The organism is Microbacterium pumilum, assembly GCF_039530225.1.
In the GTDB taxonomy this organism is placed as follows: Bacteria; Actinomycetota; Actinomycetes; order Actinomycetales; family Microbacteriaceae; genus Microbacterium; species Microbacterium pumilum.
On the sequence record NZ_BAAAOH010000001.1, the window covers coordinates 4,288,452 to 4,401,748 of the forward strand.

Here is a 113,297-nt window from a genome sequence, read left to right on the forward strand (position 1 = left end):
CAGCAGCGTGTAGCATGCGGATGCCGGCGCCGCCGAGTCGAAGATGTCGCCGGCGACGATGACGACGTCGACCTCGTGCTCGCGAACTTGCGCGACGAGGTCCGAGAGCACACCGCGCAGCGCATCGAGCGTGGCGTGGCCGTGGAACGACCGCCCGATGTGCCAGTCGGAGGTGTGCAGGATGCGCATGCTCACACGGTAAGCGCGACGGCCGACATCGCGTCCGAGGCGGTCGGAGGGTCGCCCGGGTGCGCGGGAAGGAACCCGGCGCGTCATCGTGCGCACGCGAGAGCACCGTTCGTCGGCGATACGAACGCGCTTGTGCGACTACCACAGACGGCACGGGATCGACAGCGGGCCGCCCCATCGGCTCGCGGCCGGTAGCGTCGCAGTGATGTCAGCCATCGAGTCGTCTCCCGTCGCGCCCTTCACGTACGCCGGCGCGACCCTGATGACCCAAGAGCGCGGCCGAGGTGACCGACCGATCGTCCTGATCCACGGCATCGGAATGGGGATGGGCGTCTTCGCCGACCTGATCTCGCAGCTTGGCGAGGCCGCGTGGACGATCGCCCTCGACCTCCCGGGCTACGGCAGCGCTCCAGAACCCGAACGCGTCCTCACGATGGAGCGCACCGCCGATCTCATCGCGGCCTTCCTGCGCGACCGCGGCACCGGCCCCGCGGTGCTCGTCGGCCATTCGATGGGCACGCAGGTCGCCGTGGAAGTCGCTGCGCGGCATCCGCACCTCGTCGACACGTTGGTGCTGGTCGGCCCGACCGTCGATCGACGCGAGCGGAGCGGACGGCAGCAGCTGCTGCGGCTGCTGCAGGATGTGGCGATCGAGAGTCCCAAGGTGATCGTTCGCGGCGCGCGCGAATACCTGCGCGCCGGGCCCCGGCTCGGCCTCAAGATGCATGCGATGATCGTGCACCGACCCGAAGACGTCTATCCGCTCGTCAGTGCCCCGACTCTCGTGCTGCGCGGCGAGGACGACCGCGTCGCGTCACGCGACTGGTGCGCGTTCGTCACGGCGTCCATTCCCGGCGCCCGAGCCGCAGAGGTCCCGGGGCACGGTCACGAGGCCATGATCCGGGATGCCGCACCTGCCGCTCGGGAGATCGAGCGGTTCCTCCGCGGCGAGTGAGGACGGATGCCGCGACGCGTCACCTCGAGACGCCCCAACGCGTTGGCGCATCGCCGCCGAATCTGACCCCGGCGCGCCACGCCGGGAAGTATCGTGGAATATGGCGACCTCACCCGGAACCGCACCACGATCGACGGTCTTGACTCTCGTGGGCGCCGAGAGCGATTCGCTGCTCTCGGGCCTGAGCGATGTGCCGGCGCTCGTCACCCTCTCGCTCCGCGAGACGGAACCCGCCCTCGCGGCACGGCGACTCACCGCGGTTTCGAGTCCCTACGTCATCCACGACGCCGATCCCCTCGAGCACGTGGCCGCGGCCTGGGTGGAGCTCTTCGAGGAGCGTTCCACGCTCGGCGCTCTCGAGGTCGAGGTCGAGAATCTGCTCGAACTCTTCGAGGCCGGCGCCGCGGTGATGCCGGACTATTACCTCGTCGCCGGGCCGGAGACGATCGAGGGCACGTGGCGGCACTGGTGGCTCGGCGCGCTCGCCCAGCGCGCGCCATCCCGAGTGCTGCCTGTCGAGGCATCCGGCGCCGCGCTGCGCGCCCGGCTTCGAGCCCTTCCGGCCTCGCGGCCGTGGCCCGATCTCGCGTGGCTCCGGCAGGTGCAGTTCGAGATCCCGGACCGTGTGGGCCTGCGCGATCAGCCTGGCGCTGCCTGACGCCGCGTCGTGGGATGGAGAACAGCCGCGTGCCGGAGGATTCCTGCCATGTCCGGCGGAACCTGCAATGTCGGAGCCCCTGCGTACGTTCGAACCATCGGAACCTACGGAGGAATCATGCTCTCTACCGTCTACGCCGCCGAAGCGCAGTTCCGTCATGAGACCAGGCAGCGCGTCCGCGAGTTCGCGATCCTCGAGTCGATCCGGAACCGCAAAGAGGCACTCGCCGCACCTATGACCCTGCGCGCCGCCGCTCGCCAGCCGGTCACGTGGCCGCGCCCGATAGGCGTGAAACTCAACGTGTCCAGCGGGACCGCGGTCTGCGTCTGACCGCCGCACATCGCCGTCTGACGTCGCCGGCCGGGCGCGCGACCGCGGGGCCTCAGGGACCCTGTTCGCCGGTGGACACCCGCTGGGCGAGCTGATCGACGGTGTCGTCGGTGAGGTCGATGCCCGACTGCTCCAACCGCTGGCGAAGCACTTCGGTGATGCGCTCGACCGACTCGGTGCCGACATCCACGCGCGTCTGCGCGACGATCCCGTCGACCTTGTCGTCCGTCGACGCGTTGTTCTGCGACATGGCGGGGATGGTCTGCTCATCCTCGGTGCCGAGACCGCCGGGCGTGCGCTGCGCTTCGCCGGCAGACAGCGTGTCACGGCCCGCATCCTGACCGTGGTGATCGGGATCGGTGACGCCCGCCTGCTCGAACTCGTTGCCTGTCGTGCTCATCACGGCTCCTCGCCTCGGTCGGCATCGGTGATCATGTCGGGATCGGCGCCGCGGCGCGCGGCCTCTCCGGATACCGGGTCATCCGGCTGCAGCGCCGCGTCGGTCAGCAGCTGCTGGGCGTCGGTGGATGAGGCGACCGCGGGCTCGGCGGCATCCGCATTCCGCTCGCTCGTCTCTTCATCGCCGACCTCGTCCCACCCGCCTGCGAGGTTCGCGTCGATGATGTCGTCGGGCTGTTTGGGTTCGGTCGACATGGTCGGCCCCTTCCGTCTTCTTCCAGGGTCTGTCAGAAGAGGAGATCCGCACAGGGCTTGACGAACCCGGATACCGGGACTAGGTGCCCGGCTTCGTCGCGGCGGCAGCCGCCCGATCCCTGCCGACCGCCTCGCCCACGAGCTGGCCGCCGCTTGTCAGGAGCGCGCGCCGCCACGGCAGCGTGCCTTCGATCTCGATCTGGATCGACATCGACAGGATCGTCCGGATCAGCACGATCAGCCCGAGGATCGCGGCGTCTTCGAGTGACGGCTTCGAAGTGATGGTCCGGATGAGGTCGGCCGCCACGAGCACCTCGAGCCCGAGCAGGATCGCTGCGCCGAGAGTCGTGCGAAGGACGGTGAACGCCGCGGAGCCGCCCTCGCCCCGCCGGAGGGAGCGCAGGCCGAGCCACAGCGCGATGAGGAATCCGACGATCATGGCGATCGCACCGACGGCCTCGAAGCCGACCGCGATCGCCGTGAAGATCTCCTCGGCGTGCATCAGGCGGAGCGCCGGCCCTCGAGGATGCCGCGACGACCCGGATGCGCGGCGAACCAGTCCGCCACGTACCAGCACACCGGCACGACCGTGCGGCCGCCGCTGCGCTCGAGCTGCGCCACGGCACGGTCGACGAGGTCACCCGCGTAGCCGTTGCCGCGGAACGGCGGCACCGTGTACGCGCGGGTCATGGCGACCGTGCGACCGTCGTCGCGATAGTCGAGCACGCTCACCAGTTCGTCGCCGCGATGGAGCGTGTAGCGCGAAGCGTCGGGTTCATGTGTGAAGTGAAGCTCAGTCACCCCGACAGGGTACGCCCGCCAGGGGATGGTGGCGCCGGCGCCCCGCCGAGCCTCCTCATCCGCGCAGCACGCCCATGCCGGCGAGTTCCCCGAACCACAGGCCCACATCGCCCGGCATCCCGGGAGTCCGCTCTTCCCGCCGCGCTCATGATCCGACCTCCGCCCGACCGTCCGCGGCAGCGACCGCGGCACCCGAACCCCACGCCAGCGACCACCCTGCATCCACGTCCGAACGCGCCGACGCCGACGCGGCACTCCGATCGACCGCGAACACGGTCGAGACCCCGTCCGGGGTCGTCACCGCAACCTCACGTGCGCCCTGGCCGCCGGGGAACACCCGCATCTCCAGCCCGTCGAGATAGTTGTAGTCCGGCCGATCGGTGCGCGCTCCCCAGGGAAGCACCGCGCCTGGACGCACGTACAGCGGAAGGCTGTCGTATCCGTGTGTCTCGCGGCGCCAGCCACCGCCGGTCACGATCTCACCGGTCAGCAGGCTGGTCCACTCCCCGGCCGGCAGGTAGAACTCGACTTCGCCGGTCGCCGAGAGCACCGGAGCGACCAGGATGTCCGACCCCAGCATGTACTGGCGGTCCAGGTGCAGCACAGCAGGGTCGTCGGCGAACTCGAGCAGCATCGGCCGCAGCAGCGGCACGCCGGTGGCCGCCGCATCCATTCCCGCTTGGAAGAGGTAGGGCATCAGACGCATCTTCAAGTGGGTGAAGCGGCGGGTCACCTCCACGGCCTCGTCGTCGAATGCCCACGGCACCCGGTACGAGTTGGAGCCGTGGAAGCGGCTGTGGCTCGAGAGCAGACCGAACGCCGTCCATCGTTTGAAGACTCCGGCATCCGGAGTTCCCTCGAACCCGCCGATGTCGTGGCTCCAGTGGGCGAAGCCGCTGTAGGCGAGCGAGAGCCCGCCGCGCAGCGTCTCGGCCATGGACGCGAATGTCGATGTCGAATCCCCGCCCCAATGGACGGGCATCGTCTGGCCGCCCGTCGTGGCCGATCGCGCGAAGAGCACGGCGTCGCCCTCGCCCCGCGCCTCGACGAGCACGGCGTGCACGGCCTCGTTGTACAGCTGCGTGTAGAGGTTGTGCATGCGCTGCGGGTCGCTGCCGTCCGCCCACACCACGTCGACCGGGATGCGCTCGCCGAAGTCGGTCTTGAAGCAGTCGACACCCTGCTTCGCGAGCGCTCGCAGCTTCGACTTGTACCACTCGGTCGCGGCGGGATCGGTGAAGTCGACCAGGCCCATCCCCGCCTGCCAGAGGTCCCACTGCCAGATCGATCCGTCCGCTCGGGTGACGAGGAATCCCTGCTCAGCGGCCTCGGCGAACAGGGCCGCACGCTGTGCGATGTAGGGGTTGATCCACACCGATACGCGAACGTCCTTCTCGTGCAGGCGGGCAAGCATCGCGTCCGGGTCGGGGAAGACACGCGGATCCCATTCGAAGTCGCACCAGTTGAACTCGCGCATCCAGAAGCAGTCGAAGTGGAACACCGACAACGGGATGTCGCGCGCAGCCATCTCGTCGATGAACGAGGTCACCGTCGCCTCGTCGTAATCCGTCGTGAACGAGGTCGACAGCCACAGCCCGTAGGACCACGCCGGCACGACCGGCGGCCGGCCGGTGAGCGCGGTGTAGCGCGCGAGCACGTCTTTCGGCGTCGGACCGTCGATCACGAAGTACTCGAGCACCTCGCCCGGCACCGAGAACTGCACACGCTCGACGGACTCCGAGCCGATCTCGAATGAGACATGCCCGGGGTCGTTCACGAGCACCCCGTACCCGCGGTTCGTGAGGTAGAACGGCACGCTCTTGTAGGCCTGCTCGCTCGACGTGCCGCCATCGGCGTTCCACACCTCAACGCTCTGACCGTTCTTGACCACGGGTCCGAACCGCTCGCCGAGACCGTAGACGAGCTCGCCCACGCCCAGTCCGAGCTGCTCGTGGACGAAGACGCGCTCTCGCGGAGCCGGCGACCCGCCCCGGGCGTTGTCGACGATGCCGGTGTCGACATCCGCATCGTCGTCGAGGCGCACGTAGCCCGCTGCCCGCGAGCCACTCGATGTCAGCAGCCGCCCGTCGCGCTCGAACGCGAGCGACCACGGCGCACCCTGCGTGACCCGCGCGGTGAGCCCGCCGGTGGTGATGGTGCCACCATCGCCGGTGACGCCGACCGTGCCCGCGCCGCCGGGGACGACGCCCGGGAGGGCGAACCCGCCGTGCCAGGCGCCGCCGATGTGATGCGCGACCCGCACCCTCACGACGCCTTCGAGAGGCGACGACAGCGTGACGGTGAGCACCGGCCGGTTGAGGGTGTCGCCGCGTTTGGCGATGCCGGATGTCGGCGCTGTGATGACGAGTCCGGGTCCGTCAGGAGTGGCATCCGTCTGCCAGATGTCATAGGCCTCGTGCGCGTAGAGCGCGCTGACGCCCGGTCGGAGCTGCCAGAACCCATCGGTGAACTTCATCGCATCTCCTCCATGACCACCCGGACTCCTCCGGCCGGAACAGCCCAGTCACCGGTCGAGTGCTCGCCGCTCAACAGGTCGACGCCGGGGGCGCGCAGCATCCGGGGTTCGCCGTCGTGGTTGATGGCGAACAGGAATGAGCCGGCATCGCCGACGCGGCGGGTTACCTCCAACCCAGGCTCGCACTCTGCGACAGGGACGACGCCGGCGTCTTGCACGAACTCGTCGAGCAGGGCGGCGAGCGCGTCATCGTCGAGGCGGGTCGCGAGGTAGGTCGCGGATCCGGCGCCGACCGCGCGGCGCGTCACCGCCGGGAGACCCGAGAGGTCGCCGTCGGCGAAGCGCCGCACCACCGTGCTGTCGCCCGCGACGACCCTTTCCGCCCAGAGTGACGCCGCGGTGCCGTTGTCGAGCGCGACCCGCTCACCCTCGAGGAGCGGGAAGAACTCGTCCACCCGCGCGCCCAGCAGATCGCGGAATGCGGCGGGGTGGCCGCCCGGCCGCACCCGGTTGTGCTCGTCGGCGATGCCGGAGAAGTAGCTCACCAGCGCCTGGCCCCCACCATCCACGAAGTCGCTGACGGCGTCAGCCGTCTCGTCCGTGACGAGGTACAGCGTCGGGATGATCAGGGCGCGGTAATCCGCGAGGGACTGCCCAGGAGACAGGATGTCGACGGCGATGCCCCGACGGGTGAGCGCGTCATGCACGGCACGAGGCAGATCGAGCACGTCGAGCAGTTCGGACGGTTTTCGCCCGGCGCGGAGCGCGGTCGCCGAGTCGTGATCGAACAGCAGCGCGATCTGCGCGCGCTCAACCGTCGTCCCCCGCACCGGGGCGAGCGCGCGGAGCATCTCGCCGAGTCGCACGACATCGCGGTAGACCTCGCTGTCGGGCCCGGCGTGAGGCACCATCGCCGAGTGGAACTGCTCGGCCCCGGCGATCGACTGCCGCCACTGGAAGAACATCGCGCCGTCGGCACCGCGAGCGATGTGCGCGATCGTGTTGCGGTGCATCTCACCGGCGGATTTGGCGCGATTGACCCGCTGCCAGCTCACCGCGGCGGTCGAATGCTCCATCAGCAGCCAGGGTCGCCCCTCTGCCATGCCTCGGAGGCGGTCGGCGCTGAAGGACAGGTCCACGTGGCGTCGCGGATCGGCGGCGATCGTGTAGTGGTCGTTGGCCACGATGTCGACCTCGCGGGCCCAGACACCGTAGTCCGCCGCTCCCGGATCCGTCATCACCATGAAGTTCGTCGTGACCGGGATGCCCGGAGTCACCTCGCGGAGCACCTCCCGCTCGGCGAGATAGTGGCCGAGCAGCGCATCGGAGGTGAAGCGGGCGAAATCCAGCAGCAGCCCGGGGTTGTGTCCGGTGCGCGCCGCACGCGGCGGCTGGAGCTGGGCGAAATCGCTGTACGTCTGCCCCCACACGGCGGTGACCCATGCGGAGTTCAGCGCCTCCAGCGTGCCGTACCGCTGCCGCAGCCACTCCTGCCACGCCCCCGCGGTCTCGTCGCTGAAGCACGACGCGTTCTCATTGCCGATCTCGTTGCTGACGTGCCAGAGGCGGAGCGCGGGATGACGGCCGTACCGCTCCGCGATCGCCCGGACCATTCGCAGCGCATACCGGCGGAAAGTCGCGGAGCTGGGCGACCAGGCGAGTCGTCCACCGCGTGCCGTGCGGACGCCGTCGGCTCCGACCGTCGCGATCTCAGGGTGGGCGTCGAGCAGCCACATCGGCGGCGCCGCGGTGGGCGTCGCGAGGTTGACCCCGATCCCGCCCTCATGCAGGAGGTCGAGCACCCGATCGAGCCAGCCCCACTCGAAGACGCCGTCGGCGACTTCGAGCAGCCCCCACGAGAAGATGCCGAGGCTCACCGTGTTGACGCCCGCGCGGCGCATGAGCTCGACATCCTCGCGCCACACCTCTTCGGGCCACTGCTCGGGGTTGTAATCACCCCCGAAGACCAGTCCGTCGGCGAGCCACGGATACTCGGTCGGCTGCGGGTGGTCGGACGCATGCGAGAGGAATACGGCATCCATGCCGTCATGGTCCGTCACTGGTCACCGCTTTCTGTCCGGATGGTGGTCCCGATGGGCTCGAGATGCTCGATGCGCCGGGGGCGGAAGGAGTCGGTGACGCGAGTGTCATGCGAGCAGTTCGCGCATCACCGCGACGGCGGCACCCCGAGCGTAGAGGTCGAAGTGGAAGGGGGGCCGATCGATCAGGATGCTCCCGGCGTCGCCCTGCTCGAGGAACTCGGCCAATCCGGTGCGGAACTGCTCGGGCGCCAGATCCAGCATGTCGACGCCCTCGCCCATGATCGCGACCATGTCGGGGTCGTACGCGTTGACGGCGTCTGCCACGGCGGCACCCAGCGCCCGTGCGGCCGACTCGAACGCACCGAGCGCGACGGCCTCGCCGCCTCGTGCCCGATCGAGTGCGAGCGCGTACTCCCCTGCCTCGACGCCGGCGCCCTGCTCGATCGCCGGCATCGTGACGAAGCTGTGGATGCAGTCGCGGTGGCCGTTCTCGCAGCGGCGGCCTCGGCCCCCGATGCGTGAGTGCCCGATACGGCCGGCGCGGCCGTGAGCTCCGAGGTGCAGCTCCTCGGCGATGACCACACCGCATCCGATGCCCGCACCGACGCCGTAGACGACGAGCGAGCGGTGCCGCTCTTCTCCCCCGAACCAGTGCTGAGCTCCGGTCAGGGCATGGACGTCGTTGACGAGGGTCGCCGGGATGCCCGATGCGTCCGCGACGAGCCGGGCGAGCGGCACCTCATCCCAGCCGAGGAAGTTGGAGTGCTGCAGGATGGGCCCCCGATCGGCGGAGCGGACGTCTCCGGCCGCCGCGATGCCGACACCGGTCAGCGCGCCGAGCTGATCCTCGAGTCGCGCGATCTCGTGGGCGATCAGGGCGACGACGTCTTCGACCTTCCTGCTGGGGAGGGCGACCGCCGTTTCAGCCACGATCGTCGCGGAGAGGTCGGTGACCACCAGGTAGAGCTGGTCGGCGGTGAGCTTGACGCCCGCGAAGCGAGCGGCATCCTGCCTCAGATACAGCGCCTCTGCGGGGCGCCCGCGCGTGCCGCTCAGCTGCATCTCTCCTTCGATCACGAACCCGGCATCCAGGAGCTGGCGGGTGACCCGCGTGAGGCTGGTGCGTGACAGGCCGAGCCTCTCGGCGATCCGCACCCGCGACTGGCCGCCGTGCAGGATGAGCTCGAGCAGCACCCGGCGCTCGGTGTCGGGAAGACCCTGGATTCCCGTATCCACGGCGAACGGGATCGAGATCGCCACTAGCTCACCACCTCGGCCGACTGACGGAAGTCCACGCTCCGCAGCACGAGTTCGCCGTCGGCCGGAAGCTCCCGCACCAGCTCGACACCCGCGTAGCGCACCCGCAGCGAGTCTCCTTCACCGCCGGCGAGGGCGCGAAGTCGCACCTCGACGAGCGAGCCGTCGCCCCAGCTGAGGTCGACTTCGACGCCCGGCCGCGCCACCAGACCGCGCACCCGGCCGTCGGCCAGCGCAGGCGGGAGCGCCGGCAGCAGCTCGATGCCGTCGTGGCTCTGCACCAGCATCTCGGCGATGAGCGCGGGGAACCCGAGGTTCGCGTCGATCTGGAACGGCGGGTGCGCGGCAAAGAGATTCGCGTACAGCCCGCCCGCGAACGGGCCCTCGAGCCGATCCGCGCGGCGGAAGAGCAGATTCATCACGTCCGCGGCTCGATCCCCGCGCCCGAGACGGGCCCACAGGATCGCCTTCCACACGACCGACCAGCCCGACGACTCGTCGCCGCGGCGCGTGAGGGTCACCCCGGCGGCATCGCGTGCAGCGGGCGACCACACCGTCGTCCCCGGGTAGAGCCCGACGAGGTGGCTCACGTGGCGGTGGTGCGGATCCTCGCCCACGCGGTCCCGGGACCATTCGCGGATCGACCCGTCTGCCGCTATCGCCGGCTCTGCGGGCAGCCGTTCGACGAGTGAGCGGGCTGCGTCGACCACCTCGTCCGACGTGACGCCGAGACGCGCGCCGACGACGACCGCGGCCGCGCACGCCGCGCGCACCAGGGTCAGGTCCATCGCGGTGGTGGAGTCGACCGCAGCGATGCCGGCATCCGTTCGATACGCATTCTCGGGGGATGTCGCGGGCGACGTGACCCAGCGGCCGTCCGGGTCCTCGCGGGTCCAGGCCAGCGCGAACTCCGCCGCACCGCGCACCGCGGGCCAGAGCTCCGCCAGCCGCTCGGCCGAGATCGCGCCGTACGCCACGGCGTCGGAGATGTGCGTCACGAGCCACAGCGAAGCAAGGGGCCATGCCGTCCATCGCGCATCGCCGTGCCCCGCGCCGACCGGATTGGTCAGCAGCCACGCATCCGAGTTGTGGTGCGCGGCCCAGCCGGGGGCGTCGTAGAGACGGCGCGCGGTCGGCGTTCCGGCGACGGCGAGCGCGCTCACGAAGTCCAGCAGCGGCTCGCCGCACTCGGGCAGGCCCGTCGAGTAGGCCGACCAGTAGTTCATCTGCGTGTTGATGTTGATGGTGTAGTTCGAGCTCCACGGCGGGCGCATCTCGTCGTTCCAGATGCCCTGCAGCGTGGCGGGCAGCGAGCCGGGGCGGGAGGATGCCGCGAGCAGGTAGCGACCGTAATCGAACAGCAGCGCCACCAGCGCAGGGTCCGCAGCCACGGCACCGCCGGAATGCGTCTCGGCGCGGGCGAGGCGCTCGTCGAGCGAGAGCTCACCACCGTCGTCGGCGATCGGCGCTTTCCCGAGGTCGAGCTCCACACCGCCGAGCAGGCCGGTGTGGTCGGCGACATGTGCGGCACGGACAACGGTCCACCCGTCCTGCAGCGCACGGTCGACACGAGCGCGAGCGCGCCCGGCGGCAGTCTCCGCGGTCCCTTCGAGAGGGCGGCCGAGTCCGGCGAAGGTCGTCTCGGTCGCCACGACGACCAGCGTGGCGTCGCCCTCGCGCGCGATGCCGACGACCAGGGCTCCCTCGATCGAGCTGCCCGCGTCATCCGACCACACCGCCGCGGGGCTCTCGGGTTCGTGCCCGGGCGCGACGTCGGAGGGCAGACGGATGAGCACGCCCGCCTCATCCGGTCCGTTCCACGATCGGAGCACGTGGTGCGGCGAGCTCAGTTCGACGCGGATGTCGCCGGCCCCCTGAATGCGATGAGCGAAGACGCCGTGCACGGCCGACGTGAACGACTCCTCACGCAATGTGCCGGCCACCAGTTCGTGGATCCCGGTGCCGAGGTCGAGCATCCTGCGGTAGTCGCCGTCCGTTTCGGCCGCGCGGCCCAGCGCCACGGTCGCGAACGGAAGGTACGCCTGCGACCAGGGCACTTGCAGCGGACGCAGCGCCGCCTCGGCCGCGACGGGATCGTCCGCGTCGATCGCGGCGCGCGCGAGGGCGAGCTGGTGAGCGGCGTCCGCAGCGCCGATCGCACCGCCGCCGAGCTCACTGCGGGGCGAGCCCGACCACGCCGTGTCGTCGTTGAGACGCATGAGGGTGACCGACGGATCACCGTCGAGCATCGCTCCGAGCGAGCCGTTGCCGAGCGGCAGGCAGTCGAGCCACGATCGCGCGGGCGCGCGGAAGGCGATCTGGGATGTCATGACGTGACTCAGCCTCGGACGCTTCCCGCGGTGAGCCCTGAGCGCCAGAAGCGCTGCAGCGACACGAACACGATCGCGACGGGAATGATCGACACCAGCGAGCCGACGACGGTGAGGATCTGAAGACCGGGGATCGTGATGGATGCCTGGCTCCAGCCGGTGAGGCCGACGGTGAGCGGCATGAGCTCCTGGTCGTTCAGCACGAGCAGAGGCAGGATGTAGCTGTTCCAGCTGCCGAGGAATGCGAACAGCAGCACGGTCACAAGGCCCGTGCCCATGAGTCGCAGACCGATCGATCCGAAGATCCGCAGCTCTCCAGCGCCGTCCAGCCGCGCAGCCTCGACCAGTTCGAGCGGCACAGCGGACTGTGCGTAGATGAAGCTGAGCAGCACGCCGAACGGGTAGACCAGGGCCGGCAGCAGCAGTCCCGCGTACGTGTTGTTGAGACCGAGACCCACCAGCAGCACGTAGGTCGGCTGGGCGATGACCGTGCCCGGCACCAGGAGGCTCGCGAGGATGACCGCGATGAGCGCGTTCCGGCCGCGGAAGCGGTAGATCGCCAGCGCGTACCCCGTCAGCGCACAGACGAGCGTCGTGAAGGCCGAGCCGATCACCGAGTAGATGATCGAGTTCAGGCCCCAGCGCCAGAAGATGCCGTCGTCATAGGTGCTGAGCGCCACCAGGTTCTCGATGAAGTGAGGGTCCGCGAAGGCGAACCCCGGGGTCGAGAACAGGTCTCCGGTCGACTTCGTCGACGCGACGACGAGCCACAGCACGGGGATGAGGAAGTACGCCGCCGCGATGACCATGACGATCGTGACCACGACCATCCAGCCCCGGCTCACCCGGTCGCCGTTGACGAAGGACGTGCGCTTGCGCGCCCTGGGCGGCACCGTCGCAACGGATGCCTCGACATCGAGGAGGATCGTGTCAGATGCCATCAGATGCTCGCTTCGTGGTGCGCTTGTTCGCTGCCAGCAGCCCTAGCGACACGACGAGTGTCGCGACGCCCAGGATCACGGCCATCGCGGACGCGAGGTTCGGATCCTTGCCGAGGGTCGATGTCGCGTAGATCGCCATGTTCGGCGTGAAGTCGCTGGAGATGTTGGAGGTGATGCTCTGCAGCACCTGCGGCTCATTGAACAGCTGCAGGGTTCCGATGACCGACGAGAGCGTGGTCAGCAGGATGGCTGGTCCGATCATCGGCAGCTTGATCTGGAGCGCGGTCCGCAGTTCGCCGGCGCCGTCGATCCGCGCCGCCTCGTACATCTCGCGGGGCACGCCCTGCAGGGCGGCGAACAGGATGATCATGTTGATTCCGATCAGCGACCAGAGGTTGATGTTCGCGATCGCGCCGAGCACGGTCCCCGGGGCGAGGAGGTCGAGGTCGATCCCCAGTCCGCTGAAGAACTGCAGGATCGGGCTGACCGAGGGCTGGTAGAGGAATCCCCACAGCAGTGCGGCGATGACGCCGGGCACCGCATACGGCAGGAAGATCGCGAACTGGAAGAACCGGGGCGCCTTGACGAGCGCCGTGTCGAACAGCAGCGCGAGTCCGGCCGAGATCACCATCATCAGCGGCACCTGGATGAGACCGTAGATGACGACGCGCGGGAATCCGATGAGGAAGTCGACGTCGGTCAGCGCCCGCACGAAGTTGTCGAAGCCGACGAACTCGAGCGACGACCCCCCGAACCCGAGCCCGCTGGACTGACGCGAGTACAGGCTGTTCACGATCGCCACCACGATGGGGGCGACCAGGAATACCAGGAACAGGATGGCGAACGGCGCGACGAACGCGTAGGGCACCCAGGGTGCCCCGGCGCCGGTGAACCGGCGCCGGGATACCCGAGTGGTGGCTGCGGCGGTCATCGTCACTCCGAGACGGTGAGACCGCGCGCCTCGAGGTCGGCGATCCCCGCCGCCTGTGCGACATCCAGCGCCCCGAGGAACGTCTGGTCGCCGTTGATCACCTTGGCGAATTCGTCGAGCAGCGCGCTCTGGATCGCGCTGTAGTTCGGGCCTTCGACCCACGTGGCCGGGGTGTGCTCGGCGGCGTCGATGAAGACCTCGTTGATCGGCTGGCCGCCGTAGAACTCCTGGTCTTCGACGAGGGCGGGGGACGCCAGTCCGTTCGTTGTCGAGGGGAACAGACCACCGACCGTGATGAGCGCCTCCTGCGTGTCGTCCGAGCCGTTCAGCCAGCTCGCGAACTCCGCGGCCGCCTCAGGCGCCTTCGAGTTCTTGAGCACGACGACCGCGGCTCCACCCGAGTCGCCCGAGTTGTCGGAGCCCTCGTTCGTGGGGAGCGGCGCGACCGCCCACTTGCCCGACAGGTCGGCGGCGTTCTCGGCGAGGATCGACGGGAACCAGGCCGCGTACGAGATCGTCGCGATGCTGCCGTTGTTGACGAGCGCCCAGTACTCGGGCGTCCACATCTGCTCGGTGGTCACAAGCCCCTCATCCAGCAGCGTCTGCCACCGCTCGGCGACCAGCTGGCTGCCGGCGTCGTTGACGCCGAGGGTCCATGCGTCGTCCTTGATGCCGTACCAGCTGCTTTCGGCCTGCTGGATCTCCTGCGCCCACTGGCCGATCTCGCTGGGCGAGAGGTTCGCGATGTAGGCATCGGGGTTGGCAGCCTTCAGCGCACGAGCAGCGTCGAGATATTCATCCCATGTCTTGGGAACCTCGATGCCGTACTGCTCGAACAGATCCGTGCGGTACATCATCCCTGCCGGGCCGATGCCCTGCGGGACCCCGAACACGTGGCCGTCGAACGACACCGATGCCCATGATGCGGGCGTGTAGTTCGACTCGTCGTCCGACACGTACTCGGTGATGTCGACGACCCGCTCGGCGATCACATAGTCGGGAAGCGCGTGGGTGCTGAGCTGTACCAGGTCGGGTCCGGCGCCGGCATCGACGGCCGCTTCGACCTTCTGGCCGTCATCCCCAGTCATCCGATGAAAGGAGACCTGCGTGTCGGGATTCTCGTCATTCCATTGGTCGACCAGGTCTTCAAGGCCCGGAACCCAGCCCCAGAACTCCACCTCGGTGGGCTCAGAGCCGGTGGAGTCGCCCGACTCGCCCGAGTTGGAGCAGGCTGCGAGCGCTCCCATCGCGACAATGCCGACGAGGGCGGCGGCGGCTGCGCGCATCACCGGTGTGCGGATGAGCTTCTTTGCGGTCATCAGGGGTGTCCTTTCACAGACGGCTTTGTCGATTCCCCCAGGCCGACGGTTCGGCGGCGGGATTCGGCCGAGAATGACGAGGACGTACGGTGAAGATCTCGGCTCTCCTGTATTTTGTGCCTCACCGAAACAAAAAGTCAAGCCCTAAGCTCGTAAACATCCGATCATTCAATGAGGTTGCGGAAAATGGCTCTCTCTCACACCGACCTTGCACTCGACGATCTGCGTCGCTACAACCCCGACCTCGCGGCCCCGGCGGACCTCGACGACTTCTGGTCGGCGACGCTCCAGCAGGCGAGATCGGCGGCCGCCGCGCCGACGCTCACGCCCATCGACGGCCCGTTCGTCGCGGTGCGCATCGAAGACCTCACCTTCACGGGGTTCGCCGGTGATCCCATCCGGGCATGGGTGACCCGTCCGAACGATGATGCGCCGCATCCCACGGTCATCGAGTACGTCGGCTACAACGGCGGCCGCGGACTGCCCGGCGAGAAGCTCGCATGGGCGGCAGCCGGGTTCGTGCACATCCTCATGGACACCCGGGGGCAGGGCAGCGGCTGGGGCAACGGCGGCGACACCCCCGATCCGCACGGGTCGGGGCCGTCGACCGCGGGATTCATGACGCGGGGCATCAGCGATCCCGAGACCTACTACTACCGCCGGGTGTTCACGGATGCCGCGCTGCTCGTCGACGTCGCGGCATCCTTCCCCTTCGTCGATGCCTCACGCATCGTCGTCACCGGAGGCAGCCAGGGTGGCGGGATCGCCCTGGCCGCCGCGGCGCTCGCCGACGGGGTGCGAGCGGTGATGCCCGACGTGCCGTTCCTGTGCGATTTCCCTCGATCGATCACCAAGACGCCCGAGCCGCCGTTCACCGAGATCACCCGCTACCTCTCGGTGCACCGCGACAAGGCAGCGGACGTGCTGCACACGCTCTCGTACTTCGACGCAGCCATCCTGGCGCGACGCATCGAGGCGCCGGCGTTTTTCTCGGTCGCGCTGATGGACGAGATCGTGCTGCCGTCTACTGTTTTCGCGGCCTACAACGCGGTGCCCGCGGCCGACAAGGCGATCGAGGTCTACGCCTTCAACGGTCACGAGGGCGGTGCATTCCGCCACTGGCACCGCCAGGTCGAGTGGCTGAGCGACCGCCTCTGACGCCTGCCCTTCACCGTTTACGGACGCGACACGCCGCCGCGCTCGACGCTCGCACGGCGTGTCGCGTCCGTAAACGTGAAGGGGGTGGCGGGCGGGTCGGGGCGCGGTTGAGCAATGTGTCATGTTTCGCCACGCCGGATGGGCCGCGGCCGTGCGATTTGACTCATCGCGACGCTGTCCGTCATAATCGGCCTCATGAATGACAACGCGCGCTCTCTGTCCGCCTGGGAGGCGAACGGGACTGCCGGCATGATGATGGCCGGCCGTGTTGCTCAATGTTGTCGAATGTGCCACTAGCACGGTGACCCCCGCCGGACTCGTGCGCCGCTTCTGAACGCGGTTCGCATCGAGTCCCCCGAAGCACCGGTCCGTGCGTCGATCACGCACATCCGGATGCCTCGCACCCCGCCCTTCCCGGGCAAGACAGCAGCACACCCGAACCCTTTCCGGGCCGTTCACAGGCCGGGGTTCATTCCTTCAAGGATCATCATCATGTCGAACACCGCCATCCTCGACCGCCCCTCCTCCACCAGTCCGGTTCGCCACCTCCGCGCCGTGACCGAACCCGTCGGCACGATCGACGCTCCGGACGCCCCTCAGCCGGCGGCCACGCAGGACGCGCCCCCGGCAGAGCGCCACCTGCCGGCCGGCACCGCACCCCGCGGCTTCGCCCTCTACGTCGGAATCGACGAGGCGAAGGCCGCGGCATCCGGAGTCAATCTCGGCGTCCTCGTCGACGCACTCCGCCGCACGCTCGCCGAGCTCGCTCCTGACGCCGAGACCTACGCGACGGTCGCCCTCGCGCCGGTCGGATCAGGCGGCCGCGACGTCGACGTCGTGCGCCTGGCGCTCCACGAGCCGTCGGCCATCGCCCGCACCAAGCAGGACGAGCCCGAAGACGAAGACCGTGCCGCCGGCGGCGTCGTGGTCGACATCTCGCGCAAGCGCGTGCTCATCGACGGCGACTCGGCCGCCTTCACGTTCAAGGAGTTCGAACTGCTGCAGTACCTCGTCCTCCGCGAGGGCCGCACGATCGAGCGCACCGAGCTCGTCAACTCCCTGTGGCACGGCGCCACCGAAGAGGAGTCCCCGGGCGAGCGCACCATCGACGTGCACGTTCGTCGCCTTCGCGCGAAGCTCGGCCGTTACGAAGACATCGTGCGGACCGTTCGCGGAGTCGGTTACCGGTTCGACCGGCACGCCGACGTCGTCATCCGCTACGGCCACGGGACCCCTTCGCCCGACCGCTTCTGATCGTTCGGCCCTCCGGGACGGCCCACCGCCCACCACCCACCGCTCGGCGTCCTGCGGCTCGCCCGTCACAGCCCCGGGCGCGACCCACGAGTGTGACGGGCGAGCCGCACGAGGCGGATGTCGGAACCAGGCGCGTAGGGTGAGCGCATGACGACCTCGCTCTCGCGCATCCGGCGGATGCCGACCGCCGAGGCAGAGGTGGCATCGGGCGTCCGCGACCCGCGACCCGACCATGGTCGGCCGATCGAGACCGAGTACCGGCCGCGGCACCCGCTCGACCTCGGCCGTACGCTGCTCTACCAGCGCCGCGGCGCAGGCGACCCCACCATGACCACGTCGGGCACCGTGATCTGGCGCGCCAGCCGCACGCCCGATGGCATCGCAACCCTCGCGGTGCGCGAGACGCCCGGAGTCATCCGCGGTGCGGCCTGGGGCCCTGGTGCGGAGTGGGCGCTCGAACAGCTGCCGGCCCTGTGCGGAGCGCTCGATGACACGGTCGCGGAATTCGACGGTTCGCCGCATCCGATCATCGCCGAAGCGCACCGCCGCAATCCCGGTCTGCGGCTCAGTCGCACGGACCTCGTGTTCGACGCCCTCGCGAGCTCGATCTTCGAGCAGAAGGTCACCGGCATGCAGGCATTCGGCGCATGGCGGCGCATCGTCACCTGGTTCGGCGAGCGCGCGCCAGGACCGACGCCCCGGCCGATGTTCGCTCCGCCATCGATCGAAGGCTGGCGGCACGTTCCGTCGTGGGCGTGGCACCGCGCGGGCCTCGAACCGCCGCAGGCGCGCACTGTCGTTGAATCCGCGCGACGCGGCGCAGCGATCGCGCATGCCGTCGCCGCTGCGGCGGACGGACCGGGGCGCGACCGGATCCTCACGAGTCTGCACGGGGTGGGCGTCTGGACGGCCGCCGAGACCCGCATCCGCGCACTCGGCGACGCCGATGCGGTGAGCGTGGGCGACTACCACCTCGCCCATGAGGTCGGCTACGCCCTCACCGGCCGGCGCACCGACGATGACGGGATGCTGCGACTGCTCGCCCCGTGGGCGGGTCAGCGGCAGCGGGTCATACGGCTCATCGGACTCAGCAACGCCCCTCGCGAACCTAGGCGCGGGCCCCGTCTGCACCCCGAGGATCATCGAGAGCGCTGACGCGGTACGAGCGTTCGACGCTCATCACGGACAGATCTTGCGGATGTCGGGGGCCCGCGCGACACTGGACGCGCCACGCGGCCGGACGCGGCATCCTACCTTCGAATCCGATTGCAGGAGCGCGATATGCCCAGCCTCAACCCCTATCTCTCTTTCAAAAGCGATGCCCGGGACGCCATGGAGTTCTACCGGGGCGTGTTCGGCGGCGAGCTGGTGATCAGCACGTTCGGCGAGTATCCGGGCATGGTCCAGGATGCGGCAGAGCAGAACCTGGTGATGCACGCACAGCTCGAGACGCCCGACGGCTTCGTGCTCATGGGCGCCGACACACCGAATCACATGGAGTATGTGGCTCCCGCAGGCATTTCCGTATCGGTCAGCGGTGACGATGAGGCGTCGTTGCAGGGCTACTGGGACAAGCTCGGGGAAGGCGGTACCGTCACGATGCCCTTCGACACCCCGCCTTGGGGCGGCAAGTTCGGCATGCTGACCGACCGCTTCGGCATCGATTGGATGCTCGCGGTCAACGCGCAACAGGGCTGACGCCGCCTCGCCCGGCGCGCGGTCTGCGGCGCCGATGCTTCACAGGTGCGCCCGGCTCTCGTCGCGCACCGCAGGACGACGGATGGGGGCGCTCAGCGAATCGTCACGCCGTAGGCTCGGGTCATGACCTCGTCGCGCAAGCGCTGGACCCGCGGGCACTCGGGCTGGGCTGCCGGAACCGTACTCATGTTCGCCGCCGGCATCATCTTCGGATTGATCTGGGGCAATGTATGGCTCGGGATCGTGTTGGCCGCCGCCGTCTCGATGGGCTGGCTGCTCGCCTACGAGTCGTGGCGCGGCCGCAACGTCGGTCTCGAGAACCGCGACGACGATGGAGCCCAGCTGTAGCACCGCACGATCTGGCGGCGAGCCTGATCGAGTCGTATCGTGAGCGCCAGGAGGTGATCGAGATGCGAGCGAGCGTAGGCGACCGCGTCACCATCCACGGGCGATCGGTGGGAATGCCGGACCACTCCGGCGAGGTCATCGAGGTCCGGGGTGACGGCGATGAGGCACTGCTTGTCGTCCGATACGACGACGGACACCAGGAGATCCTGTCTCCGGGCAGCGATTGCCAAATCCATCACGCCGCCTGACGGCGGGCGGGGGCGACCTGTGCGCGCCCGACCAGGGGTCCCCTAGACTGGCTCCCCGTGTCCCACCGCTGGCTTCCGCTTTCCGCGATCGGGATCTCGGTCGTGCTGTGGTCGGCGGCGTACGTGCTCTCCGGGTGGGCACTCGAGACGGCATCGCCCGCGGTGGTTTCGATCAGCCGCTTCGCGATCGCGCTGATCGTCCTCATCCCGCTCGCGATACGCCGACCGCGATTCGTTCGCACCCTCCGTGAGCCGCGCACGATTCTTCTCGGGCTCACCGGCGTCACGCTCTACTACTCGTTCGCGAACATCGGCCTGCTGTTCACCACGCCGGGCACGGCCGCGCTCACCGCCGCGTTCCTTCCCGTACTGACCGCAGGCGCCGCAGTTGCCCTGATCCACGAGCGGCTGACGGGCCGCACGTGGGTCGGGCTGTCGCTCGCGACGTTGGGCGTGGCGCTGGTGGCGGCATCCGGATTCCGGGTGGATGTCGGCGTGCTCCTGAACATCGTGGCACTCGCCTCATACGCGCTCTACACCGTGCTGCTGCGGAAGGATGCCGGCCGCACCGGCTCCCCCGATGCCCTCGTGCTCGCCACGGCGACCGGCGTGTGGGGCACGCTGATCATGCTGCCGTGGCTCGCATGGGAGGCGCTCACCGGCGCCATCGAGGCTCCTGGCGACGCTCGCGGGCTCGTCAGCATTCTGGTGCTCGCGCTCGTGGTGACGGCGCCGACGCTCGTGCTGTTCAACTACGGCGCCGAGCGGCTGCCCGCCGCGGTCTCCGGCGTCGCGACAGCCGCGATCCCGGCGCTCGGGTACGGTTTCGCCCTGCTCCTGGGCGAGGCCTTCGACCCGGTCAAAGCCATCGGCGGTGCGATCGCACTGACGGGCGTGGTCATCGCCACGCTCGCGGCACCGGATGTGGAGCCCAGTCCACCCGGATCAGCCCTGCCCGAGCCGGCCGAGCTCGCGACCGGACAGATCACGGTCCCCCGCGACCACGAGCGCGGGAACCGCGCATGATGGAAGTGCACAAGACGACCGGGGAGAACGCGTGAGGATCGCAGTAGCGGGGGGCACGGGACTCACCGGCACACACGTCGTCGAGATCGCGCGTCGTCGCGGACACGAGGCGATCCCCCTGTCCCGCCATGGCGGCGTAGACCTCGTGAGCGGTGCCGGCCTGCCGCAGGCGCTCGTGGGCGCCGACACGATCATCGACGTGTCGAACGTCAACAGCATGAAGACGGATGTCTCTGTCTCGTTCTTCGCGGGCGCGACCCGGAACATGCTCTCTTCCGGACAGCGCGCGGGCGTCACGCATCACATCGCCCTCACGATCGTGGGGGCCGATGCCGTCTCCGAGGGCTATTACGCCGGAAAGCTCTCGCAGGAGCGGGCGATCGAAGCGAGCGCGGTGCCCTGGACGATCCTGCGGTCTACCCAGTTCCACGAGTTCGCCGCACTCATGTACGAGATCGCGAGGGCGGGACCGCTGCACGCCGCGCCGCGCGCCCGCATCCAGCCGATCGCGGTCCGCGAAGTCGCCGAGCATCTGGTGACGCTCGCAGAGTCCGGACCGGGTGGCCGAGTCTCCGAACTCGCCGGGCCGCGCGAAGAGAGCCTCGCCGCCATGGTGCGCGCCTACGCCCGCGCGATCGGCCACCGGGGCTGGATGCCGGAGGTCTCGCTGCCGGGTGCGCTCGGCCGCGCGCAGCGCAACGGGGCGCTGTTGCCGGCACCCGGCGCGACACTCGGCACGCAGACCTTCGCGGAGTGGCTGGACGCCCTCCCCGACCGCTGACCTCTGGCATGAGGCCCGCTAGCGGACCGAGACTGGATTCATGAGCATCGAGCAGATCGTCGACACCATCCGGTCGTTCGAGGGGACGCTGGTGCTGGCGCCAGACGAGAGCAGCGGCTTTCCCGAGATCGCGTGGGGCGACTACTTCTTCTACTATGCGCCCGATGGCGAGGTGCCACAGAACGTGCAGCCGTTCGCGACGATCGTGACGAAGGACTATCCCGACGACACGCAGTCGCAACTCGACGGCGATGACCGCTGGAGGGTCAACGTCCATGTCGGACGGAGGGTTTTCCACGAACTGACCGGTCAGGACCCGCGCACCTTCGAGTGGACCGACTTCGCGACGCCGGACACGTTCATGCCGCATCCGGTCTACGGCTCGCTCGGGTGGATCGCCGTCGTCAGCCCGGGCGAGAAGGCGAACGGCACCCTGCTCGACCTGCTCAGCGATGCTCACCGGGATGCCCGAGCCCGAACGATCCGTCGGGAGTCAACCGGCGATTGAGAGCCCGGCCGGCTACCCGAGAAGCTCCGGCCGCTCCCAGTCCTTCCCGTGTACATGCTCGTCGAGGAATGCGAAGACCGTCTGGTACCAGACGATGGCGTGCTGCGGCTTCAGCACCCAGTGGTTCTCGTCCGGAAAGTAGAGGAACCGGTGCACCGTCGAGCCATCGGCCTCGGCATGGTGCTCGGCGAGCTCCGACCACAGCCGCAGGCTCTCGCCGATCGGCACTCGGTAGTCCCGATCACCGTGGATGACCAGCAACGGGGTGCGGATGTCGCGCACGAACCGGTGTGGTGAGTGCTCCTCCATCGCCTCGGCCGTGAAGATCCGCTGCCAGTAGACCGAACTGTCGGTGGTTCCGGCGAACTGGTCGAGCGCCCACAGGCTCGCATGCGTGACGATCGCGCGGAAGCGATCGGTGTGTCCCGCCACCCAGTTCGCCATGTACCCGCCGAACGATCCGCCCATCGCGGCCGTGCGGGTTTCATCGATGTCCGGCCGCGCGACCACAGCGTCGGTGATGGACATCAGGTCGGTGTACGGCGTTCCGCCCCAGCTGTTCCACCCGCGCGCGATGAAGTCCAGGCCGTAGCCCGTCGAGAGTGCCGGATCAGGCAGCAGCACGGCATAGCCGCGCGCGACCGCGAGCAGCGGGTTCCACCGCCAGCTCCATGCGTTCCAGCTGGCCAGTGGACCCCCGTGGATCCAGAGGAGGAACGGGGCGGGCGCGGCATCCGATGCTCCTTCGGGGAGCAGCAGCCACGCCCGAACCCGGGCGCCGTCCTCGGCAGTGGTCTCGACCTCGGTGATCGACCCCGGCACGGCGGGCAGGGCCGCCGGACTCGCCAGCGGTGTCACCGTGCCGTCGCGGGCGACCCGCACCGGGTGGGATGGCGCGATCCATGACGAGCGCAGCGCGACGAGGTCGCCGGTGCTGCGATCGACACGGACGTGCGAGTACGCGAAGTCATCGTGGGTCAGCTGCTCCGGCGCCGAGCCGTCGAGCGGCACGCGGAAGATGGGCCCGCGGCCGTCCGAGTCCGCTGTCGCGACGAGGGCGTCGTCGTCATGGTCGAAGGTGAGCGCCGTGGCCCACCGATCCCAGCCGGTGGCGAGCCGACGCGGACCGGCGCCATCGATCCCCGCGGTCCAGAGCTCCGAGTCGGCGGGGCCTTCCGGAGTGCTGCGCGGGGTACGAATGTACGCGATGCGCGACCCGTCGTGGCTGATCGCGGGCGCCTCGAAGTCGACCTCATCCTCGTCGAGGAGGAACGTCTGCGTACCGCTCTCGACATCGACAGCGACCAGCGCATACCTCCCGTCGCGCTGTTCGCTGACGCGTACGGACGCGATCACCGTGCTGCCGTCCGGCGACAGTGCGACCTGGTCGGGGTCAACGGTTCGCCGGGGCGTGGGGGTGAGGTCGCGAGGCCTCGGCAGAGTCGAGGGGTAGGGCTTGCCGGCATCCTCGACCGCTGCCGCGTCGGCATCGGCAGCCAGACCGGGGTCATCGGCCGACTCGGCATCGGTGCGCGCGGCATCCGCTTCTGCGACGACCGCGGCGATGGTGTCTTCGAGGGCGTCGACATCGATCGCGAGCAGGTGCGACTCGGCGGGGCCCAGGTCGTGATCCCAGAACCGCACCGGATACGCGTCGTGGAGGATCGCGGAGACCTTCTTGTCCTTGCGGAGCTTGCGGAGCTTCGCGTCGGCCTCGAGCGAGTCGGCTCCCGGCAGGAGGTCCGCGCCGATCACGATGCGATCGCTCGCGTCTGCTGTCGCGGCGATCTGCCCCGCGCCACCGGCCAGTCGCGTCACCGGGCGTGCTTCGCCACCCGCTGCCGGGAGCAGCCACAGCTGACCGGACTCGTCGTCGGCCTCACCGTCGGCATCCGGTCGTGCGGACACGAACAGGATGTCGCCGCTCGCGGTGAACGCCGCACCCGCTTCGCCCTTGGCCGATCGGGTCAGCCGCTTCGGCGCACCGGAGCCGTCTGCGGGGACGGACCACAGCGACCGTCCATACGCCGTGCCGTCCTTCTTCAGAACAGCCACGGTCAGCACGGCCCGGCCGCCGTCGGGAGAGAGCGCCAGCGCCTCGATGCGCGGTAGGGAGATGTAGTCCTCGAGAGAGTCGAACGGGGTGGATGCCATGGCCTCCACGGTAGCCCGCCCGGCCGACGCGTATCGCGGGAGCTCCCCGCCCCCCACCGGTTACGGACGCGACACGCCGTTTCGCGCGTGCGCAGTACGGCGTGTCCCGTCCGTAACCGGTGAAGGGGTCCGAGGCCCCTACATCTCCTCGTGGGTGTTCGGGTCGCCGCCCCACAGGCGTCCGCGCTCGAGCGCCGAGATCGCGACGACCTGCTCGTCGGTGAGCGAGAACCCGAACACATCGGCGTTCTCACGCTGCCGCTCGACATCGGCGGACTTCGGGATCGGCGTGCTGCCGATCTCGACATGCCAGCGCAGCACGATCTGGGTCGGCGTGACGGCATGGATCTCGGCGAGCTCGATCAGGATCTGCTCGGTCAGCAGCTCGCTGCGTCGTGCCAGCGGGCTCCAGCTCTCGGTGCGGATGCCGTGCGCAGTATGGAAGGCACGAAGTGCGTCCTGCGGGAAGTACGGATGAAGCTCCACCTGGTTGACCGCGGGGGTGACGCCCGTCTCATCGGCGAGCTCGGTCAGCATCGCCTCGGTGAAGTTCGAGACGCCGATCGAGCGTACGAGACCCCGCTCGCGCGCCTCGATCATTCCGCGCCAGGTGTCGACGTACTTGCCCACGCTGGGGTTCGGCCAGTGGATGAGCTGGAGGTCGATGCGGTCGAGTCCGAGCGTCGCCAGCGAGCCCTCGATGCTCGCGATCGCCTCGTTGTATCCGTGATGGCGACCGGGGATCTTCGAGGTCACGAGCAGCGCGTCGCGATCGAGTCCGCTGCGTCGCACCGCCTCGCCGACCTCGCGTTCGTTCTCGTAGTTGACCGCGGTGTCGAGCAGGCGATAGCCCGACTCGATCGCTGCGACGATGGCGGCGATGCCGTCTTCGCCGCGGAGGTTGTAGGTACCGAGGCCGAGTTCGGCAAAGCTGGTTCCGTCGTTGAGGGTCACGGTGGGGATCTGGGGCATGGGTCTATCTTGGCCTGACGCTGACTCGGGCCGCCATCTGCGCCATGATCGGTGTCGAGGCCCAACTGCTCGATGAAGCGCAGGATGCCGGCAGCGAAGGAGCAGATGACGATGACCTGGACGATGCCGGCGGAGTGGGCGCCGCAGGACCGTGTGTGGATGGCCTTCCCGCGCGTGGGCAACACGCTCGGCGACGACGCCGAGTCCGCCGACGAGGCGCGCAATGCCTGGGCCGCGGTCGCGAACGCCGTGGCGGGGTTCGAGCCGGTGACGATGGTCGTCGATCCGTCGGCGCTCGCCGAAGCCCGCCGACGCCTGTCGGGCGAGATCGAACTGCTCGAGGCGCCGCTCGACGATTACTGGATGCGCGACATCGGGCCGACCTTCGTGATCGGCGACGACGGCGCGCTGGGCGCGATCGACTGGACCTTCAACGGCTGGGGCGCGAACGCCTGGGCGACGTGGGAGCGCGACGACCGCATCGCCGGCTTCGTCGCAGAGTCGGCGAGTGCCGTTCATCTGCCGTCCACGCTCGTCAACGAGGGCGGTGCGATCCACGTCGACGGCGAGGGCACGGTGCTGGTCACCGAGACCGTCCAGCTCGACCCGCGGCGCAACCCCTATGCCACGAAGGAGCGTGTCGAGTGGGAGCTGAAGCGCACCCTCCACGCGACGAACGTGATCTGGCTGCCGCGCGGACTCACCCGCGACTACGAGTCGGCGGGCACGCGGGGTCACGTCGACATGGTGGCGTCGTTCGCGCGCCCGGGCGTCATCCTGCAGCACTGGCAGGACGACGCGTCGCACCCCGACTATGCGGTAGTGCGACAGATCCGGGCGGTGCTCGAACAGGCGACGGATGCCGCGGGCCGCCCCTTCGAGTTCATCGACCTTCCGGCGCCGACCACCCTCCAGGACGACGAGGGATACGTCGACTGGAACTACGCCAACCACCTCGTCGTGAACGGCGGCGTGATCGCCTGCGGGTACGGCGAGCCCGATGCCGACGGGCGGGCCGCCGGCATCCTCGCCGATGCCTACGACCGCGAGGTGGTGACGATCGATGCGCGTCCGATCCTGGCGCGGGGCGGCGGCATCCATTGCATCACGCAGCAGCAGCCTTCGATCGACACGACCCTCCCCGTCGTCGAGCGGGTGCTGCGCGCCCACACCACCGACCGGTTCGCGTAACGAGAACCCCGGCACTCGATCGCACGTCGGAAGGCACCTTGCGCAGGGCCGGATGGCGGCGCAGACTCGCGTCAGCAGGCGCACGAGGAGGACGACATGCCAGGCAGCGGAACCCGAGACGATCCGTGGCAGCTGAAGACCGCACCGGGAACCAGCGCCTACACGATGTACCGGGACGAGACAGCAGACCCGCCCGCGCTGGTGTGCCAGGTGGGCTCGACGACCCTGAAGTACCACCTGAGCGCGATCGACGACCTCGCCGCCTGGTTGCGAGCCCAGGGCGATTGGGTGCCGCTCGGCGCCGCCGACGAGCAGAAGCCCGCGGCCGAGGGAACCGTCGAGGCATGGGGACGGGATGAGGCGAATCCGGTCGGCGGCTGGTACGGCCTGCGCAAGGGCTATCGGGGTCGGTTCGGGATGTATCTTCCACCGCTTCTCGAAGAGCTCGGTCTCGTCGAACTCACTCACGACGCGCGCAACAACACCGTCCGCGCCCGCTGAGCCGGGCTCGTAGACTGCGCGCATGACGCCATCCGCCGCGGGTGCATCAGCCGCCGACGATGCGCCGCGGCCGTCGCGGCTCCGTCGGGCACTGTGGTGGGCGTCGGACTACCTTTACGCGGCGCGGCGGCAGGCGGCGATCCTCCAGGCGCCGTGGGCGATCGGACGCAGTCGCCCGGTTCCCTCCGCGTGGAACAGTGGCTCCGAATCCCTCCCCGAGGTCGTCCTGCTGCCCGGTGTGTACGAGCACTGGACCTTCCTGCGGCCGCTCGGCGACTCTCTGAGCAAGGCGGGGCATCGGGTGAGCGTCATCCACGGGCTCGGAATCAATCGTCGCGACGTGGCCGAGACGTCCGAGCGACTCGCGCGCACACTGGCGTCATCCGCCGCGCGACCGGCCGGACGTGTGCTCGTCGCCCACAGCAAGGGCGGGCTCATCGGCAAGCACCTGCTCGTCGCCTCCGGTGCGGCGGTGGCGGCAGCCATCGAGGCCAGAGCGGGTGGTGACGCCGGCGATGCAGCGGCGAGCGCGTCTGCTCCGGATGCCGCGACATCCGATGCGTCTCCTCTCGGCCTGCGCGGGCTCGTCACCGTCTGCACGCCGTTCGCCGGATCGCGGCGTGCCCGGTTCATGGTGGCCGACCCCAGCATCCGTGCCTTCCTGCCCGACAATGAGACGATCGTCATGCTCGGGCGGGAGACGTCGGTGAACGGCCGCATCGTGTCGATCTCCGGCGCCTACGATCCCCACATCCCGGACGGCAGCGCACTCGAGGGCGCGACGAACATGCAGGTGCCGGCGTTCGGGCATTTCCGTCTGCTCGGGTCATCGAAGACGCACCAAGCCGTGATCGACGGCATCGCCCTGCTCGCGGACACGTGACGGCCGCGGCGCGGTCGCTGAGCCTGTCGGCCGGCCGGTCGCTGAGCCTGCCGGTCGCTGAGCCTGCCGGTCGCTGAGCCTGCCGGTCGCTGAGCCTGTCGAAGCGTCCGGCCCCACTGGGACGCCGAACCAACCGCGGCTGCGGCCGCTAGGTCAGTGACACGCTGTTCCACCGCCCGGGATGCTCGAACTCGCCGTAGTGCACGTCGAGCGTCGTGGCTGACAGCGACGCGACGCAGATCAGAGTCGACAGGGTGGGATAGCCCAGCAGTCGGTTGTCCCGGACGATCGCGCGGTCGTCGGTCGGTGGCAGCTCACCGCTGCGAGCAAGGATCGCCATCCACGGCTCCCACCAGTGAGACGCCCCGGGATCTCCGAGGGGCGTGCGGCGGAACTCTTCCAGCCAATGCGCGATGCGCGGCGTCTCGAGGTCGTCGACGTCGTGGTGCGCGATCATGTGGGTGCCCGGGGCGAGCGACTCGACGTGTGCGCGGATGCCGTCCCACGTCGTCACGCGGGCGCCCTCCGGCACGACCTCCACGAGATTGAACCCGTGGGTCTGCGGCGCTTCGCCGGGCGAGGTGCCTGCGACGGAGGCGAGCACGATCGACCCACGCGACCGGAGCTCTTCCTCGGCCCGATCCGACAGGTCTTCGCGGTTGAGCAGCACGGCCAGGCGATGCGTCGCCGGATCCGCAGCCAGCCACGCGCCGCCGGCACGAGCGTCGCGGACCCCGATGACGCCCTCGTGCGTGTCGGGCCACCACGGACCGAGCGGGTTCCACGGCCGAGCGGGATCCTCATCGCGGATCGCCAGCACGCGGATCGGGTCGGACTGCCGCTCGCCGACGTGGATGATGACGGTGCACATGGGCGGAGACGCTCCTCGATCGCCGATCGCGCAGGGCCCCGCGACCGCTCCCCCAGCCTACTGTCCGCCGCGAGCCCGGTCGCTGAGCGCGTCGAAGCGCCCGACCACGCACGCAGCGACCCTTCGACAAGCTCAGGGACCGATGCTCGACACCCCACCCGGTCGCTGAGCCTGCCGAACCGCCCGGCGACCGCGCATCGCGGGCGCGTGGAAGAATCGGGCTGTGTTCGTCGTCGTGGGAGTCACCGGCGGGATCGCCGCCTACAAGTCGGTGCACCTCGTGCGGCTGCTCGTGCTCGGTGGTCATGACGTCCATGTGGTGCCGACGGATGCCGCGCTCCGCTTCGTCGGACTGCCGACGTGGGAAGCCATCAGCCGCAACCCGGTCTCGACATCCGTGTTCGCCGACGTCGCCGAGGTGCGGCATGTCGCCCTCGGCCGACGTGCCGATCTCGTCATCGTCGCTCCCGCGACTGCGGACTTCCTCGCGAAGATGACCGCCGGGATCGCCGAGGACCTGCTCGGCACGACCCTGCTCGCCACCACCTCACCCGTCGTCGTGGCACCGGCGATGCACACCGAGATGTGGCGGCATCCCGCGACGATCCAGAACATCGCAACGCTCCGAAGCCGAGGCGTCCACGTGATCGGACCAGCGGACGGACCACTCACCGGCGGCGACAGCGGACCAGGTCGCATGAGCGAGCCCGAGCTCATCGTCGAGCTCGCCCTGGCGGTCGTGGCGGTTCGGGACGATCTGCGCGGCATCCGGACTGTGGTCACCGCGGGAGGCACGCGCGAGCCGATCGACCCGGTGCGGTTCATCGGCAACCGCTCGAGTGGCAGGCAGGGTGTCGCGGTCGCGGTCGCCGCGGCGGATCGGGGTGCCGACGTCACGCTCATCGTCGCCCATGTCGACGATGGCGTGCTCGGCCAGGCCGTCGGTCATCCGCGCATCGCGATCTCGACCGTCGCCACTGCGGCCGAACTCTCCGCGGCCACGCGGGCCGCGGCATCCGCTGTCGACGTCGTCGTCATGGCGGCCGCGGTCGCCGACTACCGTGTTGCCGAGGTCGCCGACCTGAAGCGCCGCAAAGAAGACGCGGGCGGCGACACCGTGACGCTCGAACTGGTCGAGACGGAAGACATCCTCGCCGCGCTCGTGGCGGAGCGCGCCGGAGGCCAGACCATCGTCGGCTTCGCCGCCGAGACCGCGGCGGATGCCGACGAACTCCACGAACGCGGACGCCGCAAGCGCCGGCGCAAGGGCGTCGACCTGCTCGCCGTCAACGAGGTCGGCTGGTCGAAGGGGTTCGAGTCCGCAGACAACGCGCTCGTCATCATCGACGCGAACGATGACATCATCGCGTCGCCGAGCGGGTCGAAGCGCGAGGTCGCCGACGCGCTGTGGGATGCGATCCTGGGCACCCGCGAATCGCGCTCCGAAGTGATGCAGCCATGAGCGTCGCGCTGGATCCGACGCGCGTCGGCGTCCTGCGCCGCCGCATCCGCTGGATCGTCGCGTTCACGATCGCCTACAACGTGGTCGAGGGCGTCATCGCGCTCATCGCGGGCGGGGCCGCATCGTCCGCCGCGCTGATCGGGTTCGGACTGGACTCCGCCGTCGAGGTGCTCTCGGCCGCCGCCGTCGCCTGGCAGTTCGCCTCGCCCGACCCGGAGTCGAGGGAGAAGACCGCGCTTCGGGTCATCGCGTTCTCGTTCTTCGCGCTCGCCGGATACGTGACGGTGGATGCCGCGCTCTCACTGTTCGGCGTGCGCGAGGCGCAGCCGAGCCCGATCGGCATCGCGCTCGCCGTCGCCAGCCTGATCGTGATGCCGGTGGTCAGCTGGCTCGAACGCCGAGCCGGTCGTGAGCTCGGCTCGGCATCCGCTGTCGCCGACTCCAAGCAGACGCTCATCTGCGCTTACCTCTCCGCCGCATTGCTCGCCGGACTGGTGCTCAACGCACTGCTCGGCTGGGCATGGGCGGACTCGATCGCCGCGCTCGTGATCGCCGGATTCGCCGTCCGCGAGGGCCTCGAGGCGTGGCGCGGCGACGCGTGCACCGTTCCGGTCGCGGCGCTCACCGGCGACATCGATCTCGAGCACGACGAGCATTGACCCGCGAGGCGTTGCCGCCCGCGGCTACGCGGCAGCCGGAATGACGAGCGTGCTGAAGGAGTCCGCAGGCAGCGTGGGTGAGATCATCCGGTCGCCGAGCATGAGGTTGACGGTCATCTCGCTCGCCATGTCATTCTGGATGACGATCACGATCGAGCCGTCCGGATTGACGAACGCGAGCTGGTTGTCGTATCCGCTGTAGCTGAGCGTCTCGATGTATCTCGCGCCGGTCTGCACGAACGCGCTCACATGCTTGAGCAGCTGATACTCGTGCGTGTACGCGAAAGTCGCCGAGTCGCGATCGACGACGACCAGTGAGTTCTGCGTCCAGCCCCACCGGCTTCGGCCGCCCTCGAGCAGTGAGAAGTTCCAGTACATGTACGCGGTCGCGCCGCTGCCGAAGAACTGCCGCATGAGCCGCCACGCATGGCGCGCATGCCGCCAGTCGTTCTTGCCGTCGCCGCACTCCTGCTCGGTCTGATAGATCCGAAGATCGGGATGCAGGCGGTGAAGGGCGGTGACCGCGCGCTTGCCCTCCCACTGTACGCCGAGGCCCGAGACGTGACCCGCGGCGTCTGGGTCAGCGAGCACGTCTCCGAGAAGTCGGTCGTCGCCGCGCTCGAGGGTGCCGAGGAAGATCTCGACGTCTCGCTGCTGCATCTCGGGTCCGAGATGGCGGAGCAGCTGGATGAAGCCCTCCGGCGTCCAGGTGCAGCTGGGGAAGATCTGTGGGGAGTTGAACTCGTTCTGCGGCATCACCATGCCGATCGGGATGCCGAGCTCACGGTACGCGTCGATGAAACGTCCGAAGTACCGGGCGTACGCGCGCAGGTAGGGCTCTTCGAGAATGAACATGTCGGTGCCCTCCTCACCGACCTGCTCCGGCTGCAGACCGTTCTCGACGCCGCCCATGAACTGGTGAGGCAGGGCGCCCGCATAGTGGCCGTTGCGCTTCATCCATGTCGGCGGACTCCACGGCGACGCCCACAGACGCAGGTCGGGCTGCTCGGTCTGCGCCGCGCGGATGAAGGGCACCAGCGTCTCGAGGTCGTTGGCGATGTCGAAGTGCTCGAGGTCGAAGTCGCCGGCAACCTCGTCATACGAGTACCAGTCGCGTGAGAAGTCGTTGGCGCCGACCGGCATCCGGCAGAGCGACAGTCCCGCTCCCACTCCGGGGCTGAAGAACTCGCGCAGGATTTCGGCACGCTGCCCGTCATCGAGCAACCCGAGCGACGTCCAGCCGAGCTCGTTGAAGCTCGCGCCGAAGCCCTCGATGACCTGCTTCGGATCGTCCACGCCGACGAACACGTCAGGCATGACAGCCACGCCGGTCACATCGGGTCCGTCCAGGGCCTGCCAGGGAGACTCTTCTGTCGTGACAACCCACCGGACTTGGTTCATGGTGCGACTGTAACGCGTGTCCGCAACCCGCCCCTGCTCGCCATGTGCCCCTCGTACGTATCCGACCCGCCGACGCCGACCCACTCGAACGGACCCGGCCCATCCGATCCGCGGCCACAGAACGAGTGGGCTGGATCGGATCGAGTGGGTTCGACGATGGAAGACTCAGGCCGTGACTGTAATCCGTGCCCTCACGAGGTTGCGCACCCGGGCATGCGGGTCGGCCGCGTCACCTGCGGTCTGCGACGCGACGCGCACGGCCAGGAAGTACGTGCCCGGCTCGTCGAACACCCGCGACCGCTCGACCGCGACACGACCGGCCGGGACGAAGGCAAGAGAGTCACCGAGACTCTCGGTGCCGACGGCATCCGTCTCGACCTCGAGGATCTCGACGATCACGCCGTCACCGGGAGCTACGGCCTCGACCCTCACCGTCACGACGTCACCCACACCCACGCTCGCACTCGCCGAGCCGTTCACCGTGAACGTTGCGACCGGCTGAACGCCCTGCCGCTCATGGGCACCCGCTGGAACGACCACCTGTCCGTCCACGATCTCGTACGACGTGCTCGGTGAGGGCTCGACGCCGTCCTCGACCCAGGCTGCGAGCTGGCGCAGCGCGGTCTCCAGCGCCCCGACGTACGCGACGCTCCGGGCCGGGAACTCCTGCGGGTCGTCGTCGCCGTGCAGGGCGTTGTCGACGTACCAGAGCCGGAATCGATCGGATGCCGCATCCCCGAGCTGTTCGACGACCCGCGACCGGTACCAGTCCGCCTGCCACGGGAACGCCTCGCGATCCAGCAGGCAGGCGACGACGATCGTCTTGCCCGTGATCCGCCCGGATGGCACGGTTCCGGAAGCGCCCTGCGTCATCAGCGGGCCGAGCAGCATCGGCCGCTGCGGCAGCGTCGGTGCGCCGTCCGCATCACGGAACTGGTCCCACACCGGGTACTCGGCACCGGGCACCTGGTGCCGGTGATACGTCTGCGCCGCCAGGAACCCCGAGTTGTCGAGCACGACCTCGTCGCCGGCGGCCAGGCCGGCGAGCGCATCATCCTGACCCGCCTCGACGATCGCGACGTCGCCCTCGACACCCGAGAGACGGATGACGGCGCCCGCCGCCGCGCCCGAACCCACCGCGAGCTGCGCACCGAGGATCCACCCGCGAGGCATGTCCGCGAGCCTCAGTCCCGAGACCAGCTGCGATGCGGAGGCCGTGTGCAGGAACGACTCGTCGACCCCGCCGGCCACGAGGTCGCCGCCGGCCGTCGAGGTCTCGGCGATCAGCTCGGCGATGGTCGTCGTCAGCTGCACGCGGTCGCGGTGGACGGATGCCGCAGGGTCGGCGCCGAGGTATCCCTCGACATTCCAGAAGTCCTCGGCGTAGGTCGGATCCATGTACATCACGCCGGGGTACAGCACGCTGAACGCGTGCATGCCCATGGTGCGCCACCCGAACCACGACCGGGGCGGGAAGCCCATGGCTGTGACCTCGTCGAGCGCAGCGCGCTGTTCGGGCGTCAGGTCGAGAGATGCCGGGTCTCCCCCGACGTCGTAGGCGTCGACGATCGCGGGGAAGACGTCGCGCAGGATGCGCTGCGCGTGCATGCGCACGCTGAAGACGTTCGGCATCGCCATCGGGCTGCCCGGAACGTACGGGACGAATCCGTCCCACACGCCCTCGGTGTTCTCGGACGAGCCGATCGTGCGGTACGCGCCGCCGCTCCCGCCGAAGAGGTAGCCGTATGGGCGACCATCGCCGTACAGCTCGGTGGCGACGGCGCGCGAGAAGCGCGCGACCGCGGCGTTCGCCCGGAACGCGCCGATGGTCGGGTCGATGCCGGACATGGGATTCGCGGCATCCGGACCCCCGCCGTTCGTCTCGACGAAGTACGCGCCGCTGTCGACCGAGAAGGCGGCCTTGTTGAACTCGCCGAGATCCTCCTGAGCGAGGTTCTCGCTCTGCGGGACAGGCGTGACGTGCTGGAAGAAGCGACCCCCGTAGACCTCGGCCTCCGGATAGTAGAACGAGAAGCGCGTATCGGTGCCGCGGAACCCGCCGTGGACGTACCGGTGCCGCGCCGGCGCATCGCGCCACTCGTCCACGTCGACGTACGGCTCGACGAACAGCACGTCGGCCTCGTCGAAGGCCCACTCGACCTCGGTCAGGTCGGTGATGGTCTGTTCGATGCTCATTTGACGCCCTTCAGGGGGAGGATGGCGACCGCGCCGAGGATCACGAGAATTGCCGCCGCGATCCAGATGCCGACGTAGCCGCCGGTGACCGCGACGACCGTGCTCGCCAGGATCGGGCCGAGAGCCTGGCCGAAGTTCGAGCCGAGCCCGGCGACACCGAGGTCGCGGCCCGCCGCGCGCTTGTCGGGGAGGACGTCGATGAAGAGCGCCTGGTCGACGGGCAGGTAGATGCCGAAGGCGATGCCGCCGACGATCGCCTGGATGAAGAGGCCGGGCACGGTCGGCATCACGATCGGGATGACCATCGAGAGCGCCATGAGGACGGAGGCGACGATGACGAAGATGCGGCGCTTGCCGAGCTTGTCGGACAGCTTGCCTGCGACGAGCACCGCGAGGATCGTGACGGGCACGCCCGCGAGCAGGAGCAGCGGTGCGAGGGCGGTCGCCTCGGCCTGACTGAGAGCAGGGCGTACGTAACTCTGCAGCATGTAGAGGCTGAGCGCCGTCGAGACGGTGTAGCCGAACGTCAGCAGGATGCGGGCGACCCACACCCACCGGAAGTTGCGCGACCGGAGGGCGATCGTGAAGCTGACCAAGAACTCCTTCCAGTTGAAGGGCGCGACCTCGAGGTCCTTCGACGAGCGGTCACGGGCGAACAGCACGAACATCACGCCCGAGAAGGCGACGAACGCGGCGATGATGAAGTAGAAGTCGAGCCCGATCGTCGCGAAGAGCGCGCCAGCCAGCAGACCGCCGAGCAGGCCTCCGAAGAAGTTGCCGAACCCACCGAGGGCCGAAGCGGTGCCACGCCGGTTCTCGGGCATCCGGTCGGCGACCGTGGTCGCGAGGGGACCGGATGCCGTGTTCAGCACGGCCTGGGCGAGCATGAACACGATCGCCAGCACGGCGATCGAGGGCGCGAAGCGCAGCAGCACCAGCAAGAGCGAACCGACGACCGTCCCGAACAGGATCCAGGGAGCACGCCGGCCCCACCGGCTGCGGGTGCGGTCGGCGAACACGCCGACGACCGGCTGGATGAGCATCGTGAGGATGACCCCGATCGTGCTGATCATCGCGAGCGACTGGGCGCGGGCTGCATTGAATCCGCTGAGCAGGTCGAGCTGGCGCGCCTGCTCCGCGGTGGCAGTCGCAGTGCCGGCATCGATGGACTGCTGCAGCAGAGTCAGCTGCTGCAGGTCGATGCTTGCGTCTGCGCCGGTGAACCAGTTGCCCATCTCGAGGAGCTGCACGTGGTTCGGCAGCAGGATGCCGGTGACCGCACCCCACACCGAGGTGATCGCGATCGTCAAGATGGTGAACCACGTCAGGTACGAGCGCGAGGCCGGGCCCTTGATGTAGATCGACGAGGTTCCCGGCTCCGCCGGCTCGAGGATGACGTTGCCCTTCGGCTTCGGTTCGGCGGCCACAGTGTCGCTCATGTGATTTCCCATCGTCGGTGATGTCAGTGCTCTGGTGCTCCCGCGAGGGCGGGATCTGCCTTCGCGCGGTGCGTTGAAAACAGCATGACATGCGGGATTCGATGCGCGCAAGTCCAAAAGCGCATAACATGCTGTTTTATGGCAGCACGTGGTCCGTACGCGAAAGGAAAGGCGAAGCGCGCCGAGATCCTGGATGTCGCGCTCGAGGTGATCGCGCGCGATGGCTACAGCAGCGCCACCGTGAAGCATCTCGCGGATGCCGTCGGCCTCAGCCAGAACGGGCTGCTGCACTACTTCGGCTCGAAGGACGCGCTCTTCCTCGAGATCCTTCGCCACCGCGACGAGCTGATCGCGATCGAGGTGGATGCCGAGAATCGGGACTTCGCCGAGAACATCGTGGACCGCATCCTGGCGGCAGTCGATGAAGAGGTCGCGTCCCCCGGCATGACCCGGCTCTCGCTGCGAGTCACCGGTGAGGCGACGGAGCCGGACCACGTCGCGCACGAGTTCCTCCGGGCGCGGTACGAAGCGATCCGTCTGGTCGTCAGCGACGCGCTCTCACGCCTGCAGTCGGACGGGCAGATCGCGCAGGATGCCGATCCGATCGCCATCGCAGCGCTGCTGTTCGCCAGCTGGGACGGCCTTCAGATCCAGCGGATGTACGACGACACGATCGACATCCGCTCGCACCTGCTGTACCTCATCCGCGCGCTCGGCATCGCGACCCGCACCTCACCGAACCCATTCGATCCGACCCAACCCCTCTGATCCGTGCGCGCGAAACGGGTGGGCTGGGTCGGATCGCGTGGGTTCGGCGAATCGGGAGACTTCAGTCGTCTTGCCCGTGCGGCAGGAGCAGCTTCGGCGTGCTCTCGCTGCCGAACGACCGCGCACCCGCATCCGCATCCGCGTCCGCCGGCCGCTCCCCCGTGTACAGCCACGTCTCGAAGAACGCACCGAGGTCCTGCCCCGACAGGTCTTCGGCGAGCGCGACGAACTCCGCCGTGGTGGCGTTGCCGTTCGCGTGTGCGGCATGCCATGCCGGCAGCAGCTCGAAGAACGCATCATCGCCGATCGTGGTGCGCAGCGCATGCAGTGTCATCGCACCCCGCTCGTACACAGCGTTGTCGAACAGCGCATCCGGTCCCGGGTCACCGATCACGACGTTCCAGAACGGGTCGTCCTCAGGCCGAGCGTCGTTGTAGAAGTAGTCGAAGTAGTTCTGCGTCGTGGCGAAGCCCTCATGTTCGCTCCATAGCCACTCGGCGTAGGTGGCGAAGCCCTCGTTCAGCCAGATGTCCTTCCAGCGCTCGAGCGCGACGCTGTCGCCGAACCACTGGTGGGCGATCTCATGCACGACGACCGAGTCGCCCTCGGCCTGGCCGGTGAAGAATCTCTTCGAATAGATCGGCCTCGTCTGGTTCTCGAGCGCGAAGCCGAGACCGTCGAAGTCGTCGACGATGCCGCCCAGCTCATCGAACGGATAGTCGCCGAAATAGCCCTCGAGGAACTCCACGATCTCGGGCTGGCGTGCGAGCGATGCGGCAGCGGTCTCACCGAGCGTCGGGGGCCCGTCGGAGCCCACCGTCCAGTCGGTCTCGTTGCCCGCGCTCCCCTCCGGAGCGCCGGGAACCGTCCAGCCGTCGAGCGCGTCGCCGTCGTCTTCGAACGACGTCGATCCGACACCGCCCGGTGCCTCGATGTCGTCGATCGAGACGCCATCCCACTGGAAGACGTAGTCGCTGAAGTAGCTGATCGAGACCTCGACCTGCTGTCCCGCGTACGCCGACAGGTCGAAGACCCACTTCTCCCAGCCGTCGCTCGAGCCGGATGTCGCCCAGAAGGAGTCGGCGGCGCACGGTCCCGCGTCGCCCTCGGTCAGGTAGTGCGCGAGGAACGGATGCTCCTCCAGCAGCGGGGCGCATCCCGAGTCTCCGGCGTCCTGCTCGAGGATTCCGCCCTCGTCGGGAATCGTCCGCCAGACCCCGTCTTCGGGAAGCACCTCGAGGAACGCGAAGTCCCAGCCCTGCTCGGTGTCGCGGTTGATCCAGAACGACAGCTCCGCATCATCCGGATCAACGGTCAGTGTGCGCTGCAGCCGCTTGTACGAGTCATCCGCCTGACCGGAGTACGCGAAGTCCGTGCCGGTGCGCGCAGCCATCTTCGGGACGAGCAGGTCGGGATCGATCGCGTCCCAGTATCGGATGCCGGCAGCCCGGTAGGCATCGATGTCGAACTGGCCGATGGTCGCGGTCGCGAGGTAGCTCGCCATCGGCTCATCGGTGTTCCACAGCCACACGGACTTGCTGCCGAAGTCGCGCTTGGACACGAGCCGCCCGTTCGACAGGGCCTCGACGCCCTTCGGCACCGTGATGCGCACGGAGTAGAGGGCCTTATCCGCGGGATGGTCGTTCACGGGAAACCACGTCGCGGCCACCATCGGCTGCCCCGCGACGACGGCGCCGTCGTCCGTGTGGATGAAGCCGGAGATCCCCAGGTTGTCGTCGATCGTCTGCGGCACTCCCGAGTAGCGGACCCTGGTGATGAACGGCAGGTTCTTGCGAAGCTTGTTCTTCGGCGTGATCTTGAGCTCGCCTGCCGACCTTGTCCACCGCGCGCTCTTCCCGTTGACGGTCACGGACTTCACGGTGAGTCCCTCGAGGTCCAGGTCGAACGACGACAGTGCCTGAGTCGCCTTCGCGGTGATGACGGCGAGCCCGGTGAGCTTGTCGTCGGCGGGCGCGTACGCGATGTCGAGACCATAGTGCTTGACGTCGTACCCGCCGTTGCCCGAGAGCGGGTAGTAGTCGTCGCCGATTCCCGGCGCACCGGTGGTCGATGGCTGCTTCGCACCGGATGCCGCCACCGGCGCCGACAGGGCGAGCGCGATCCCCACGGCGAGCGCGACGGGCACGCGCCATCGATGGCGAGAGATGGCGTCGCTTGGGTGTGGCGCGCGGCGTCGAACCATGGAAGCCTCCAGCTCACAGCGGAGTAGCACCTCGGCAGGGCTGATCGATCGTCGAACGCCCCCGGTCCATCGTGGCGGTGCGGCCGATTGCGCGTCAAGGGTGTGGGGCCGCGCGCAGCGAGACCCGATCCGGGGCGCGAGCGCAACTCTTTGTGTTCAGGTATCTGCTCGGTTCGTCACGGCTCCTTTGTAGACGTAGGCAGCCCCGGCGCCCTCCCTCCTGTTCGACCGCTCTCCGAAATCGCAGCCATGACGATCGTCCTCGACACCGCTCCCGCACGGGCCGTTGGCGCGCCGAGCCTCGCTCGGCGGCGCGACCACGCGTCGCGTCGCCGATGGAGCGCGCTTCACCAGCTCGTCACCAGCGGATTGCTGGCGTCGGCGCTGCTGGGAGGCCTGATGCTCGGCGTGCACGCCCCGACCACATCGCCGGTGCGACCACCCGCCATCGCGGAGAACATCGACGAGACGCCGCCGATCGCGGCATCCGACGCTCGCCGCCCGTCCATCCTCGACACACGTCCATGAGCTCGGCGAAGTCCGCCTCGATCCGCGGTGCGGCTCTGCCGGGCCCGGATGCCAGTGCGGTGTTCTCGAGGCTGTTCCTGGTGCTCGTCGTGGCGGGGGCGGTCGGTGCGGCGATGCTCGCGGTGTTCGACGCAACGAGGCCCGTGCGGCTGGATATCTCTCTGGTCGCACGTCTCTGCGGGCTCGAGGGCGGGTTCGCCGTGACGGTGCTGGTGCTGCTGATGTCGCGCGCGCCCTTCCTCGAGCGCGGCATCGGTGCTGATCAGATGGCTCGCTGGCACGGGGTGCTCGGACGCGTCGCGATCATCGCGATCGTGGTCCACGCCGTCGGTGCGACAGCCGCTTGGGCGATCGCCCGCGGCATATCGTTCGGAGCGTCGGTGGGTGAGGTGCTGGTCATGCCCGGATTGGTGGAGGCGACGGTGGCGACGTTCCTCCTGCTCGGGGTCGGAGCGGTGTCGGCGCGAGCCGCGCGACGGCGGCTGCGATACGAGGTCTGGCACGCGCTCCACCTGACGACGTATCTCGCCATCGCCCTGTCGTTCTCGCACGAGCTGGCAGGACCCGACCTCGCCGGTCGGCCCGCCGCGCAGATGGCCTGGGGCTGTCTCTACACCCTCAGCTTCGCCCTGCTCCTGAGGTACCGCGTGCTCGCGCCGCTCCTGCAGCTGTGGCGACACCGGATGCGGGTGGTCAGCATCGTGCCTGAGGGCAAGGACGTGGTCAGCATCATCGTGCGCGGGTGCCACCTCGACGAGCTGCGCGCAGAGTCCGGACAGTTCTTCCGCTGGAGGTTCCTCACCCGTGCGACGTGGCCGGCCGCGCATCCTTTCTCGCTCTCGGCACCCCCGTCCCAGGATTTCCTCCGTCTCACGGTCAAGTCCGTCGGTGATGGGACCGCCCTGCTGCACCAGCTGCGCCCGGGCGTGCGCGTGTCGGCGGAAGGGCCGTACGGGGCGATGACCGAGCGACGACGGCGGCGCGCCGGCATCCTGCTCATCGCCGGCGGGGTCGGCATCACCCCGATGCGATCGCTCTTCGAGACGGTCCACCGAGGCGACGGGACGCTGACCCTCCTCTACCGCGCCTCCACCACCGCAGAGCTGGTGTTCCGCGACGAGCTCGAGGCCATAGCCGCCGAGCGCGACGCCGAGCTCATCTATCTGGTCGGGTCGTCATCCGAACCGGCCAACGCGATGACCCCCGCGAACCTGCTGCGGCTGGTGCCCGACATGACCGAGCGCGATGTCTACATGTGCGCGTCGCCGCGATTCGCTGCTGCGGCGCAGGAAGCACTGCTCGCCGCCGGTTTGCCACGACGCCGGCTGCACCAGGAGGAGTTCGTGTTCTGACCGCGCATCTGCTCTCTAGCGCCCCGAGCCGCCCGCGCGCTCGCTCTTCGACGTCGGGAGTGCTCCCTTTACGGCGACGACCCCGATCGGTGTCCAGCGGCCAGGTTCGCCGCTGGCGCGCGGCGCGGCGATCTCCAGCTCGGGTGGCCTGGCCTGTTGGGCCAGGTCCGTGGGCGTCCACGGTCGACCGGGTGCATCCGAGGTCATGTGATCATTCTGGATCGCCCACGTGCCCTGCGGCAGCGCCGCCCTGTCACGGTCCGCGGTGCCGGGCTACCATGAGCGCATGAGCGGGGATCCGCGAGCTCCGTCCGACGCATGGCGCCGGGTATTCTTCTGGATCGGCTGGTGGATGCTGGTCGGTGCGACGGCACTGCTCGCCCTCAACCACCTGGTCGGCGCCTTCGCGTTCGCGTCGACGGATGATGAGCAGATGATGTTCATCGCCTTCGCGGCGTTGCAGGCGTTGAGCGTCCTCGTGCTGCTGATCCCGTATCGCCGGCTGGAGTGGTGGGCGTGGTGGGCGACCTGGATACCGATCGCCGCCCTGGCCGCGACAGGTCCCGTGTTCCTGAGTTCGATCGGCGGCGTCTACCTCGGAATCTCCGCCATTCTGGCGGTGGCACAGCTCGTGACCGTTTCCCGCTTCGCCAGGTCTCGCCCGCCGGGATCCTGAGATCGCGTCGGTCAGCCGATGAGGCTGACGGCCCGCGCAATGACGAGTGCGAGGATGACGAACCCGCCGAACGACTCCAACGACATGAGCAGCTTGGCCCGTGCGGTGAGCGGCATGGTGTCGGTCGCGCTGAACGCCATCGAGTTGGCCAGCGAGAAGTAGAAGTAGTCGACGAAGCTCGCCGTCCAGTCCGACTTCAGCGACGAACCGGCGGCCACCTCGACGATGGTGTCGTCATCTTCGTCCTGCGGGAAGCGGAAGTCGGCACGCGGGAGTTCGGAGCGCTTCGCCATCGTTCGGATGACCGGTCCTCCGCGATCGATCTCCCAGTAGAGCAGAGCGAAGCCGATGACATTCGCCACCCAGACCTGCAATGCCGACTGCAGCAGCGACGGTCCTTCGGCCTGCCCGTGTATGAGCACGAAGACCAGGGAGATCAGCGTGATCTGGTTGGAGGTCACCACGATGATGACGAGCGCGAGCGACACGACGCGCGACCAGGTGGTCTGCCGGTTGAAATGGCGCGGGTTGATGATGATGAGCGGGATGAGCAGCAGGATGCCGACGGCGACCGTGACGTACCGCTGAACCGTGAGCAGATCGTTCGGCAGAGCCCCGTACAGTGCGAGGGCCACGACCAGCGCGAACACCGCCGGCCAGCGATGCTCGATGCGGGCGTTGCGCGACTCGTGCTGATTCACCCTCGAAGCATAGGTGCGGCACGATGTCGGTCTCGGGCGGCGCGACCGAGCCGGGTCGTGCCGATCGACCTGCACGTAGGATCGGGTCAAATGCGCGAGTTCGTCCGAGGAATCACTCTGCTCGCACGCGGGTTCGCCTACTGGCCCCGGCGCCCCGGACTCATGGCGCTCGGTCTCGTTCCGGCCGCGATCGTCGCCGCGCTGTTCCTCGCGGGATTGATCGCGCTGGGCGCCTTCCTGCCCGCCATCACCGAGGCAATGACGCCCTTCGCCGATGGCTGGCCCGGACTGTGGTCCACCGTCATCCGCGTTGCCATCGGAACCGCGCTGCTCGGAGCTGCGCTCGTCCTGCTCGCGGTCTCGTTCACCGCGCTCACGCTGCTGATCGGCGAGCCTTTCTACGACCGGATCTGGCGGGCCGTGGAGTCGGATCTGGGCAGCTCGGGCATCGACGCCGACTATGGATTCTGGCGAGCTCTCGGGGATGGGTTCAGGCTGCTTGCGCGCGGCGTCGGGGTCGCTCTGCTCGCGGCGCTGGTCGGCCTCGTGCCGGTGGTGGGCGGCGTGCTCAGCACGATCCTCGCGCTGCTGCTCACGGGGTGGCTGATCGCGGACGAGCTGACGCCCCGGGCTCTCACGGCGCGTGGGATCGATCGTGCCGCCCGGCGAGAGCTGATGCGACACCACCGGGCCCGGGTACTGGGGTTCGGCGTCGCCACGCAGCTCTGCTTCCTCGTTCCCCTCGGCGCGATCATCACGATGCCGTCAGCCGTCGCGGGATCGACCGTTCTCGCGTGCTCACTGCTCGAGGCTGATACCGCAGACGCGGAACCGTCCGAGTGAACCGGAACCGTGCCGCACGTCTCGAACGCGGTGAGGTCCCCCGGCTCGGCGGGTGCTGACGCCCTGGCCGGGCCGATGTCCCTGGGCAGTACATCTAGCGCCGGGTCGCGACGTAGACGGTGTTGGACGAGGTTCCGCCCGTGAGGCGGTTGTCGAACGTCACAACGTGAGCCGCGCGATCATCGAAGACCGAGGAGAGCAGCGACATGAACTCGGCGTCGGGCGGATCATCCGACCACAGAGCGAAGACGCCCCGGTCGGTGAGGTGCCGAGCGAGGGATGCGAGGCCCGCCGCGGTGTAGAGGTCGGCGTGACTCGGATCCAGCGTGTGGTGCGGCGAGTGATCGACATCGAGCAGGATGACGTCATACGGCGTGTCCTCGGGCTCGGGCGTACGGCGCATCACGGCGAAGAAGTCGTCGTGAACCAGGGTCGTCCGAGCATCTCCTACCAGCTCCGCGGAAACCGGGAGCAGTTCCCTCTCGTGCCACCCGATCACCGCGGTGAGCGCGTCGATCACATCCAGCCGGCGAACGCGTTCGTCGTGCAGCGCGGTCGCTGCGGTGTAGCCCAGTCCGAGACCGCCCACGAGCACGTCGAGGTGGATGCCTTCCGCGGCGGCGAGACCCAGCGTCGCGAGCTCTTCCTCAGCGACCGTGAACAGGCTCGACATGAGGTACTCGTCCTTGAGCTTCACCTCGTAGATCAGCTCATCCGTCGCGGGGTCGGCACGCCGACGGAGGGTCAGCTCCCCCATCCGCGTCTGCTGCCAGTCGAGCTCCTCGAAGCGGGCGATCATGTGGGGCTCTCGTCTCTGGTGTTCTGAGTGCACAGCGGCGCGTCGGATGTCGGTCTCCGCTCATCCTTCCCGATCGGCCGCGAATGGATGGACAATCGTGGCATGGCACGCGATGCGTGGACGCAGAGAACGCGCCTCGAGGCCGCCGCGGTGCGGGTCGAGACACGGCTGCATCGCGATGGTGTGCTCGAGGCGCGTCGCTTCGCCGTGCGGACGGAGGCGCGCGCGATCGTCGTGGCGACCCTCGCCTTCGGCGTCGGACTTGCCGGTGGAGCGGTGGGGTTCTGGGGTCGCGTCGTGCCGGTGTGGGAGGGGGCGTCGGTCGGCGCGGGCGGCATAGTCGTCGCGGTGTTCATCACCCTCGCCGCCGCGTCGGTGAGCTATCGGCTCGCGGCTCGCGATCCGAGACAGGCGTGGCTGAAGGACCTCACGCGCTCCCGGCGAGCGTGGATGACCTCGGCGCTGGCGCTCGCGCTCGCCGCGGTGTTCGGAATGGTTCAGTGGATGCTGTTCGATTCGGCGTCGCTGATCTGGCCAGGAGCCGCCGTCGACACGCTGACCGCGACGATGATCGTCGCCCTCGTGGCCGGCGCCTCCGGGTACGCGGCCTTCTTGCTCGCCGCGCATGTCACCGCCACCCGACTGGTCCTGCTGCTGTTCGCCGTCGTGGCGACCGGGTTCACGGTGAGCGTCGCGACCGCGCGCGACGACGGCTGGTATCAACGCAATTTCAGCGAGCTCGGCGGCCAGGACGGCGTCACGGCGACGGTCTTCAACGCCACCCTCGTCACGGCGGGGGGTGTGACAGCGCTGCTCGCGTTCTATCTGCTGACGAGCCTGAAGGCGTGGGCGCACACCGAACCCCGAGTGACTCGCGCGCGGGCGCTCATCGTCTATGTGGTATTCCTCGTGCTCGCGGCATGCTTCATCGGCGCGGCGGTCGTGCCGGTCACGATCAGCCAGGTCGGCCACAACGTGTTCGCGATCGGAATGGCGGTGGTCTTCGGAGCCCTCCTGCTCGGCCTGCGCTGGGTGCTCCCCTGCCTCTCGTGGGCGATGCTCGCGGTCGCCCTCGCGGTTGCCGGCGGCATCCTCCTTTCGGCCACCCTGTTCTGGGTCGGCTACTACACTCTCGCCACCCACGAGATGGTCTGCGCCGGCCTCGTGGTGGGGTGGCTGCTGCTGTTCACACGCACCCTCGCGGCAGCCGAGCGAGCGGATTCGGCGGCCGCCGACGCGGGATCCGAGTCCTAGAAAGCACGTCTCCGCTGCCGATCCGATCGTCATCCGGCACCTGTCGACAAGCGCCCGCCGGGTCTATCGTGGGCGTCGTGACACTTCAGGTGAGGCTGGCGGTGTTGCGCGCCCACCACGACGCCTCATACCCAGCCCTGTCAGACCAGGCCTGCTGGGAGATGCTGATCGAGAACCCCAACGGCACCGCGGTCATGCAGTACTGGACGGAGGTGACGCAAGGCCACCTCCAATTCACCGCGACGATGTTCCCTTGGGTCTCCATCGACGTCTACGACCCTGAGATGGAGCGCCCCGACCAACTGTCCGCCGCGCTGGACGCGACCCGTCGAGTCACCGACGACCTGTTCATCGAGTACGACGGCTTCGTGCTGCTGATGTACCCGGGAGTGGTGCAAGTGCCGGGCAAGGGTCAGCAGGGGATGACCGACGCCGGCGCAGTCGGGTTCGACCCTGCCCGCATGTGCGCGGTGCTGCACTACGGCACGCGAGATCACACGTTCATGGCCCACGAGGTCGGTCACGTCCTGGGATTCGAGCACTCCTTCGGGTTGGTGAACACGGGGATGGACTGGGACGGCCTGCCGCCGTGGACCTCCGGCACCGACTACGGCGATCCGTACGACGTGATGTCGTCTGGGTCATTCGGTCGCTGCGACGATCCCCTCCTCGGAGTCGTCGCCAGCAGGCCCTGGACGCAGATCGCTTCGCCGGCCGGCTGGGTGGTGACTCCGACGCAGCCCGGTCTGAAGCCCTTGGGTGCCCCCACGGTCAACGCCGGTCCGGCACCGGCGCTCGCACATGTCGACTGGCGGTACCCCGAGGCACTGGGCCGGAGCGTCTCGCATGGGTCGTGGCCGTCGATCGGACAGCCGCCGCTCAGGGTCCGGTTGTACGCCGCCGACCACGCCGCGGCCGGTACGCGCCTGCTGGCGCTGCATCCGCCCGCCGAGCCGGAAAGCGGAATAGGGCGCGTCTACCTCGAGTACCGCCGCCCGGCTGGTTGGGACGCCGGGTATGCCACACGCGATCGCAGGGTGCAGCCAGCGAACGTCGTGGTTGATCTGGCTCGGCAGGCCGTGGTCGCCCACACCGTCGGGCTGAGTTACGTCGGACCACGGATCTGGTACCGCGGCCGCATCCTGATGCCGCTCACCGCGGACACGGACATGCAGATCTCGACGACTCCCCTCTCGGTGCGGGCGGTCGCGAGCGGCGACGACTGGGTGGACCTGGAGGTCGTCCACGGGACCGACACGGGCATCGCCCTGTCGGTTCGACGCGAAGACGTCCTCGCCAGCGAGACCGTCACCGGGGTGGAGCACACTCCGTGCGGAGATCGGGTCGACGAAGTCAATCGACTGTTCCGCACGACGATGAGCTACCTCCCGGCCGTGCGGGGCTTCGACGGCAACACGCCAGTGACCTGGCGAGTGGGCGGCAGAGTGGCCACGCCGCCGGCCATGATGCTCGACACCGCGGACGGTGAGAGTCGCATCGAGGTGGATGTCGCGGGCGCGACGCAGGAGCTCACCCTGAGATCGGCCCGCGGGCATCACTACAACGTCGAGGTGATGGCGACCGTCACCGAACCCGGTGGGACGGTCCACACTGCGAGCGAGGCCTTCGATCCGACCGGATCGTACGTCGGCATCGCCCCTGAGGACCAGGGCCTGCTCGACGAGTGCTGGCAGAAGTGGGCGAAGAGCAAGCGGCTCGAGCCGTTCCAGCAGCTGCGAGTCCGCGACCAGTTCCGAAGGACGCCGCAGGGTCGACGGGTACTCGAGGACGAATCGCTCGAGTCCGTTCTCGTGGAGGTGCTGGGCCGACAGCGCGTCGACGACCTCGAGCCCGCCGCGCGTGAGGCACTCGAGAAGCTCGTCGAGCTCGGCCTGAGGTAGCGACTGTCCGGAGGAGTGGTCGTCCTGGTGGCGGCTTCCGCGTGTCGGGACCGCCGAGTACCGTGGAGCCTCGCGGGGTCGTCGCTCGTCAGCGGCTTGGACTCGACAGCTCGCGAAAGGAGTCACCCCTATGGGCGAGTCGACGAGCGGATCGGACTGGATCTCCCCTGCCGAGTTTCACCGGGCTCAGGGGGTCACCGATTGGCGTGTCATGGGCACAGGACCGCAGGCCGTCTTCACGGCGACATCCCTCTCTCATGCGGCGAGCCTCGTCGCCCCGATCCTCTCTGCAGCCGACCGATTCGGCGTCCTCCCCGACATCGACGTGCGTCCCGAGGGTGTCGTCGTGCGCATCCCCGACCGCACCTTCGAGGGCATCCCCGCAGCTGCCGTGGAGTTCGCGGCGGCCGTGTCCGAGGCAGCCGCCGAGCTGTCGTTGACCGCGGACCCGTCGCTTGCGCAGTCGATCGGCGTCTACGTGGCCCAGCACTCCGAGGCAGATGTGCGGCCGTTCTTCATGGCCGCGCTGGGCTATGCCGCTTTGGGTGACACGGATGCCGTCGATCCCCTGCGAAGCGGCCCACAGCTCGCCTTCAACCCGATCACCGGCGACACTCCGGCGAGGGGCCGGACGCATCTCGATGTCTTCGTGCCGGCCGACCAGGCTCAGGCGCGGGTGGATGCCGCCCTCGCCGCCGGGGGCAGGCTCGCGGACGACAAGTACGCTCCCGCATGGTGGTCGCTGGCGTCACCGGAGAACCACGGCGTGGACATCGCGTCCTGGACCGATACCACCGACTGACGCATCAGCGTCACCGCCGAGTGCTCACAACTCGCGTGACGAGCCCAGAATGCGGACGACTCGTCGGGCCGACGACCAGCAGAATGACGCCGACACTGCGAGCGGATCCGTCGCGCCTTTACGTGAGCGCGTGCGCATCGGGCTTGCGGCCGGGTCTGCGACGTGACATCCTAATTCCACAACTGTAGAATTAACTCTCCTCGAGGACTGCAGATGGTGACACTCAGTGGTACAGCCTCGGTCGACGGCGACACCGCGCTCGTCCTCGATCTCGCGCACCTGTCGGCCGGCGACATCGCTGCGGTGGGCGGCAAGGCCGCGAATCTCGGAGAGCTGATCCGAGCCGGCTTCGACGTGCCGCCCGGCTTCTGCATCACGACCGAGGCGTACCGGCGAGCGGTGCGGGGAACGACAATCGAGGCGGGCACGGGCACGGATGCCGCAGCCGCCCGCGCGGCTGTGCTCGATGCGCCGTTCCCAGAACCGGTGGCCACGGCCGTACGGGACGCCTACGCGCGCTTGGAGTCGGGTACCGATGGACCCGTAGCGGTGCGATCGTCGGCCACCGCCGAGGACTTGCCCGGCGCGAGCTTTGCCGGTCAGCAGGACACCTACCTCAACGTCGCCGGGATCGACGCGGTGCTCGACGCCGTGCATCGCTGCTGGGCATCGCTCTGGACCGACCGGGCGGTCGCCTACCGCGCCGCGCAGGGAATCGACGGCGCGGGGGTCGCTCTGGCTGTGGTCGTTCAGCGGATGGTGGACGCGGAGGCTGCGGGAGTGCTCTTCACCGCCGACCCGGTGACGGGTCGGCGGCGGCAGGCCGTGCTCGACGCCGCACACGGTCTCGGCGACGCCGTGGTGTCGGGGTCGGTGGACCCCGATCACTTCATCGTCGACACCGGCACCGGGCGCATCCTCGACCGGCGGCGCGGGGGCGAGACGGCCGACACGCTCGCAGCGAGCGTGAGCGACGAGCAGGTGAGAGTGCTGGTGTCGCTCGGCGACCGGGTTGAGAGCGCATTCGGCAGTCCGCAGGACATCGAATGGGCTGTGGATGCCGCCGGGCACGCCTGGCTGACGCAGTCTCGGCCGATCACGACCCTGTATCCGATCCCGATGCGCGCCGCGCCGCTGCCCGCGGACGAGACCCGGGTCTTCTTCTGCATCAGCCTCGCCCAGGGACTCCATCGGCCGATCACGCCGATGGGCATCGCCACCTTTCGGGTGATCGGATCGGGTTTCCTGGATCTCATCGGCCGCCGACCCGAGCGCATCATCGACGGCCCGAGCGGTTTCGCGATCGGCGGCGACCGGATCTTCGTGGACGCGACACCGATCGTGCGATCCTCGGTGGGCCGTGAGATCTTCCCGCGAGCGCTGGACGTGATGGAGACGCGGTCGGCCGTCGTACTGCGGGGGCTCTTCACCGATCCGAGGTTCTCCGTACTGCCCGGCTCGCGGCGCCGTTTCGTGCCGCGCGCGCTCCATCTCGCCGCGCGGGTGCGGCTGCCGTTCCTCGTCGTTCAGGCGCTCGTCTCGCCGGCGGCCGCGCAGCGCCGGGTGCAACGACTCGGGGCGGAGGTCCGCGCAAGTGATGTCGCGGACGGCGGGGACATCCCGACCCGTGTCGACGGCGTCGTCGACCTGCTCTTCCGCGCGATGCCGCTGGCACCGCGCAGCCTGCCCGGTGCGGTCGTCGGCTTCGCCATGCTCGGGCTCGCCCGGCGCTTGTTGCGCGGCTCCGCGGAAGCCGGCGACCTGCAGACCGTGCTCCGAAGCGCGCCCGGAAATGTGACCACCGAAATGGATCTCGACCTGTGGCGAGTCGCCGTACGCGCGCGGGATGACGTCGCCTCGGCGTCCGCCCTCGGCACGCAGAGCGCGCGTGACCTGGCCGACGGCTTCTGTGCCGGCATCCTGCCTGCCGTGCTGCAGAGCGGCATGAGCGAGTTCCTGCGCACCTACGGTCATCGCGCCGTCGCCGAGATCGATCTGGGCATGCCGCGATGGTCCGACGATCCCGAGCATCTGTTCGGCGTGCTGTCGGGGTACCTGCGCCTGGATCCGGATGCGGTCACTCCTGATCGGCATTTCGCGGATGGTGCCCGCGATGCCACGACCATGATGCAGACCTTGATCGGCCGCGCGCGCCGGCGGGGCCGCCTACGCGCCGCTGCTGTGCGGTTCTCCCTGCGGCGCGCTCGGGCGCTGGTCGGGATGCGCGAGATGCCGAAGTTCCTGATGATCACCGCGATGAGCCGGGCGCGCGCGGCGATGCGCCAGGTCGGGGCTGAGCTCGCCGAATCGGGCAGGATCGAGGAGCGTGACGACGTCTTCTTTCTCGACTTCGACGAGGTGAAGAGAGCAGCCTCGGGAGAGGACCTGCGTGCGGCAGTCAGCGAGCGACGGGTGCGGTACGACACCGAGCTGCGGCGCCGGCACGTGCCCCGCGTTCTGCTGTCGGACGGGACGGAACTCGAGGCCGTCGGTTCCGCGTCTGCGGATGTCGAGCCGGGCGCGCTTCGCGGAACCCCCGCGTCGGCGGGTACCGTCACGGCGCCCGCGCGCGTCATCCGTGACCCGGTCGGAGCACACCTGGAGCCGGGTGAGATCCTCGTGGCACCCTCGACCGACCCGGGCTGGACGCCTCTCTTCCTCACGGCAGGCGGACTCGTGATGGAGATGGGCGGCGCCAACAGCCATGGGGCTGTCGTAGCGCGGGAGTACGGAATCCCGGCGGTCGTCGGAGTTCCGGGCGCGACCGAGATGATCACCACAGGCGTCGAGGTGACCGTCGACGGCGCGAGTGGCGTGGTGACGCTTCCCTCTGATGCCGCCGCCACGACCGGCCGGCCCCCGCGGTGACGGCCACGTCAGCACCGAGGCGAGGGCGACCGCCCGGTGAACGGAACACCCGCGAACGGGTGTTGGCAGCCGCGCGGCGGATGTTCACCGAGCGCGGCTACGACGCGGCAACACTGAGGCTCATCGCGCGCGAGGCCGGCGTCGACGCCGGAATGGTACGGCACTATTTCGTCGACAAGGCCGGGCTCTTCCGCGCTGCGATGGAGCTGCCCATCGATCCGGGTGCGGTCATCGCATCGCTGCTCGCCGGGGATCTCGAAAGCCTCGGTGAGCGACTGGTCCGGCAGTTTCTCACCGAGTGGGACCGCGCAGGCAACTCGAGCGCCATGGTCATCCTCGTCCGGTCGGCGATGACGCACGATGAGTCCAACCGCATGCTCCGCCAGTTCATCACCAGCCAGGTCCTCGGCAGGATCGCCGCCGCCGTGGACGCGCCGGACCGAGCGCTTCGCGCGAGCCTCATCGGCAGCCAGCTCGTGGGCCTGGTCGTCGCGCGTTACATCGTCGAGGTGGAGCCGCTCGCATCCGCTGATCCGGAGACCGTGGTGGCGGCTGTGGCGCCGACCGTGCAGCGCTATCTGACCGGGCCGATCGACCTGCGTCTCAGCTGAAGAGGGGGGTTGGTCTTGAGTTCCGTCCGGCGCGCAATTTCGTCACCCGTGCGAATCGGCGGACACGGTGCCACGATGAAGGCATTGGTATCGAAGGAAGGAAACGTCATGGGCAAGATCTATGGACTGCATTCCTTGGAGCTTCGGCCTGGTGTCACGGGTGAGGATTTCGAGCGCTTTCTCACCAGCAGCATCGCGCAATTGCCCCGAATGCCCGGTTGGCGGGTCGCTCTCTTGAAAGGCGACCGCGGCGACCAGGTAGGGCAATACCTCGCGCTGGTCGAGGTGGACAGCATTGAGGCCCGAGACCGGGTCTCACCAGGCGGTGGCTTAGAAGACACCGCCGAAGGTCGCGACTGGCTCGCGGTCGCGGGACCCATTCTCGAGCAATGGCTCGAGTACGTCGTTCATCTCCCGGGAGCGGATGCGCCGTACACCGATTACGAGGAAGTTGTCGGGTAGGGATTCGGAGGCCGAGTACAACCGCCTCAGCGGGTACTTCCCGTCCAACCGACGGCGGCACGTTGACAGCGCCTGAGCCTCGTCGACCAGGCACGACGATTCGCTTCGCACGACGATCCTCCAATGCGCAGCGCCCGATCGGTTCAGCGATCGCTCAATCGGTCGGTCATTCCTTTTGTCGGAGGTTGCGTCGACAATGGCGTCATGACGGAGCACGTGATCAAACCCTTGACGCTCGACACTTATCCCGCGTGGCTTGCGCTGGCCGAGAAGCACAACGGGGTGTGGGGCGGTTGTTACTGCCACTATTTCCACGATGACACCGAGACGACCAAGAAGGCGGATGTGGGTGGTCCCACGTTCAAGAGACGGATGATCGAGGAGGGCATCGCGCACGCGGCGCTCGTCTTCGACGGCGACCAGGCGATCGCCTGGTGCGAGTACGGCAGTCCCGCCGAGCTGCCACGTATCTACCATCGCAAGGAGTACGACGCCGGGGAGTCCAATCCCGCACCCTGGCGCATCACCTGCTTCTTCGTCGATCGCGACCATCGACGCAAGGGCGTCGCACTCGAGGCGCTTCATGGGGCGCTCGATCTCATCGCGCAGGCGGGCGGTGGCGAGGTGGTGTCATTTCCCAACATCGTCGAACCTGGCAAGCGCGTGTCGTCTTCGTTCCTTCACAACGTCACGCCGGGCATGTTCGAGGAAGCGGGCTTCACCTTCGAGCGACGGATCGGCAAGAACAAGACGGTCATGCGGAAGGTCGTATCACCCGCGTGAGCCACGAACCACGAACCACGGCCCGAGGTGCTCCGTCTATGCGGGTCCCCCGGCAGGTGTCGTCGATGGCCGCGTTGTAAGGCCGTCCACCTGAGCATCCGGCACCGACAGGGGACCTCTGCCGGGTCCTGAACGCGATGGAAGGTCGCGCGGGCGGGTTAGCCTGGAGAGTGGATGCCGGGTCCCGGCATCCTCGTACCCGTCGACTGGACAGGACCCCGCTTGTCGCGAACGATCGGCCTGGATGCACCGGGCTGGCGCACGTGGACGGTCTGGACGGTCGGCCTCCTGGCCTACGTCGTCGCAATCGTCAACCGCACGTCGCTGTCGTCGGTCGGCGTCGATGCGCAGGTGAGGTTCGACGCTGATGCCTCGGCGCTGTCGATGTTCGCCGTGATCCAGCTCGCGGTATACGGCGCGATGCAGATCCCCGTGGGGCTGCTTCTCGACCGGTTCGGCGCGCGGCCGATCATCACGATCGGAATGATCCTCATGGCGGTCGGCCAGGGCGTCATGGCGTTCGCGGATGTCGTGCCCATCGGCATCCTCGCGCGTGTCCTCATCGGGGCCGGGGACGCAGCCGTGTTCCCCAGCGTCCTGCGTGTCATCGCAACATGGTTCCCCGCGCAGCGCGCGCCGGTGCTCGTGCAGCTGACGGGGATCGTCGGCCAGCTCGGACAGATCGTGGCGCTGGTCCCGCTCGCCCTGCTGCTTCACGCCACTTCGTGGAGCATCGCATTCGGCAGCCTCGCCGCACTCGCTGTGCTCTTCGCCGTGCTGACGTTCGCGGTCATCCGCAACCGACCACCTCAGCGCAAGGCCGACCCCGTGGACTTGTCTGTCAACACCGACACCGGCGCGATCATGGTCGTCAGGTCGTCCGCCGATCTGCGCGAAGGATTTCGCGCGTCGTGGAGCCACCCGGCGACGCGCCTCGGCTTCTGGTCGCACTTCACGACGCCCTTCGCGGGCACGGCATTCATGCTGCTGTGGGGGTTTCCGTTCCTCACCTCAGGTGAGGGCCTCACGCCCGCCACCGCATCGCTCGTCATGACCTCGCTCGTCGTCTTCGGAATCCTCAGTGGCCCGGTCATCGGCGCCCTCTCCAGTCGACATCCGACCAGACGATCGCGCTGGCTCGTGCTGCCGACCGTCGCATTCCAGGCGATCTCGTGGCTCGCCGTCATCCTCTGGCCCGGGCCGGCGCCCGTGTGGCTGCTCGTCATCCTGATGTTCGCGCTGGCCACGGGCGGCCCCGCGTCGATGATCGCGTTCGACCACGCGCGCACCTTCAACCCGAGTCACCGTCTCAGCACAGCGACCGGCATCGTGAACGGCGGAGGCTTCCTCGCAGCGCTGCTCGCGATCCTCTTCATCGGCCTCGCCCTCGATCTCCAGGGCGCCGGCACGCCCGCGACCTACTCCCTCGACGCCTTTCGCATCGCATTCCTCACCCAGGTGCCGCTGTGGCTCATCGGCTCGATTGCGATCATCGTCGAGCGAAGCCGTACGGTGCGCCACATCGGCGGCGTCGACAACTTCCCGCGCAGCTGAACGCCGACGAGTCTCTCGTGGGCGAGCGCGAAGCCGATCGTCTACCTGTGGCGCTCGAGGTAGGCGGTGATACGGGCGAGCGCACCGTTCCAGACTTCGTCGACGAAGAAGTCGCGGATCTCGGGAATCGGGAAGCCGGTCTGCACGACGGTCATCCGGGTGCCGTCGCCTTCGACATCGAAGGTGATCTCGATGCGGGTCGTCATCGTCATCCCGTCCGGGCTCGACCCGGTCGACTCGGTCACCAGTCGGTGTGGTCGGTCGATCTCGAGGAAGGTCTGCGTCTCACGGAAGAGGTTGTCCGGGTCTGCACCCCAGATCGCGATCTGGGTGCCGCCGACGCGCAGGTCCACGTCGATCTCGACGATGCCGGGGCGCGCGTCGAGGATGGAGAACCAGATCTTCTGCTTCTCGGCATCCGTGTAGGCGTCGAACACCTCCTCCGGCGTAGCCGGCAGCATCCGGGAGATGCGCAGCTCGAGGGGTGTCGTCGTGTCGCTCATCGGTCGGTTCCTTTCTGCAGGGTGAAGAACGCGTCGAGACCGTCCAGACGCCGCTCCCAGAGACGCTGGTAGTAGCTGATCCACGTCATCGCGCCGTCCAATCGCTCGCCGCCGAGCCGACATTGCCGTGTGCGGCCGATCTTCTCGGTCGTCACCAGCCCGGCGACCTCCAGCACATGGATGTGCTTGGCCATGCCCGTCACCGTCATCCCCGCGGCGCTTGCGAGTGCGGAAATCGGCAGAGGTCCGTCTCCGAGTCGCTGGAGGACGTCGCGGCGATTGCTGTCCGCGAGTGCAGCGAATGCTCTATCGAGATCGGCTTGTTGAACCATGCGGTTCAGCATAGGTCACAGCCGGCATCGAATCTTGCGTGGGGCCGCTGACCCGCCCGAGCAGCGTTCCGAGGGCGACAGCCGAGATCAGTCCCATTTCGATCACTGAGGAGATGAAGAGTCTGATCGCGAGCGTCTCGAGGTCGCCCAACGCGGGCACGAGCATCGCTGCCACGACGGCGGCGATGCACGCGGCCGCCCACCCCCGCCGGCGATTGCGTGCGAACAGCACCGCGAGAGTGATACCCGCCGCCAGGAAAGCGAGTTGCGTGAGGATGAAGCCCACCTCGTGCACCGCGCCGTGCCAGCTCATCACGGGCGCACCCTCCGGTGCCCCGGCCGGGAATCCTCCCCCGGCGTCGGTCACGAACAGTCCCGCGATGACGAGTCCGATGCCCATCAAGATGACGAGAATGCTGATCCATCGCGCGAGCCGCCCGCTCCCGAGCGTGCGGCTGAGCCCGATGCCGCCTCCAGAGATGAGCAGACCCACCAGGACGAAGTTGACGATCTGCGCCCATCCCCCATCACCGAGGCTCAAAAGGCTGATCGGGTGGTAGGTCGGACGGAATCCGTCGCGGTTGAAGGCCTGCACCGCCCACAGCACGACGAAGAGGGGTGTTGCGACGACGGCGCCGGTAAGCAGAGCGCGCGATGATCTGGACATCAAACCTCCTAAAGTGAACCAGTTAGTTCATCTTTGCATACTGAACCGAGCAGTTCAATGACCGGCTTCGTCATCGCCTCACTCGGCTTGTTCAGCGAGCGGTCCCCCGCCGCACGCTCAATCGACATCTACACGCTCGACGGCGAGCTCGGCTGGTGAGCCCCACGAGAAGCGATGGCAGTTGACAGACTGGAGCGGTGCCGGATGACTTCGAGCCCGCCTCGACATTCTTGAGGGCGGATCTTGCGCCACGTCAAGGGACATGGTGGGTGAAGGCCATCCGCTCAGCGGCGACCATCCTCACCGGTCTCTTGACCAACGATCTCGAGGCGGGGCCGTCAGCGCTGGATCTCGTCGTCACGCGGCTGGACACGGGCAACGCCATCCTTCGAGTCACGGCGGGGACGGTAAGCGAGGCGGACCATCTTCTTCGACGCGTGCGCCGGGACCTGGATGTCATGAATGTCGAACTGTTCATTCGCGAGTGGGGCACTGGTCAGCCAGGCCAAGCCTGACCGGGTGACACGAGGGTCCTGCCCCACGCACTACCCGGAATCGCCGCGGTCGGCGCCGACTGATGCCGTTGGAGCCGATTCGGGTCCGGCCGCGTGGAGGGCAGGATGGAGACATGGCATCGATCGACTCCCTGACCGAGGATGGCCGCCGATTCGTTTCGGACTACCACCTCGCGACTCTTTCGACGATCGGGCACACCGGCGGCATCCATGTCGTCGCGGTCGGCTACACGATCGATGAGGGTATCGTGCGCATCATCACGAGCGACGGCAGCCAGAAGGTGCGCAACATCGAGCGCGATGCACGTGCGACGGTGGCGCAGGTGTCAGGCCCGCAGTGGCTCAGCATCGCGGGCTCGGCTGTCATCGAACGGGACGTGGATGCGGTGGCCCACGCGGTAGCGCTCTACGCGCGCCGCTATCGGCAGCCCCGCGTGAATCCGCGGCGTGTTGTCATTCGACTCGTACCTGATCGCGTCCTGGGTTCCGCGGGACTGTTTGCATGACGCCGCGCCCGGGCCCCTGAACCGCTGCGGACGTCCCGTCCGGTCTGGCGGCTGATCGCACCGAACGATCGCCGACCCGATCCGACTCATCGGGACTAGATCGCTCGCCGCTCGAAGAGAGGGAAGGCCGCTCGGTCTGCATCGCTGACCGTCGACAGGAGGACGGCCGCGCCGAGCGTGCCCTGGAACAAGCTCGCGGTGGTCGCGGTCTGGCGGGAACAGAGCTCCCAGGATGCATCGGCCAGGCTTCGTGCCCGGTCGGTCCACTTCGAGTCCCCGACATGTCGTTGGAGGTTGAGCAGCGCATATGCACGACCTACGGCGCCGCAGCAGAGGGTCCCTCTGCTGGATTCGTCCTCCCATGCGGTCACCGCAGCCCGCGTCGCCAGTTCGAGATACTGACTGTCGTCGAACACGCGATAGGCGGCTGTGAAGAGATGCACCATGCCTGCTGATCCGTGGCACCAGCTCTCCATAAAGGATGGAAGGGGATTCGAAGTCACTCGCATCGGCCAGCGAAGGCCGTTGCCGTGCTCTCGCCCCAAGGCCGCTATCTCGGCGACCATGCTCTGGAGCCACGCCGGCGGCTCGTCACCGGAGACGTCGCACCACAGGACGAGTGCGTATGCGGTGCCCGCGATACCGTGCGCGATTCCGAGGTAATCGCCTTCGATGGCGGTGTGGGGTTGGCGGATGCGGCTGACTTCTGCACGTGCGACGTCCGCGAGCCGATCGGTGATGCTCTCCTGGTTGGTGTCTCGCACCGAGGGCACCAAGTCATCGATCAGCAGAGCGAGGGAAGCGACGAGACCCGGACGACCCAACGTGAAGTCGTGATTGATGTCGCCGGAATCCCAAGCGGTCAGGCCATCGACCGCACGAGCCAGGGCGGCGTCATCGCTCATCGCGGATGCTACTCGGGCCCGTATGACATCGATGCCCGCGGGGCCGAAGAAGACGGAGCTTTCGGGAATGCTCTCCCGCTCGAGGCCAGGCAGCTCACTGCTGAAGGCACGCGCTTGGGTCGCGGTCCGGACAGCTCGGCACATCCACGCGTCGGAGAGTTCGAGCGCCCGGGGGTCGTTCCCCAGTACCGCGATCTCGTTGAGCGCCGCCGCAACACCGGCTGATCCGTGGGTGATGGACGCGTGCGGATACGGCGGCCTCAACTCGAAGCCATTGACGTCTTCGAATTGTGTCAGGAAGGCTCGCGCCGATGCTTCGTGCACGAGCGCGTGTGGGTGGGGGGAAATCAGGGGGATCGTCGCTCGACGCATGTCGTCAGCCATTGCGGCGATCGTCGGATACCGAGCGGACGCGTTCTTGGCGAGCCCGCGGAACAGGATTGCCTCGAGCTCGCGGGAGTGCGTGATTCCGCGACGCGCAAGGGGCAGGGGTAGATCCTCAGCGATCTGCCGGAGCATCTCGTCGGGAACTGCGGAGAAGTCGAGGTAGGCGCGCCCGGTGAGGACGAGATACAGCATCGCGCTCAGTGCGTATTGATCGCTGGCGTATGTGGGCGACGGCAGTGCACGACCGTCGAGCGACGCGAGCGCGTACTCAGGCTCGAGGTACTCGAGGGCGGCTTTGCGCGCCTGCGTCGCCGAGTCGCCAGAGCCGTCCCGAACGGACTGGCCGAAGTCGATGAGACGCGGTGTGCCGAGATCATCCACCAAGACATTGCGCGGATGGATGTCGGCATGGACCACTCCCGCGTCGTGCAGCTCTGCGTACAGCTCGACGACCCGCTGACAGAGGCTCATCAGTGCGATGCGAGCCGCCCGCCCGCCGGCGATCCGGAGGTGGCTCGCGTAGTGGTCGAGCGGCACACCGCGAAGCCACGTCATCAGGAGACACTCCCGGCCCAGCACGGGGTCGTCTGAAACCAGCCGCGGGCTGACCGCGCCATCCAATCGGCGCAGCACCGCCGCCTCGTTCGCGAACTGCGCAACCGCGCTCTTCGACGCGCCGGAGCGAAGGATCTTCAGCGCGAGTGGCTGCCCTGCAGCGTCGCGGACCTGGTAGAGCTCGGAGTCCTCGACGGCTTGCATGCACTCGATGACGGCGCAGCCGGCGACACGACTGCCGATTGCGAGGGTGGGGATGATCTCGTTGGAACCGGGTGAGCTGTCGCTCGCGAGCCATCCCGATGTCAGAAATGGCTTCAACGCGGAGAATGCATCCGGCAGAATCTCCTCGGGGTCGACCGCGTGCTCGGAAGAAAACGATGACAACGCCTCTGCGAATGTCTGCGGTGTTCGGAACTTCGAAAGCAGATCGGCGACTTCGGCCGTGACGACGCGCGACTGAGTGCGAGAGCGCGGTCGGGTCACGATGAAGTCGGTGGGGCCGCAGCCGCAGCGGACCCGGGTTTCTTCATCGACCTGATCGCCCGACATCACCAGAACGTCGGCGGGCAGGATGAGTCTGTCGGTCACTCTCATCGACGCAGACCTCTCATTGCGAGTCCACCGGCGCCCATTCGGCGGTGTCGACGCCTGCCGCGGCTATCCGGGTCAACGCGAAACGGATCGGATCAGCATCGGCGGGTGTCTCGACGATGGCGCTCGCGAGGCGATTACACAGCCAGATGCGCCAACTTCGGTCGGGATATACGCCGGCCTCCTTCACGTCGGCGGGCGGGTCGAACCCCCAGGACAGCAGGCCATTCTCATCGAGGGCTCCGCTGAAGGGCACTCCTTGCGGCCTCGCACCGTCGATCTCGGGAAGCAGCGCGGCTGCATACTCCGCGAGATCGCCTTGCCGCTTGAAATACACGACGATCTTGTCGGGTCGCAACAGGCTGCCCGCGTTGAGACCGATCTTCAGAGCGTGCGCGGGCGCCGATGCGACGCTCCGTGCGACCGCACCGAAGGCACCACCTACGTCAGCGGGATGAGCACTGACGTAGAGCTTGAAGTCGCCGCTGGCGTCCGCGCCCGTCCGGTCTTGTCTGCGCCAGTGAGCCCATGCTCCGTCTGCGGTCTCGCCATATACGAACGTGCCCGCCAGTACATCGACGCTCCGGCCCAGCGAGCGCAGAACGGCCCGTCGGTCCGGCCAATTGGCGAGCCATCGCTTGGAACGGGGAATGCGATTGAAGAAGTAGAGCCGGGCAGCGAGCTCGTGCTTCTGCACCAATCCGAGTCGCTGCACGTGTCGGAGCGCCTGCATCGACAGTCTTCCGGTCGGAGTCTCCTCGCCTGTCGGGGGGAAGGGAAGACCGAGCGCCTCCATCGCGTACGCACCGGTCACGAATCCTCGGTCGATCTCGACCTCGACAATCCCCTCCAACACGAGAAGGGCGAGCAAGCGCAGCTCGTCTGGCGAGGATTCGCGGCGCGGCCGCCACTCGGGTTGCAACCCCAGTTCTTCGATCATCGATCGTGCGCGATCATTCACGACCTTCAGATCTCCGTTGTCGGAGTCGAGAAGCGCGGTGTAGGACGACCTTCCAAGCGCGGTCCGTTGGTCGGCCGGGATCTCACGCTCCGCGTCACCCACCTGCGCGATCGACTGGCCGGGCCGAATCCTGAAACGCCTCCTCGATGCCTCCGCGCTGATCGTCACTCGCGGGCGATCACTCGACGGCGACCTCACCAGAATCGAGCGCCTCGAGCGCGGCGGTGAGATGCGCGCGCAGCGCCTCGACGTCAGCGGGCGTCGTTGGAGCCAGCTGCTTGTAGAGCGCCGCTTCCCTGACCTCGACGGCGGCAATGTGAGCCTGCAGCTGCTGCTTCAGGGCCGCGAGGACGCGAGGGTTCTCCTCCAGGCGAATTCCCTCGTAATGTCCCTCGAATGGGTCCTTCGATCCCGGGCAGATACCAGTGCACGGCGGCCCGGAACTGTCATCGGAGCAAGCGCCGCAACTGCTGGCCTCTCTCGGATCGAACTTCGGAAGAACACTGATCATCAGATCTTTGACGATGAACTCCATGGCAAACCCCCTGAGTGTTCCCCTACTCGCGGAGTGTAGTCCGACGACACGACCGCGGATAGAGGTCGACGATTCGCGCCCACACCGCCGGATGACGGGGGCGGATGCAGTATCCGGCGTTGTCAAACCCTCACGCGCTGGCTAGATTCGCATTGTTCCCTAGGGAAGGACAGATTATGAGCAGCCGCGATCGTTGAAATACCAAAGCGAGCCCCCGCCGACTGAGTCGCGCGGGGGCTTCGTCTTCCCACGGACCGATTCTTGGCACGATCGTTGCCGGCGCGCGCCCCGTAGCGGTCCCCGATGCCTCATGAAAGGCAGATCAACAAACCGTGTACTCCCTCCTCCTGGCGATCATCTATATCGCCTTCGTCAGCCTGGGACTCCCCGACTCCCTCGTTGGCGCAGGCTGGCCGGTCATGCATCAGGACCTCGGCGTTCCCATCGCCTTCGCCGGCATCATCACCATGATCATCGCCGGCGGCACCATCCTCTCCAGCCTTGCCTCCGAGCGGATCACTCGTCGGTTCGGCGTCGGCATCGTGACGGCCGTCAGCGTCGGGATGACCGCGGCAGCTCTCGTGGGTTTCTCCGTCTCCGGGTCATTCTGGATGCTGTGCGTGTGGGCCATCCCATACGGACTGGGCGCAGGCGCAGTGGACGCCGCACTCAACAACTATGTGGCTGTGCATTATGCCGCGCGCCACATGAACTGGCTGCACGCTTGTTGGGGTCTGGGCGCGTCGATCAGCCCTTTCATCATGAGCTACGCACTCGCCTCAGGGTTGGGCTGGTCGAGCGCGTACCTCATCATCGGCCTCATCCAAGCGGTCCTGACGTTCGCGCTGCTGATCAGCATCCCGCTGTGGGGCAAGGTCAACCCCATCGTCCCGAGCGGGCACGCCGTTGAATCCGACGAAGCGGAAGAGACCGCTGACGAGCCGTCGGGAAGGACGCGCACCCACGTTCCGCTCGCGCGCGCTATCCGGATTCCCGGCGTCATCCTGATCCTGACCGCCTTCTTCGCCTACTGCGCCCTCGAGAGCACCGCGATCCTGTGGGCGTCGACGTATCTGGTCACCGATCGCGGGGTCGCCCCCGCCACCGCGGCCGCTTTTGCCTCACTGTTCCTGCTGGGTATCACTGCAGGACGCTTCCTGGCCGGCTTCTTCGCCGACAGAGTCGGTGACCGGCTCATGATCCGTGGTGGATTCCTGACTGTCGGCCTCGGTGTCGTGATGCTCGCTCTCCCGTTGGACACCGACGTGCCTGCGCTCGTGGGGCTCGTGGTCCTGGGACTCGGATGCGCGCCGATCTACCCCGCGATCATCCATTCCACCCCAGTCAATTTCGGCCGACGCAACTCGCAGGCCATCATCGGCATACAGATGGCCGCGGCCTACACCGGTTCGACCTTCGTGCCGCCGTTGTTCGGTGCGATCTCCATCTGGACAGGGATGTGGATCCTGCCCCTGTTCCTCGCCTTGCTGGTGGCACTGGGCCTGCTCATGTCTGAGCGCCTCAACCAGCTCGTCGCACGCCGAGCCCGAACCAGCGAACTGGCTTGACCGGCACTTGGAGCTCGGGACCAGCGTTCCCATCATGGTCCGAGCTGGTGGCGAGTGAGCCGGTACCTTTCGGCTTGTCGGCATCCATGGCGCTCCCGCGCCGTGAGACGGCTACGCCTCGACGTTGCCGCGCCAGGCACCCTCAGCGGCGCCCTGTGCCTCGATGAACTCCTTGAAGTTCTTCAGATCCTTCTTGACAGCGTGAGAACCTGCTCCCACCAGCGATCCGAGCGTCTCCAGGAAGCCGGTGGGCTCCCAGTCGAGCTGCACGGTCACGCGGCTGGACGAGCCCGTGAGCTTGTGGAAAGTCACCACACCGGCGTGGTCGGTCTCGCCGCGCGTACTCTTCCATGCGACACGCTCGTCGGGGTGCTGCTCCGTGATCTCGGCGTCGAACTCGCGCTCGAAGCCGCCGACTTTCACCTTCCAGTGGGTGTGGGTGTCGTCGAGTTGGGTGATCGACTCGACCTCGTCCAGGAAGCGCGGGAAGCTCTCGAATTGCGTCCACTGGTTGTATGCGGTGGAGACGGGAACGTCGACGTCGATGGTCTCGATGATCTGCGACATGGGGAAGTGCTCCTTCGGGCTGAGTGATTGCTTCCATTCAGCCTCATACGCGCCGCGACGCGGAGGGGTTGACGCACGATCGACGCGGCCTCATGATGACGCATCCGGACAGTGGGTCCAATGCCTGGAGTGCATCCCAGAGTGATGGGATGACATGACTTGGGGATCCTTGCCGGAGTATGGTCCTCGCGGACGGGCACGCCGACTGCGCAAACCATGCTCCGTATTCGGTTCGGATTGGACAGCTGATGGATTCCAGAGGCAACTCAGGTCAGGGACCCCTGCTCATACTGTTCTGTGGCCTCCCCGGATCCGGCAAGACGACCATTGCGCGCCAGCGAGCACGCGAAACGGGCGCCATCCGATTCAGCACGGATGAGTGGATGGCCGACCTCGGCGTCGACTTCTTCGACCACATCCGCGACGGGCTGCAGGCGCGACTGGACCAGCTATCGAAGGATCTACTCGAGCGCGGGCAGAGTGTGATTCTTGAGGACGGCACGTGGAAACGAGAGGAACGCGAGCGGCTGCGCCGACTCGCGAGTGAGCTGGGCGCTGCCACCGAGATTCACTACTTTGACATCGCGATCGACGAGCTCTGGCGACGACTTGAGATCCGTAACGCGAGCCCCACATTCGGAACAGTGCCGATCACAAGAGAATTGCTCGAGGAGTGCAGGCTCCGACTCGAAAGGCCCGATGACGCGGAGCTTTCCCTCTTCCACCGAACCGTCGTGCATCGTTAGCAGATCGCGACGGTGAGCGATCCTCGATCCGACATCGGCCACGTAGCCCGCGACTGTCTGGGCATCCCGCGTCGCGCAGTCCACAGTGGATGCGAAGACACATCGTTTGCGGTCGCAGCTGAGATTGCGCGCTAGCCGACGATGTCGCCGGTGCTGCTGTCGATCGTCTGGATCCAGCGGCCGTGACGGGGGCTCGCATAGGCGGCGTTGAACGAGTCGATGTCGAACGAATCGACCGTTGCGAAGTACTGCTCTGTGAAGCGGTAGTCGAACGTCGCGCAGTTCTCTTCGCGGTCGCAGCCGGCGTCGATGAGGCCGAGGTAGCCGGTCTGCGCGGCCTTCGGCGAGAAAGTGCCGGTGACGCGGTACGTGGTCGTCCCGACAAAACCGCCTTTGCGTCCTTCAGCGACGGTCCCGGTCAAGGCGGGGCTGGCACCGGCGAAAGCCGTGAATGATCCCACGGCATGCTCGATCACGCAGTACCTGTCGGGACCGGTTCGCCAGATCCTCAGCCAGCTCCCGTAGTCGTCGAGAGCCCAGATGTGACCGTCAAGCCCGACATCGACGACGTTGAGGACGGTCTCGGTGACGTTCACTATGGGTGCGCCGACCCGGCAGGGTTCCGCTGCCGCCTCGGCGGGCGCGGGCGTGTTGACGACGAGCACGGCGATGGTCAGCGCGGATAGCACCACACGTCGGAGCATCAAGACCTCCGGTCCGCGGAACACGGCCTGTCCCGTTCTCGGGCTGGCCGCATCACCAGCAGTTTCCGCCGCCGATGCTACGCCGCCACCAGTGCGCGGGGTAGACCCCTCTGTCCGCGACGGCCCCACTCCCCCTGGTTGGGGGATTACCAGCCCACCTGAGCGCGCAGAGCTGTTTGCACAATTCCTGACATGGTCTCGTGGTGAATCAAATTCGGGTGGCTGTTGCAGCCCCTGTTCGCGCCCTGGCTGGTCAGGTCAAGGTAGGACACATTCGCGTCCGCGTATGCGGTGTTCATCGTGCTCACGATGCCCAGCAACCGGCTCTTGATCTGCGCCCGCTGAGTGGAGCTGCCCATCGGCGTCAGGGCGACGATGATCTTCGCCGAAGGGTAGTGCGCGCGGACGGCCCGGATGAAGCTCACATAGGTGCTGGTGAACACACTGCCAGGGTCGCCATGGTTCCAGTCATTTGTGCCGAGGTTGATCAACACGACGTGCGGGATGTCCGTGGTGAAGCCCCAAACGCTCGTCGGGTCCGTGGGAATGGTGCGCAGGTACAGCTCGGGCATGGTCTCGCCCGTGGCAGCGGTGGTGCCGTCATAGTTGCGGTACAAGCCCTTGCCCGACCAAGCGAGCGTCACCAGCTCGGCCCTTTTGGCGCGGGACGCGAGTCCTTCATATGATTTCCAGTGGTTCTGCGTGCTCACGCTGTAGCCCACGCAGCCGAACGCCCCCTCGTTGCCGTAACCGGTGGAGATAGAATCTCCGATCACTTCCAGCCGACGCACCCAGGCTGTCGGCGCGGTGCCAAGCGCCCCGCCCGTCGGGAAGCTGACCCCCAGGAATTCAGAAACCCCTTGGCTGGGCTCGGTCTGCCGCCACAGTGAGACCTTGTGAACCGCGCCCCCGCCGGAGAGCCCCGTGGCAACCGTATAGGTTTGAGCGGATGTCGCAATGAAGTCCGTGGAAGTCGAATCCACTGCGGCGCGGAATCGTATGCCGGGGGCGTTGAGCTTCACCGCGACAGAGGTGCCGGTGAACGTGAAGTTCACACGGCTGCCCGGCCAGGAGAACTTCGGCTTCGTCGGGTCTGACATGTCGAACCGCCCCTGGTACCGAAATGCCCCGACGGTCGAGCTGGCGTGCTCGACCTGGTGATACGTCGTCCCAAGGTCGAAGTCGGGCCCTTGCCCAACGGCGGGAACAAAGAGGAGCGCGGCCGAAACCAGAGCTGCTGTGACGGAGTGTGCCGCATGGCGCTTCATGGTGGTGCTCCTGGGCCAACCGGCCGTCGGACGAACACTTTCGAATTCGTTCGCCGGCCGAGAGCCCGTGTGGACGTGACCCGGGAACCTCATTCGGTCGGCACCACGAGCCTTTCGACACAGGGTAGCGGTCACCCCACGTCCGCGTGGTGGAGGAGCACATCCGAGTGGGGCTGTCGCGATTGCTCCTCGTGACGATTACGGTCAATGGGATATGAGTGACGTCGTCAGCATCGAGCTCTTGCTGGACTCCGAGACCGAAGCCCTCGTCCGCATCGACTGGGACCGGTTGGCCGCCGCCGGGCTCTCCAGCCTCGCGTCTCATCGGGCCTCCAGCAACCGGCCTCACGTCACGCTGCTGGTGCGCCCCACGCTGGATCGGGTGGACTTCGCAGATGCGGTCGCCCTGTTGCCGGTCGTGATCACCCTTTCGGGGCCGATCCTCTTCCGACACGGCGACCGCGCTGTGCTCGCGCGTCGGGTTGTCCCGACCAAGGAGCTTCTCCGCCTCCACCGGGCTGTTCACCAGGCCGTGCCGCCAGGAGAAGACGCCGCGCACACGGTTCCGGGGAGGTGGACGCCGCATGTGACCCTTGCTCGGCGGGTCCGAATGGACGTCGTGGCTGACGCGCTCCGCCTCCTCGGCCCGGAGCGCGTTGGCGTGGGTCTGGCTCTGCGACGCTGGGACTCGGCAGCCGCCCAAGTCACGCCAATCATCTGAGTGAACGGTGAGGTGGCAGTCCGAGCGGATCGGCGGCCATCGTCGGTCAGGCCTGGCGCGAAGGGTCCTCACCAGGGCAGACCACGCCTGTTGAGCGCGCGCTCGCGGGTGTATCGTGTGGGGCGGGGCATGGCGGTCTGTGGTACCGGCGAAGAGTGATCCGAGATGGCTGAGCGTGGGACTCGCAGCGAGGAACAAGGATACTTTCGTGATGCCCTCCTCGCGTGGCGCGGTTGGGGTGTCGAGCGGCCAATCGTTCCGGTGTACTACGAGGGCCGCCGGGATGCCGTCTTCTACGGTCTGGACGCCGACGACGAGCCGATCGTCATGGACGGGATGACCATCGAGGACAGCGTTTCGGTGTCGACCGGGAGGGGCATAGAGGGGGTTGGTCCCGATGTCGCGATACGTCTCCCGTGATGGGTCCCGCCTCACCCGCGCCATGCTGCGCGACCTGAATGCGCTTGATCAAGCATTTGCCGCCCGGTTCGGAAAGCAGCTTCATGTCAACAGCGGCGTTCGGTTGCGGTCCGAGCAAGAGCAGCTCTTCCGGGAGCGATATGTCCCGTCGTCCGAGGTCAACGGGCGAAGGACCTACGACTTCCGACAATGGCAAGGGATCTGGTGGGCGCGCATCTCCGATCTGGGAACCGTAGCGGCGCCGGATTCTCCGCACGCCAACCACGTCATCGAGAACACCGGGAGGGGTGCGCTTGACCTCCGAGACGACGGGGTGGACGCCGGCGTCTCGTCTCGGGAAAACCCGCGCGCCGATTGGTTGAAGGCGAACGCCCTCGCTCAGGGCTACTCACCCGAGGGCTACAACTTCAGTGAGCCGTGGCACTACCGGTATGAGCGGGACCCGTGGGTGGGTACCGGTGCTATCAGTCAGGAGGAAACTATGGCCTATCCGATCTTGCTCAACGGGAGGCACCGCTTTCTTCTCGGCGTCGGCTCTATCAAGCACTTCACAGACGTCGCCGCATCCGATCTCGCGCGAAACATCGTCGCTGCGGAAGATGTGTGGATCGAGCTCAACACCGCCAGCTTCCTGCAACAACTCGACTCGTTCGGCGTCCCACGCGACAAGGTGGATACCTCGAATGGGCATGTCTTCGACGTCACCCTGGGAAGGAGGGTGGCTGGCGGATGGTGGTCGTGGGCACGCGAGGCGCAACACAACACCAAGCTCATTCTTGCCAAACTCGGCTGAAACCCGCCCCCGCGAACGGGATCGGCAGAGCGTCGCCATTTTGGGCGCATGCGATCCAGGCGGCGCGTTGTGCGTTGCTCTTCATCCGCCCCGCCATTAGGTTTCGATCATGGCGGCAGCCGAAGGCAGCGGCACCGGGGGTGGCAACGGCAGTGAACCGCGCGCCGAGGACGTCCGTGAGATCGCACGGCTTCAGCGCACAAAAGTCGAGCTCCTCGAATTACGACTCGATGTAGCGCGAGTTGGAGAAGAGTCACTTCGCAGCCGCCGCAGACAACAGACCGTAGCGATGGTCGGGGTGGGCGGATGCGTCGCGGTGGTGGGGCTGTTGGCGCTCCTGCCCGTGCTGACGGGTGTGGGTCCCTTCGGACTCACCGGATGGGCATCTCTGATCGCCCTCGGACTCGCCGTTGTCGCGCTGCTCCTGTTCGTCGTAACGCGCAGTCGTGCCAGTCGCCACCTCAATGAGGCGGCCGACGAGCTCGAGCGGGAGCTCCTCCTCATAGAGGTCGATGCGACGTTCGAGTCCATGGAGGAGCGTCTGCGACACAACGACGGGTTGTCGGAAGTCGACGATGACTTCTAGCGCAACGGACCGTCTTCAGCGAGATGTGGACCGCCTGAGCTCAAGCGTCGCCACGCAGATCGAACGGCTCCGATCCGCGGCTCACTCAGAACAGCGGCTGGCGCTGCTCGGAACCATCATTGCTGCAGCGATCGGGGCGGCCGCAACGCTGGGTGCATCTTTCCTTGCCGCGCAGCCTCAGCCGGTTGCGTGCACCGAGTCCCTGCAGCGCGCCATCGAGATCTACCAGACGAGCGGTCTCAAGATCGACCTGCCTGACGAAAGCCGCGAGCAGGAGCAATGTGATCTGGAGCAGCAACTCGATCAACTGGGACCGCGTCCGCAGCCGACACCCTAGATTGCCGCTGCGGCTTGATCGCTTGCGCAGTGGGCCCAAGTGGACCGCCGAGCGGGCGCTGTCAGACGAGAGTAGCCTCTCCGCAACAGACTCACTGGGAGCGGTCATGGTCCAGTCCGGCACGAGCGATGGTGAGAGGATCGCGCGCCACCTCCACCTCGCGGAAACCCTCCCGCGCCGAGTCGTCGACACGGCCCACTGCTGCGCGAGCACGAACATCGCCTACTATTCGGTCGGTGTGTGGTGAGCTCGTATCGAAGCTATTGGGTCGTGGCGATCGCGACGCCTGGGGTACTCCTCCCCTTCCTCATGTTCGTCTGGCTGGGATGGCCCGGTGACCCTGACTCCTGCACGCTCACAGACCCGAACGGCTGCTTCTGCGAGGCCTATGACTTTGTCGCCGTTCAAACAACTGCGGGCGGTGTGCGGCAGTTGTCGAACACCTGGTTCAATCTCTACGCACTCGCTACGGCCTCAGTGGTGGCCGTTCAACTCTCTGCCGACCGACGCCGACACACCAGCGTTGTGTTCGCACCAGGAGTGATTCCCGACGTGTACGTCTTCGTCGTCCTCTTCCTCGGCCTCGGCAGCATGTGGTTCCACGGCTCGCTGAAGGGATGGGGAGGGATAGTGGACGCCGTCTCGATGTACCTGTTCACGGCGTTCCTCGTCGCCTTTGCCGCCTACCGGCTCCATCCCAGCGTCACACTCTTCTGGGCCCTCTTTCTGTCCGTGGCTGCAGTCGCTTCCCTCACGCACGCCGTCCTGGATCGGTCCGGGACTTCGGTGGTCCTCATCGCGGCACAGGTCTGCGTTTACATCGTGCTGGAGCTTGTCGTCTGGTGGAGACGGCTACGTGGGCAGGTTCCCCATCGCTGGTTGGGAGGACTCTGGTGGTTTGCGGCTTTGACAGCGATCGGCATCGGCATCGTCTTCTGGCTCCTTTCCCAGACGGGCGGCCCCCTGTGCGACCCCGTGTCGGTCTGGCAGCCGCACGCAATCGCGTGGCACCCCCTCGCCGGGGTCGCAGCTGTCCTGCTGTTCTACTACTGGCGTGAAGCCGCGCGAGCGACAGCGCGGTGACATCATGCGGACGGCGGCATTCGTCATCCCAAATCGCGGCGGTCTCCCAAGCGAGGACTGCAGGTGGAAGTGCCACGAGCAGAATCAGACCGTCGGACGGGAGTTGTGACTACCTGGCGGTGTCGATGAAGAAGGTGCGAACGCTTGTGATCGTCTCGTTGGCGACGGTGACGACGTCAATGCCGCGAGCGACGGGCGCACCGGCCGGGCCGAATGCCCAGGCGAGCGCGCCAATGTCTGTGGCGGCATAGCGCTCCCCGTCCTCCGCGAAGACGAAATCGCTCGGAACACCCGCAAGGAGCGCCGCCGCCTTGTCCTCAAGGGCTGCTCGCCCGTGAACGGTTCCGTCGGGATCAGTGAAAACAACGTCCTCCGCGTAGACCCACTCGATCGCCGCGCGTCTGGTCAACGCATCTCGGTTGCCGAACACGTCGTGAAGGTTGGACGCAAGAAGCTCCGAGACAGTGGGCATTGCCTATCCAATCGAGGTCAGAGGATCGAGTCTGCTGCTCCAACATGGGTACCACGGCGCTCTATTCCGTCGTGGCTTGTCGCGGTCTCCGGTCCAATGGCCGGGCGACGGCCCCAGGCGCTGATCAGCACGCTCGAGCCGACGATGGTGTCGGGGTCCGCGAGCACCGCGAGGAAGCGATCGAGGTCTTCGGGCGAGACGCCCTCGCCGACCAGACCGTCGCGCACTTGACGAGCATTGGCCGACTGCACCTTCGCCCAGCCCGCGCCACCTTGGTCGATGGCCACGTACCCGCTTGCACCAGTGCCTTCGAGGCCCCGCCCGCGCAGGATGCGCAGGGCGTCGGCGGCGAAATCATTGACCGCACCGCGAGTGGCCAGGAGCCGGTTGAAGGCCTGCGCCACGCTCACGATCAGCTGGTGGTTGGGCCCGGCCCGGTCGACGGTACGGACTTCGCCGGTATCGAAATCTTCGACCAGGATCACCCCACCGGGCGCCAGCGCGGCCGTCAGGCTGGTGAGGACCTCCAGGCGCTCAGGGATGTGGTGAAGCACCAGCCGCTCGTGGATCACATCCCAGGGACCGACAGGGAGGGGATCCGTCACCAGGTCCAGCTGACGCACTTCGAGCTGCTCACGGCCGTCGCGCCGGCACCACCGGGGGTCAAGGTCCACGGCCAGTACCCGCCCCGCCGGACCCACCTCATCCGCCATCCATCGGGCGATCGATCCGCTCCCTGCACCCACTTCCAGGCATCGAGCCCCCGGTGCGAGCCCCAGTCGCGTCAGATGACCTCGTGTGACGTGATCGAACACGACCTCCAGCCCGGCGAAGCGATCGACCGTCTCGATCTCTGCGTTCGTCAACAGGTACGGCGCCGCGTCATCACCCACACAATCGGTCTACCACCTCGCCGCCGATCGCGGTGGACCGGTCTCGACGTCCACCGGGACTGTGGCTCGTTCTCTCACTGTCGAACTCAACGACCTCCGACCGGCCGTCGTCGATAGCCACTTGGCATCACGGCACATGGGACGAAGGTCGCCGGAGGACTTCGACGACATGCTGCGCGGCCGATCGCGACGGTAGGCGACGCAGCGGTGACGTAGCCCGGCGGACGATCAAGCGGGGGATCCTCGCCCCGATCCCCGTCCAGCTCGCAGCCCTGACGGGAGACTTGATGCTTGCCGCCTCCCACGCCGAGCCCGCCCGGCGCGGGGCGGAACCGGCCGGCCCCCCTCCCCATCGCGAACACGAGAGGCGCCCTGCGCCGCCGTCCACCCTGGCCTACGAGCTCTCGCACGTCGTTCCGCCCCCGTCGCACCCATCCATCGCCCGCAGCCACGGTTCCGGACTGAAGAACCGACCGGAGCGGGGTCCCTCCGCATCGTGGCGTCCCGCCGGCGCGCCACTGGCCAGTGGAACCCGGGCAGACATGGAGAGCCACTTGGGCGTCGACCTGGCCGGCGTGCGGGTCGACACCAGCCCCCGGGCGGCCGCCGACGCCGCCGCGATCGGCGCGCTGGCGTTCACTCGAGGGACCGACATCGCCTTCGCGAGGGGCCGATTCGCTCCCAGCACCACCGAGGGACGCCGGCTGCTGGCGCACGAGCTGCGACACGCCAGCGCCGACGCGCACGACGGTCTGCTGCATCTGGCCGCCGACCCTGAGCGCGTCGCCGAACGCGTCAGCACCTCCTCAGAGTCGGGCGGAGTGCCTGCCGCGTCCGCGGTCACCGCCGACCAGTGGTTGCAGACGAACAGCCTGCGCCTCGTCCGAGAACTGGCCTCATGGCTCGTCGGTGTGCGGCTCAACCCGCCTCTCATGGAGCTGCACTGGCATCGATCGTCTGAAGACTTCGTCCGGAGTCTCATGGACCTGGCCGGATCCACAGCCGACGACGCCACGCGATCGCTCACCGCCTGGCTCCGGCCCGATCGGCTCTCCGACGCCGTGAACGTCGGACGTGACGTCGCCGTGCTTCGTTTCGGCAGCCCTCTCTATGAACAGGGCGTCCGGGAAGAGGTCGGTCGGCGCCTGGTGGCGCGCATCCTGGAGTCCTTCCAGCGCGTCGCGCCGCGAGTGGCCCGCGACGCCGCACGCGCCTGGACACCCGGGTCGCCGGGCTTCGCCCCGCCGTTGCAGATCGACCTCGGCAAGGTCCTGACCGTCCCCCTCGGATCGCCCACCTTGTTCTTCTACCTGGGGCCCGCCCCCACCGCGGGCGGAAGCTTCCGTCATCCTCTCGATCAGCCGGTGTACCTGTCACTGCGCACGACGGTGGACGTAGAGGCGGCGCTGTGGCGAGCCGAGCATCCGGAGGAGTTCACGCCCGAGGCCATCGAGCGGGATGCTGCGCAGCTGCGCGAGGTCTCCCTGGAGTACCTGGGCGGGCAGGGGCTGCCCAGCTGGGTGCGAGCCACGCCCGCTGACGCCACGGCGGAGGAGGTCGCCTTCGCACTCTACGGGCTGCCCGAGGCCGCCACGCGGTTGACGCCGGCCGCCCCGCTGTGGGGACTTCCCGCGGAAGACATCCCGCTTGCAGCGATCCCCGAGGCGCCCTCACTGCCGATCCCAGGTGTCATCCCGAAGGAGCGCGACACCGTGCCGCTGCGGGCGACCGTGCACAGCGCGATGTTCCAGGCCAACAGAGGCTCCCCAACCGAGACCCAGCTGCTCGACACCCCGTTCGCCGACACGGCCGCGATCGGCGCCGCATCGAAAATCCGCCCTACTCCCGGCGCCAACGATCTGCTCATCCTGGAGCGGCTGAGCGCCATGGTGGATCTGCTCGACGATATCGCCGACGTCGCCGGCGAGCTCATGCGGCCGCCCAGTGCTTCGCGCGTCGCCTATGTCATCGGCACGACCGGCCTCACGACCGTGCCGTGGGACCCGCCGGAGACCGTCGCCATGCGCGCCCGGGCAGAGCACATCCGGGCGCGCGTGGCCCGGCGGCGCGAATCGTTGGTCGGAGTGGGGGGCATCGTCGCGCTGTGGGACGGGCAGACCGCGGGCCAGCTCGACATCATGCTCAAGGTGACGCAAGGCCTGCACACAGCCGCGGCGATCGCCCGTCGATTCGCGGGGTGGCCGGCCGTCTACAAGCTCATTCAGGATGTGGCCACCGGCTACATCGAAGCGGCGGAGGTCTCCGACCTCTACGACCTGGGTCGCGCGCGCCTGGCTGCGGCCGAACGGCGCTCGGTGCTGTTCCCCGTCACCGCCATGGAGCTGTGGCTCGCGCAGATTCGCGCGATACTCGACGAGGCTCGCAAATCAGAGGTCGCCGCGGTTGATCCGGGCGACCCGGGCTTGACCCGGGACGTCTACCGGATGGACGCCATCGACGCCGACCTGCGCTCTCGGCTCGCCGCCGTCCGGACCCAGTTGATACAGGATCCCGCACAGGCCGAGACCGAGCTCATGGCGATCTTCGGCAGCCTCCAGTCGCTGCAGACGGGAGCCAGTGTCGCGCTCAACCTGGACACAGTCGACAGGGTCTGGCAGGCCCTGTACGACAGCCTGAGCATCTGGGGTGCGCTCCGAGGCGCCTTCCCGGGGAAACACGGCAATGAGATCGTCGAGGATGCGCTGGCCGAGACGCTCGTGGTCCAGGGCGAGTGGGAGGAGATCCTCGGCGTCTGGCGCTCGGGAGAGCACGACCGCGCACGTACGCTGCTCGACAAGAAGGCCAAGGGCACCTGGCTGACCTGGGTGCACAAGATGCAGTCGACCGTCGAGGACCAACAGGCGTGGGACCGCTTGATGACCTTCGCGGCGCTCGTCGGGATCGCTGTGCTGTCGGGTGGCATCGGCGCCTACGTCGAAGCCGCGGCGGGCACGGCCTGGGGCGTGGGCACCGCCGCCGGCACCGTGTGGGCCGAGCTGGGCGCCGCCGGTGTCGGCACGCTGGCCGAAGCCACGGTCTTCACGGGGCTCTCCTATCCGATGACCGCCCGGAGCCCCTCGGTGGGTGAGTTCGGCGAGCAGTTCGCGACAAACTTCCTCTTCATCGGCGGAGCGCGGGTGCTGGGTGCCGGCTTCGAAGCGCTCGCCGGCGTGGAGCGGTCCGCGAGCACGCTCGGGCGCGTGACGAAGGCGGGACTCCAGGGCGGGGCGATGCTGGGTGCGAACCTGGTCCTGGCCAACCGGGAGGCTCAACACCGCCGCGGCGAGGGGCTCACCTCGCAGGAGGTGGCATCGATCAGCCTGGAGAACGCCGCGTTCCTCGGGCTCGTTACGGTCGCCAACGGCCTGCTGCGGAGCCCGTTGCGCAACCTGCGTCTGGCCGGACGCATGCACGTCCTGGAACTGCGTCATCAGCGCACTCTGGCCGCGCTGGACGTCACGATGAAAGAGCTGCCGTCCGGTCGAGTGCCCGAGGAGATCTCACGCCGTCTGGCCGAGCGGGTGGAGCGGGCGCTGACCGCGGAGGACGCGCTGGCCGCCGAGCTGGCGAGCCGTGTCTCCGAGGCGGACGCGCTTCCGCAAGAACAGCGCGAGGCCGCCCTGCGGCGCTGGGGCATCGACGCCACGACCGCAGAGCACTTGAGGCGCGGCGCGGTCCGCAGTCAGGTGCTGTCGAATCTGCACCGGCTGCAGGGCATCCGGATCACGAGGTCGCTGCGGCCCCTCGGCACCGACTTCACCGTCGACTCGGCGATGTACGGCGAGGCGCTGGACTGGTTCCGCAGCCGGCCGGACACGACGGTCGTCTCGGCTGAGGGCAGCAGCGGGGTCGTCGAGCCCGGTCGGGGATCGGTGCAGCTCATCCTCAACCAACCGACGGTGCGCCCCCTGAGCGCGGCCCGCTCCTTCGTGGTGAGCGCCCTCGGCGAGGCATCCTTCCGCGTCATCGAGCGGATCGGCGGCGCCACCGGCGAGCTCGCCCCGCACGTGGAACTCGCGCGGAGTGCCGGGGAGGTGGCCGCCGAGCGGGGGCCGATCGTCAGGCCCAGCAGCGCGAGCGGAGGTCGCGCCTTCGCCGACCCGGTGCGCTGGGGACTGCCGGCCGAAGCGATCCAGGCGCTGCGGACGCGGCTGCTCGCATCGACCGACCTTGGCGCCGTTCAGCGGACGGCCGCCGAGGGGGGTCTCAACGTCGGTCAAGCTACGCTCAAGCGGGTCAAGAGCTATCTCTTCGACAGCGCCGGAATCGACTTCCTGCCCGAAAACGTGCAGTGGTGGCGGCGGTTGGCGACAGGCCGCGCGAGCGTCCACGACATCTCCATCCTCGTGCACGAGGTCGCCGAGAACCGGCGTTTGGAGCGGGTGCGCGGTCAGACCGGCTTCGACTACATGGGCGAGCGGTTCGAGGGGCTCTCCCGAAGCGAGCAACAGTACTGGCGGGCCGACTTCAACCGCATCTACGAGGAGGCCCACCGGGGCGCGCTCGAGGACGAGTACAACTTCGTCGCCGACCAGGTGAAGCGGCTGACGAACAACCGGGTCGTGGTGCGCCGCAACCAGGTTGCGGCGGTGGACCCGACAAGAGACGAAGGGCGGCGCTACATCCTCCAGGACGGGATTCCCCTGCAACAGCACAGCCAGTTCGCCGACTGGGTGGCCCGCGGGCAGGCGGAGGTCGAGATCGGCACATCCGCCGCGGAGAAGCTGCGGCTGTTCACCACCCATCCGACCCTGCGCGAGCTCGTCGGCGCCGTGAAGCGCCACGGCGGCTTCGCCCCGATGGCGCTCGAGGGCGGCGGGGCAGGCGGCGCGCGGACAGGTGAAGTCTCTGTGGGCCGCCGCGGCGGCGCCGCGTGGGATCCCTCGAAGTACACGTCCGTCACCCTCGAGGGCATCCTGACCCTTCCGTTCGCCGACGGCGCCACGATCGGACGTGAGCTGTTCGGGCGCGGTCGCGATTTGCTCGTGCGAGCCACTGGCCTGACCCCGACCCAGAAGGCCGATGCCTTCGAGCAGCTCGCCCAGCGGATCAACCGGGTCGATCCGAGCTGGATGGCCCGGCGGTCGCCGGCGACGAACGCGGCGGGATTCTTCACGGGAGAAGGGCGCCCATTCGGCTTTGCCGTGGACCACGACGGGGTGATCCGTCAGACGGACAACGTCGGTGCCACGCTGAAGTACGGACCGAACGCCGTCGTGACCATAGACTTCTCGACGTGGCAGCGGAGGTCCCCATGAGGCCGACGATCTATGACGCAGCAGAGCTGGCGCTGATCCGGAGCGGCCTGGAAGACCCGGATCCCGTCGAGCGAGCGTCCACAGCCGGACTCCTGTTGGCGCAGCCCACGACCGATGATCAGGTGCGAGAGCGCTTGCGGCGGCTCCTGTCAGACCAGAGTGTCGTCGACTTCCCGTCGCCAGCTGTCGCGGGCGAGCTGCGCCTGCTCGCAGGCCTCGCTCTGGCGGTCGCAGCTGAGGCGGCCGGTGAGCCTGGCGAGGTGCGCCTGCGGGCCGCGCCCCCCGTTGTCCGGCCGTGGGTTCTGCTCCCCGAGCGCGAGTACGTGCTGCGCGGGCGCACCCTGATCGACGAGCTGCTGGAGGAGCTGCCCGCGCCCGAGCGCTGGGAGCCGATCCGACCGATCGAGGCGGCGGACGCGTGGGAGGAGGACCTGTTCTCGAAGGACGCCGCCGTGCTCGTGAACGCCTTGAAGACGGTCCGGGACGCTCCGACGGGCGAACCCCGCGTGGTCGCGACGCTGGAAGGTCTGCTGAACGATCGCCGGATCGCTGCCCTGACGATCCCCTACCGCTTCGGCGAGATCCGCGTCCTGGCTGCCGCGGCGCTCGCGGCCGAACGCGCCGACACAGGCGACGCGCGGCCCGTGCGGTTGAAGGAATGCCCGCCGCTCCTGGGAACGGATGACCTTTGGAAGCTCGCCGAGGCGCACCGCATCGATACGAGCATCCGATCGGAGCCCGAACTGTACGCTGCCCTGCGCGATGCAGGCGCCCTTCCCCTGACCGACCTCGAACTGACGGCGCCGGCCTATCTGGGGTGGCTGTGATGACATCGGGCCGCGTAGCCGTCCTACGAGGCGGCGGCGCTGGGGTGCGGTCCGACCCGGGGTAACCGTCTCGAGAAGTCGCCATGACCGATCGGAAGCCGACCATACGCCGCGTCTCGCGGCGGTCGCTGGGCAACCTTGGCCTCCCGGCATCGCCGCCGTAATTGAGCGAAGCGAGCGCCCCCGGCATCTGCGCGTCTCATGGCGTTAACACGGCTGTCGTAGCATCGCGTCAAAGATGCGACCGCTCTTGAGAGTTCAGACCCGAGATGAGGTGAAAGCAGCGTGACGGCACCGGGGTATGAGGTCAGCGTCTGGGAGCGCTACGCCACCGAGTTCGCTCTTGCTTTCGCTGACAATCCCACACGCATCCGGGCGGTGCGGGAAGCCTACGTCGTCCACGAGTTCGATGTCGACCTGATCGCGCAACTCAGCGGCTTCCCTGTCTGGAGGATCCGACAGGCGATATCCGACGGGCTTCCACGGGCAAACTGACTCTCACGAATTGACGTCGAAGACGACGACCTCTTCTGCCCATCGAGAAATGAGCTGGGCGACGGGTTGATGCGCCGGATGAGGTAGGTATTCGTCTCGAGCTGAATTGCCGGTGAAGCTGACGATCAGCGCCCAGTCGAAGCCGCCGGCGAGGCCTTCCGGACTGGTGTTCGGCCCGCAATGGACGGCGAGGACGCCGGGGATCGCGTCTGGAAATGCGCCGGCAAGTCCGCGGAGTTCTTCCAGCGTGGCGGCGCTGACCGTTGGCTTCCAACGGACGAGTACAACGTGGACAACGGATGGAGTGGTCATCGTCACAGAGTGCCCTACTCGATCCTCATTCGGGTCACGCACGCGCATGGGGGCCACGAGAGCTGAGCTCCATTCGCTATGGAGTCCAAACGAACGCGCACCGCAACCCGTGCTCAGTGCAGTCGAACTCGTGGGGTGGGTGTGCTTGTCAGCTTGATGGTGTCGGCGCCGGCATACGTTCCGGCGACTCGCACGGAGATCCGCGACGCCAGGTCGCGCAAGCGCACGGTGTAGGTCTGCGCCGTCGCCCCGGCGATCGGGCCGCCGTTGCGCAGCCACTGATACTTCAGGACGACTCCGTCCGGGCTCCACGTTCCCACGTCAGCCCTGAGCTTCGCTCCCACTCGCGCCGCTCCCGCGATCGCAGGCCTGGTTCCCTCGATAACCGGGTCGGGTTCATCGAGGGGCGTCACGATGCCGTCGGTGGGGCATCCGCTCGCCTCTTCGAAGCGCAGATTGTCCACCAGCAGGACCGAGTCGGAGATGAGATAGTCCGTAGATTGAACCGAGATCACGACGTCCGTGTAGCCCGGTCCAGCGAGCGACTCCCCCGAAAGCGGGACGCGTGCCGTGACCGGCTGTGTCCAGCCGTCGATGCGCCAACCGGGCTCGACCGTGAACTCGAGCCCCGAACTCGGGCTGATCACCGCTCCGCCGGGTGCGCGGGCGAAGTTGTTCGGCGGCGCACCATCTTCGCCTCTGTCGACCGTTGGGCTCTCAACCGAGGCATAGTCGCTGTCGGCCGGCGGCACATCGATGTATTCCGGAACGAGTTCGGACCCGAACATGAGGTCCACCGCGAGGCACTCCTGACCCGCGGGCGGTGCGAGCATGAGCCGCACTCGTGTCTCATCGGTCTGCCAGAACAATTCGAACGGCGCAGAGTTGATGAAGGTCGACAATTCGGCCGACGCGTCGCCCGGCTCGAGAGCCTGCTCCGCATCACCGGTCGAGAGCACCGCGTAGGAGTTTCCTGCAGTCGGGAATCCGCGGATCGGGCGCGTCCCGACTGCGATCCCAGCGGGCACCACGAACTCGAGCGGGATGACGTCCTCGACCGCGCGGGCGCTGGCATAGGTTGTGGGGTCGGGGTCCATCGCTGCCAGCAACTGGTCGACTCCGTCGACCGGATCGGTCACCGCATACGGGATGAGCACGGGCCACTCGCTGTATCCCGGCTTGAGGGGGGTCATCGCGGCGAACAAGATCGGCATCCCGTCGGGGACGGTGATCGTCGGGTCGGTCTCGCCCGGGAGCACGACTGTGGTACTCAGGCGTTCGGAGGAATTGCTGGCCCATTGGAAGCCGACCGAATCCGGCGCGGGGGACAGCGTGCCCGGGCTGGCGGTGAGGATCGTCCCGGATGTTCCGAGCCCCCGGAAGTTCGGCTGGTCCGTGTCATCGAGGCTGAACGACGCGGCTGGAGTGTCGAGGGCGAAGTTGAGCTCCGCCTCATCGCCCGCCGTGAGCGTGACCGACGTCGCTGTGTCTGGTGTTGCTGCGTCAGGCCACCACTCTGTCGCGCGGGCCTCGGTTCGGGCCGACACGAGGTACGACCCGGGGGCGACCTCGATCTCGAACCCAGCTGAAGTGCGTGCGACGAACGAGAAGGCCACCGCGTGGGTGGGGTCGTCTGCGGGGTAGACCGTCACGAGCGCGGCCGTCAGCCCGTAGTCGGGATCTGTTTGGATGCCGGACACAGTGCCGGTGATGCGCGCCGACGCTGCGCCGGAGGCCGACGCTGCGCCGGAGGCGGGCGTTGCGACGGAGGCGACGGCGACGATGGCGAAGGCCGCGGCAAAGACTGCCGGAAAGCGGAGGTGGTGCCGAGTGAAGGACATGAACGCCCCTAGTGCGATCGACGGAATGGTGCGATGCAGACTGGCTCGGCTCCACACGCTAGCGTCTCAGCCTTCGCGGGGGAAGAGCACGCTCCCCACCTCCGTCACCGCAGAGATCAATGGCCAGCGCCGAGGCGAATAGCCGGGCGAGCGCGAATCGTGCCGTTGATCGATCGACGCAGGGGGCCCCTCGGGTCAGATGCGGCTCGGGCCGTGAGGAGGGCTTGCACGCCGGACGCGAAGACTGTGTCCGTAGTGGGGAACTGGTCGACGCCTGCCACGCCATTGCCGCAGATCGGGCGCGTCGATAGTGTGGCGGCGGGACGCGGATCGTTACAGGCACGAATGAGTACTGCAGCAGCTGCGAAGGCGGCTATGTGACCTGCACTTCCTGCCACGGCAGGGCACAGCCTGACGATTCAGTTCGCTGACCTCAGGGCGCCGCTCAGCCCACGACGCACCGATCAACACGTGCCGAGCGCATCCGTCCAGCACGCTCGTCCGCCGTGGAAACTGGATGCGCCTTGGTTGACCTGCCTGTTCGCGCATCACAGTGCTCTCCCTCTCGGGATGGTCGACCCAATCATTCGACGCGCAACGCCCGGTCGTGACGTGCCCCAGGCCATGACACGTCTTGCACGCAACAGGATGTACCCCCAATGGCTCTCCGGAACATCGCCGCGATTCGCCCAAAGGTGAACTCATAGATCTGTAGTCGGGTGCTGTGTCGTGCCCACACCGTGATCGGCGTCTGTCACCGAAGGTGCACTAGGCGGTCCGGCGACGCTGTCCCCGAGCAGAACGCACCATTTGTTGATCGCCAGCTTCAGCGCAATCACCGAATCAGGATCCAGTGGGGGGTTCCTGTGTCGGCTCGTGGAGCTCCTCGTACGAGAATTGTGCTCACCGTCCTCCTCCATATGGCTAATCTGATCCACCGCCTCTTGCCGGGCGTACGACCGCATCGCCACGATCAATCGCTCCCGCATCCACGCGTGTGGCCACGGCTGCCCCTCCGCGAACAGGCGATTGCCCATTGCGATGACATTCGTTATCTCGTGCGCTGCGAAACGGTTGGGGCCGTGCGAGAGGACATATATCAGCTGTGCCTGATACTCCCAAGTGATCGCCATGACGTACCGCGCCCGTCGCCGGAACAGTTGTGGGAACCGACCGGGCTTGATCCCCTTCTCCCCGAGAAGGACGTCCAAGGCTGCGATGCCCGCCGTGCGTTCCTGACTGCCGCCGACCATGTGAGAGAGCGCAGCGATAACCATCTCGTTCTCCCGCTGTCGATGCCCGCTCCATACAGTGATAGCGGCGGTGACGGCCGCGCCGATCAGCGCGCCGACTAACGCGTACGCCGCGACGACGACTTCCGCCGAATCCATGCCAACCCCCTAGATCTGATCGAGAGGAGCTCCTGGTAAGCAGGACTAGCGCATGCGCATGACAGTCACAACCGGGTGAGGGTCCTAACTGTCGCCTCCAACGGCGTGCTGGCCGACGAGGAATCCACATCGGCGACCAGGGATGTGTTGGCGGCATGACTGAGGTCACGGCGCCGGACGGCGATGACGGGCACCAAGACCTGGGCTTGGTTTCCCCCCAGCTCTCAACGAACGCATGCGGGCACAGCGCGCGGGCTTCTTGATCGAAGCAGGACCACTCCTTACTGCTGAAGTGGTTGGCGTCAGCCGGGAGCAGAACGCCTTCACACCGGCGCGCGCGGCGTCTATCCCCAGGCCCGACTGGGTGGATGACAATCGGCTCGGCTCCCGACTCCGGCTTGAATGCTCGGAGTCCGCCGCTCGCATCGGCCCCCCATCGGGTGGGTGGGTGCATTCGCGCTTCGAATCGCACCGTTTCGGACAAGGCTCCTCTCGGGTGACGCTTCTCGAGAGCTGGGCGGCTGCCACTGGGATTCTCGCCCGAGGGGGTCACGTCGATGACGTCCGGTTGTAAGGTTTGCTCGCGTCGGACGGCTTACAGAGTGATGGATGTTCTCGCTGATCGGAGTGGGGATGGTGGATTCGCGGCAGGAGACTTTCCGCACGCTGTTCGATGCCCACTATCCGGCGGTGTTCGGGTATCTGCGGCGTCGGGTGGCCGACGTGGAGGATGCGGAGGAGCTCGCTGCCGATGTGTTCCGTCTGGCGTGGGAGAAGCAGGATCCGCGCTCTCCGTTTCAGCGAGCCTGGCTGTTCAGGGTGGCTGCGAATCGGTTGACCGACTGGTACCGCCGACAGGGACTGCGTCGTGATGTCGAAGCGGCATTGCGGTGTCGCCTAGAGGAGGCTGCCTCGCGGATCGGCGTCGAGGACTCCGTCGCGGTGCGCGACGCCGTACGGGCGTTGCCGTTTCGAGAGCAGGAAGCTCTGCAGCTGACGTACTGGGATGGGATGTCGGCGTCGGAGATTGCGGCCGTTCTGGATTGCAGCACGGCGGCCGTCTGGACGTTGCTGTCCAGAGCGCGGGCGCGGCTGCGCGCTATGTTGGGCGAGCCCTCGCTAGAGGGGAGTGCGAAATGAGCACACAACTGGAGTCACGGATTGCGGAACTGATGCAGGCCGCGGATCCGCACCCGGGACTGAGGAATGCCCCGATTGGGCCGCGGCAAAGCGCGTTGCGTGACGAGATCATGGCGGCGGCTCCCCATCCTCCTCGCTCGCATAGCCGACGCTTGGCGAGTTGGGTGCATCACCTCGCCACGCCTGCGTTCGCGGTCGCTCTCGCCCTTGTATTCGTCGCCGCGGTGGTCGGAACCGTCGCGGTGACTGTCCTGGGCCTGCGAAACCAGGTTGCGTCGGTTCCAGACGGCGACACGCCCTATGTGACCGTGGACCCTCCGACCGGCGGAGTCGCGCCGACGCTGTTACCTGGTGTGCCAGTCCCGGCTCCGGGTGCACACGCTGCCTTGGCACAGGATCCGGCGCTGACATGGGAGAGCTTGCACGGCGCCCTCCTATGGGTGGAGGGACAGCGGCTCGATTACACGTCGCTGCAGGGGTTCCAGCGGCTCGACGCCGTCCAGCCCTGGACCGCCGAAAAGCTGGATGGCGGCACGTGCATTCTGCTCCGCACCGACGATGGATCGGGGTTCGATCAGATGGCGTGCGATTCCGACGGCCTGCCAGCCACGGTCGACCGAACCCTCAACGGCGCGGTTCTGCGGTTCACGCTCAAGGGGGAGGTCATCGATGTATACGTCACCTCGCCGTGACGGGAGCGGAAAGGTCCACCATCCATGAATCGATCGCTCTCGCTGGTCGGCATCACCGCAGCGGTGTTGGTGCTCGTGGCGTGCGCGGGCCGAACGCCAGATGGGACCAACACTCACTCGTCTGCAGCAAGCAGCCCCGCTCCTGTGACCGAGACTCTTCCCGAGGTCAGTCTCCCGGTCGCCGAAGGCGCAGACGTGGACGGAGTCGTCGCGGTCGAGGGGCATGATCTGGCCGTCCACTGCAAGGGATCCGGACACCCCACGCTGGTCATCCTGCACGGTTGGATCGACCAGCCGGGAATCACGTCTTACGGCTACTACGGCGCCCTCACGAACGAGCTTGAGCCGGACTTCCGTGTCTGTAGTTACGACCGCGCCAACGTCGGCGACAGCGAAGCCGTGCCCGGGACACAAACCCCGGAGATGGTTGTCGGTGACCTCGACGGACTGATGGAGACTATCGGCGACCCGGGGCCGTTCATTCTCATCGGCCAATCAGCCGGCGGGATGGTCGCCTCGGCATACGCGGTCGCGCACCCGGGCAAGGTCGTCGGAATCGTGATGGTCGACGCCAGCTTCGATGAGGAGATCACCCTCGAAGACGTCGGCATGGTCCCCGACGGCGTCGGTCCCTGCGACCCCGAGAACCGCAGACGCGACGGCGAGGAGTCCTTACAGAAGATCGACAACTGCGCCATGTACAAGTGGGCATACGAGCGACGCGACCTCAGACCAAAGGTTCCCCTCGTCTACCTGGCGGCGGAGCACGCGCCCTGGAGCGACCAGACCGAACTCGGACCTGCCTACGCTGAGGCGATCATCCCGCTGCAACAGTCTTACGCCGCGAGCTGGTCTCCAGGAAAGTTCGAATGGGTCGACTCCGGACACGACATCCACAGCGAGAACCCCGGTGCCGTCGGTGACGCCGTTCGTTGGATCGTCAAAGAAGGCAACAAGTGACCATCCGCAACAATGCAACCCACCTTGGATCAGCGTCGTCGCCGATTCGGGCGCTGTCGATTCTGATCCTCCTCTTTCTCACGTCGTGCGCATCGCCAGCGGCGACGAGCCCTACGTCGTCGCCCACGAAAACCCGGGCCGCGGACGAGGAAACCCACGGCGCAATCGATTCCGGTCGAATCCTGTTCGCGGTAGAAGGGTCGACCAGCTCAGGCGGCACCGAGCTGAGAGTTCTCGACGGCAGCGAACTGCAACAGGTGGTGACCGGCGATCCCACGTTGGCTCACGTCGCGTGGGCGGGCGGCAACGCGATCGTGTACGACAGCGAGCCCACCCCGGGCCGCCGGGTGTTCCGCCGGGCGGACTACCGCGAGCCGGCCGCCGAACCGGTCGCCCCGGATGCACCTGCGGGAAGCGCCGACGCCGGTGTCTCACCGGACGGGATGCTGGTGGCGTTCGCCGCGTCGATGCCACTGGACGGAGGGGCCGTGGGTCTGTCCGTCGTACCAGTACAAGGCGGCGAGGCCGTCAGGGTCACACCGCCGAATGCCGAACAGGTCCTCCTGCCATACGATGACTACCCGTCGTTCTCGCCCGATGGAAACCAGATCGTCTATCTCCAGGTCACCACCGCCTCCGATCGTGGAGATCCGCTTACAGGAGACCTGCTCGTCGTCCCTGTCAGCGGCGGCACTCCTCGCCTCGTCGCATCCGAAATCCCATCGCCGGGCCCGCCTCGGTTCTCGCCGGACGGCGAGCAGATCCTCTTCCACCGCGAGAACTCGGGTGGGACGAACCTGTCTCTGTGGACGGTGCCGGCCAGTGGCGGTGAGCCCCGCGAGCTGTTCGCGGTGCCGCCCCACGCCAACGCGTTCAACGCGGACTGGTCACCGGACGGGACACAGCTGGTGTTCGAGTGGTACCAGGACGGTTGGGACCGCAACGAGCTGCGAGTCTCCAACCTCGACGGCTCCGACACACACACGATCTGGAGGGGTACGAGCCGAACGACCGCCGAAACCCCCGACTGGGCGGCCTGATCCAAGACCCGTGCGTCCGTTCGGCGACCCGCCTCCGAGCCGGCTGTTCAAGTCCGTTCGGGCCGGCCCGCGTCGGCGCCTGCCACGCCATTGCCGCAGATCTGGCGCGTCGATAGTGTTTGGCGCATCGCGATGGCAGGCCTGGAGGGAGGGCTGCTATGCCTCAGGTCGGGTTCCGGGAACATCCGTCTGCCGCCCTGGAGTACTGGTTCTTCAAAGTCAACGCCGGTCCGATCGCGCTGATCGTGGATTGGATCGAGCGTCGCCGGCGCGGAGACCATGTCCTGCGGGTGAGTGTTCACTCGCCATACAAGCGAGAGGTCCTCTTCGACGAGTTGCCGTCGTGGATGCCTGGAGAGAACTTCATGACCACCGAGCGCTGCGCGGGGCATGCCGGCGAGGTCTCGTGGGATCTGACCATCGACGTGGTCGGTGAACCCGTCATGCCGGACATCTTTCCTGCCGGACTGCTGAAGGTGCCCGACCTCGCAACCTACGGATGGCCGTTGGCGACCTTCACCGGCTGGATCCGGCATGGTCCCGAGCACGTCGCGCTGACCGCGGTACCCGGATCCATCACCCAATACTGGGGTCGCCGACTTGCCACCGAGTGGTGGTGGGTATCGGCCCACCAATTCGATCGTGGCGATACAGCACTGGAGGGCACCGTCCTGAGATCTCGAGTCTGGGGAACACCGGTTCGCGTACCGCTGGCATACTTCTTCGTCTCTCAGGAGGGAAAGGCTGAGTTCATCGTCACTCCCCCGGGCAGCGTGCGAGTGGAGGGAACTCCGGAGGAGTTCCGGGTGGACATCCGCCGTCGCCACCGAGAAGTACTCACTCTCTTATGCGCGGGTCGCGAGTACGGCGACTTCGGCGACGGGATCGTCAATACCCTGGTCGGTGACATGGAGGTGCGAGAGGGCGACCGCGTTCTTGCACGGGCGACCGGGACAGCCGGACTGGAGCGGCGGTCCCCGAACGCTGAGCAACACTGAGCGCCGCTGATCGGATAACCCCATCCTCGGTGTCGCAACGGCTGGTTGCCAAGATCAAACGGGAGCGCTCGCCAGGGCAGTGCTCAAAGGCGATCACGCGGCCCCGCGACATCCTGGGGCACGGCCACACCGAACCTCGGACCGTGACGCGAGCCCTTCGCCGGTATGAGCAGAGTTCGGTTGCCGGGCGGGCTCTATCCGATGGGTTCGAATTCGTTGAGACGCCAGGTCTGGTCGAATCAGGCCTCTGGTCAGCGATATGGAATCGTCAGGCTGTTCCAGTGCCGTGGCAGGAGGTGCACGTGACAAAGCCGCCCTGGCAGCTGCTGCAGTACTCATTTGTGCCCCTAACCGTCCGCGTTCCGTTGCACCGCCAACATGGAACGACCTTGTTGCCGTAACAGGTGCCGCAGGTTTGAGACGGACTCGACCAGGCGCCGAAGTCAGACTGACCGATCGATGATTGCGGGGACGCGCGATATCGGTCCACACCGTAGTTTCCACTGCCGGACGAGCCAGAACGACGCACCGTCGCAAGGTAGACGAAGAAGAGCACATAGCCGACGAGTGGGATCCAGCCAACCAGGATTGGAGCCACTCCCCAGCCGATCCGACCGCCTATGCTCTCCGAACCAGACATTCCCCCGACCCAGGCGACGAATCCGAGGACGTACCCGATGAGGATCGGAATCAGCGCGATGCCAGCCAGAAGCAGCCAGCCACCCATACTCGTCGTGGACTCATCCATCGCGCCCCCAGAGTGCGAATCGACCACCGCCAGACATCTGAAGCCCGTGCGCATCCACATGCTAGCGGTCGAATCCCGCAGCCTGTTCAACCGGCGACGTCCACGGGACCGCCTGATTCGAGTGGCATCACGCAGGCGCCTTCGAGGAGTCGCCGCGATCATGGAGACCCACTTGCGCCACGAGGAGCGCACCCTGCTCGACCTGGATCGGCTCGGGAGTATTGCAGAAGTGCGACACTGAGCGCATGGGTACGGTCTATGAGGCTGCAGGCGGCGTCGAAGGGCTGGAGCGGCTGGCTGGCGCGTGGCACGCGAGGGTCATGGCGGACGACGTAGTCAGCCACGCCTTCAGCCATGGCTTTCATCCGGAGCACACGAAGCGGCTCGCGGCATACTGGGCAGAGGCGCTCGGAGGACCGACGACGTACACGGGTGAGTACGGCAGCGAAACCTCGGTCGTACGGATGCACAGCGGAAACGGCGTCCACGACGAAATGGATCGTCGAGCCATCGTCTGTTTCGATCAGGCCCTGGTCGACGTTGGTCTGGCAGAGGGAGACCCTCTCCGAGAGGCGCTTCACGACTATTTCGCGTGGGCCACCACAACGACGATGTCCCGCTACCACCGCTCCGCAGAGGATGTACCCGACCACCTCGAGATTCCACGTTGGTCGTGGACGGGACTGGTCGACATACCTGCAGGCGATTGACGAGTCAACGGATCCTTCACCGGGCAGGGCGCAGCGCCATCAGCGACCCCTTCGTCCCGGTGTGAGCGGACGCATTGACGGGTGGCCGGCAGCGTGGGACAGTCGGTCAGCACCCAAGGCGGCCCGCCGGCCAGCACATCGATGTGTCAATGGAGGTTCTTGTGTCGCGTATTGCGAGAGTCCTGTCGCTCGCTGCAAGCGTCGTCTTAGCCTTCGCGGCATTCGGGAGCACGGTCCCGAATAGAGAGCTTCGTCATGATCTCGCGGCGGTGTGGACGACGGTCCTCGCAACACCGAGCGCGCAGAATCCGTTCGGCACGGGTGGAGCCGCGTACGCGTGTATCGAACTTCACCGGACTGTTGCGCCGTTCGCGCCCGACGGGGTCGAGTCCTGCACTGTGAAGCCGGGTACGAAGATATTCGTGATGGCGGCATCGTTCGAGTGCAGCACATTCGAAGGAAACGGGACCACTGAAGAGGAACTCCGCGCGTGCGCCAGGACGGGCGACCCGGATGTCGCGCCCAAGGTCACCGTCGACGGGAAGCGAGTGCGAGTGGCTGAGGCCGAAACCCGGCTCCTCAATATCGTCCTGCCGGATGACAACATCTTCGGGCTGCCGAGCGGATCCGAAGGATTGTCTGTCGCGCACGGCTGGGTTGCGCTTCTGCACCCCCTGAGGCCGGGAAAGCACACGATCCTCATCGGCGACTCGATCACGACGACCATCGTCGTACGTCACAGGTAACGCGGCGCGGTCACGCCACTCTCTCACTCCCGCCAATGGCACTGGGTAACTGCCGCGTCTCGGGGGGGCCGAAAGGCCACGGGATGTCGTAGTCGCACGATCCGCTGATGCCTGAGCGCCTCGATCCGTCCTGCGGGACGAAGCGCAGGAGAGTGCCTTGCCGATGGCTCTGCCGAGCAGGACAATTCAGTCACACCCGACAGCAGAACAGTTCAGGTACGGAGAACCAATGAACGTTCGGCGTGGTTGGGGATTGATCGCCGTGGTCATCACGGCGTTGGCGGGGGTGGCGCCGCTGCAACCTGCGACGGCATCCGTGGGATCAGTCTCGGCGCAAGCGACGAAATGGCGTGATCTGGGCACTCTCGGCGGCGACGCGAGTTTCGGGGTAGCCATCAATGCGTTGGGTCAGGTCGCAGGGACTGCCGAAACGGCAGACGGGTCAAGCCATGCGTTTCGATGGACGGCGTCGGGCGGAATGCAGGATCTGGGCACTCTCCGCGGGGTCGAGACGTTTGCGCGCGCCATAAACGTCTTGGGTCAGGTCATGGGGGTTTCACACCCCACCCCCGACGACGAGTCGGATCCCGACAATGCAACACGCGGGTTCCGGTGGACGGCGTCAGGCGGAATGCAGGACCTTGGCACGCTCGGTGGGTGTTGCACCTTCCCCAGGGGGATCAACGATCGGGGGCAAATCGTGGGGTACTCCCTCTTGAGAAATGGGGACACTCATGCATTCCGGTGGACGGCGACGGGCGGCATACAGGATCTCGGTAGTCTCGGCGGCTACATCAGCGCCGCGACGGGGATAAACGCATTGGGTCAGATCACCGGGGACGCGGATACGGCCGACTTGTCGAGTCATGCGTTTCGGTGGACGCCGTCTGGCGGAATGCGGGATCTGGGAACACTCAGCGGGCGGTACAGCTCTGGTGATGCGATCAATGCCCTTGGTCAAGTAGTCGGGCGACACCTCAACGCCGAAGGTTCATTCCAGGCGTTCCGCTGGACGGCGTCAGGGGGGATGCAGGATTTGGGCGCCTTCTACCCCACTGGAATCAATGCGCTCGCCCAGGTCATCGGATACGGAAACGTAGGAAACGGGAAGTCTTCGCATGGGTTCCGGTGGACATCCGCTACAGGACTGCAGGATTTGGGCACCCTCGGCGGCAAGAGCAGCTTGGCCATGGGAATCAACGATCTAGGACAGATTGCGGGGACCGCCGAAACGAGCGTGGCGCTCGAATGGCATGCTTTTCGGTGGACGCCATCAACTGGCATGAGGGACCTCGGCGTGCCTGGCGCGAGCAGCGGTGCGTCTGCGATCAATATTCGTGGCCAAATCACCGGAAGCTTCATCCCCGCAGACGGGCGCAGCAACCATGCGTTCCTGTGGACCCCGTAGTGCGGAGAATTCACCACGACGTCTGCGTCATCGGGCTTGACACCCGCCATGGCACGATCCTTGGCGCGTATCCAGACGCCGCCGGCGACGAGGGCCCTGGTTCGATCCGTGTCCCAGCGGCGGCCGGCGCAGATCATGTGAGGGGGGCGAACCCCATGCTCCTGAACGCGCTGCGAGACTGACGGTCATGAGGACTGCCGTATCCGCCAGCGTCGATGATCCGGTATTTGAAGGCTGGGTCGCTCATTTTGCTGCCAACCGGGCGCGCCACGAGGCCATCGAGGCCCACGTCGACTGGGACGCGCCGGCCGATCTGCCCGACGTCGTTCGGAGCGCTGTCATCCGGTCGTTCCAGCGGTTCGAACTGGGCGAGGGGGGCGAGGGTGGGCATCTCTTGCGGAAGGCCTCCGGCCGCAGCGCAGCTCAGCAGGAAGCTCTGCGCATGCTCGTGGCGGAGGAGCAGCTGCATTCCGGACTGTTCCGGCGCGGTCTACGACACCTTGGCGCTCCCCCATTGGCCAGCCACTGGTCGGATCGTGTGTTCACATACCTGCGCCGGTCTCTCGGGTTACGGACCGAGCTGGCGTTGTTTCTCACCGCCGAGGCTGTCGCCATGCCGTACTTCGTCGTCCTCGCGCGTTCGGGGCCCGACGAAGTGAGTGATCCGGGCAATCGGCACACGAATCGCCCTTGATGAGGAGCATCACCTGGCGTTCCAGATCGATCAACTGCGTCTCGGGTGCGCGGCGCTCCCAGCTCTCGTGCGCGCGCTGCTGTTCGCCGCGTGGTGGTGCGTCGCGGTCGGCGCGGCTACTGTCGTCGCGATCGACCACGGGCCGGCTTTGCGGGTTTGCGGGCTCGGCGTCGGCTCCTATTGGGGCGCCGCATTGCGTTCGTTCCGTCGAGCAGCCGTCGCCACGCTCGCGTGAGCCACGTACGAACGACGGAATCGCGTGTCTTGCATCTCCGCGGACCGGGCACATCCCGGGGCAGGGCGGCACGAGGAATCTATCGACGCCGGGCACGGGTGCGCACGTTCGAGGCCACCGACCTGAGCACCACCGAGGGTGCCGCCAGTGTGCTGGGGTGCGCGTTCATGAAGGCCACCTCATTGAACGCCGTCGCGACCGGAATGTCGACCACGGCGGCAGCGAGGACCTGACCGACCAGCGCGCGCTGCAACCGGATCGGCAGTGGCGGCCGGCTGGTCTCGAGCCGCTGGGCGTCGCTCTGGGTGGACAGATCCCACGCGGCATCCACGACGACCTTCTGCAGCTCGAAGAAGCGGGTCGCCACACCGGTCGCATCGGACGCGCCACACAGGTATTCCGACAGGCATGACGCGTGCAGCGCGGCCGCGGACATGCCCTGGCCGTAGATCGGGTTGAAGGACGCGACGGCGTCCCCAACACTGATCAGACCACCCGGAAGGCGGTCCAACCGGTCGTAGCGGCGCCGTCGCGCGTCGGCAAGCCGGAAGGTGTGCACCTCTCCTATCGGCTGGTTGTGCGCGACCTCTGCGAAGACCGGGGGGAGGTCGGCGCAACGGGCCAGGAATCCGTCCCAGTCCTGGGGCGGCCGATCCTCGCCATATGTCATCTGCAAGAGCATCCATCGGCCGTTCTCGACGGCGGTGAGCGCCGCGTGCGTCCTCTTCGGGTAACCGGGCGAGACGCGGGAGGTCGCCGCGGCGACCTGTGGGTCGTTCTCGGAGCGAGCGAAGTACGCGGTCGCATAGTTCACGTCGATCTGCATGCGCTCCAAGGGCGGCGGTTCCCACCCGTCGCGCTCCAACCACGCCGCCAGCCGGCTGGATCGGCCCATCGCATCCACGACGAACTCGGCCGGCATGACACCTTCGTCGTCCGCGGCCGTTACCCGGACGCCGCTGACACGCCCCTCGCGATAAGTCAGCCCCGTCGCCGCTCTCTTCAGCAGCCGCACGTTCGCCAGTGCCAGGGTGCGACGGCGCAGCAGTGCTTCGATGAAGGTCCGGCTGCCGTTGAGCAGCATCACGTTCGGCGCGGTCACCGCCCGCACGTCGTCGATCCACTGCTCACTCTGGTGCGCCGCAGAGGCAACCGCGCCGTGTTCGACAGCCTCCCGCCCGAACCCCGGGAACCACCGCTCGATCTGCGCACGTCCGCCGGGCAGCAGCGCGTGCACCTGAAGTCGCTGCGGAACACCACGGCGTTCGCCGCCGACCTCGTCCGCGTCCCCGTCCCGCTCGAGAATGACCACCTCAGCGGCGTGGTCGGCGAGCACCCGTGCGGCCATCAGACCCGCGACGCTGCCTCCCAGCACGACCGCACGCCGCAATCGCACGGAGGCGACATCCGGTCGCTCCCGTGTGCTGAGCCGGGCGAAAACCTTCGCCGGAGATTCGCTGAACGGTCGCTCCTCTCAGAGACGGTCAGACGAGCGTGTCAGGTCATGCCACGGATGGTCAATCACAATTCAGCGCGGATGTCCTACGCCGACCGACGCCGGAAGGTCACCGGCGTCCCCGCCCGGCTCGGCAGCGGTCGAGCAACGCAGCATCGTGGTCGCCGCGACGGGCAGCCACCGGCGAAGCTCACGGTGGATCCGCTCGAGCCCCACCCGGGCGCGGCGCCCCCGCAACGTGTGGTTGCTCACTGGCCTAGGGCGATGCGGAGACCCAGAGCGCAACCAGCAGCAGCGAGACGGGGAGGAGGCCGGCCACCGAGGCGACGACGATCCCTCGTCGGTATCGGTGGGGAATGTGCCCCTTGGAGTGCCACCGATATTGGTCGTCGACGGATTGTTTCGCGGCGCTCAGCGTCTCGTAGGTACCGATTCCTTCTACATCGCAGTCCAGGGCGACGTAGTTTCCGTTCCCGGTCTCAACGACCGAACCAAGCTCCCGCCCGGCGCGGCGGGCGACGTACGAGCCTGGCTCGACCATGGTCCACGTCGTGGAAGCGACACCGCGGCTCGGCGCCGCGCCCCGCACAATGTTGGTCATCGGCAACCCCACCCCAGTCAGTGAGTCGACCGGGGTCTGGGGGCGACTTTGCGTGAACGATACGCCCCCGGCATCGTCGGATCAATCACTATTTCGACCGAGTACGGCGGCCGGGCGGCGCCGTGAGCACGAAGGCGACCGCGTGTGGCCGAGGGCCGGTGCTAACCGAAGGCCGATCGCTGCGCGTTGACGACGGCTGTCATAGCCGTGTCCGCATCCCTCGCGAACCGTGGAAAGTTGAGGAACCCGTGCGGCATGGCCGGGTATTCGATCAACTGAACGCCAACGCCCGCCTCGCGGAGCGCGTCTGCGTAGTTCACGCCGTCATCGTGCAGAGGGTCGTGCCCACCGACGATGACCGTCGTTGCCGGCAAACCCGCTAACGACTCGGCCTTGAGCGGCGACACTCGCCAGTCGTCGACGTCCCCGCCGTAGAGTTCGCCGAACGTGGCCATGTCCGCGGCCGTGAGAATGTACGCGTCCGCGTTCGCGCGACGGGACTCCGTCTCGCCCGCGCCGGTCGCGGGATACAGCAGGGCTTGGTGGCGGATCCGCGGGCCTCCGTTGTCTCGGGCCATCAGCGCGGCCACGGCAGCGAGATTTCCTCCGGCACTCTCCCCCATCACACCGAGCCGGTCCGCATCCGCACCGAGTTCACGGGCGTGGTGCGCGGCCCAAATCAGCATTGCGAAACAGTCGTCGACCCCGGCGGGAAACGGATGCTTCGGAGCCAGGCGATACTCGACGGACACCACGATCGCATCCAGTCCCTTCGCGACTGTGCCGCACATCCAGTCACCGCCACGCAGATCGCCATAGACGAAACCACCACCGTGGAAGTAGACGATCAGGGGGCGCGCTGTGCCAGATTCGGCCGGCTTGTAGATGCGGAGCCTGATCCCCTCCACCGTTCGATCCGCGACCGTCACACCCTTCGGGCGGCTGCCCAGCAAGATCGACGCCATCAGTTCCGGCGCACCAGCACCGCTCCTGCGCGCTATCTGCTCCGGCGTCGCCGTCGACACGGACGATCCAGGAAGACGGCGCATGACTTTGCCTACACGCCGCATCCCTGGGGCAAGAGGTTCCACGATGCCGACCCTACTGCGGGCGAACAGACACCAGCCAACGGCATCCTTGATCTGCAGGCATCCGAGATCCCGCGACCGGCCCGACCTCGCCGCGAATGGCGATTGTTGCTCGTCCCCGACGCCAGCCGCTGCGACCGCTTCGCCTGTGGAACGGATGCCGCGCGGCAGGAGGAGTGTCCTGCGAGCGCGATGTCGCGGGCAACGAGACCCAATCGAGGGGAGGATGGCTGGATGAGGTATTCCGCCGAGGAGTCCCGAAGCCTGGCGCTGGCGCAGCGGGTCGGCCGGCTGGCGACGGTGTCGGAGGGTGGCGGTCCACATCTGGTGCCCGTCACCTTCGCGGTCTCGGGGGGACTCCTGGTCGTCGGCATCGACGAGAAGCCCAAGTCCACCCTCGATCTGAAGCGGCTGAGGAACATCCGAAGAGATCCGCGAGTCGCCCTGTGCTGGGACTGGTACGACGAGGACTGGAGCCGACTGTGGTGGGTCCGGGCCGATGGGGTCGCGGCCGTGGTCGAGGATGGCTGGTCTTGGCAACAGGCATGGGGGGCGCTCAACGACAAGTACGAGCAGTACCGTCACGTCGCACATCCTGGGCCGATCATCGTGGTCGAGGTGACGAAGTGGAGCGGATGGGCGCACGGTTGACCGCACCGAACCGCCCTACCTCTGATCCATCCTCAGCGGGCTTCTGAGTTGCGTGTTCATGCTGTGCTTCTTCCGCGTCGGCTGTGATGTTCAGGGAGATCAGGGTGACGCCGAGGTCTCCGACGCGTCTGAGGAGGCCGTGCAGTGCTGCTTGGTCGACCACTTCGCCGGTGAGGGTGGTGGTTCCGTCGCTCTGATTGGTGAGGGTGAATCCTCCGAACCAGTCGCTCCAACCCTGATCAAGCCGCCCGTGCAGGCGGATCTCGTATCGGTTGGTTTCGGCATCCCCGTGAGCTGATGTGTGAGTCATCGTCGTCACGCCTCGTCGAGTCGACGTCAGCTCGCGGCAATCCGGTCTGAGTCGACCAGGGCCGGATGTGACGCATTCGTACGGCTGTTCATCCACAGTGAGTAGCCGAGCCAGACCAGGGCGAAGCCCATGGGCACCGCGGCCATGCGCTCGAGGGCGTGCGGCAGCAGGGCCGCGAGCGGGGTGACGGCGGCAGCGACGATGAGGAGGACCGCCGCCCCGCGCGAGAGCAGCCGGGCACGGATGGTGACGATGCCGAGCAGGATGGCGCCGACGACGTAGAGGATGGCGCCGACGGTGGGCAGGGCAGCGAGCGCACCGAGGTCGGTTTCGGCGGGGTAGCGTCCGAAGAGGCCGACGAAGTCGACGGCGAGCTGGGGTGCGCTGACCGCGATCAGGGGTGCGATGAGTGCCTCGGCGAAGTTGAACGAGGCCTGCAGGATGAAGAAGAGCCCGAACATCAGGTACCCGGTGAGGCCGACGAGGCCGACTTTCGGGGACTGGTACAGGTAGATGCCGGTGACGCCGATCAGGGCGAGGATCGCTTCGGCGAAGCTCAGGATGTGGACGTTCACCCACGCCTGAGTGGAGAGGGATTCGATGACGTCCGCCGGGTGGATGAACTGGATGAGGACGTAGGCGAGTCCTCCGAGCACGGCGGCGACAGCGGCCGCACGGGTGAGGGTGGTCGTAGTGATGGTCATGGCGCTTCCTTAGATGCTGGGATGTCCCGGCTGGTCGCTGGGGGACGTCCCTGAAGCTACGAAGGAAGGTGGTGACGCGACATCACCACCTGCGCCATGCGCATGGTGATTTGTCCTCAGATGAGCCCGAGTGCCTCCGCGCGGCGGACGGCGGAGGCGCGATCGTTGACCTCGAGTTTGAGGAAGATGTGCTTGGTGTGGGTGCGCATGGTGTTCAGCGAGACGTGAAGCTCACGAGCGATCTCGGGCCCCGTCAGCTGCGTTCCGAGCAGCCGAACCACGCCGAGTTCCCGTTCGCTGAGCGGGTCGGCCATCGACATCGGTGCCGCGACTGCTTGAGTATTGCGCAGTGACTGGCTGAGCATCCGGACGAAGTCGGGCCGGATGCCGGCTCCTGCGGCCGCCCTGTGCAGTTGCAGCATCGGGGCGCCTTCGTCGAGGAAGACCCGAATATAGCCCTGGGGCTCTGCCAGCGCGAGAGCTCGCTCCAACGACAGCAGGGCGGCATTCGTGTGTCCTCGAGCGTGCAGCGCGAGCGCCTGCAGAATCAGGATCTCGATCAGGCCGCCGATGCGGCCGCCTTCTTCGGCGGCGTCGGCGAGGCGCGAAAGCAACGCCACCGCTTCTTGAACGGATTTCTCATCGCCACCCGCGATGAGCAATCGGGCGAGTGTGATGTGACCGAACTCATCCAGGTAGGCGGGCTCATCCTTGCTACTCAACCCCTGCTCGGCGACCCATTCCCTGGCGTCCGCGAGACGACCTTGCGTGATCCAGATCCTGGCCCTGAGGCCGCCGATGGGACGCGCGTCAGGAAAGAACCCGCGTCGGTACTGCATGTCGGCACTGGCCAGATGATCGAGAGCAGCATCCGCATCACCCTCGGACTGGGCGAGCCCTGCCATGCCCACGGCCCAGCGGTATCGGTGTTCGTGCGAGAACGAACCAGCACCCAGTGCATCGGCCGCGGCCAGGTGTCGCGTGGCGGCGTCCAGTTCGTTGCGTTGGCGAAGCACCTCGCTGATGCCGGCGTGCAAGTCCGCGGCTGGGGGGTTGCCGTCGGCTTCGCGGATCGCCAACTCGTAGCCCGTTTGAGCTTCCGCGATCCGACCGAGCGCGAACAGCATGTCGCCTATCACCATCGTGGTGCTCAGCGCATCGAGGAGGTTGCCGGCACGGCGCAGATTGGCGGCCGACTGGCGGAATCCAAGCGTGCCGGACTCGAGGTCTCCGCGCGCCCATGAGGCCAGACCCAACATCCCCGCCGCCGCGCCGCGGCCGAGGTAATCATCGGACGCTGCGGCATCCAACGCGTGCTGAGCATGGGTTCCGATCGCCGCCGTGTCGCCCGCGGCCATCGCCAGCGCACCCCGGTAGAGCGCGATCGTGACGCGGAGGGAGCTCAGCTCGCCACCAGGCTCGGACTCGTGAGCGACACCTGCCGTCGCCGCCGCGAGTTGCTCTTCGGCGGCGGCGAGCTTCGGTTCGACCGCGGCGATATCGCCTGAGACGAGAGCGGCCCACGCCGCGAATACCTGCAGGACGGGCCGGGCATCGATCGCAGTTTGAGGCAGGAGGGCGAGCCATGCGAGCAGGGTGGCGTCCTGTCGACTCTTGCGCACGCTGGGAATCGTGGCTTCGATCATTCTCGCCGCCCGCGGGAAGTCGGAGCCGGCGAGGGCGTGCCGCACGGCCTCCTCCGGTGAGCCGTGGCGTTCGAACCAGTCGCTGGCCCGGCTCTCCAAGGCATTCACATGGTCGATGCCCTGCGCGAGGAGACGGACTTTCAGGACGTCGGCGAAGAGGTGGTGATACCGGTACCACTGCCGGTGGTCGTCGAGCGGAACGACGAACAGGTTGGCGCGCTCGAGGGCGGCGAGCATCTCGGCGCCGTCCGCGTCGCCGGTGACTGCATCGCAGAGCGACCCTGAGAGGCGATCCAGGATGGCGGTCTGGCAGAGGAATTCGCGGACGTGCAACGGGGCGCGTTCGAGGACTTCCTCGATGAGGTAGTCGATGATGTACCGGTTGCTCCCGGTGAACGCGGACACGAATTCTGAGACATCAGGACGCTCGCGCAAGGAGATGGCCGCGAGCTGCAGTCCGGCGATCCACCCCTCGGTCCGGGCCTCGAGAGCGGAGACATCGTCTGCGGAGAGCACCATCGCAGTCGCTCGAGCGAGAAACTGTGCCGCTTCTTCAGCGGTGAATCGCAGGTCGGCCGCCCGCAGTTCAGTGAGCTCATCGCGAGCTCGAAGCCGGGCCAGCGGCAGCAGCGGGTCTGATCGGCTCGCGATCGCCAGGTGCAGATTCGGCGGCGCATGGTCGAGGAGGAAGGTGACCGCATCGCAAATGGATTGGTCCTCGATCAACTGAAAGTCGTCCAATACGAGCAGTACTCGGCGTTGACTCCGCGTGGCGTCATTGACCAGCGCCGTCAGGGTGGACTCGGCAGACCTGTTGGGGTCGCTGACAGCAGCATCCGTTCCGTCGTCCTGGGCGTGGTACGCCGCGACCACATAGGAGAGGAACCGAACGGGGTCATTGTCGCTCCCATCAAGGGATACCCAGCCGACTCTGAGGTCGGAGTCGGCTCGCCGGCGTGCGTTGACCCACTCACTGAGCACTGTGGTCTTGCCGAATCCGGCGGGTGCGGAGATGAGCGTCAGCGTGTGCCCCGCCGCGAGCCCGTCGTTGAGCTTCCGGATGAGGCGGGGCCGGGACAGTCCGTGGGAGCGCGGCGGCGGAACGAAGAGCTTGGTCGCCAGAACCGGCATCGCCATGCGCTCATCCTAGGGACGCGCCGATCAGCATCACCACGTCGTCGCGAGGTGACTCGACTACTCGGCAGGTCGGCGGTCGACTCTCATCGCGCTGACCATCCCCCATCCATCGTGTAGCTCGCGCCGGTGACCATCGCCGCGTCGTCGGAGGTGAGCCAGCCCACGAGCGATGCCACTTCGTGTGGTTCCACCAGTCGCTTGATCGCACTCTCCGTGAGCAGGATCTTCTCGAGAACTTCGGATTCCGGGATGCGGTGGATGGCCGCCTGCTCGGCGAGTTGCTTCTCCACCAGCGCGGTGCGGACGTACCCCGGATTCACGCAGTTGCTCGTGACCCCGTACGGACCGCCCTCCAGTGCCGTCGTCTTGGACAAGCCCTCCAAGCCGTGTTTGGCCGTCACGTACGCGCTCTTGAACGGCGACGCGCGCAGCCCGTGCACCGAAGAGACGTTGACGACGCGACCGAACCCGCGTTCGTACATCCCAGGCAAGACGGCTCGAATGAGAAGGAACGGCGCCTCGAGCATCAATCTCAGGATGAATCGGAAGGCTTCCGGGTCGAAGTCCTGGATCGCGTCGAGGCGCTGAATGCCGGCGTTGTTGACGAGGATGTCGATCTTGCTCAGACCTGCGGTGAAGGTGTCGTCCGCCAGGACATCGCGGTCGGCGAGATCGACGATCCATGGCGTGCCTTCGAGCTCTCTCGCGAGCGCCTCTGCCGCCGCCGCATCACGGTCCGCGACGATCACGTGGGCGCCCCGGCCGGCCAGCTCGCGCGCGATCGCGGCGCCGATTCCGGCGCCCCCACCGGTGACCAGAGCGCGACGACCCCGCAGGGTCGGGGCGGTCACGAACGTACACCTGCGGCGGGTGTGGGCAGCGCGAACCGCACGGCGTCGGCCTCGTCGACCGCGCGCAGCGAGGCGCCCTTGGTCTCCCGCAGGGTGATGACCGCCACGAGGGTCACCGCGCACGCACCGGCGACATACAGCGCCACCGGGAGCCAGGAGTCGTATCGCTGCAACAGCGCTGCCGCGATGATCGGCGCGAGCGAGCCCGCCACGATGGAGGTGACCTGGTAGCCCAGAGACACGCCGGAGTACCGCATCCGGGTCGGGAAAAGCTCGGCCATGATCGCGGGCTGGCCGGCGTACATCAGCGCGTGGAAGCACAATCCGATCGTCACCGCGAGCACGATCAGCACCGGGTTCAGCGTGTCGAACATGGGGAAGGCGAAGAATGCCCACGTAGCGCCCAGCACCGCTCCAGCGAAGTAGACGGGTTTGCGGCCGATGCGGTCGCACAGGCGACCGACCGGCGGGATGACCACGAAGTGCGCGGCGTGCGCGATCAGCAGGGCCAACAGCAACTGGCTGGTGTCGTACTGGTGCACAGTGACCAGGTACACGATCGAGAAGCTGACGATGATGTAGTACAGGATGTTCTCGGCGAACCGCAGTCCCATCGCCTTCAGAACGCCCTTCGGGTAACGGCGCACAACCTCGAAGACGCCGTAGCTGACCGCCTTCTCCGCCTCGACCTTCGCGCGGGTCTCGAGGAAGATCGGGGCCTCAGTGACGTGTTTGCGGATGTAGTAGCCCACCGCGACGATCAGGGCCGACAGCCAGAACGCGACGCGCCATCCCCAAGCCAGGAACTGGTCAGCCGGCAGCAGCCACGACATCGCCAGGAGCACCAGGGTGGCCAGCAGATTGCCGACCGGCACCGCAGCCTGCGGCCAGCTGGACCAGAACGCGCGGGATCGGTTCGGGCTCTGCTCGGCCACCAGCAGCACCGCGCCGCCCCACTCGCCGCCGATCGCGAAGCCCTGGATGAAGCGCAGCCCAACCAGAAGCGCGGGAGCCCAGTAGCCGATCGTTCCGAAGCCCGGCAGACATCCGATCAAGAAGGTCGCCACGCCGATCAAGATGATCGTCACCTGCAGAGTGTGCTTGCGGCCGAAACGGTCCCCGATCTGACCGAAGACGATTCCACCGATCGGTCGGGCGATGAAACCGACGGCGTAGGTGACGAACGCCGCGATGATCCCGTCGAGCGGAGTAGCGGCATTCGGGAAGAACACTGCACCGAAGACCAAGCTCGCCGCCGTGGCGTAAAGGAAGAACTCATACCACTCGACAACCGTGCCGATCATCGAAGCCGCGACGATCCGCTTCAGGCCCGACTTCGCCGAATGTTCTGCGGCATCCGCGTGAGGTGCGTGATGAGTGCGGACTCGTTGGTCGCCGGTCATGGTTCTCCTTATGGGTCGTCGTTGACTCTGATGAGTAAAGGCGCACAACCAATGATTTGCAATGCACAGATCGGTACACACGGGTATGCAGAATTGCAGAATGACTGTTGATCCGCAGGACCTCCTGCTGCTCCTCGCCGTGGCGCGCACCGGTCGATACACCAGCGCGGCGGCGACGCTGGGCGTGAACCACACGACGGTAGCCCGACGCGTCGCAGCGCTTGAGAAAGCTTTGGGCGGTCGCGTGCTGGCGCGCACTGCGGGAGGGTGGGAACTGACCGAACTGGGCCGCAGAGCCGCGTCGGCCGCGGAGGGGGTCGAATCGGCAATGGCCGTCCTCGAGTCATCAGGCACGGAGACCGCGGCTCTGACCGGAGTGGTCAGGATGTCGGCGACCGACGGATTCAGCGCCTTCGTTGCGGCGCCGGCGGTCGCCGCTTTGCAGCGTCACAACCCGCTCCTGCAGGTGGAGCTGGTCACCGTGACCCGGCGGGCGCTGCAGCAGCGCTCGGGCCTCGATATCGAAGTGGTAGTGGGGCGGCCGCAGGTGCATCGTGCCGAAGCCTTGCTGCTTGCCGCGTACGAGCTCGGCATGTACGGGTCGCGCGAATACCTCGCCGCGCACGGCACACCGGCCGACCTTGTCGAACTCGCCACGCATCGGCTCGTCTACTTCATCGACTCGATGCTGATGGTTGACGACCTTGACGCGCCCAGGCGACTCGTCCCGACAATGCGCGATTCACTCACGTCCACGAATGTCTTCGTCCACGTCGAAGCCACGCGGGCCGGAGCCGGAATCGGTCTGCTGCCCTGCTTCGTAGCCGACCGTCATCCCGACTTGGTGCGTGTGCTGCCAGACGAGATCGCAGAGCGACTCAGCTACTGGATGGTGGTTCGGCGCGAATCGCTCGATCGCCCGGCAGTCGCCGCCGTGATACAGGCGGTCAGGCGCCGCGTGGCCGAGATGGAACCCGAGCTCTTGGGCCGACGGGATCTGCGACCGACGTCATGAAGTATCGGCGCGTCGGGGTCGGGTTGTGCGCGGAACGTCGACTCGTGGAATCGACCAGACTCGGCTCATGATGTTCACACGCATGCGGATCGGGGCGGTGATCCGGGTGCCGCCGCTCGCGGATGTCTGGGACTTCCTGAGCGAACCGGCGTTCACCCAATGCCGCGGGCACCATCCCGATACTCGTACCCGAGGAAGCCGAGTGCCCGCGGGAGCGTGACCGCGACAATCGGGTGAAGGTCCGCCGGATCGCGTCGACCGTGCTATCGGCTAGACAGTGACGGGGACATCCGCGCCCACGCGGACATCCGCCTCATCCCGCGTCGTGCCCACAAGCCGTGCCGTGTCCGACACTGCGGCGGTGAGCAGGGCGACGAGTCGTTCGTCAGGGTCCACGCCGCAGGCTCGCGCGATCCCATCCACGGCGCCGGTCACGATATCGCGGCACTGCCGCACAGTCATGCCCGGGCGGCCCGGACCGACTTTCTTCATGAACCGGATGGCCCAGGCATCGGCGGCGGGCGCTGCGCGAAGGGCGGCCTCGGCCAGTTCCCACGACTCGTCGGCGAGCTCGTCGTCCCGTTCCGCGAGGACGATCATGGCCACATGCACCCCCACCGCCAGGGACCATTGGCGCTCCTCCGCGGCGATTGGCAGGGCGGCGCTGGCAGCTCGCACGGCAAGCATGACGTCGAGCAGCGGGTCGTCGCTCGTCAGACCGATCACTGACGGGATGAGCGGCGTGAGCCTCGCTCGGCCGGCTTCGCTCGTCAGGTCGTTCACCATCCGTGCGAGATGCGCGAGCGTGCCGTGCGTACATGCAGGATGGTCGCTCCAACGCTCCCCCGCGAGGTACGACGCGAATTCCATGAAGCAGGCTCCGCGCCGTGGCGAGCGGTGCCTGCCCGGGGAGAGAATCGGCATAACATCCGGGTGAGCCATCCAGTCGCGCATGTGATCTCCCTTCTCCTTCCACTGTGCGCCTACCCCATCCGCTATTCAAGTACCTCGGCCGGATGTCCGTAGCCAAGGGTCTGTCGGGATCATGCGCTTGGCTCGCGATCACCCTCGTGCGAGACGTGATCCTCTCGCTGACGGAATGAGCTACACCATGATCCCGGGTGAGGCGCTGGCGGCACGAAGGATCCCTCTCCTCGCCGGGCCCGACTCGGGCACCATCGGGCGCGCTCGACCAGGATGCTGATGTGCCCGTGAGGGAAGGTTTGGGATGGAGGTCGAGATAGCACGACTCTGAATCCCTGTCGTGTCGGGGTGCCGTAGCTGGCTGGTGCATGATTGCTCTGTGTCTCAGGCGACGTTGCAGACCGACAGGATCCGACTGGTCCCCCTGGGTGATGAGCATTTGGAACTCGAGGTGGAGTTGGACTCCGACCCAGAGGTGATGCGCTACCTGACCGGCGACGCTCGCACTCGCGCCCAGGTTGAAAAGGCTCACGGACTCCGGCTCGCGACCGCAGAGGCCGTCTCGGGGCTCGGCTTCTGGGTCGGGTTCGTCGAAGACGAGTTCGTCGGTTGGTGGCTGTTGCAGCCTGCCGGTTGGGGAGAGGAGACTCTCCTCCCGGGCCAGGCAGAGTTGGGTTACCGGCTGCTGCGGCGACACTGGGGCAAGGGGCTGGCCACCGAGGGCGCACGGGAGCTGGTGCGTCATTCTTTCCAGGATCTCGAGATGCAACGTGTCTTCGCCCTCACCCTGGCAGTGAACGAACGATCCCGGGCAACGATGGCCTCAGTAGGCCTTCAGTACATCCGGACCTTCCACGAAGACGACGACGATCGCGACGGCAGCGAACTCGGCGCCGTTGAATACGCGCTCACTCGAGACCAATGGGAGTCAACGCACCGAGGGCGCGACGCCCTCGGTGTGACCTAACCGCCCGCGAAGTGGTGCACCCGGAGCGCGTGCCCGCATCCTATGGCTGTGCCTGACAGATGTCATGGTGAGGTCGTGACTCACGGCCGAGGCAGCGCGGCGCCCCGCGAGCGAGCCTGGTGGACATGCACAACACACCCTCTACCCTGCTCCCCCGGCCCGCACGCACTCCATCCAGCGCGAACGGTGGTGTCGCCGCGGTCGAGATCACGAACTTGACCAAGTCCTACGGTGCCGTGCGGGCAGTTGACGACCTCACGATGCGTGTCGAGCCTGGTGAGATCGTCGCGGTCCTCGGCCCGAACGGCGCCGGCAAGTCGACCACGAATGAGATGATCCTTGGTTTGGCGAAGCCCGACGCAGGCTCCGTTTCGGTTTTCGGACTCGAGCCGCTCGACGCTGTGCGTTCCGGACGGATCGGCGCGATGATCCAGGCCGGCGCACTGCTCTCCGACGCCCGAGTGATCGACGTCCTCACGCTGATGTCGGGTCTGCACGCGCAGCCGCTCCCGGTGCCCGAGGTAGTCGAGCGAGCAGACCTCGGCGGGTTTCTGAAGACGAGGACGGACCGGCTCTCCGGGGGCCAGGCCCAGCGTCTGCGGTATGCCCTCGCACTGCTGCCCGACCCCGACCTGCTCGTACTCGACGAGCCGACAGTGGGGATGGACGTCCAGGCCCGCCGCAATTTCTGGCGTTCGATGCGAGAGTTCGCCGACGCCGGGCGCACAGTGCTGTTCGCCACCCATTACCTCGAGGAGGCTGACGACGTCGCAGAGCGGATCATCGTCCTCGCGGCGGGCCGGTGCGTGGCACAGGGCACCGGTGACGAGATCCGGTCGCGCGCCGCGGGGCGCACGATCACCCTGGCCGCCGTCGGCCTCGCGTCAGCCGACCTGAGCGGGCTGCCGGGCGTCGTCGCGCTGGAGAGGGTCGGCGCCCGCTGGCACCTGCACAGCACAGACTCCGACCGCACCCTGCGCGCCCTGCTTCCCGACGATCGCGTCCGCGACGTCGAGGTCAACGCAGTCAAGCTCGAGGACGCCTTCCTCGCCCTAACCACCCTTCATGTCAGACACGGAGAGACCTCATGACCACTATCCCTGCCCGACGCTCGACGATCCAATCGACCGGGTTGCCGCCGGCGCTCCACTACGCATTGCACAGTGCGGTGCTTACTGCCAAGAACGTCAGCTTCGTGCTCTTCACCGTCATCATGCCGGTGACCTTGTATCTCGTCTTCTCGGCCATGTACGGCGAGTCAGACGGCGGGCTGGCCTCCGCGATGATCATGGTCTCGATGGCCGCATACGGTAGCCTCGGGGCCGCGATGAGCGGGGGCGCACAGCTCGCGCTCGAGCGCCGGTCCGGCTGGTTCCGGCAGCTGATGATCACGAGTGTTCCACCGCGCGTCTTCCTGTGGGCGCGGGCGGCGGTGACCATGCTGCTCGTGCTTCCGGCGTTGCTCCTCGTCTTCGTCGCCGGCGGATCGCTCGGCGGGGTCACCGCCACCGTCAGCCAGTGGCTTGCCTCGCTCGCCCTGCTGTGGCTCGGCCTCCTCCCGATGACGGTGCTCGGCATGGTCGTCGGAGTGTGGGTCAAAGCGGAGGCGGTCCAGGGTGTGACGACCATGCTTCTTCTTGCCCTGTCGCTGCTCGGCGGTCTGTGGTTCCCGGTCGAGGCCATGCCGCCGGCCATGAAGGCCGTGGCGCCCCTGTTCCCCACGTACTGGCTGGGCGAACTCGGCCGATTCCCGTTTCTGCCGGACGCGATCTTCCCGTCGGGTGCGATCTTGGCGCTGGCCGCCTGGTCGTTGGTCCTGACAGTCGTCGGTGCGCTCGGCTATCGTCGAGCCGCAGCCACCAGCAAACGCTGAGCGGGAGGAGGTGCCATGGCTCGATCATTCCTCAGCGGCCTGTTACGGCCCGCGCCGTTCGCGCGGAGCGACGACCGCGACACCGCGCCGTGGGCGCTCTCCGGCAGTCCGACCGACCTGCCGTATCGCTGGCGGGGAGTACGACCCAACCTGCTTCTGACGTACCTGGTCGGCGTCGTCTTCCTTGTCTTCGCGTTCCCGACCATCACCGATGGGGTGGGTTCAATCGGGCTCGCCCTCAGGATCGGCTATCTGGCGCTGCTCGCGGTGCTCTACGTCGGAGCAGCGTGGACAGCCGACAGGTCCCTCCGGCTGCGCTGGTGGTACGTCGCGGCGTTGACTGCCTTCGTTGTCAGCGGAGCGCTGCTGTGGGGCTGGGAGTTCGCCAACTTCGGCGTCTTCCCGGCCGTCTTGATGGCCACCCTCATCCCGTGGCATCAGTCCCGTCTAGCGGTGGTCGGTTGGGCGATGGTCCTGAGTCTGGCTGCGTTGCTCGGTCGACAATGGATGCCGGTCCTCATCGCCGCGCTCTCCCTCGGCATAGGGCTCGGGATAGCGGGTTGGATCGAGAGCAGCCGGGTCAGGCGCCTGCTCGAGCAGAGTCAAGCCAGGGTCCAAACCCTCACCGTAGGCGCAGAGCGGGCGCGGATCAGCCGAGATCTGCACGACATCCTCGGCCACTCGCTTACTGCCATCACGATCAAGTCGTCGCTGGCCGCGCGCCTTGCCGACACGTCACCGGAGGCGGCGAAGGAGCAGATGGCTGCAGTCGAGGCGATCGCCCGCCAAGCTCTGGCCGACGTGCGGGCCACGGTTTCCGGCCTGACCGAGATCCGGCTCGCCACCGAGATCGCCAGCGGCCGCTCTGTGCTACTTGCGGCCGGCATCGATGCTCGCACGCCCCAGGCGCTGCCGACACTGTCCGACGGTGTCAGCGAGCTGTTCGGATACGTGGTCCGCGAGTCGGTGACCAACGTCGTCCGGCACGCGGAGGCGACGCAGTGCGTGATCGAGGTCGACGAGCACTCCGTCGAGGTGCGGGACGACGGCGTCGGACTCGACACCGACCGGTCCGGTCGCGGGCTCACCGGGCTCCGCGAACGAGTCGTCGAAGCCGGCGGTGTCCTGGAGATCGCGGCCGCGCCGGGGCGCGGCACTTCGGTCCGCGCCGCCCTCGCCGCATCCTCTCGACCGATCGGGGAAACTGCGTGATCCGCGTGCTCGTGGCTGACGACCAGGCGATCATCGCCGAGGCGCTCGCGGCGCTCCTGCGCACCGAGTCCGACCTCGAGGTGGTCGCTCTTGCCCACAGCGCAGCCGACTCAGTTCGCCGAGCGTCCGACGTGCGTCCGGACGTCGTGCTGATGGACGTGCAGATGCCCGGCACGGCCGATTGCAAGGACGGCATCGAAGCAACCGCGGCCATCGTCGCCGCCCAACCGGCGACGAGGGTGATCGTCTTGACCACCTTCGGCCGTCCCGGCTACCTGCGACGCGCCATGGAGGCGGGAGCTGTCGGATTCATGGTCAAGGACGCCTCGGCCGACCGGCTCGTGGATGCCATCCGGCGCGTCTCCGCGGGTATGCGCGTCGTCGACCCCGCGCTGGCTGCCGCCAGTCTGAGCATCGGACCATCCCCGCTCACCGAGCGCGAGACTGAGGTATTGGCGGCCGCCACCGGAGGCGTATCGACAGCCGCCATCGCCGCGGCGACCTTCCTCAGCGAGGGCACGGTACGCAATCATCTATCGGCCGCCATCGGCAAGCTCGGCGCCGTCTCGCGGGCTGAGGCCGTCCGGATCGCGACCGAGAACGGCTGGCTGTGAACCGCATGGGCTAAAGCGTTCGTGTGGCATTCCTCTGCGGGCAGTGCACGGATCGCGGACCTCGACGGGCGGCCGTAGCTCGTTTCTTTACGCGGAGTTGGATTGCGCGGACCCGCGCCGGGGCGGCCGCGGCTGCCTTTTCGGCTCGGTCGGTGCGCGCGATGTCCGTCGGCAGGGCGCGGCAGTGCGGCCCCGATCCGCTCGCGGGCTGCGGCTGAGATTCCGCGCTGCGAAGCGTCGTCGACTGTCGCCGCCGCGAATCACACCGGAGCGGGCGCGGCTGAGACCCGCGCCCGGCTAGCCTCATTGGATGACCTTCGATGCGAACGACGCGGCCGCCGGCGTTGACGGGATCCGCCGCGAGCTCCTCCCGCGGAACCAGTTCGATGATGCGGCACGATCGTTCCCCATCACCGCCGGCGAGGATGCCGCGTGAGCGTGCACCTCATCGGCGGCGGTGCGACAACGGCGGCGGATGCCGCGCTCTACGCGCCGTTCGTCGCCGAAGCGTTCCTGCGAGCGACCCGCGTGGGCCGCGTGCGGCCGCGCGTCGCCGTGATCTCGCTGCACCCCGAGGCCGAGGAGAAGGCGGCGGCGCTCGGGGAGCTCCTCACCATGGCGAGAACGGGACCCGCCCTCGAACTGCACCTCACTGCGGGGACGCCCGGCGAGCCGATCGGGCTCGCCGCAATCGCCGACGTTGACGGCATCGCGGTGGGCGGCGGCAACGTCGAGAACGTGCGCGCCGGGCTCGAGCCGGTGTTCGATGAGTTGCGCCTGCTGGTTGCCGACGGTGTGCCCTACCTTGGAGTCTCGGCCGGCGCGATGATCGCGGCGGAGGGCTCTCTCGGAAGCGGCTCCCGCATCGGCGGCGTGGTCGTCTCACCCGAGGATCCCGGCGAACCAGGCGATGAGCTGGAAATCGAGCTCGGCATCGGCCTGATCGATGTGGCCATCGAGGTGCATGTGGCCCAGCGCGGCATGCTGTCTCGACTGGTCGCGGCCGCCGAATCGGGGCTGATCGCCGGTGGGCTCGGCATCGACGAGCGCACGGCCCTGATCGTGGGCGACGGCGCGCTCCGGGTCGAGGGCACGGGCAGCGTCTGGCGGGTGCTGCCTTCCGAGGGCGGCGTGCTGGTCTCGACAATCGGGATTTGACGTCCCGCGCGAAGTCCTGGCAATTGCAGAGGACGGTGGATCCACGCATCCGCGGGCGACCGATCGAAATCGCGAACCGGACTGCGACGAGGTGACCCGCGGGACGCCCAGACGGGCGCTACGCACCATCCGTATGCGGGCACTACCCGTAACGGGCAGGTCGCGCGTAGCCCTGATCGCGCGCGACCACGATGGGCAAGCGGGCGGTGCCGCAGTGGGTCGCGGCGGGCGCCGAAGCGCCCGCAATGGATCCTGTCGGTATGAGGGTCTACGGTTCGAGGATGGTCGCTGCCTCTCCCAAGCCAGAGCTGCACGTTGACACGGTCGAAGAGTGGGAGCGCTGGCTGGAGTCCGATCCCGGTCTTGACGGAGTGAGGCTACGCGTCCGCAAGGCGGCGTCGAAGAGGCCGGGCATCAGCTACGCAGATGCGTTGGACGTCGCGCTGTGCTTCGGATGGATCGACGGACAGAAGCAGTCGTTGGATGCCGACTACTTCCTGCAGGTCTTCACACCGCGCCGTCCGCATGGGCTGTGGTCGAAGGTCAACACAGAGCACGCCGCCCGTTTGATCGAGGAGGGTCGGATGCGTCCCGCAGGTCACCGTGAGATCAACCGTGCGATGGCCGACGGGCGATGGGACGCCGCTTATCGTCAGCGGGACGGGGAGATCCCGCGTGAGCTCCAGGCGGCACTCGATGCCGACCCGGCCATCGCCGCTGCGTTCGCCGCCCAGTCGGCTCAGAACCGGTTTGCGATGGCGTTTCGTGTGAGCCATCTGAAGCGACCGGAGACGCGTGCGGCCCGCGTCGCCCAGTACGTCGCCATGCTTGAGCGGGGGGAGACCATCCACTGACTTGACGCGGAGCCGGCGCAAGGCAATCCCCGCTTCGCGACACCAACGGGCTCGTGGCCATCGCCATCAGCTGATCTTCTGTCACTTCGTGGGCGCAGTGGATCCCTGTCCGCGGGAAGATGGCGATCTGGATCAGCAGGTAGAGAACCACGAACCAGAGGAGGAACTGGGCTTGCCGCCATGGGATGGTTGCTCTGACGCGGGTAGTGCGCGGCCACCGGTGCAGCGCGGGGGCAGCGGCCGGCAATCACGGGATTGTCGCCTATCGTCTCGCTGAGGGTACGGCTAATGAGGCGTTGGCAGCGGAAACGGTGGATTCCTTCGTCAACCAGTGGGACGGAAATCCCACATCAGGTCCTCGAGTTCAGCGATCTGGAGACCGGCTGACCACAACGGCGCTTCCCCGTCAACCTGTGGCACGTACAGGCGACGAGCGTTAGACATGGAATCATGGCGTCCTCCCCTCTCCTCGTCGGACCGATGCTGCGCTACACCGCAGAGACCTGCGCGACTGTCTGGGTCGAGACCGCGGGCGACGCTGCCGTGAGCGTGAGCATCGGCGAGCGCGAGTGGAGCACTCGGACCTTCGCGGTGCACGGACATCACTACGCCCTGGTCGCCCTCGACGACCTCGCACCGGGGGCGGTGATGCCTTATGAGGTTCGTCTCGACGGAGAGAGGGTGTGGCCGGACCGGGACTCACCCATGCCGGCTCCCGTCATCGCCACGCGAGCACCTGAGCAGCCTCTTCGGATGGCGTGGGGATCGTGTCGCACGAGCGTGGACCACGACGCCACCGGCAATCGCACACACGGCGTCGACGCGATGCGGACGTTCGCTCTGGCGCTGGGCGAGGATGCGTCGCTTCGGCCGGATCTCATCCTGCTCCTGGGTGACCAGGTATACGCCGACATGACCACCGAAGCCATGCAGGAGTTCATCCGCGATCGCCGAGACATTCGCGAGCCGCCCGGCAAAGAGCTCAAGGACTTCGAGGAGTACGCGCACCTGTATCGGCTCGCTTGGTCGGACGATGCCAACCGATGGCTGCTGTCGACTGTGCCGAGCGCGATGATCTTCGACGACCACGACGTGCGCGACGACTGGAACGCCTCGCTGGACTGGAAGAAGCAGATGGAGGCGACGTCGTGGTGGCACGAGCGTATCGTCGCCGGGCTGGCCTCGTACTGGGTTTACCAGCACCTCGGCAACCTCTCTCCCGCGCAACGCGCAGACGACGAGATCTGGCAGCGGATCAGCGCGCACGACGGTCCCAGCGAGCTGGACATCACCGGCGCACTGGACGCCTTGGCGGATCGGGTGGACCGGGAGCCCCGCACGTACCGTTTCAGCTACTGCCGCGACTTCGGCGACATCCGTCTGGCGGTCGTCGACTCCCGGGCAGCGCGCGACCTCACGCCCACGGCGCGAGCGCTGGTCGACTCGACGGAGTGGGAGTGGCTGGACGAGCAACTGCAGGGCGGCTTCCGGCATCTGCTCGTCGCGACCTCGCTCCCGTTCCTGCTGCCTATCGGGCTGCATCACGTCGAGTCCTGGGACGAGGCGATCTCGCAGGGCGCCTGGGGGCGCGTCGCCGCCCGGATCGGCGAACGCCTGCGGCAGATGGTGGATCTCGAGCACTGGGCCGCCTGGCAGAACAGCTTCCAGTCGCTGGCAGGCATCCTGACGGAGATCGCCGATGGAGGCCGCGGCGCCGCGCCCGACTCGGTGCTGGTTCTCTCCGGCGACGTGCACTTCTCGTACGTCGCGGAGGTCGAGCGGTCGGGCGGGGGCAGGATCGTGCAAGCCGTGTGCTCTCCTGTGCGCAATCCGCTGCCGATCCTGATGCGCTGGTTCTCGGTGGTGATGTCATACGGCCTGGCGCGTCCGGTCGGTGCCGTCGTTGCCCGCTCTGCGAAAGTACCCGATCCCCCGTTCGAGTGGACGACGACCAAGGGGCCGTGGTTCGACAACAATCTCTCGGTGCTGCAGGAGACGCCTGACGGCCTCGAGTTGACCTGGCACAAGGGCGTGGTCGAAAACGGCGACGAGCGGCATCCGCGGATGGAAGAAGTCTCGCGCGTCATGGTGGGCCCTCGCCGCTCAGTGGACGGAGCGGTCGGCGGGCGAGCTCAGGGATAGCCGCCGAGCGCGGGCGGCAGCCGATGAAAGCCGTGTCACGAAGCAGGGCTGCTTGAGCAACGCCAGATCGATCCCTAGAATTCCGCAGCGAAAGGAGCGATCAGACATGGATGGACCAGATCTTCTCGCGGCACGACTTCTCCGCGCAATGGTCGCCGACGACGTCGACGCCGTCAGTGACCTCGTCGTAGAGATCGAGGACAGCGGCTACGCCGGCCTCGTCGCCACAGGACTCGCGCAGTCCTACATCACCGAAATGCTGAAGACTGCAAGACGCGAACCACTTCTGCGTGCACTGGAAGCGCGGATCCTCGAGCTGACCGCCATCGCCGACGAATCGAACGACAAGTCGGCCTGATCCCCCGTGGGGCACTTCGTTCCACCGTGACGCGTCCCCCCGCCGGCTCCCCAACGCGGGCAGTGCACGGATGAGACATGTCTGCGGGCGGCCGACGCCGCCACAGGACCCTGTCCGGCAAAATGCGGAGCGAGGCCACCCCCCCCCCCCCCCCGCGCGTGGACCGGCAATCGTCATCAACCCGGCGACTTCGCGACGTGCACGCAGCTGACGCCGGCTGACCTCAGTCAGGTCTGTGCCGCAGCCCAATCAGGCCCTCGCCGCCTTGCGCGGCTTGACGAACGTGCTCGGCTCGCGCTTGTCGCGCTTCGCCGCTCGCTTTTCCTTTATCGACATCATCGCGACTTTCTTCACGTCGCGTTCCTGTCTTGACTTACCGGACATCGGTTCTCGCTTCCCCTTATCGGCTGGCGGTGAACCTCCGACCATAGCCCTCTGCCGGAGGAAGTCAATTCCGCGGTCCACGCTGGGATCATGGAGAGTGATCAGCAAAGACACGAACCAGACAGCATCCAGTGGATCATGGGAGCGCACCCGTCTCAGATGAGGTCGTCGGCGGTTGCCCCCGCGCTCGCCGATGACGTCATCTACCGGCAAAGCAATCGACGCCCGCGTCACGGGAGCACAGATGTCGGCGACGCCCATAGCCAACCTCGCGGTGGACGCAACTCGCGCCGACTTGCCTTTTCTGTCGGCTCAGCTATGGTGAGGGCCATGAGCCGGATGCCCTCTCTCGTTTCCTCGGACCGTCGTCTCGACGCGTCCGTGGTGACGTGTGCAGCCGACATCGCCGGTGCCCGGCACGAGGTCCTTCCGCCCCGGCGTGCCGCGGCAGGTGGCCGGCGTATTCGTGCCACCTTGCGCGCTGCACCCCCGTAGACCCCTTCAGCCCGAAGGGGTATTCCGGTCAACCAGCGCGTCGCATCTGCGGCGCGTTTCTCTTTTCTCAGGAGCCGTCATGACACACACTTCCCAACCCGTCAGGGACATGGACGTCGATACCATCCGCCAGCAGCTCGAGCAGCATCTCCAGGAACGGCTCGACATCCTGGCCGAACTCGCCCCCGAGGCTCTGCCGAGCGTCGACCCCGTCGCCTACCAGAGGGCGGCGACGAACCGTTTGGTCGTCGAGCAGATCACGGCAGCATTGAATCGATTGGATGCCGGCACCTACGGTCACTGCACCCGCTGCGGACGTGAGATCGCTGCTGGACGACTGGAGATCCTGCCTCACGCTGCGGCGTGTATCGACTGTCAGAGCCATGCTGACGCCGCCTAGCACGGGTCGCTGCACGGAGCATCACCGCCTCGCGAGTCGAACCCGGCACGGACTATCCCACGAGGGAACGGCTGGACGTCGGCCTCCGCGGGAGGTCCAGATTTCCATTCATTGGAATATAAATTCGACTTCGGCCGTTATAAAGATCAAGTCGAAACCCGCGTTGGGTTCGGCTCAAAGACGTGAGGAGTGATCGAGATGACGAATAGATTCCATGGTCGTGTGGCTCTGGTGACCGGCGGCGCGAGCGGGATCGGCAAGGCGACAGCGTTGCGTATCGCGTCCGAAGGGGGTGCGGTGGCAATCGGCGATGTGCAGGAGCCGGCCGGCATCGAGGTGGTCTCCGAGATCGAGCGCAGCGGCGGCAAGGCCGTCTTCGTGCGCCTGGATGTCACCAGCGAACAGGATTGGGCGAATGCGGTCGAGGTCGTGGTGTCGACGTTAGGCAAACTCGACATCCTGATCAACAACGCGGGCATCGGTGACACCGAGCCACTTGAGATAACGAGCCTGGACACCTGGAACAAGGTCGTCGCCGTCACGCAGACCAGCGTCTTCCTCGGCATGAAGGCCGCCGCTGCCCCCCTCAAGGCCAGTGGCAACGGATCGGTCGTGAATATCAGCTCGATGTACGGCATCGTCGGATCAGGGGTCAGTCCCGCGTATCACGCCGCCAAGGGCGCCGTGCGCCTCTTGACCAAGACCACTGCCCTCGGCTGGGCGAAGGAAGGCGTGCGCGTCAACTCGGTCCACCCCGGTTTCATCGACACTCCGATCCTGGGCGACACCGACCGCGAGATGCTCATCGCGGGCACCCCTATGGGCAGGCTCGGACGAGCAGATGAGATGGCCGCGCTCATCGCGTTCGTGGCAAGCGACGACGCAAGCTTCGCAACAGGCTCTGAGTTCGTCGCCGACGGCGGTGTCACAGCCGGCTGACTTCAGCCTGTCCCGCGATGAGGAGGATCAACTCCGCATCTGGCAGGGCCGGACCCCGGTTCCGCGCCCGAGATAGTGCGGCCCCGATTCGGGGCCGCACTACCTGAACGTGACGAAGGCGTCACAGAAACGAGGTCGACATGACACACATCATGTTCGGACGCATAGAAGTTGCCCGCGTCGATGAGCATTGTTGGCGTCTCTGCGACGCAACCCTCCCTGAGGACGATCCGAGACGGGTCATCGCACTCGCAGAGCTGAAGG

At 67.4% G+C, this 113,297-nt stretch carries 112 protein-coding genes (1 of these 112 only partly in view); 67 read left to right on the plus strand and 45 right to left on the minus strand.

The genetic code is table 11. The features are described 5' to 3' along the window. Positions 1 to 189 carry the 5' end (the start) of an exonuclease SbcCD subunit D gene (locus ABD188_RS19360; protein WP_344066292.1) on the minus strand. The gene continues 966 nt to the left of window position 1, outside the view, so 189 of the gene's 1,155 nt are visible here — the first part of the coding sequence; the start codon lies at positions 187 to 189; the stop codon falls past the left edge of the window. A 205-nt stretch (positions 190 to 394) separates the two neighbouring features. Here ABD188_RS19360 and ABD188_RS19365 point away from each other — a divergent pair, with 205 nt between their 5' ends. The 3 genes from ABD188_RS19365 (at position 395) to ABD188_RS19375 (ending at position 2,132) form a co-directional block, all read left to right on the plus strand. Beyond that, positions 395 to 1,144 (plus strand): alpha/beta fold hydrolase, encoded by a 750-nt coding sequence (locus ABD188_RS19365; protein WP_344066294.1) that lies wholly within the window; start codon positions 395 to 397, stop codon positions 1,142 to 1,144. 100 nt (positions 1,145 to 1,244) lie between these two features. After that, positions 1,245 to 1,802 carry a hypothetical protein gene (locus ABD188_RS19370; protein ID WP_344066297.1) on the plus strand — a complete coding sequence of 186 codons (558 nt, stop codon included), beginning with the start codon at positions 1,245 to 1,247 and terminating at the stop codon, positions 1,800 to 1,802. Between the two features lie 117 nt (positions 1,803 to 1,919). Continuing rightward, positions 1,920 to 2,132 carry a hypothetical protein gene (locus ABD188_RS19375; protein WP_344066300.1) on the plus strand — a complete coding sequence of 71 codons (213 nt, stop codon included), beginning with the start codon at positions 1,920 to 1,922 and terminating at the stop codon, positions 2,130 to 2,132. Positions 2,133 to 2,184: 52 nt separating this feature from the next. On the opposite strand, the gene ABD188_RS19380 is transcribed toward ABD188_RS19375, so the two are convergent. The 11 genes from ABD188_RS19380 to ABD188_RS19430 all read right to left on the minus strand — a co-directional run bounded on the left by ABD188_RS19380 (position 2,185) and on the right by ABD188_RS19430 (position 14,883). After that, positions 2,185 to 2,532 (minus strand): hypothetical protein, encoded by a 348-nt coding sequence (locus ABD188_RS19380; protein WP_344066303.1) that lies wholly within the window; start codon positions 2,530 to 2,532, stop codon positions 2,185 to 2,187. Further along, a complete protein-coding gene (locus ABD188_RS19385; RefSeq protein WP_344066306.1) occupies positions 2,532 to 2,786 on the minus strand; it encodes a hypothetical protein in 255 nt (84 codons plus the stop codon). The genes ABD188_RS19380 and ABD188_RS19385 overlap by 1 nt, the downstream gene beginning before the upstream one ends. A 79-nt stretch (positions 2,787 to 2,865) precedes the next feature. Beyond that, positions 2,866 to 3,288: a DUF1622 domain-containing protein gene (locus tag ABD188_RS19390; RefSeq protein WP_344066309.1), complete on the minus strand. Its 423-nt coding sequence runs from the start codon at positions 3,286 to 3,288 to the stop codon at positions 2,866 to 2,868. Next, positions 3,288 to 3,587, minus strand: coding sequence for a GNAT family N-acetyltransferase (locus ABD188_RS19395; RefSeq protein WP_344066312.1), 300 nt, complete (start codon positions 3,585 to 3,587; stop codon positions 3,288 to 3,290). Before ABD188_RS19395 ends, ABD188_RS19390 begins: the two co-directional genes overlap by 1 nt. Before the next feature lie 145 nt (positions 3,588 to 3,732). Next, positions 3,733 to 6,063 carry an alpha-xylosidase gene (gene yicI, locus ABD188_RS19400; RefSeq protein ID WP_344066315.1) on the minus strand — a complete coding sequence of 777 codons (2,331 nt, stop codon included), beginning with the start codon at positions 6,061 to 6,063 and terminating at the stop codon, positions 3,733 to 3,735. Beyond that, positions 6,060 to 8,105: a beta-galactosidase gene (locus tag ABD188_RS19405; RefSeq protein WP_344066318.1), complete on the minus strand. Its 2,046-nt coding sequence runs from the start codon at positions 8,103 to 8,105 to the stop codon at positions 6,060 to 6,062. The genes yicI and ABD188_RS19405 overlap by 4 nt, the downstream gene beginning before the upstream one ends. Positions 8,106 to 8,210: 105 nt before the next feature. Continuing rightward, positions 8,211 to 9,365: an ROK family protein gene (locus tag ABD188_RS19410; protein WP_344066321.1), complete on the minus strand. Its 1,155-nt coding sequence runs from the start codon at positions 9,363 to 9,365 to the stop codon at positions 8,211 to 8,213. Next, entirely contained in the window at positions 9,365 to 11,692 is a 2,328-nt protein-coding gene (locus tag ABD188_RS19415) for a glycosyl hydrolase family 95 catalytic domain-containing protein (RefSeq protein ID WP_344066324.1), read from the minus strand. The genes ABD188_RS19410 and ABD188_RS19415 overlap by 1 nt, the downstream gene beginning before the upstream one ends. Before the next feature lie 8 nt (positions 11,693 to 11,700). Beyond that, positions 11,701 to 12,633 (minus strand): carbohydrate ABC transporter permease, encoded by a 933-nt coding sequence (locus tag ABD188_RS19420; protein WP_344066327.1) that lies wholly within the window; start codon positions 12,631 to 12,633, stop codon positions 11,701 to 11,703. Beyond that, complete coding sequence (locus tag ABD188_RS19425; protein WP_344066330.1) at positions 12,623 to 13,564, minus strand: carbohydrate ABC transporter permease; 942 nt, start codon at positions 13,562 to 13,564, stop codon at positions 12,623 to 12,625. Before ABD188_RS19425 ends, ABD188_RS19420 begins: the two co-directional genes overlap by 11 nt. A 2-nt stretch (positions 13,565 to 13,566) precedes the next feature. Then, on the minus strand, positions 13,567 to 14,883 hold the full coding sequence (locus ABD188_RS19430) for an ABC transporter substrate-binding protein (RefSeq protein WP_344066333.1): 1,317 nt from the start codon (positions 14,881 to 14,883) through the stop codon (positions 13,567 to 13,569). A gap of 186 nt (positions 14,884 to 15,069) precedes the next feature. Between ABD188_RS19430 and ABD188_RS19435 the strand changes: the two genes are divergently transcribed. From ABD188_RS19435 to ABD188_RS19475, 9 genes are all read left to right on the plus strand, one after another. Then, positions 15,070 to 16,041 (plus strand): acetylxylan esterase, encoded by a 972-nt coding sequence (locus tag ABD188_RS19435; protein WP_344066336.1) that lies wholly within the window; start codon positions 15,070 to 15,072, stop codon positions 16,039 to 16,041. A 492-nt stretch (positions 16,042 to 16,533) separates the two neighbouring features. Next, entirely contained in the window at positions 16,534 to 17,295 is a 762-nt protein-coding gene (locus ABD188_RS19440) for a winged helix-turn-helix domain-containing protein (RefSeq protein ID WP_344066339.1), read from the plus strand. A gap of 147 nt (positions 17,296 to 17,442) precedes the next feature. Continuing rightward, a complete protein-coding gene (locus ABD188_RS19445) occupies positions 17,443 to 18,450 on the plus strand; it encodes a DNA-3-methyladenine glycosylase family protein (RefSeq protein WP_344066342.1) in 1,008 nt (335 codons plus the stop codon). Between the two features lie 126 nt (positions 18,451 to 18,576). Next, positions 18,577 to 18,993, plus strand: a complete 417-nt coding sequence (locus ABD188_RS19450; RefSeq protein ID WP_344066345.1) for a VOC family protein — start codon at positions 18,577 to 18,579, stop codon at positions 18,991 to 18,993. 123 nt (positions 18,994 to 19,116) lie between these two features. Then, complete coding sequence (locus ABD188_RS19455) at positions 19,117 to 19,341, plus strand: hypothetical protein (RefSeq protein ID WP_344066348.1); 225 nt, start codon at positions 19,117 to 19,119, stop codon at positions 19,339 to 19,341. 62 nt (positions 19,342 to 19,403) lie between these two features. Then, complete coding sequence (locus tag ABD188_RS19460) at positions 19,404 to 19,589, plus strand: DUF1918 domain-containing protein (protein ID WP_344066351.1); 186 nt, start codon at positions 19,404 to 19,406, stop codon at positions 19,587 to 19,589. 57 nt (positions 19,590 to 19,646) lie between these two features. After that, positions 19,647 to 20,615 carry a DMT family transporter gene (locus ABD188_RS19465; protein ID WP_344066354.1) on the plus strand — a complete coding sequence of 323 codons (969 nt, stop codon included), beginning with the start codon at positions 19,647 to 19,649 and terminating at the stop codon, positions 20,613 to 20,615. A 31-nt stretch (positions 20,616 to 20,646) separates the two neighbouring features. Next, the gene (locus ABD188_RS19470; protein ID WP_344066357.1) at positions 20,647 to 21,396 is read left to right on the plus strand and encodes an SDR family oxidoreductase; all 750 of its coding nucleotides are present in this window, start codon (positions 20,647 to 20,649) and stop codon (positions 21,394 to 21,396) included. Between the two features lie 40 nt (positions 21,397 to 21,436). Then, positions 21,437 to 21,904, plus strand: a complete 468-nt coding sequence (locus ABD188_RS19475) for a DUF6194 family protein (RefSeq protein WP_344066360.1) — start codon at positions 21,437 to 21,439, stop codon at positions 21,902 to 21,904. 12 nt (positions 21,905 to 21,916) lie between these two features. Here ABD188_RS19475 and ABD188_RS19480 read toward each other — a convergent pair whose 3' ends face one another. Both ABD188_RS19480 and ABD188_RS19485 read right to left on the minus strand, forming a co-directional pair. After that, positions 21,917 to 24,058, minus strand: coding sequence for a S9 family peptidase (locus ABD188_RS19480; protein ID WP_344066363.1), 2,142 nt, complete (start codon positions 24,056 to 24,058; stop codon positions 21,917 to 21,919). Positions 24,059 to 24,196: 138 nt separating this feature from the next. Then, on the minus strand, positions 24,197 to 25,030 hold the full coding sequence (locus tag ABD188_RS19485) for an aldo/keto reductase (protein ID WP_344066366.1): 834 nt from the start codon (positions 25,028 to 25,030) through the stop codon (positions 24,197 to 24,199). Between the two features lie 111 nt (positions 25,031 to 25,141). On the opposite strand from ABD188_RS19485, the gene ABD188_RS19490 reads away from it, so the two are divergent. The 3 genes from ABD188_RS19490 to ABD188_RS19500 all read left to right on the plus strand — a co-directional run bounded on the left by ABD188_RS19490 (position 25,142) and on the right by ABD188_RS19500 (position 27,605). Next, positions 25,142 to 26,221 (plus strand): agmatine deiminase family protein, encoded by a 1,080-nt coding sequence (locus ABD188_RS19490; RefSeq protein WP_344067262.1) that lies wholly within the window; start codon positions 25,142 to 25,144, stop codon positions 26,219 to 26,221. Positions 26,222 to 26,317: 96 nt separating this feature from the next. After that, entirely contained in the window at positions 26,318 to 26,722 is a 405-nt protein-coding gene (locus tag ABD188_RS19495) for a DUF6855 family protein (RefSeq protein ID WP_344066369.1), read from the plus strand. Between the two features lie 22 nt (positions 26,723 to 26,744). Beyond that, the gene (locus ABD188_RS19500; RefSeq protein ID WP_344066372.1) at positions 26,745 to 27,605 is read left to right on the plus strand and encodes an esterase/lipase family protein; all 861 of its coding nucleotides are present in this window, start codon (positions 26,745 to 26,747) and stop codon (positions 27,603 to 27,605) included. A 148-nt stretch (positions 27,606 to 27,753) separates the two neighbouring features. Here the strand turns inward: ABD188_RS19500 and ABD188_RS19505 are convergent, their stop codons facing one another. Further along, positions 27,754 to 28,476, minus strand: coding sequence for an NRDE family protein (locus ABD188_RS19505; RefSeq protein WP_344066375.1), 723 nt, complete (start codon positions 28,474 to 28,476; stop codon positions 27,754 to 27,756). A 223-nt stretch (positions 28,477 to 28,699) separates the two neighbouring features. Here ABD188_RS19505 and coaBC point away from each other — a divergent pair, with 223 nt between their 5' ends. Beyond that, positions 28,700 to 29,938 carry a bifunctional phosphopantothenoylcysteine decarboxylase/phosphopantothenate--cysteine ligase CoaBC gene (gene coaBC, locus ABD188_RS19510; RefSeq protein ID WP_344066378.1) on the plus strand — a complete coding sequence of 413 codons (1,239 nt, stop codon included), beginning with the start codon at positions 28,700 to 28,702 and terminating at the stop codon, positions 29,936 to 29,938. After that, positions 29,935 to 30,597 (plus strand): cation efflux transmembrane domain-containing protein, encoded by a 663-nt coding sequence (locus ABD188_RS19515; protein ID WP_344066381.1) that lies wholly within the window; start codon positions 29,935 to 29,937, stop codon positions 30,595 to 30,597. Before coaBC ends, ABD188_RS19515 begins: the two co-directional genes overlap by 4 nt. A 24-nt stretch (positions 30,598 to 30,621) precedes the next feature. Here the strand turns inward: ABD188_RS19515 and ABD188_RS19520 are convergent, their stop codons facing one another. The 3 genes from ABD188_RS19520 to ABD188_RS19530 form a co-directional block, all read right to left on the minus strand. Next, a complete protein-coding gene (locus tag ABD188_RS19520; RefSeq protein ID WP_344066384.1) occupies positions 30,622 to 31,998 on the minus strand; it encodes a glycoside hydrolase family 30 protein in 1,377 nt (458 codons plus the stop codon). Positions 31,999 to 32,163: 165 nt separating this feature from the next. Then, entirely contained in the window at positions 32,164 to 34,194 is a 2,031-nt protein-coding gene (locus ABD188_RS19525; RefSeq protein ID WP_344066387.1) for a hypothetical protein, read from the minus strand. After that, positions 34,191 to 35,633: an MFS transporter gene (locus tag ABD188_RS19530; protein WP_344066390.1), complete on the minus strand. Its 1,443-nt coding sequence runs from the start codon at positions 35,631 to 35,633 to the stop codon at positions 34,191 to 34,193. Before ABD188_RS19530 ends, ABD188_RS19525 begins: the two co-directional genes overlap by 4 nt. Before the next feature lie 138 nt (positions 35,634 to 35,771). On the opposite strand from ABD188_RS19530, the gene ABD188_RS19535 reads away from it, so the two are divergent. Next, entirely contained in the window at positions 35,772 to 36,401 is a 630-nt protein-coding gene (locus tag ABD188_RS19535) for a TetR/AcrR family transcriptional regulator (protein WP_344066392.1), read from the plus strand. A gap of 61 nt (positions 36,402 to 36,462) precedes the next feature. Here the strand turns inward: ABD188_RS19535 and ABD188_RS19540 are convergent, their stop codons facing one another. Further along, positions 36,463 to 38,547 carry a M1 family metallopeptidase gene (locus ABD188_RS19540; protein WP_344066395.1) on the minus strand — a complete coding sequence of 695 codons (2,085 nt, stop codon included), beginning with the start codon at positions 38,545 to 38,547 and terminating at the stop codon, positions 36,463 to 36,465. A gap of 306 nt (positions 38,548 to 38,853) precedes the next feature. Here ABD188_RS19540 and ABD188_RS19545 point away from each other — a divergent pair, with 306 nt between their 5' ends. Further along, a complete protein-coding gene (locus tag ABD188_RS19545; protein WP_344066398.1) occupies positions 38,854 to 39,132 on the plus strand; it encodes a hypothetical protein in 279 nt (92 codons plus the stop codon). Beyond that, the gene (locus tag ABD188_RS19550; protein WP_344066402.1) at positions 39,129 to 40,484 is read left to right on the plus strand and encodes a ferredoxin reductase family protein; all 1,356 of its coding nucleotides are present in this window, start codon (positions 39,129 to 39,131) and stop codon (positions 40,482 to 40,484) included. Before ABD188_RS19545 ends, ABD188_RS19550 begins: the two co-directional genes overlap by 4 nt. Positions 40,485 to 40,499: 15 nt before the next feature. Here the strand turns inward: ABD188_RS19550 and ABD188_RS19555 are convergent, their stop codons facing one another. Beyond that, on the minus strand, positions 40,500 to 40,691 hold the full coding sequence (locus tag ABD188_RS19555) for a hypothetical protein (protein ID WP_344066405.1): 192 nt from the start codon (positions 40,689 to 40,691) through the stop codon (positions 40,500 to 40,502). A 79-nt stretch (positions 40,692 to 40,770) separates the two neighbouring features. Here ABD188_RS19555 and ABD188_RS19560 point away from each other — a divergent pair, with 79 nt between their 5' ends. Beyond that, complete coding sequence (locus tag ABD188_RS19560) at positions 40,771 to 41,160, plus strand: hypothetical protein (RefSeq protein WP_344066408.1); 390 nt, start codon at positions 40,771 to 40,773, stop codon at positions 41,158 to 41,160. Positions 41,161 to 41,171: 11 nt separating this feature from the next. On the opposite strand, the gene ABD188_RS19565 is transcribed toward ABD188_RS19560, so the two are convergent. After that, positions 41,172 to 41,861, minus strand: coding sequence for a hypothetical protein (locus ABD188_RS19565; RefSeq protein ID WP_344066411.1), 690 nt, complete (start codon positions 41,859 to 41,861; stop codon positions 41,172 to 41,174). A gap of 90 nt (positions 41,862 to 41,951) precedes the next feature. Here ABD188_RS19565 and ABD188_RS19570 point away from each other — a divergent pair, with 90 nt between their 5' ends. Next, positions 41,952 to 42,704 (plus strand): EI24 domain-containing protein, encoded by a 753-nt coding sequence (locus tag ABD188_RS19570; RefSeq protein ID WP_344066414.1) that lies wholly within the window; start codon positions 41,952 to 41,954, stop codon positions 42,702 to 42,704. A gap of 94 nt (positions 42,705 to 42,798) precedes the next feature. Here the strand turns inward: ABD188_RS19570 and ABD188_RS19575 are convergent, their stop codons facing one another. Next, positions 42,799 to 43,503, minus strand: a complete 705-nt coding sequence (locus ABD188_RS19575) for a spermidine synthase (protein ID WP_344066417.1) — start codon at positions 43,501 to 43,503, stop codon at positions 42,799 to 42,801. A 102-nt stretch (positions 43,504 to 43,605) separates the two neighbouring features. Between ABD188_RS19575 and ABD188_RS19580 the strand changes: the two genes are divergently transcribed. The 8 genes from ABD188_RS19580 (at position 43,606) to ABD188_RS19615 (ending at position 53,738) form a co-directional block, all read left to right on the plus strand. Then, entirely contained in the window at positions 43,606 to 44,757 is a 1,152-nt protein-coding gene (locus tag ABD188_RS19580; RefSeq protein WP_344066420.1) for a hypothetical protein, read from the plus strand. 77 nt (positions 44,758 to 44,834) lie between these two features. Beyond that, positions 44,835 to 46,658 (plus strand): hypothetical protein, encoded by a 1,824-nt coding sequence (locus ABD188_RS19585; protein WP_344066422.1) that lies wholly within the window; start codon positions 44,835 to 44,837, stop codon positions 46,656 to 46,658. 130 nt (positions 46,659 to 46,788) lie between these two features. Beyond that, complete coding sequence (locus ABD188_RS19590) at positions 46,789 to 47,460, plus strand: VOC family protein (protein ID WP_344066425.1); 672 nt, start codon at positions 46,789 to 46,791, stop codon at positions 47,458 to 47,460. Between the two features lie 213 nt (positions 47,461 to 47,673). Continuing rightward, the gene (locus ABD188_RS19595; RefSeq protein WP_344066428.1) at positions 47,674 to 50,328 is read left to right on the plus strand and encodes a PEP/pyruvate-binding domain-containing protein; all 2,655 of its coding nucleotides are present in this window, start codon (positions 47,674 to 47,676) and stop codon (positions 50,326 to 50,328) included. Between the two features lie 59 nt (positions 50,329 to 50,387). Then, complete coding sequence (locus ABD188_RS19600) at positions 50,388 to 50,939, plus strand: TetR/AcrR family transcriptional regulator (protein ID WP_344066432.1); 552 nt, start codon at positions 50,388 to 50,390, stop codon at positions 50,937 to 50,939. 108 nt (positions 50,940 to 51,047) lie between these two features. Further along, positions 51,048 to 51,401 carry a hypothetical protein gene (locus ABD188_RS19605; protein WP_344066435.1) on the plus strand — a complete coding sequence of 118 codons (354 nt, stop codon included), beginning with the start codon at positions 51,048 to 51,050 and terminating at the stop codon, positions 51,399 to 51,401. A gap of 204 nt (positions 51,402 to 51,605) precedes the next feature. Then, a complete protein-coding gene (locus ABD188_RS19610) occupies positions 51,606 to 52,184 on the plus strand; it encodes a GNAT family N-acetyltransferase (protein WP_344066438.1) in 579 nt (192 codons plus the stop codon). A 174-nt stretch (positions 52,185 to 52,358) separates the two neighbouring features. After that, a complete protein-coding gene (locus ABD188_RS19615) occupies positions 52,359 to 53,738 on the plus strand; it encodes an MFS transporter (protein ID WP_344066441.1) in 1,380 nt (459 codons plus the stop codon). 41 nt (positions 53,739 to 53,779) lie between these two features. On the opposite strand, the gene ABD188_RS19620 is transcribed toward ABD188_RS19615, so the two are convergent. From ABD188_RS19620 to ABD188_RS19630, 3 genes are read right to left on the minus strand one after another with little or no spacing between them, the layout of a single operon-like run. Continuing rightward, entirely contained in the window at positions 53,780 to 54,241 is a 462-nt protein-coding gene (locus tag ABD188_RS19620; RefSeq protein ID WP_344066444.1) for an SRPBCC family protein, read from the minus strand. After that, complete coding sequence (locus ABD188_RS19625; protein ID WP_344066447.1) at positions 54,238 to 54,573, minus strand: ArsR/SmtB family transcription factor; 336 nt, start codon at positions 54,571 to 54,573, stop codon at positions 54,238 to 54,240. The genes ABD188_RS19620 and ABD188_RS19625 overlap by 4 nt, the downstream gene beginning before the upstream one ends. Then, positions 54,548 to 55,240, minus strand: a complete 693-nt coding sequence (locus ABD188_RS19630) for a DUF998 domain-containing protein (protein ID WP_344066450.1) — start codon at positions 55,238 to 55,240, stop codon at positions 54,548 to 54,550. Before ABD188_RS19630 ends, ABD188_RS19625 begins: the two co-directional genes overlap by 26 nt. A 197-nt stretch (positions 55,241 to 55,437) precedes the next feature. On the opposite strand from ABD188_RS19630, the gene ABD188_RS19635 reads away from it, so the two are divergent. After that, a complete protein-coding gene (locus ABD188_RS19635) occupies positions 55,438 to 55,755 on the plus strand; it encodes a hypothetical protein (protein ID WP_344066453.1) in 318 nt (105 codons plus the stop codon). A gap of 113 nt (positions 55,756 to 55,868) precedes the next feature. Then, the gene (locus tag ABD188_RS19640; protein WP_344066456.1) at positions 55,869 to 56,261 is read left to right on the plus strand and encodes a TIGR03618 family F420-dependent PPOX class oxidoreductase; all 393 of its coding nucleotides are present in this window, start codon (positions 55,869 to 55,871) and stop codon (positions 56,259 to 56,261) included. A 95-nt stretch (positions 56,262 to 56,356) separates the two neighbouring features. Here the strand turns inward: ABD188_RS19640 and ABD188_RS19645 are convergent, their stop codons facing one another. From ABD188_RS19645 to ABD188_RS19655, 3 genes are all read right to left on the minus strand, one after another. Continuing rightward, positions 56,357 to 58,705 (minus strand): lanthionine synthetase LanC family protein, encoded by a 2,349-nt coding sequence (locus ABD188_RS19645; protein ID WP_344066459.1) that lies wholly within the window; start codon positions 58,703 to 58,705, stop codon positions 56,357 to 56,359. A gap of 13 nt (positions 58,706 to 58,718) precedes the next feature. Further along, on the minus strand, positions 58,719 to 59,642 hold the full coding sequence (locus tag ABD188_RS19650) for a hypothetical protein (protein WP_344066462.1): 924 nt from the start codon (positions 59,640 to 59,642) through the stop codon (positions 58,719 to 58,721). A 199-nt stretch (positions 59,643 to 59,841) separates the two neighbouring features. Then, a complete protein-coding gene (locus ABD188_RS19655; protein WP_344066465.1) occupies positions 59,842 to 60,198 on the minus strand; it encodes a hypothetical protein in 357 nt (118 codons plus the stop codon). 332 nt (positions 60,199 to 60,530) lie between these two features. Here ABD188_RS19655 and ABD188_RS19660 point away from each other — a divergent pair, with 332 nt between their 5' ends. After that, positions 60,531 to 61,766 carry an MFS transporter gene (locus ABD188_RS19660; RefSeq protein ID WP_344066468.1) on the plus strand — a complete coding sequence of 412 codons (1,236 nt, stop codon included), beginning with the start codon at positions 60,531 to 60,533 and terminating at the stop codon, positions 61,764 to 61,766. A 111-nt stretch (positions 61,767 to 61,877) separates the two neighbouring features. Here ABD188_RS19660 and ABD188_RS19665 read toward each other — a convergent pair whose 3' ends face one another. Then, entirely contained in the window at positions 61,878 to 62,333 is a 456-nt protein-coding gene (locus ABD188_RS19665) for an SRPBCC family protein (RefSeq protein WP_344066471.1), read from the minus strand. Positions 62,334 to 62,581: 248 nt separating this feature from the next. Here ABD188_RS19665 and ABD188_RS19670 point away from each other — a divergent pair, with 248 nt between their 5' ends. Next, complete coding sequence (locus tag ABD188_RS19670; RefSeq protein WP_344067266.1) at positions 62,582 to 63,079, plus strand: P-loop nucleotide/nucleoside kinase family protein; 498 nt, start codon at positions 62,582 to 62,584, stop codon at positions 63,077 to 63,079. A gap of 131 nt (positions 63,080 to 63,210) precedes the next feature. Here the strand turns inward: ABD188_RS19670 and ABD188_RS19675 are convergent, their stop codons facing one another. Together ABD188_RS19675 and ABD188_RS19680 are read right to left on the minus strand one after the other, a co-directional pair. Then, positions 63,211 to 63,783, minus strand: coding sequence for a hypothetical protein (locus ABD188_RS19675; protein WP_344066474.1), 573 nt, complete (start codon positions 63,781 to 63,783; stop codon positions 63,211 to 63,213). A gap of 146 nt (positions 63,784 to 63,929) precedes the next feature. Further along, complete coding sequence (locus ABD188_RS19680) at positions 63,930 to 65,051, minus strand: SGNH/GDSL hydrolase family protein (RefSeq protein ID WP_344066477.1); 1,122 nt, start codon at positions 65,049 to 65,051, stop codon at positions 63,930 to 63,932. Between the two features lie 214 nt (positions 65,052 to 65,265). Here ABD188_RS19680 and ABD188_RS19685 point away from each other — a divergent pair, with 214 nt between their 5' ends. The 6 genes from ABD188_RS19685 to ABD188_RS19710 all read left to right on the plus strand — a co-directional run bounded on the left by ABD188_RS19685 (position 65,266) and on the right by ABD188_RS19710 (position 68,991). Beyond that, positions 65,266 to 65,772 carry a 2'-5' RNA ligase family protein gene (locus ABD188_RS19685; protein ID WP_344066480.1) on the plus strand — a complete coding sequence of 169 codons (507 nt, stop codon included), beginning with the start codon at positions 65,266 to 65,268 and terminating at the stop codon, positions 65,770 to 65,772. Positions 65,773 to 66,033: 261 nt separating this feature from the next. Continuing rightward, positions 66,034 to 66,192, plus strand: a complete 159-nt coding sequence (locus tag ABD188_RS19690) for a hypothetical protein (protein WP_344066483.1) — start codon at positions 66,034 to 66,036, stop codon at positions 66,190 to 66,192. Beyond that, entirely contained in the window at positions 66,170 to 66,985 is an 816-nt protein-coding gene (locus ABD188_RS19695; protein WP_344066486.1) for a hypothetical protein, read from the plus strand. Before ABD188_RS19690 ends, ABD188_RS19695 begins: the two co-directional genes overlap by 23 nt. A 109-nt stretch (positions 66,986 to 67,094) precedes the next feature. Further along, entirely contained in the window at positions 67,095 to 67,571 is a 477-nt protein-coding gene (locus ABD188_RS19700; protein WP_344066489.1) for a hypothetical protein, read from the plus strand. Next, positions 67,561 to 67,908, plus strand: coding sequence for a hypothetical protein (locus ABD188_RS19705; protein ID WP_344066492.1), 348 nt, complete (start codon positions 67,561 to 67,563; stop codon positions 67,906 to 67,908). Before ABD188_RS19700 ends, ABD188_RS19705 begins: the two co-directional genes overlap by 11 nt. 270 nt (positions 67,909 to 68,178) lie before the next feature. Then, positions 68,179 to 68,991, plus strand: a complete 813-nt coding sequence (locus ABD188_RS19710) for a ceramidase domain-containing protein (RefSeq protein WP_344066495.1) — start codon at positions 68,179 to 68,181, stop codon at positions 68,989 to 68,991. Positions 68,992 to 69,100: 109 nt separating this feature from the next. On the opposite strand, the gene ABD188_RS19715 is transcribed toward ABD188_RS19710, so the two are convergent. Together ABD188_RS19715 and ABD188_RS19720 are read right to left on the minus strand one after the other, a co-directional pair. Next, positions 69,101 to 69,463 (minus strand): nuclear transport factor 2 family protein, encoded by a 363-nt coding sequence (locus tag ABD188_RS19715; protein ID WP_344066498.1) that lies wholly within the window; start codon positions 69,461 to 69,463, stop codon positions 69,101 to 69,103. A gap of 17 nt (positions 69,464 to 69,480) precedes the next feature. Beyond that, positions 69,481 to 70,356: a class I SAM-dependent methyltransferase gene (locus ABD188_RS19720; protein WP_344066501.1), complete on the minus strand. Its 876-nt coding sequence runs from the start codon at positions 70,354 to 70,356 to the stop codon at positions 69,481 to 69,483. A 287-nt stretch (positions 70,357 to 70,643) separates the two neighbouring features. Here ABD188_RS19720 and ABD188_RS19725 point away from each other — a divergent pair, with 287 nt between their 5' ends. Both ABD188_RS19725 and ABD188_RS19730 read left to right on the plus strand, forming a co-directional pair. Next, the gene (locus tag ABD188_RS19725) at positions 70,644 to 75,614 is read left to right on the plus strand and encodes an eCIS core domain-containing protein (protein WP_344066504.1); all 4,971 of its coding nucleotides are present in this window, start codon (positions 70,644 to 70,646) and stop codon (positions 75,612 to 75,614) included. Next, the gene (locus ABD188_RS19730; RefSeq protein ID WP_344066507.1) at positions 75,593 to 76,441 is read left to right on the plus strand and encodes a hypothetical protein; all 849 of its coding nucleotides are present in this window, start codon (positions 75,593 to 75,595) and stop codon (positions 76,439 to 76,441) included. Before ABD188_RS19725 ends, ABD188_RS19730 begins: the two co-directional genes overlap by 22 nt. Before the next feature lie 498 nt (positions 76,442 to 76,939). Here the strand turns inward: ABD188_RS19730 and ABD188_RS19735 are convergent, their stop codons facing one another. From ABD188_RS19735 to ABD188_RS19745, 3 genes are all read right to left on the minus strand, one after another. Next, positions 76,940 to 77,248, minus strand: coding sequence for a Dabb family protein (locus ABD188_RS19735; protein ID WP_344066510.1), 309 nt, complete (start codon positions 77,246 to 77,248; stop codon positions 76,940 to 76,942). A 113-nt stretch (positions 77,249 to 77,361) separates the two neighbouring features. Continuing rightward, complete coding sequence (locus tag ABD188_RS19740; protein WP_344066513.1) at positions 77,362 to 79,089, minus strand: hypothetical protein; 1,728 nt, start codon at positions 79,087 to 79,089, stop codon at positions 77,362 to 77,364. 701 nt (positions 79,090 to 79,790) lie between these two features. Next, positions 79,791 to 80,480, minus strand: a complete 690-nt coding sequence (locus ABD188_RS19745; protein ID WP_344066516.1) for a hypothetical protein — start codon at positions 80,478 to 80,480, stop codon at positions 79,791 to 79,793. A gap of 609 nt (positions 80,481 to 81,089) precedes the next feature. Here ABD188_RS19745 and ABD188_RS19750 point away from each other — a divergent pair. The 10 genes from ABD188_RS19750 (at position 81,090) to ABD188_RS19795 (ending at position 89,851) form a co-directional block, all read left to right on the plus strand. Continuing rightward, complete coding sequence (locus ABD188_RS19750; protein ID WP_344066518.1) at positions 81,090 to 81,620, plus strand: RNA polymerase sigma factor; 531 nt, start codon at positions 81,090 to 81,092, stop codon at positions 81,618 to 81,620. Between the two features lie 164 nt (positions 81,621 to 81,784). Further along, complete coding sequence (locus ABD188_RS19755) at positions 81,785 to 82,312, plus strand: hypothetical protein (RefSeq protein ID WP_344066521.1); 528 nt, start codon at positions 81,785 to 81,787, stop codon at positions 82,310 to 82,312. 24 nt (positions 82,313 to 82,336) lie between these two features. After that, a complete protein-coding gene (locus ABD188_RS19760; protein WP_344066524.1) occupies positions 82,337 to 83,272 on the plus strand; it encodes an alpha/beta fold hydrolase in 936 nt (311 codons plus the stop codon). Next, positions 83,269 to 84,312 carry a hypothetical protein gene (locus ABD188_RS19765; protein WP_344066527.1) on the plus strand — a complete coding sequence of 348 codons (1,044 nt, stop codon included), beginning with the start codon at positions 83,269 to 83,271 and terminating at the stop codon, positions 84,310 to 84,312. Before ABD188_RS19760 ends, ABD188_RS19765 begins: the two co-directional genes overlap by 4 nt. Positions 84,313 to 84,470: 158 nt before the next feature. Continuing rightward, positions 84,471 to 85,310 carry a hypothetical protein gene (locus ABD188_RS19770; RefSeq protein ID WP_344066530.1) on the plus strand — a complete coding sequence of 280 codons (840 nt, stop codon included), beginning with the start codon at positions 84,471 to 84,473 and terminating at the stop codon, positions 85,308 to 85,310. Between the two features lie 993 nt (positions 85,311 to 86,303). Next, positions 86,304 to 86,768: a group II truncated hemoglobin gene (locus tag ABD188_RS19775; RefSeq protein ID WP_344066533.1), complete on the plus strand. Its 465-nt coding sequence runs from the start codon at positions 86,304 to 86,306 to the stop codon at positions 86,766 to 86,768. Positions 86,769 to 87,037: 269 nt separating this feature from the next. Continuing rightward, complete coding sequence (locus tag ABD188_RS19780; protein WP_344066537.1) at positions 87,038 to 87,514, plus strand: hypothetical protein; 477 nt, start codon at positions 87,038 to 87,040, stop codon at positions 87,512 to 87,514. Positions 87,515 to 87,743: 229 nt separating this feature from the next. Then, positions 87,744 to 88,922, plus strand: coding sequence for a hypothetical protein (locus ABD188_RS19785; protein WP_344066540.1), 1,179 nt, complete (start codon positions 87,744 to 87,746; stop codon positions 88,920 to 88,922). Positions 88,923 to 89,109: 187 nt separating this feature from the next. Beyond that, a complete protein-coding gene (locus ABD188_RS19790; RefSeq protein WP_344066543.1) occupies positions 89,110 to 89,616 on the plus strand; it encodes a hypothetical protein in 507 nt (168 codons plus the stop codon). Then, positions 89,582 to 89,851 carry a hypothetical protein gene (locus tag ABD188_RS19795; RefSeq protein WP_344066546.1) on the plus strand — a complete coding sequence of 90 codons (270 nt, stop codon included), beginning with the start codon at positions 89,582 to 89,584 and terminating at the stop codon, positions 89,849 to 89,851. Before ABD188_RS19790 ends, ABD188_RS19795 begins: the two co-directional genes overlap by 35 nt. 79 nt (positions 89,852 to 89,930) lie before the next feature. On the opposite strand, the gene ABD188_RS19800 is transcribed toward ABD188_RS19795, so the two are convergent. From ABD188_RS19800 to ABD188_RS19810, 3 genes are all read right to left on the minus strand, one after another. Next, a complete protein-coding gene (locus ABD188_RS19800; RefSeq protein WP_344066549.1) occupies positions 89,931 to 91,226 on the minus strand; it encodes an FAD-dependent oxidoreductase in 1,296 nt (431 codons plus the stop codon). Between the two features lie 337 nt (positions 91,227 to 91,563). After that, a complete protein-coding gene (locus ABD188_RS19805; RefSeq protein ID WP_344066552.1) occupies positions 91,564 to 91,908 on the minus strand; it encodes a hypothetical protein in 345 nt (114 codons plus the stop codon). A gap of 161 nt (positions 91,909 to 92,069) precedes the next feature. Further along, entirely contained in the window at positions 92,070 to 92,816 is a 747-nt protein-coding gene (locus tag ABD188_RS19810; protein WP_344066555.1) for an alpha/beta hydrolase, read from the minus strand. Positions 92,817 to 93,230: 414 nt separating this feature from the next. Here ABD188_RS19810 and ABD188_RS19815 point away from each other — a divergent pair, with 414 nt between their 5' ends. Beyond that, complete coding sequence (locus ABD188_RS19815) at positions 93,231 to 93,647, plus strand: TIGR03668 family PPOX class F420-dependent oxidoreductase (protein ID WP_344066558.1); 417 nt, start codon at positions 93,231 to 93,233, stop codon at positions 93,645 to 93,647. 336 nt (positions 93,648 to 93,983) lie between these two features. Here the strand turns inward: ABD188_RS19815 and ABD188_RS19820 are convergent, their stop codons facing one another. From ABD188_RS19820 to ABD188_RS19835, 4 genes are all read right to left on the minus strand, one after another. Further along, positions 93,984 to 94,661 (minus strand): hypothetical protein, encoded by a 678-nt coding sequence (locus tag ABD188_RS19820; RefSeq protein ID WP_344066561.1) that lies wholly within the window; start codon positions 94,659 to 94,661, stop codon positions 93,984 to 93,986. 116 nt (positions 94,662 to 94,777) lie between these two features. Further along, complete coding sequence (locus ABD188_RS19825) at positions 94,778 to 97,444, minus strand: winged helix-turn-helix domain-containing protein (RefSeq protein ID WP_344066564.1); 2,667 nt, start codon at positions 97,442 to 97,444, stop codon at positions 94,778 to 94,780. Positions 97,445 to 97,527: 83 nt separating this feature from the next. Continuing rightward, entirely contained in the window at positions 97,528 to 98,295 is a 768-nt protein-coding gene (locus tag ABD188_RS19830; RefSeq protein ID WP_344066568.1) for a 3-hydroxybutyrate dehydrogenase, read from the minus strand. After that, on the minus strand, positions 98,292 to 99,698 hold the full coding sequence (locus tag ABD188_RS19835; protein WP_344066570.1) for an MFS transporter: 1,407 nt from the start codon (positions 99,696 to 99,698) through the stop codon (positions 98,292 to 98,294). Before ABD188_RS19835 ends, ABD188_RS19830 begins: the two co-directional genes overlap by 4 nt. Positions 99,699 to 99,798: 100 nt before the next feature. Here ABD188_RS19835 and ABD188_RS19840 point away from each other — a divergent pair, with 100 nt between their 5' ends. Beyond that, a complete protein-coding gene (locus ABD188_RS19840; protein WP_344066573.1) occupies positions 99,799 to 100,713 on the plus strand; it encodes a LysR family transcriptional regulator in 915 nt (304 codons plus the stop codon). 67 nt (positions 100,714 to 100,780) lie between these two features. Further along, a complete protein-coding gene (locus tag ABD188_RS19845) occupies positions 100,781 to 100,933 on the plus strand; it encodes a hypothetical protein (RefSeq protein WP_344066576.1) in 153 nt (50 codons plus the stop codon). Positions 100,934 to 100,983: 50 nt separating this feature from the next. On the opposite strand, the gene ABD188_RS19850 is transcribed toward ABD188_RS19845, so the two are convergent. Next, the gene (locus ABD188_RS19850) at positions 100,984 to 101,583 is read right to left on the minus strand and encodes a hypothetical protein (protein ID WP_344066579.1); all 600 of its coding nucleotides are present in this window, start codon (positions 101,581 to 101,583) and stop codon (positions 100,984 to 100,986) included. A 433-nt stretch (positions 101,584 to 102,016) separates the two neighbouring features. On the opposite strand from ABD188_RS19850, the gene ABD188_RS19855 reads away from it, so the two are divergent. From ABD188_RS19855 to ABD188_RS19900, 10 genes are all read left to right on the plus strand, one after another. Beyond that, positions 102,017 to 102,604, plus strand: coding sequence for a GNAT family N-acetyltransferase (locus ABD188_RS19855; protein ID WP_344066582.1), 588 nt, complete (start codon positions 102,017 to 102,019; stop codon positions 102,602 to 102,604). Between the two features lie 125 nt (positions 102,605 to 102,729). Next, positions 102,730 to 103,695 carry an ABC transporter ATP-binding protein gene (locus ABD188_RS19860; RefSeq protein ID WP_344066585.1) on the plus strand — a complete coding sequence of 322 codons (966 nt, stop codon included), beginning with the start codon at positions 102,730 to 102,732 and terminating at the stop codon, positions 103,693 to 103,695. Beyond that, positions 103,692 to 104,477 carry an ABC transporter permease gene (locus tag ABD188_RS19865; RefSeq protein WP_344066589.1) on the plus strand — a complete coding sequence of 262 codons (786 nt, stop codon included), beginning with the start codon at positions 103,692 to 103,694 and terminating at the stop codon, positions 104,475 to 104,477. The genes ABD188_RS19860 and ABD188_RS19865 overlap by 4 nt, the downstream gene beginning before the upstream one ends. 15 nt (positions 104,478 to 104,492) lie before the next feature. Further along, positions 104,493 to 105,689, plus strand: a complete 1,197-nt coding sequence (locus ABD188_RS19870; protein WP_344066592.1) for a sensor histidine kinase — start codon at positions 104,493 to 104,495, stop codon at positions 105,687 to 105,689. Continuing rightward, positions 105,686 to 106,303 (plus strand): response regulator, encoded by a 618-nt coding sequence (locus ABD188_RS19875; protein WP_344066595.1) that lies wholly within the window; start codon positions 105,686 to 105,688, stop codon positions 106,301 to 106,303. The genes ABD188_RS19870 and ABD188_RS19875 overlap by 4 nt, the downstream gene beginning before the upstream one ends. Before the next feature lie 310 nt (positions 106,304 to 106,613). Then, complete coding sequence (locus ABD188_RS19880) at positions 106,614 to 106,739, plus strand: hypothetical protein (RefSeq protein WP_344066598.1); 126 nt, start codon at positions 106,614 to 106,616, stop codon at positions 106,737 to 106,739. Further along, on the plus strand, positions 106,736 to 107,461 hold the full coding sequence (locus ABD188_RS19885; protein WP_344066602.1) for a Type 1 glutamine amidotransferase-like domain-containing protein: 726 nt from the start codon (positions 106,736 to 106,738) through the stop codon (positions 107,459 to 107,461). The genes ABD188_RS19880 and ABD188_RS19885 overlap by 4 nt, the downstream gene beginning before the upstream one ends. Positions 107,462 to 107,742: 281 nt before the next feature. Further along, positions 107,743 to 108,315: a YdeI/OmpD-associated family protein gene (locus tag ABD188_RS19890; RefSeq protein WP_344066605.1), complete on the plus strand. Its 573-nt coding sequence runs from the start codon at positions 107,743 to 107,745 to the stop codon at positions 108,313 to 108,315. A gap of 450 nt (positions 108,316 to 108,765) precedes the next feature. After that, positions 108,766 to 110,457: an alkaline phosphatase D family protein gene (locus ABD188_RS19895; protein ID WP_344066608.1), complete on the plus strand. Its 1,692-nt coding sequence runs from the start codon at positions 108,766 to 108,768 to the stop codon at positions 110,455 to 110,457. 106 nt (positions 110,458 to 110,563) lie between these two features. Next, positions 110,564 to 110,815 carry a hypothetical protein gene (locus ABD188_RS19900; protein ID WP_344066611.1) on the plus strand — a complete coding sequence of 84 codons (252 nt, stop codon included), beginning with the start codon at positions 110,564 to 110,566 and terminating at the stop codon, positions 110,813 to 110,815. Positions 110,816 to 111,064: 249 nt separating this feature from the next. Here ABD188_RS19900 and ABD188_RS19905 read toward each other — a convergent pair whose 3' ends face one another. Continuing rightward, positions 111,065 to 111,460, minus strand: coding sequence for a hypothetical protein (locus tag ABD188_RS19905; protein ID WP_344066614.1), 396 nt, complete (start codon positions 111,458 to 111,460; stop codon positions 111,065 to 111,067). 313 nt (positions 111,461 to 111,773) lie between these two features. On the opposite strand from ABD188_RS19905, the gene ABD188_RS19910 reads away from it, so the two are divergent. Together ABD188_RS19910 and ABD188_RS19915 are read left to right on the plus strand one after the other, a co-directional pair. Further along, entirely contained in the window at positions 111,774 to 112,094 is a 321-nt protein-coding gene (locus tag ABD188_RS19910; protein ID WP_344066617.1) for a TraR/DksA family transcriptional regulator, read from the plus strand. Positions 112,095 to 112,292: 198 nt separating this feature from the next. Then, positions 112,293 to 113,033: an SDR family NAD(P)-dependent oxidoreductase gene (locus ABD188_RS19915; RefSeq protein WP_344066619.1), complete on the plus strand. Its 741-nt coding sequence runs from the start codon at positions 112,293 to 112,295 to the stop codon at positions 113,031 to 113,033. The last annotated feature ends 264 nt before the right edge of the window (positions 113,034 to 113,297 follow it).

Coding starts and splice junctions, on each gene's coding strand:
- ABD188_RS19915 (WP_344066619.1), top strand. CDS start 112,293: ATGACGAATAGATTCCATGGTCGTGTGGCTCTGGTGACCGGCGGCGCG.
- ABD188_RS19460 (WP_344066351.1), top strand. CDS start 19,404: ATGCGAGCGAGCGTAGGCGACCGCGTCACCATCCACGGGCGATCGGTG.
- ABD188_RS19740 (WP_344066513.1), bottom strand. CDS start 79,089: ATGTCCTTCACTCGGCACCACCTCCGCTTTCCGGCAGTCTTTGCCGCG.
- ABD188_RS19745 (WP_344066516.1), bottom strand. CDS start 80,480: ATGGATTCGGCGGAAGTCGTCGTCGCGGCGTACGCGTTAGTCGGCGCG.
- ABD188_RS19785 (WP_344066540.1), top strand. CDS start 87,744: ATGAACGTTCGGCGTGGTTGGGGATTGATCGCCGTGGTCATCACGGCG.
- ABD188_RS19825 (WP_344066564.1), bottom strand. CDS start 97,444: ATGGCGATGCCGGTTCTGGCGACCAAGCTCTTCGTTCCGCCGCCGCGC.
- ABD188_RS19485 (WP_344066366.1), bottom strand. CDS start 25,030: ATGCCCCAGATCCCCACCGTGACCCTCAACGACGGAACCAGCTTTGCC.
- ABD188_RS19365 (WP_344066294.1), top strand. CDS start 395: ATGTCAGCCATCGAGTCGTCTCCCGTCGCGCCCTTCACGTACGCCGGC.
- ABD188_RS19570 (WP_344066414.1), top strand. CDS start 41,952: ATGCGCGAGTTCGTCCGAGGAATCACTCTGCTCGCACGCGGGTTCGCC.
- ABD188_RS19430 (WP_344066333.1), bottom strand. CDS start 14,883: ATGACCGCAAAGAAGCTCATCCGCACACCGGTGATGCGCGCAGCCGCC.
- ABD188_RS19625 (WP_344066447.1), bottom strand. CDS start 54,573: ATGGTTCAACAAGCCGATCTCGATAGAGCATTCGCTGCACTCGCGGAC.
- ABD188_RS19620 (WP_344066444.1), bottom strand. CDS start 54,241: ATGAGCGACACGACGACACCCCTCGAGCTGCGCATCTCCCGGATGCTG.
- ABD188_RS19575 (WP_344066417.1), bottom strand. CDS start 43,503: ATGATCGCCCGCTTCGAGGAGCTCGACTGGCAGCAGACGCGGATGGGG.
- ABD188_RS19775 (WP_344066533.1), top strand. CDS start 86,304: ATGGGTACGGTCTATGAGGCTGCAGGCGGCGTCGAAGGGCTGGAGCGG.
- ABD188_RS19905 (WP_344066614.1), bottom strand. CDS start 111,460: ATGGGCGTCGCCGACATCTGTGCTCCCGTGACGCGGGCGTCGATTGCT.
- ABD188_RS19475 (WP_344066360.1), top strand. CDS start 21,437: ATGAGCATCGAGCAGATCGTCGACACCATCCGGTCGTTCGAGGGGACG.
- yicI (WP_344066315.1), bottom strand. CDS start 6,063: ATGAAGTTCACCGATGGGTTCTGGCAGCTCCGACCGGGCGTCAGCGCG.
- ABD188_RS19640 (WP_344066456.1), top strand. CDS start 55,869: ATGGCATCGATCGACTCCCTGACCGAGGATGGCCGCCGATTCGTTTCG.
- ABD188_RS19735 (WP_344066510.1), bottom strand. CDS start 77,248: ATGACCACTCCATCCGTTGTCCACGTTGTACTCGTCCGTTGGAAGCCA.
- ABD188_RS19435 (WP_344066336.1), top strand. CDS start 15,070: ATGGCTCTCTCTCACACCGACCTTGCACTCGACGATCTGCGTCGCTAC.
- ABD188_RS19880 (WP_344066598.1), top strand. CDS start 106,614: ATGACCTTCGATGCGAACGACGCGGCCGCCGGCGTTGACGGGATCCGC.
- ABD188_RS19495 (WP_344066369.1), top strand. CDS start 26,318: ATGCCAGGCAGCGGAACCCGAGACGATCCGTGGCAGCTGAAGACCGCA.
- ABD188_RS19895 (WP_344066608.1), top strand. CDS start 108,766: ATGGCGTCCTCCCCTCTCCTCGTCGGACCGATGCTGCGCTACACCGCA.
- ABD188_RS19790 (WP_344066543.1), top strand. CDS start 89,110: ATGAGGACTGCCGTATCCGCCAGCGTCGATGATCCGGTATTTGAAGGC.
- ABD188_RS19480 (WP_344066363.1), bottom strand. CDS start 24,058: ATGGCATCCACCCCGTTCGACTCTCTCGAGGACTACATCTCCCTACCG.
- ABD188_RS19700 (WP_344066489.1), top strand. CDS start 67,095: ATGGCGGCAGCCGAAGGCAGCGGCACCGGGGGTGGCAACGGCAGTGAA.
- ABD188_RS19370 (WP_344066297.1), top strand. CDS start 1,245: ATGGCGACCTCACCCGGAACCGCACCACGATCGACGGTCTTGACTCTC.
- ABD188_RS19425 (WP_344066330.1), bottom strand. CDS start 13,564: ATGACCGCCGCAGCCACCACTCGGGTATCCCGGCGCCGGTTCACCGGC.
- ABD188_RS19505 (WP_344066375.1), bottom strand. CDS start 28,476: ATGTGCACCGTCATCATCCACGTCGGCGAGCGGCAGTCCGACCCGATC.
- ABD188_RS19590 (WP_344066425.1), top strand. CDS start 46,789: ATGGGCGAGTCGACGAGCGGATCGGACTGGATCTCCCCTGCCGAGTTT.
- ABD188_RS19900 (WP_344066611.1), top strand. CDS start 110,564: ATGGATGGACCAGATCTTCTCGCGGCACGACTTCTCCGCGCAATGGTC.
- ABD188_RS19385 (WP_344066306.1), bottom strand. CDS start 2,786: ATGTCGACCGAACCCAAACAGCCCGACGACATCATCGACGCGAACCTC.
- ABD188_RS19815 (WP_344066558.1), top strand. CDS start 93,231: ATGAGGTATTCCGCCGAGGAGTCCCGAAGCCTGGCGCTGGCGCAGCGG.
- ABD188_RS19680 (WP_344066477.1), bottom strand. CDS start 65,051: ATGAAGCGCCATGCGGCACACTCCGTCACAGCAGCTCTGGTTTCGGCC.
- ABD188_RS19870 (WP_344066592.1), top strand. CDS start 104,493: ATGGCTCGATCATTCCTCAGCGGCCTGTTACGGCCCGCGCCGTTCGCG.
- ABD188_RS19415 (WP_344066324.1), bottom strand. CDS start 11,692: ATGACATCCCAGATCGCCTTCCGCGCGCCCGCGCGATCGTGGCTCGAC.
- ABD188_RS19615 (WP_344066441.1), top strand. CDS start 52,359: ATGCCGGGTCCCGGCATCCTCGTACCCGTCGACTGGACAGGACCCCGC.
- ABD188_RS19770 (WP_344066530.1), top strand. CDS start 84,471: ATGCCTCAGGTCGGGTTCCGGGAACATCCGTCTGCCGCCCTGGAGTAC.
- ABD188_RS19530 (WP_344066390.1), bottom strand. CDS start 35,633: ATGAGCGACACTGTGGCCGCCGAACCGAAGCCGAAGGGCAACGTCATC.
- ABD188_RS19440 (WP_344066339.1), top strand. CDS start 16,534: ATGTCGAACACCGCCATCCTCGACCGCCCCTCCTCCACCAGTCCGGTT.
- ABD188_RS19860 (WP_344066585.1), top strand. CDS start 102,730: ATGCACAACACACCCTCTACCCTGCTCCCCCGGCCCGCACGCACTCCA.
- ABD188_RS19550 (WP_344066402.1), top strand. CDS start 39,129: ATGAGCTCGGCGAAGTCCGCCTCGATCCGCGGTGCGGCTCTGCCGGGC.
- ABD188_RS19490 (WP_344067262.1), top strand. CDS start 25,142: ATGACCTGGACGATGCCGGCGGAGTGGGCGCCGCAGGACCGTGTGTGG.
- ABD188_RS19760 (WP_344066524.1), top strand. CDS start 82,337: ATGAATCGATCGCTCTCGCTGGTCGGCATCACCGCAGCGGTGTTGGTG.
- ABD188_RS19405 (WP_344066318.1), bottom strand. CDS start 8,105: ATGGATGCCGTATTCCTCTCGCATGCGTCCGACCACCCGCAGCCGACC.
- ABD188_RS19840 (WP_344066573.1), top strand. CDS start 99,799: ATGACTGTTGATCCGCAGGACCTCCTGCTGCTCCTCGCCGTGGCGCGC.
- ABD188_RS19520 (WP_344066384.1), bottom strand. CDS start 31,998: ATGAACCAAGTCCGGTGGGTTGTCACGACAGAAGAGTCTCCCTGGCAG.
- ABD188_RS19655 (WP_344066465.1), bottom strand. CDS start 60,198: ATGGAGTTCATCGTCAAAGATCTGATGATCAGTGTTCTTCCGAAGTTC.
- ABD188_RS19630 (WP_344066450.1), bottom strand. CDS start 55,240: ATGTCCAGATCATCGCGCGCTCTGCTTACCGGCGCCGTCGTCGCAACA.
- ABD188_RS19610 (WP_344066438.1), top strand. CDS start 51,606: ATGACGGAGCACGTGATCAAACCCTTGACGCTCGACACTTATCCCGCG.
- ABD188_RS19695 (WP_344066486.1), top strand. CDS start 66,170: ATGTCGCGATACGTCTCCCGTGATGGGTCCCGCCTCACCCGCGCCATG.
- ABD188_RS19845 (WP_344066576.1), top strand. CDS start 100,781: ATGATGTTCACACGCATGCGGATCGGGGCGGTGATCCGGGTGCCGCCG.
- ABD188_RS19375 (WP_344066300.1), top strand. CDS start 1,920: ATGCTCTCTACCGTCTACGCCGCCGAAGCGCAGTTCCGTCATGAGACC.
- ABD188_RS19820 (WP_344066561.1), bottom strand. CDS start 94,661: ATGACCATCACTACGACCACCCTCACCCGTGCGGCCGCTGTCGCCGCC.
- ABD188_RS19545 (WP_344066398.1), top strand. CDS start 38,854: ATGACGATCGTCCTCGACACCGCTCCCGCACGGGCCGTTGGCGCGCCG.
- ABD188_RS19750 (WP_344066518.1), top strand. CDS start 81,090: ATGTTCTCGCTGATCGGAGTGGGGATGGTGGATTCGCGGCAGGAGACT.
- ABD188_RS19865 (WP_344066589.1), top strand. CDS start 103,692: ATGACCACTATCCCTGCCCGACGCTCGACGATCCAATCGACCGGGTTG.
- ABD188_RS19455 (WP_344066348.1), top strand. CDS start 19,117: ATGACCTCGTCGCGCAAGCGCTGGACCCGCGGGCACTCGGGCTGGGCT.
- ABD188_RS19525 (WP_344066387.1), bottom strand. CDS start 34,194: ATGAGCATCGAACAGACCATCACCGACCTGACCGAGGTCGAGTGGGCC.
- ABD188_RS19850 (WP_344066579.1), bottom strand. CDS start 101,583: ATGGAATTCGCGTCGTACCTCGCGGGGGAGCGTTGGAGCGACCATCCT.
- ABD188_RS19450 (WP_344066345.1), top strand. CDS start 18,577: ATGCCCAGCCTCAACCCCTATCTCTCTTTCAAAAGCGATGCCCGGGAC.
- ABD188_RS19515 (WP_344066381.1), top strand. CDS start 29,935: ATGAGCGTCGCGCTGGATCCGACGCGCGTCGGCGTCCTGCGCCGCCGC.
- ABD188_RS19890 (WP_344066605.1), top strand. CDS start 107,743: ATGGTCGCTGCCTCTCCCAAGCCAGAGCTGCACGTTGACACGGTCGAA.
- ABD188_RS19500 (WP_344066372.1), top strand. CDS start 26,745: ATGACGCCATCCGCCGCGGGTGCATCAGCCGCCGACGATGCGCCGCGG.
- ABD188_RS19535 (WP_344066392.1), top strand. CDS start 35,772: ATGGCAGCACGTGGTCCGTACGCGAAAGGAAAGGCGAAGCGCGCCGAG.
- ABD188_RS19560 (WP_344066408.1), top strand. CDS start 40,771: ATGAGCGGGGATCCGCGAGCTCCGTCCGACGCATGGCGCCGGGTATTC.
- ABD188_RS19650 (WP_344066462.1), bottom strand. CDS start 59,642: ATGATCGAAGAACTGGGGTTGCAACCCGAGTGGCGGCCGCGCCGCGAA.
- ABD188_RS19685 (WP_344066480.1), top strand. CDS start 65,266: ATGAGTGACGTCGTCAGCATCGAGCTCTTGCTGGACTCCGAGACCGAA.
- ABD188_RS19645 (WP_344066459.1), bottom strand. CDS start 58,705: ATGAGAGTGACCGACAGACTCATCCTGCCCGCCGACGTTCTGGTGATG.
- ABD188_RS19835 (WP_344066570.1), bottom strand. CDS start 99,698: ATGACCGGCGACCAACGAGTCCGCACTCATCACGCACCTCACGCGGAT.
- ABD188_RS19605 (WP_344066435.1), top strand. CDS start 51,048: ATGGGCAAGATCTATGGACTGCATTCCTTGGAGCTTCGGCCTGGTGTC.
- ABD188_RS19595 (WP_344066428.1), top strand. CDS start 47,674: ATGGTGACACTCAGTGGTACAGCCTCGGTCGACGGCGACACCGCGCTC.
- ABD188_RS19670 (WP_344067266.1), top strand. CDS start 62,582: ATGGATTCCAGAGGCAACTCAGGTCAGGGACCCCTGCTCATACTGTTC.
- ABD188_RS19390 (WP_344066309.1), bottom strand. CDS start 3,288: ATGCACGCCGAGGAGATCTTCACGGCGATCGCGGTCGGCTTCGAGGCC.
- ABD188_RS19380 (WP_344066303.1), bottom strand. CDS start 2,532: ATGAGCACGACAGGCAACGAGTTCGAGCAGGCGGGCGTCACCGATCCC.
- ABD188_RS19805 (WP_344066552.1), bottom strand. CDS start 91,908: ATGACCAACATTGTGCGGGGCGCGGCGCCGAGCCGCGGTGTCGCTTCC.
- ABD188_RS19705 (WP_344066492.1), top strand. CDS start 67,561: ATGACTTCTAGCGCAACGGACCGTCTTCAGCGAGATGTGGACCGCCTG.
- ABD188_RS19715 (WP_344066498.1), bottom strand. CDS start 69,463: ATGCCCACTGTCTCGGAGCTTCTTGCGTCCAACCTTCACGACGTGTTC.
- ABD188_RS19910 (WP_344066617.1), top strand. CDS start 111,774: ATGACACACACTTCCCAACCCGTCAGGGACATGGACGTCGATACCATC.
- ABD188_RS19580 (WP_344066420.1), top strand. CDS start 43,606: ATGGCACGCGATGCGTGGACGCAGAGAACGCGCCTCGAGGCCGCCGCG.
- ABD188_RS19725 (WP_344066504.1), top strand. CDS start 70,644: ATGCTTGCCGCCTCCCACGCCGAGCCCGCCCGGCGCGGGGCGGAACCG.
- ABD188_RS19420 (WP_344066327.1), bottom strand. CDS start 12,633: ATGGCATCTGACACGATCCTCCTCGATGTCGAGGCATCCGTTGCGACG.
- ABD188_RS19555 (WP_344066405.1), bottom strand. CDS start 40,691: ATGACCTCGGATGCACCCGGTCGACCGTGGACGCCCACGGACCTGGCC.
- ABD188_RS19665 (WP_344066471.1), bottom strand. CDS start 62,333: ATGTCGCAGATCATCGAGACCATCGACGTCGACGTTCCCGTCTCCACC.
- ABD188_RS19675 (WP_344066474.1), bottom strand. CDS start 63,783: ATGCTCCGACGTGTGGTGCTATCCGCGCTGACCATCGCCGTGCTCGTC.
- ABD188_RS19445 (WP_344066342.1), top strand. CDS start 17,443: ATGACGACCTCGCTCTCGCGCATCCGGCGGATGCCGACCGCCGAGGCA.